84 protein-coding genes, 1 tRNA gene and 4 pseudogenes (2 of these 89 cut by a window edge) are annotated in these 115,343 nt (G+C 66.6%); 47 read left to right on the plus strand and 42 right to left on the minus strand.

The features are described from left to right. The 3 genes from CSW59_RS14955 to CSW59_RS14965 form a co-directional block, all read right to left on the minus strand. Positions 1 to 729: the beginning of an amidohydrolase gene (locus tag CSW59_RS14955; RefSeq protein ID WP_099444791.1), read on the minus strand. Its footprint begins 756 nt before the window's first position; only the first 729 of its 1,485 coding nucleotides appear in the window; it begins with the start codon at positions 727 to 729; the stop codon falls past the left edge of the window. 133 nt (positions 730 to 862) lie between these two features. After that, complete coding sequence (locus CSW59_RS14960; protein WP_099444792.1) at positions 863 to 1,885, minus strand: FecR domain-containing protein; 1,023 nt, start codon at positions 1,883 to 1,885, stop codon at positions 863 to 865. Then, complete coding sequence (locus CSW59_RS14965) at positions 1,839 to 2,414, minus strand: RNA polymerase sigma factor (RefSeq protein ID WP_099444793.1); 576 nt, start codon at positions 2,412 to 2,414, stop codon at positions 1,839 to 1,841. The genes CSW59_RS14960 and CSW59_RS14965 overlap by 47 nt, the downstream gene beginning before the upstream one ends. Before the next feature lie 311 nt (positions 2,415 to 2,725). Between CSW59_RS14965 and CSW59_RS14970 the strand changes: the two genes are divergently transcribed. The 5 genes from CSW59_RS14970 to CSW59_RS14990 all read left to right on the plus strand — a co-directional run bounded on the left by CSW59_RS14970 (position 2,726) and on the right by CSW59_RS14990 (position 15,470). Further along, positions 2,726 to 5,209, plus strand: a complete 2,484-nt coding sequence (locus CSW59_RS14970) for a TonB-dependent receptor (protein WP_236632229.1) — start codon at positions 2,726 to 2,728, stop codon at positions 5,207 to 5,209. Positions 5,210 to 5,313: 104 nt separating this feature from the next. Then, positions 5,314 to 7,632: a TonB-dependent receptor gene (locus tag CSW59_RS14975; protein WP_099444794.1), complete on the plus strand. Its 2,319-nt coding sequence runs from the start codon at positions 5,314 to 5,316 to the stop codon at positions 7,630 to 7,632. A gap of 415 nt (positions 7,633 to 8,047) precedes the next feature. Beyond that, the gene (locus tag CSW59_RS14980) at positions 8,048 to 11,104 is read left to right on the plus strand and encodes a TonB-dependent receptor domain-containing protein (RefSeq protein ID WP_099444795.1); all 3,057 of its coding nucleotides are present in this window, start codon (positions 8,048 to 8,050) and stop codon (positions 11,102 to 11,104) included. A gap of 20 nt (positions 11,105 to 11,124) precedes the next feature. After that, positions 11,125 to 13,641, plus strand: coding sequence for a zinc-dependent metalloprotease (locus CSW59_RS14985; RefSeq protein ID WP_099444796.1), 2,517 nt, complete (start codon positions 11,125 to 11,127; stop codon positions 13,639 to 13,641). A 26-nt stretch (positions 13,642 to 13,667) separates the two neighbouring features. Next, complete coding sequence (locus CSW59_RS14990; RefSeq protein WP_099444797.1) at positions 13,668 to 15,470, plus strand: amidohydrolase family protein; 1,803 nt, start codon at positions 13,668 to 13,670, stop codon at positions 15,468 to 15,470. A gap of 124 nt (positions 15,471 to 15,594) precedes the next feature. On the opposite strand, the gene CSW59_RS14995 is transcribed toward CSW59_RS14990, so the two are convergent. Beyond that, positions 15,595 to 18,384, minus strand: a complete 2,790-nt coding sequence (locus CSW59_RS14995; protein WP_099444798.1) for a TonB-dependent receptor — start codon at positions 18,382 to 18,384, stop codon at positions 15,595 to 15,597. A 379-nt stretch (positions 18,385 to 18,763) separates the two neighbouring features. Here CSW59_RS14995 and CSW59_RS15000 point away from each other — a divergent pair, with 379 nt between their 5' ends. Together CSW59_RS15000 and CSW59_RS15005 are read left to right on the plus strand one after the other, a co-directional pair. Continuing rightward, entirely contained in the window at positions 18,764 to 20,080 is a 1,317-nt protein-coding gene (locus CSW59_RS15000; protein ID WP_099444799.1) for an MFS transporter, read from the plus strand. 5 nt (positions 20,081 to 20,085) lie between these two features. Continuing rightward, the gene (locus CSW59_RS15005) at positions 20,086 to 21,930 is read left to right on the plus strand and encodes a hypothetical protein (protein WP_099444800.1); all 1,845 of its coding nucleotides are present in this window, start codon (positions 20,086 to 20,088) and stop codon (positions 21,928 to 21,930) included. Here CSW59_RS15005 and CSW59_RS15010 read toward each other — a convergent pair. The 20 genes and pseudogenes from CSW59_RS15010 to pobA form a co-directional block, all read right to left on the minus strand. Continuing rightward, on the minus strand, positions 21,927 to 23,486 hold the full coding sequence (locus CSW59_RS15010; RefSeq protein ID WP_099444801.1) for a carboxylesterase/lipase family protein: 1,560 nt from the start codon (positions 23,484 to 23,486) through the stop codon (positions 21,927 to 21,929). The two genes, CSW59_RS15005 and CSW59_RS15010, sit on opposite strands and share 4 nt — an antisense overlap. A gap of 64 nt (positions 23,487 to 23,550) precedes the next feature. After that, positions 23,551 to 24,459, minus strand: a complete 909-nt coding sequence (locus tag CSW59_RS15015; RefSeq protein WP_099445263.1) for a LysR substrate-binding domain-containing protein — start codon at positions 24,457 to 24,459, stop codon at positions 23,551 to 23,553. Between the two features lie 98 nt (positions 24,460 to 24,557). Continuing rightward, entirely contained in the window at positions 24,558 to 25,481 is a 924-nt protein-coding gene (gene kdgD, locus CSW59_RS15020; RefSeq protein ID WP_201722815.1) for a 5-dehydro-4-deoxyglucarate dehydratase, read from the minus strand. Positions 25,482 to 25,678: 197 nt separating this feature from the next. Further along, the gene (locus CSW59_RS15025; protein WP_099444802.1) at positions 25,679 to 26,575 is read right to left on the minus strand and encodes a LysR family transcriptional regulator; all 897 of its coding nucleotides are present in this window, start codon (positions 26,573 to 26,575) and stop codon (positions 25,679 to 25,681) included. Positions 26,576 to 26,651: 76 nt separating this feature from the next. Next, positions 26,652 to 27,638 (minus strand): fumarylacetoacetate hydrolase family protein, encoded by a 987-nt coding sequence (locus CSW59_RS15030; protein WP_099444803.1) that lies wholly within the window; start codon positions 27,636 to 27,638, stop codon positions 26,652 to 26,654. Beyond that, the gene (locus CSW59_RS15035) at positions 27,635 to 28,189 is read right to left on the minus strand and encodes a cupin domain-containing protein (RefSeq protein WP_099444804.1); all 555 of its coding nucleotides are present in this window, start codon (positions 28,187 to 28,189) and stop codon (positions 27,635 to 27,637) included. Before CSW59_RS15035 ends, CSW59_RS15030 begins: the two co-directional genes overlap by 4 nt. After that, positions 28,186 to 29,298 carry a S9 family peptidase gene (locus CSW59_RS15040; RefSeq protein ID WP_236632230.1) on the minus strand — a complete coding sequence of 371 codons (1,113 nt, stop codon included), beginning with the start codon at positions 29,296 to 29,298 and terminating at the stop codon, positions 28,186 to 28,188. The genes CSW59_RS15035 and CSW59_RS15040 overlap by 4 nt, the downstream gene beginning before the upstream one ends. Positions 29,299 to 29,349: 51 nt before the next feature. Further along, positions 29,350 to 29,691: a hypothetical protein gene (locus tag CSW59_RS21435; RefSeq protein WP_236632231.1), complete on the minus strand. Its 342-nt coding sequence runs from the start codon at positions 29,689 to 29,691 to the stop codon at positions 29,350 to 29,352. Next, complete coding sequence (locus tag CSW59_RS21440; protein ID WP_236632232.1) at positions 29,670 to 30,233, minus strand: VOC family protein; 564 nt, start codon at positions 30,231 to 30,233, stop codon at positions 29,670 to 29,672. The genes CSW59_RS21435 and CSW59_RS21440 overlap by 22 nt, the downstream gene beginning before the upstream one ends. Positions 30,234 to 30,260: 27 nt before the next feature. Continuing rightward, positions 30,261 to 31,376 carry an FAD-dependent oxidoreductase gene (locus tag CSW59_RS15050; protein WP_099444806.1) on the minus strand — a complete coding sequence of 372 codons (1,116 nt, stop codon included), beginning with the start codon at positions 31,374 to 31,376 and terminating at the stop codon, positions 30,261 to 30,263. 114 nt (positions 31,377 to 31,490) lie between these two features. Continuing rightward, positions 31,491 to 31,949, minus strand: coding sequence for a hypothetical protein (locus tag CSW59_RS15055; RefSeq protein WP_099444807.1), 459 nt, complete (start codon positions 31,947 to 31,949; stop codon positions 31,491 to 31,493). 2 nt (positions 31,950 to 31,951) lie between these two features. Further along, positions 31,952 to 34,207, minus strand: a complete 2,256-nt coding sequence (locus CSW59_RS15060; protein ID WP_099444808.1) for a TonB-dependent receptor — start codon at positions 34,205 to 34,207, stop codon at positions 31,952 to 31,954. Positions 34,208 to 34,377: 170 nt separating this feature from the next. Further along, a complete protein-coding gene (gene pcaD / locus CSW59_RS15065; RefSeq protein WP_099444809.1) occupies positions 34,378 to 35,559 on the minus strand; it encodes a 3-oxoadipate enol-lactonase in 1,182 nt (393 codons plus the stop codon). Then, positions 35,546 to 36,709 (minus strand): 3-carboxy-cis,cis-muconate cycloisomerase, encoded by a 1,164-nt coding sequence (gene pcaB / locus CSW59_RS15070; RefSeq protein WP_099444810.1) that lies wholly within the window; start codon positions 36,707 to 36,709, stop codon positions 35,546 to 35,548. The genes pcaD and pcaB overlap by 14 nt, the downstream gene beginning before the upstream one ends. A 17-nt stretch (positions 36,710 to 36,726) precedes the next feature. Next, a complete protein-coding gene (gene pcaG, locus CSW59_RS15075; protein WP_099444811.1) occupies positions 36,727 to 37,374 on the minus strand; it encodes a protocatechuate 3,4-dioxygenase subunit alpha in 648 nt (215 codons plus the stop codon). After that, on the minus strand, positions 37,371 to 38,084 hold the full coding sequence (gene pcaH / locus CSW59_RS15080; protein ID WP_369825782.1) for a protocatechuate 3,4-dioxygenase subunit beta: 714 nt from the start codon (positions 38,082 to 38,084) through the stop codon (positions 37,371 to 37,373). The genes pcaG and pcaH overlap by 4 nt, the downstream gene beginning before the upstream one ends. 9 nt (positions 38,085 to 38,093) lie before the next feature. Continuing rightward, on the minus strand, positions 38,094 to 39,293 hold the full coding sequence (pcaF, locus tag CSW59_RS15085; protein WP_099444812.1) for a 3-oxoadipyl-CoA thiolase: 1,200 nt from the start codon (positions 39,291 to 39,293) through the stop codon (positions 38,094 to 38,096). Continuing rightward, positions 39,290 to 39,948, minus strand: a pseudogene (locus CSW59_RS15090) (CoA transferase subunit B). The gene pcaF and the pseudogene CSW59_RS15090 overlap by 4 nt, the downstream one beginning before the upstream one ends. Then, positions 39,948 to 40,658: a CoA transferase subunit A gene (locus CSW59_RS15095; protein WP_099444813.1), complete on the minus strand. Its 711-nt coding sequence runs from the start codon at positions 40,656 to 40,658 to the stop codon at positions 39,948 to 39,950. Before CSW59_RS15095 ends, CSW59_RS15090 begins: the two are co-directional and overlap by 1 nt. Positions 40,659 to 40,676: 18 nt before the next feature. Continuing rightward, complete coding sequence (pobA, locus tag CSW59_RS15100) at positions 40,677 to 41,852, minus strand: 4-hydroxybenzoate 3-monooxygenase (protein WP_099444814.1); 1,176 nt, start codon at positions 41,850 to 41,852, stop codon at positions 40,677 to 40,679. A 224-nt stretch (positions 41,853 to 42,076) separates the two neighbouring features. On the opposite strand from pobA, the gene CSW59_RS15105 reads away from it, so the two are divergent. The 9 genes from CSW59_RS15105 to CSW59_RS15145 all read left to right on the plus strand — a co-directional run bounded on the left by CSW59_RS15105 (position 42,077) and on the right by CSW59_RS15145 (position 54,151). Further along, on the plus strand, positions 42,077 to 42,874 hold the full coding sequence (locus CSW59_RS15105) for a helix-turn-helix domain-containing protein (RefSeq protein ID WP_369825783.1): 798 nt from the start codon (positions 42,077 to 42,079) through the stop codon (positions 42,872 to 42,874). A 121-nt stretch (positions 42,875 to 42,995) separates the two neighbouring features. Next, positions 42,996 to 44,408, plus strand: coding sequence for an aldehyde dehydrogenase (locus CSW59_RS15110; RefSeq protein WP_099444816.1), 1,413 nt, complete (start codon positions 42,996 to 42,998; stop codon positions 44,406 to 44,408). Between the two features lie 53 nt (positions 44,409 to 44,461). Then, positions 44,462 to 45,289, plus strand: a complete 828-nt coding sequence (locus CSW59_RS15115; protein WP_099444817.1) for a p-hydroxycinnamoyl CoA hydratase/lyase — start codon at positions 44,462 to 44,464, stop codon at positions 45,287 to 45,289. A 39-nt stretch (positions 45,290 to 45,328) separates the two neighbouring features. Beyond that, on the plus strand, positions 45,329 to 46,834 hold the full coding sequence (locus CSW59_RS15120) for an AMP-binding protein (RefSeq protein ID WP_099444818.1): 1,506 nt from the start codon (positions 45,329 to 45,331) through the stop codon (positions 46,832 to 46,834). 1 nt (position 46,835) lies between these two features. Then, complete coding sequence (locus tag CSW59_RS15125; protein WP_099444819.1) at positions 46,836 to 47,774, plus strand: helix-turn-helix domain-containing protein; 939 nt, start codon at positions 46,836 to 46,838, stop codon at positions 47,772 to 47,774. A gap of 134 nt (positions 47,775 to 47,908) precedes the next feature. Beyond that, a complete protein-coding gene (locus tag CSW59_RS15130) occupies positions 47,909 to 50,482 on the plus strand; it encodes a TonB-dependent receptor (protein WP_099444820.1) in 2,574 nt (857 codons plus the stop codon). Between the two features lie 111 nt (positions 50,483 to 50,593). Then, complete coding sequence (locus CSW59_RS15135; protein ID WP_099445266.1) at positions 50,594 to 52,057, plus strand: benzaldehyde dehydrogenase; 1,464 nt, start codon at positions 50,594 to 50,596, stop codon at positions 52,055 to 52,057. 77 nt (positions 52,058 to 52,134) lie between these two features. Beyond that, entirely contained in the window at positions 52,135 to 53,235 is a 1,101-nt protein-coding gene (locus tag CSW59_RS15140) for an NAD(P)-dependent alcohol dehydrogenase (protein ID WP_099444821.1), read from the plus strand. Between the two features lie 61 nt (positions 53,236 to 53,296). Then, entirely contained in the window at positions 53,297 to 54,151 is an 855-nt protein-coding gene (locus CSW59_RS15145; protein ID WP_099444822.1) for an alpha/beta fold hydrolase, read from the plus strand. Between the two features lie 26 nt (positions 54,152 to 54,177). Here the strand turns inward: CSW59_RS15145 and CSW59_RS15150 are convergent, their stop codons facing one another. Together CSW59_RS15150 and CSW59_RS15155 are read right to left on the minus strand one after the other, a co-directional pair. Then, the gene (locus CSW59_RS15150; protein WP_099444823.1) at positions 54,178 to 55,128 is read right to left on the minus strand and encodes a PDR/VanB family oxidoreductase; all 951 of its coding nucleotides are present in this window, start codon (positions 55,126 to 55,128) and stop codon (positions 54,178 to 54,180) included. Continuing rightward, entirely contained in the window at positions 55,125 to 56,192 is a 1,068-nt protein-coding gene (locus CSW59_RS15155; protein ID WP_099444824.1) for an aromatic ring-hydroxylating dioxygenase subunit alpha, read from the minus strand. Before CSW59_RS15155 ends, CSW59_RS15150 begins: the two co-directional genes overlap by 4 nt. Before the next feature lie 175 nt (positions 56,193 to 56,367). Between CSW59_RS15155 and CSW59_RS15160 the strand changes: the two genes are divergently transcribed. After that, a complete protein-coding gene (locus CSW59_RS15160) occupies positions 56,368 to 57,102 on the plus strand; it encodes a GntR family transcriptional regulator (RefSeq protein WP_099444825.1) in 735 nt (244 codons plus the stop codon). A 211-nt stretch (positions 57,103 to 57,313) separates the two neighbouring features. Then, positions 57,314 to 57,760, plus strand: a complete 447-nt coding sequence (locus tag CSW59_RS15165; protein WP_236632233.1) for a MarR family winged helix-turn-helix transcriptional regulator — start codon at positions 57,314 to 57,316, stop codon at positions 57,758 to 57,760. Between the two features lie 173 nt (positions 57,761 to 57,933). Here CSW59_RS15165 and CSW59_RS15170 read toward each other — a convergent pair whose 3' ends face one another. The 5 genes from CSW59_RS15170 to CSW59_RS15185 form a co-directional block, all read right to left on the minus strand. Beyond that, positions 57,934 to 59,445 (minus strand): PepSY domain-containing protein, encoded by a 1,512-nt coding sequence (locus CSW59_RS15170; protein WP_099444827.1) that lies wholly within the window; start codon positions 59,443 to 59,445, stop codon positions 57,934 to 57,936. Next, entirely contained in the window at positions 59,445 to 60,008 is a 564-nt protein-coding gene (locus CSW59_RS15175) for a hypothetical protein (protein ID WP_099444828.1), read from the minus strand. Before CSW59_RS15175 ends, CSW59_RS15170 begins: the two co-directional genes overlap by 1 nt. A gap of 91 nt (positions 60,009 to 60,099) precedes the next feature. Next, on the minus strand, positions 60,100 to 61,053 hold the full coding sequence (locus CSW59_RS21445) for a TonB-dependent receptor (RefSeq protein WP_236632234.1): 954 nt from the start codon (positions 61,051 to 61,053) through the stop codon (positions 60,100 to 60,102). Between the two features lie 104 nt (positions 61,054 to 61,157). Beyond that, positions 61,158 to 62,333, minus strand: coding sequence for a TonB-dependent receptor (locus tag CSW59_RS21450; RefSeq protein WP_236632235.1), 1,176 nt, complete (start codon positions 62,331 to 62,333; stop codon positions 61,158 to 61,160). A 321-nt stretch (positions 62,334 to 62,654) separates the two neighbouring features. Continuing rightward, positions 62,655 to 62,728: transfer RNA gene (locus CSW59_RS15185), tRNA-Cys, on the minus strand. 169 nt (positions 62,729 to 62,897) lie between these two features. On the opposite strand from CSW59_RS15185, the gene CSW59_RS15190 reads away from it, so the two are divergent. From CSW59_RS15190 to CSW59_RS15220, 7 genes are all read left to right on the plus strand, one after another. Continuing rightward, entirely contained in the window at positions 62,898 to 63,944 is a 1,047-nt protein-coding gene (locus CSW59_RS15190) for a LacI family DNA-binding transcriptional regulator (protein ID WP_099444829.1), read from the plus strand. Positions 63,945 to 64,298: 354 nt separating this feature from the next. Beyond that, positions 64,299 to 66,488, plus strand: coding sequence for a TonB-dependent receptor (locus tag CSW59_RS15195; RefSeq protein WP_099444830.1), 2,190 nt, complete (start codon positions 64,299 to 64,301; stop codon positions 66,486 to 66,488). A gap of 75 nt (positions 66,489 to 66,563) precedes the next feature. Beyond that, positions 66,564 to 68,534: a glycoside hydrolase family 3 protein gene (locus CSW59_RS15200; protein WP_236632236.1), complete on the plus strand. Its 1,971-nt coding sequence runs from the start codon at positions 66,564 to 66,566 to the stop codon at positions 68,532 to 68,534. A gap of 12 nt (positions 68,535 to 68,546) precedes the next feature. Then, complete coding sequence (locus tag CSW59_RS15205; protein ID WP_099444832.1) at positions 68,547 to 70,745, plus strand: beta-glucosidase; 2,199 nt, start codon at positions 68,547 to 68,549, stop codon at positions 70,743 to 70,745. Positions 70,746 to 70,758: 13 nt separating this feature from the next. After that, positions 70,759 to 72,321 carry a carboxylesterase/lipase family protein gene (locus CSW59_RS15210; protein WP_099444833.1) on the plus strand — a complete coding sequence of 521 codons (1,563 nt, stop codon included), beginning with the start codon at positions 70,759 to 70,761 and terminating at the stop codon, positions 72,319 to 72,321. Further along, positions 72,318 to 72,524 (plus strand): hypothetical protein, encoded by a 207-nt coding sequence (locus CSW59_RS15215; RefSeq protein WP_099444834.1) that lies wholly within the window; start codon positions 72,318 to 72,320, stop codon positions 72,522 to 72,524. The genes CSW59_RS15210 and CSW59_RS15215 overlap by 4 nt, the downstream gene beginning before the upstream one ends. A gap of 342 nt (positions 72,525 to 72,866) precedes the next feature. Beyond that, positions 72,867 to 74,363 (plus strand): phosphomannomutase/phosphoglucomutase, encoded by a 1,497-nt coding sequence (locus tag CSW59_RS15220; protein ID WP_099444835.1) that lies wholly within the window; start codon positions 72,867 to 72,869, stop codon positions 74,361 to 74,363. A 57-nt stretch (positions 74,364 to 74,420) separates the two neighbouring features. Here CSW59_RS15220 and CSW59_RS15225 read toward each other — a convergent pair whose 3' ends face one another. Further along, the gene (locus CSW59_RS15225) at positions 74,421 to 75,734 is read right to left on the minus strand and encodes a mannose-1-phosphate guanylyltransferase (protein WP_099444836.1); all 1,314 of its coding nucleotides are present in this window, start codon (positions 75,732 to 75,734) and stop codon (positions 74,421 to 74,423) included. Between the two features lie 504 nt (positions 75,735 to 76,238). Between CSW59_RS15225 and CSW59_RS15230 the strand changes: the two genes are divergently transcribed. From CSW59_RS15230 to CSW59_RS15240, 4 genes and pseudogenes are all read left to right on the plus strand, one after another. Next, entirely contained in the window at positions 76,239 to 77,546 is a 1,308-nt protein-coding gene (locus tag CSW59_RS15230) for a UDP-glucose/GDP-mannose dehydrogenase family protein (RefSeq protein WP_099444837.1), read from the plus strand. Between the two features lie 2 nt (positions 77,547 to 77,548). Then, on the plus strand, positions 77,549 to 78,523 hold the full coding sequence (locus CSW59_RS15235) for an NAD-dependent epimerase/dehydratase family protein (protein WP_099444838.1): 975 nt from the start codon (positions 77,549 to 77,551) through the stop codon (positions 78,521 to 78,523). 132 nt (positions 78,524 to 78,655) lie between these two features. Continuing rightward, positions 78,656 to 78,807 (plus strand): annotated as a pseudogene (locus CSW59_RS21455) (hypothetical protein); the annotation flags it as partial. A 145-nt stretch (positions 78,808 to 78,952) separates the two neighbouring features. Continuing rightward, positions 78,953 to 79,855 carry a S9 family peptidase gene (locus CSW59_RS15240; protein WP_236632252.1) on the plus strand — a complete coding sequence of 301 codons (903 nt, stop codon included), beginning with the start codon at positions 78,953 to 78,955 and terminating at the stop codon, positions 79,853 to 79,855. Between the two features lie 244 nt (positions 79,856 to 80,099). On the opposite strand, the gene CSW59_RS15245 is transcribed toward CSW59_RS15240, so the two are convergent. The 5 genes from CSW59_RS15245 to CSW59_RS15265 form a co-directional block, all read right to left on the minus strand. Next, a complete protein-coding gene (locus tag CSW59_RS15245) occupies positions 80,100 to 81,239 on the minus strand; it encodes a PepSY domain-containing protein (RefSeq protein WP_099444840.1) in 1,140 nt (379 codons plus the stop codon). Further along, complete coding sequence (locus CSW59_RS15250) at positions 81,239 to 83,581, minus strand: TonB-dependent receptor (RefSeq protein ID WP_099444841.1); 2,343 nt, start codon at positions 83,579 to 83,581, stop codon at positions 81,239 to 81,241. The genes CSW59_RS15245 and CSW59_RS15250 overlap by 1 nt, the downstream gene beginning before the upstream one ends. A gap of 84 nt (positions 83,582 to 83,665) precedes the next feature. Continuing rightward, positions 83,666 to 84,625 (minus strand): FecR domain-containing protein, encoded by a 960-nt coding sequence (locus tag CSW59_RS15255; protein ID WP_099444842.1) that lies wholly within the window; start codon positions 84,623 to 84,625, stop codon positions 83,666 to 83,668. Beyond that, entirely contained in the window at positions 84,622 to 85,137 is a 516-nt protein-coding gene (locus tag CSW59_RS15260; protein WP_099444843.1) for a sigma-70 family RNA polymerase sigma factor, read from the minus strand. The genes CSW59_RS15255 and CSW59_RS15260 overlap by 4 nt, the downstream gene beginning before the upstream one ends. A 198-nt stretch (positions 85,138 to 85,335) precedes the next feature. Next, positions 85,336 to 86,112 carry an AraC family transcriptional regulator gene (locus tag CSW59_RS15265; protein WP_161495059.1) on the minus strand — a complete coding sequence of 259 codons (777 nt, stop codon included), beginning with the start codon at positions 86,110 to 86,112 and terminating at the stop codon, positions 85,336 to 85,338. Between the two features lie 237 nt (positions 86,113 to 86,349). On the opposite strand from CSW59_RS15265, the gene CSW59_RS15270 reads away from it, so the two are divergent. From CSW59_RS15270 to CSW59_RS15280, 3 genes are read left to right on the plus strand one after another with little or no spacing between them, the layout of a single operon-like run. After that, the gene (locus tag CSW59_RS15270) at positions 86,350 to 88,419 is read left to right on the plus strand and encodes a TonB-dependent receptor (protein WP_201722816.1); all 2,070 of its coding nucleotides are present in this window, start codon (positions 86,350 to 86,352) and stop codon (positions 88,417 to 88,419) included. Between the two features lie 8 nt (positions 88,420 to 88,427). Beyond that, on the plus strand, positions 88,428 to 89,639 hold the full coding sequence (locus CSW59_RS15275; RefSeq protein WP_099444846.1) for a PepSY domain-containing protein: 1,212 nt from the start codon (positions 88,428 to 88,430) through the stop codon (positions 89,637 to 89,639). After that, positions 89,636 to 89,830 (plus strand): hypothetical protein, encoded by a 195-nt coding sequence (locus CSW59_RS15280; protein ID WP_099444847.1) that lies wholly within the window; start codon positions 89,636 to 89,638, stop codon positions 89,828 to 89,830. The genes CSW59_RS15275 and CSW59_RS15280 overlap by 4 nt, the downstream gene beginning before the upstream one ends. Positions 89,831 to 90,011: 181 nt before the next feature. Here the strand turns inward: CSW59_RS15280 and CSW59_RS15285 are convergent, their stop codons facing one another. After that, positions 90,012 to 90,764, minus strand: coding sequence for a helix-turn-helix domain-containing protein (locus CSW59_RS15285; RefSeq protein WP_236632253.1), 753 nt, complete (start codon positions 90,762 to 90,764; stop codon positions 90,012 to 90,014). A gap of 204 nt (positions 90,765 to 90,968) precedes the next feature. Here CSW59_RS15285 and CSW59_RS15290 point away from each other — a divergent pair, with 204 nt between their 5' ends. From CSW59_RS15290 to CSW59_RS15335, 10 genes and pseudogenes are all read left to right on the plus strand, one after another. Then, on the plus strand, positions 90,969 to 93,158 hold the full coding sequence (locus tag CSW59_RS15290) for a TonB-dependent receptor (protein WP_099444849.1): 2,190 nt from the start codon (positions 90,969 to 90,971) through the stop codon (positions 93,156 to 93,158). A 382-nt stretch (positions 93,159 to 93,540) separates the two neighbouring features. After that, the gene (locus tag CSW59_RS15295; RefSeq protein ID WP_099444850.1) at positions 93,541 to 94,047 is read left to right on the plus strand and encodes an RNA polymerase sigma factor; all 507 of its coding nucleotides are present in this window, start codon (positions 93,541 to 93,543) and stop codon (positions 94,045 to 94,047) included. Beyond that, positions 94,044 to 94,967 carry a FecR domain-containing protein gene (locus CSW59_RS15300; RefSeq protein ID WP_099444851.1) on the plus strand — a complete coding sequence of 308 codons (924 nt, stop codon included), beginning with the start codon at positions 94,044 to 94,046 and terminating at the stop codon, positions 94,965 to 94,967. Before CSW59_RS15295 ends, CSW59_RS15300 begins: the two co-directional genes overlap by 4 nt. 104 nt (positions 94,968 to 95,071) lie before the next feature. After that, complete coding sequence (locus CSW59_RS15305) at positions 95,072 to 97,963, plus strand: TonB-dependent receptor (RefSeq protein WP_099444852.1); 2,892 nt, start codon at positions 95,072 to 95,074, stop codon at positions 97,961 to 97,963. 105 nt (positions 97,964 to 98,068) lie between these two features. Then, positions 98,069 to 99,589 carry a phosphoesterase gene (locus tag CSW59_RS15310; RefSeq protein WP_099444853.1) on the plus strand — a complete coding sequence of 507 codons (1,521 nt, stop codon included), beginning with the start codon at positions 98,069 to 98,071 and terminating at the stop codon, positions 99,587 to 99,589. A 395-nt stretch (positions 99,590 to 99,984) separates the two neighbouring features. Beyond that, positions 99,985 to 100,431, plus strand: coding sequence for an RNA polymerase sigma factor (locus CSW59_RS15315; protein ID WP_255408984.1), 447 nt, complete (start codon positions 99,985 to 99,987; stop codon positions 100,429 to 100,431). Next, positions 100,428 to 101,372: a FecR domain-containing protein gene (locus CSW59_RS15320; protein ID WP_161495061.1), complete on the plus strand. Its 945-nt coding sequence runs from the start codon at positions 100,428 to 100,430 to the stop codon at positions 101,370 to 101,372. Before CSW59_RS15315 ends, CSW59_RS15320 begins: the two co-directional genes overlap by 4 nt. A 110-nt stretch (positions 101,373 to 101,482) precedes the next feature. Beyond that, positions 101,483 to 104,593 carry a TonB-dependent receptor gene (locus CSW59_RS15325; protein WP_236632238.1) on the plus strand — a complete coding sequence of 1,037 codons (3,111 nt, stop codon included), beginning with the start codon at positions 101,483 to 101,485 and terminating at the stop codon, positions 104,591 to 104,593. A gap of 57 nt (positions 104,594 to 104,650) precedes the next feature. Beyond that, a complete protein-coding gene (locus tag CSW59_RS15330) occupies positions 104,651 to 106,669 on the plus strand; it encodes a S9 family peptidase (RefSeq protein ID WP_099444856.1) in 2,019 nt (672 codons plus the stop codon). 104 nt (positions 106,670 to 106,773) lie between these two features. Further along, positions 106,774 to 106,944, plus strand: a pseudogene (locus tag CSW59_RS15335) (integrase); the annotation flags it as partial. Between the two features lie 404 nt (positions 106,945 to 107,348). Here the strand turns inward: CSW59_RS15335 and CSW59_RS15340 are convergent. From CSW59_RS15340 to CSW59_RS15350, 4 genes and pseudogenes are all read right to left on the minus strand, one after another. Beyond that, positions 107,349 to 108,068 (minus strand): carboxymuconolactone decarboxylase family protein, encoded by a 720-nt coding sequence (locus CSW59_RS15340; protein WP_099444857.1) that lies wholly within the window; start codon positions 108,066 to 108,068, stop codon positions 107,349 to 107,351. A 27-nt stretch (positions 108,069 to 108,095) separates the two neighbouring features. Then, the gene (locus tag CSW59_RS21655; protein WP_304441816.1) at positions 108,096 to 108,728 is read right to left on the minus strand and encodes a zinc-binding dehydrogenase; all 633 of its coding nucleotides are present in this window, start codon (positions 108,726 to 108,728) and stop codon (positions 108,096 to 108,098) included. Between the two features lie 131 nt (positions 108,729 to 108,859). Beyond that, a pseudogene (locus CSW59_RS21660) lies at positions 108,860 to 109,147 on the minus strand (alcohol dehydrogenase catalytic domain-containing protein); the annotation flags it as partial. Between the two features lie 6 nt (positions 109,148 to 109,153). Further along, a complete protein-coding gene (locus CSW59_RS15350; protein WP_099444858.1) occupies positions 109,154 to 109,711 on the minus strand; it encodes a flavodoxin family protein in 558 nt (185 codons plus the stop codon). Positions 109,712 to 109,850: 139 nt separating this feature from the next. Here CSW59_RS15350 and CSW59_RS15355 point away from each other — a divergent pair, with 139 nt between their 5' ends. The 5 genes from CSW59_RS15355 to CSW59_RS15375 form a co-directional block, all read left to right on the plus strand. Next, a complete protein-coding gene (locus CSW59_RS15355) occupies positions 109,851 to 110,819 on the plus strand; it encodes a LysR substrate-binding domain-containing protein (RefSeq protein WP_236632239.1) in 969 nt (322 codons plus the stop codon). 102 nt (positions 110,820 to 110,921) lie between these two features. Further along, positions 110,922 to 111,485 (plus strand): (2Fe-2S)-binding protein, encoded by a 564-nt coding sequence (locus tag CSW59_RS15360; protein ID WP_099444860.1) that lies wholly within the window; start codon positions 110,922 to 110,924, stop codon positions 111,483 to 111,485. After that, positions 111,478 to 113,724 (plus strand): xanthine dehydrogenase family protein molybdopterin-binding subunit, encoded by a 2,247-nt coding sequence (locus CSW59_RS15365; protein WP_099444861.1) that lies wholly within the window; start codon positions 111,478 to 111,480, stop codon positions 113,722 to 113,724. Before CSW59_RS15360 ends, CSW59_RS15365 begins: the two co-directional genes overlap by 8 nt. 4 nt (positions 113,725 to 113,728) lie before the next feature. Further along, positions 113,729 to 115,087 (plus strand): cytochrome c, encoded by a 1,359-nt coding sequence (locus CSW59_RS15370; RefSeq protein WP_099444862.1) that lies wholly within the window; start codon positions 113,729 to 113,731, stop codon positions 115,085 to 115,087. 143 nt (positions 115,088 to 115,230) lie between these two features. Next, positions 115,231 to 115,343, plus strand: partial view of a cyclophilin-like fold protein gene (locus CSW59_RS15375; RefSeq protein ID WP_099444863.1) — the 5' end (the start) only. The gene runs 250 nt beyond the window's last position; only the first 113 of its 363 coding nucleotides appear in the window; it begins with the start codon at positions 115,231 to 115,233; its stop codon lies off the right edge, out of view.

A 115,343-nucleotide genomic window follows, 5' to 3' on the forward strand; every position in this document is an offset into this window, starting at 1 on the left:
GACGCCGTCGAGGGCGGACCGGCCTTTTTCGGGCGCGCCGGCGGCATGGGCCGAGACACCCCGGAAGCGGAACTTGCCGCTAATATTGGCCATGGAGACGCCCTGGACGGCGCTGTTGGCGTTGGCGGGGTGCCAGTGCAGTGTGACGTCGACATCTTTGAACAGGCCGTCGCGCACGAAGTAGACCTTGCCCGAGCCGCCTTCCTCGGCGGGCGTGCCGTAGACGCGCAGCTCGCCCTTCACGTTGTTCTTGACCATCCAGGCCTTGAGCGCGACAGCCGCGCCGACGGAGGCCGCGCCGAACAGGTTGTGGCCGCAGCCGTGGCCGGCGACTTGGCCCGGGATCGGGGTTTTCACCGGATCGGCGGTCTGGGCCAGGCCGGGCAGGGCGTCGAACTCGGCGAGAATGGCGACCACGGGCCCCGGGCCGTTCTTATAGTTGGCGATGAACGCCGTCGGCTCGCCCGCGACGCCCGCCTTGATGTCGAAGCCCGCTGCCTTGAGCTGGCTCTGCAGCAGGGCCGTGCTCTTGGTCTCCTGGTAGCCGACCTCGGCGAAGCTCCAGATCTTCAGCGCTGCGTCCTGGATCTGGGCGGCGTCGGCGTCGACGGCCTTCAGGATCTGAGCGCGATCAGCGTCGGTGATCGGCTTGGCGAAGGCCTGGGGCGCCAGCAGTCCCGTCGCCATGGTGGCGGACAGAAGCGCGAGCTTCAGGGCGGAGATCTTCATGGATGGTTTCCCCGAGAAAGCGACGACGGCGCCAGCCTGGCCGGAAGGCGCCTTACTGTACGACGCGAGAGCGGCGCGAAACCTCACCCCGCCGGTACAATAAATTCGCCGGCGATCGGGTTCGCCGTGTGGATCAGGCGCGTGGGCGGACCAGCTCGATGCGGGTTTCGTCCGCATGGCCGATGTCGGCCAGGCCATAGGTCTTGAGCGCGGTCGCGAAGGCGTCGACCTGGCCCGTCTTGAACACGCCGCTGACGGGGGTCGCGGCCAGGGCCGAATCCGTCACGGACAGCTTGCGTTTGGAGAAGCGGTTCATCTCGGCGACCACCGCCGAAAGAGGCTCGCCGTCAAAGACGAGCCGGCCTTGCAGCCAAGCCGACTCCTTGGCGGTGTCGACCGGGGCGACCGCCCAGTCGGCGGGTTCGGCCGCGACGAAGCGCGAGCCGGCCGACATCTCGACCTTCCGCTCGCCCGTGGGGGACGCGCCAGCGATCCGCACGCGCCCTTCGACCAGCGTCACCGAGAGCTTGCCGGGCTCCATCCTCACGTCGAAGGCCGTGCCGATCGCCGTCACCTGCTTGTCGCCAGCCACGACCACGAACGGGCGCGCAGGGTCCTCGGCGACCTGGAAGAAGGCCTGGCCTCGAACCAGCGTCAGGCGGCGCGCCTTGTCCCATCGGTTCACGCGGACGGCGGAATCGGTGCTGAGCGTAACGACCGAATTGTCAGCCAGGCGGAAGGTCGAGCGCTCGCCCACGCCGGTCGTGAATACTGGCTCGTCCGCTTCAGGGGCGGAGGTCTTGCTGGTCGTCAGCCAGCGCTGGCCCAGAACGGCGCCGCCAGCCAGAGCCACGAGACTCGCGGCCGCCAACCCTAGGTTCCGGCGGCTGAGGCGGCGAGGCCTGTGGTCCGTGGCGCCCAGAGCGTCTGCCCGCAAGGCGGCCATCGCCGGATCGCGCTCAAGCAGGGCCATCGACTCCCAGGTCGAACCGATCTCTCGCCACGCCGCCGCGTTCGCGGCGTCGGCGTCAAGCCAAAGCTGGAAGTCCCGGCGGTCCCGCGCCGAGACGTCGTCGCTCTGCAGACGCGCGAACCAGCACGTCGCCGCGCTAGCCGGGTCGTCTGCTGTCTCTTTGCCCGACGTGGTCGACGTCATCCTGATCCCGCAGGCGCTCGTGCAAATGCCGCAGCGCCTTCATCACATGTTTCTCGACAGCGCTGACGGAGACACCCAGGCGCTGGGCGACGAGCTTGTAGCTCATCTCCTCGAAGCGCACGAGGATGAAAACCCGTCGCGTACGTTCCGGCAGCGTGTTCAACGCAGCCAGGACCCGCGCCATCTGTTCCCGTCCCTGTAGGACGCGCTCCGGTGACATTTCATCAACCGGATGATGAATTTCTTGCAGTTCGCAGTGGTCTGAGCGCCGGCGCGTACGATCGCGCCGGCCGCGATCAATCAGCACATTGGCGGCGACCTCGAAGAGATAGCCTTCGACATTGGTGACCACCGCGCCAGGCTGGCGCTTGTGGATACGGAGCAGAACCTCCTGAACGAGGTCCTCGACATCACTGGAGGGAGCCCGGCGAGAGAAGAAGGCTCGGAGCGCGGGGGTGAAGCGCGCGCTGCTTTCGGCCAGGAGCTGATCCTGGTCTGCGGGCCCGAGAGGCTTCCTGCCCCAGATCATTGTGTGCGCCCCGACATCGAGGGGGATGCTGAGATCGCCGTCTCGGCTCTGTCAAGCGGCGCGGACCGATGGTGGAGGATGTCGGAGGCCGCGCGGCCAGTTGCCTAGTGGCTATGCAACAGGCGATCTTGTGGCGTCGGAACGCGGCCCGAAGACGGACGGCCCGGCGAAATGAGGCATGGTCGACGCCCTCGCGGCGTAAGGATGAGGCCGTCGGGGAGGTCGAGAGTCGTTGTGTCTTGGTGTGGAGAGGCGGGAGCGTCGATGAGGCGCGGTTCCGCCTTGCTCTTGTTATGTGCGGTCGCCCTGGGATGATGGCGCCGGTCGCCGCCGCCGGTGCGCGAAAGCCGGCGGCGGCGTATCGCTTCGACATGCCCGCCCAGCCTCTGAGCCAGGCGCTGAACAAATTGGCGGTGCGCAGCGACCGAGAGATTCTCTTCTCACCTGTCCTAACGCGCGCGCGCCTAAGTCCGCCGCTGATCGGGGTTTTCACGCCGGAGGAGGCGCTGCGGCGACTTCTGGCCGGATCGGGCCTTACGGTGCGGACCGACGGGCGGAGCTTTCTGATCGTTCCCGCGCCTCGACCCGCGCCGACCGTCGAGGCGAGCGCTCCAGCGCCTCCATCGCTGGTGGCGGCCCCCCTCGACGCGGTGTTGGTGACCGCGTTGCGGCGAGCCAGCCTGGCGCAACAGACTCCGATCAGCATGGTCGTTGTCTCTGGCGAAGATTTGTCGCGCATGGGCATGCTGGATCTTGAGAAGGCCGCGCCGCTCCTGCCGGGGTTGAAGCTGGTCTCGACCGCGTTCGGCCGCCGCCTGGTGCTGCGCGGCGTCTACGGCGCTGGCGAAGCGACGACGGGTCTCTACTACGACGAGACCTCGATGACCGGGCCGGTCGGAACCACGGCCGATCCGGGCGTGATGATCCCGGAGCTGGCGCTGGTGGACGTCGACAGGATCGAACTGCTGCGCGGTCCCCAGGGCACGCTCTACGGCTCAGGTGCGATGGGCGGGGCGCTGCGGATTCTGTTCAAACGCCCGGATCTCAACGCGAACGGCGGGGCCGTCAGCGCGAGCGTGGTGGCGGCCGCGCACGGCGGGCAGGCGGGCGGCGTCACCGGAACGCTGAACACGGTCGTCATCCCGGACGTCCTGGCGGTGCGGCTGACCGCCTACGACCAGCGCCAGCCTGGCGTGATCGACAACGTCCGGCTAGGGCTCTCCGATGTCGACGCCTCGCGCATCCAGGGCGCGCGAGCGCTTGTCCTGTGGTCGCCGAACGAGAGGTTTTCAGCCCTACTTTCAGCAACGCATCAGAAGAACCATCGCGACGACATTCCGGCCTGGAACGACATCGCCGGACCGTGGCGCACCGTCCATGCGGGGCGGGCGCCGTTTGATGGCGAGATCGACCTGGCCTCCTCCACCCTGCGCTGGCGCGGCGACGGTGCCGAGGTCACCGCCGCAGCGTCCTGGTATCGTTGGCGCCTGACCCGCCGCTCCGACTACAGCGGCGTTCTATTGGGCGAGCGCGAGAGCGCGACCGGCTGCATGCGCTACTTCTCGATCGCCAGCGCTTGTGACGTGGCGCAGGTCCAAGGGTACGGCGCCTATGTCGATAGCGTGTATCCCGCGATCCTGAACCAGCCGGCGACCCTGACCGCCCGAATTCAGGAGGTCCGCGCCGCTTCGACCGGGGAGGGTGCGTTCAGCTGGACGGTGGGCGTCTACAACGAGGTGCGGCTGGATCACATCGACAGTCAGGTGCGCCACGTCGACCCCGCCACCGGCGCGCTAGTCGAGCCGGCGGTGATGATCGGCCGTCGCAGTATCGACAATCGCCTGCGTCAGAGTGCGGTGTTCGGCGAGGCGTCATACGCGGTCGGCTCGGCCACGCGGCTAACGTTTGGCGGTCGCCGGTTCGACTACGACAAGCGCGACAGCGGCCAGGTGCAGGTCCCCAATGTCGTGTCGGGAACCTGGGCAGGTTATGCGATCGACCAGAGGACAGAGGAGCGCGGCTGGAGCCTCAAGGCCCTGGTCAGCCACGAGCTCTCGACGGACCTGTTCGCCTACGCGCAGGTCTCCCAAGGTTTCCGGCCCGGCGGCGTCAATGTGGTGCCAGGATTGCCAGACGCCCTGGCCGCCTATCGCTCCGACCGCCTGACGAACTACGAGCTGGGTTTGAAGACGCAGGCGGCCAGCCAAAGGCTGACGGCCAATATCGCGCTCTATCAGATCGACTGGCGCGACATGCAGTACGCGGCCCAGACCCAGAACCGAGCCTTCTCGTACCTCACGAACATCGGCGCCAGCCGCATCCGGGGGCTGGAGGCGGAGGTCGCCGCGCGGCGGCTGGCGGGCTGGGACCTGGCCGCCAATCTGACCCTGACCGACGCGCGGCTCACAGCCGATCAGGTCACCAACGCCGCCATCGGGCTAGGACGCGCCGGAGATCGGCTGCCGACGGTTCCGCGCCTCGCGGCCTCGGGGTCCGTCGAGCGCAGATGGGCGGTGGGGACGCTTGAAGCGAGTTTGCGCCTGGACGCCTCCTACGCTGGGATCGCGCGGGCGGCCTTCAATCCCGACAATCCCGACTACTTGAAGATGGGCGGCTACGCCGTCTTCGGAGCCAACGCAGGCCTACGAGCCAGCGCGTGGAGCGTTGATCTTTCGATCGACAATATCCTCGATCGGGCGGGGCGGGCGTCTGCGGCGCGGAACACCTCTGGTCCCATCGAGTATTTCGGCGTCGCCCCGCGCACGCTGCGCCTGCAGGTCGAGCGGCGCTTCTAGGGCCAAGCTTTACCTTTTTCGTCACCCGCGATGAGGTCGCCGGGACGCCTTGCGTCTGATCCTACAGGCCGCCTGTCGAGCGGACCGCGAAGAGGGGATCAAGAATGAGACTGCAGTTTAGAGGTCTGCGCGCCCTGGCGCTGGGCGCCAGCGCCCTGACGAGCCTGGCCGGGGGCCAAGCACTTGCTCAGCAGGCGGCCAGCCAACCCGCCGACGCCAGCACTATCGAGGAAGTCGTGGTCACCGCTCTGAAGCGCTCGACCACTGTCCAAACCACGCCGATCAGTGTCAGTGCGGTCACGGAGAAGTCGCTGCAAGCTCTGGGCGCCTCAGGCATCCAGGACTATTTCCGCACTGTTCCTAACCTGCAGGTCGACGGCAACTCGCCCACCAGCCGCCGCCTGACCCTGCGCGGCGTGCGCAGCGCCGGCGAAGCCACGGTCGGCCTCTACTACGACGAAACCCCGCTGACGGGGCCCGCCGGCACGACCGCCGACGCCAGCTCGACCAGCGCCGACGTCAACCTGTTCGACGCCGAGCGCGTCGAGGTGCTGCGCGGCCCGCAGGGCACGCTGTATGGCTCGGGTTCCATGGGCGGCACGCTCCGCGTGATTCTCAACAAGCCCGACAGCAGCCGCTACGCGGGCGCCGTCGAGGCCCAGGGGACCAGCACCAAGGGCGGCAACGCCGGCTATTCGGTGAAGGGCATGGTCAACGTGCCCCTGATCGAGGACAAGCTGGCCGCGCGCCTGGTGCTCTACAAGACAGAGGGCGGCGGCTATGTCGACAACGTCTTGCTGAACAAGAAGAACATCAACGACCAGCATTCCAGCGGCGGTCGTCTGATGCTGGGCTTCACGCCCACCGAGAACCTGACGATAAACGCCTCGGGCTTGTTCCAGAAGACCACCCTGGACGGTCAGAACAGCTGGTACCCCGCGCTCGGCAAAGAAGAGTACAACACCAATGCTCGGGTCATCGCGCCGACCAGCGACAACCTGCGGCTCTACAACGTCACGGGAAAGTGGGACCTGAGCTTCGCCACGGTTACGGCGACCTCGTCCTACTACAAGTGGACGCTGCTGCGGAACTCCGACTACAGCCCGACCCTCTCGGGCAGCCGCGCCAACGCCACCTCGTGCCGCAACTGGGTCGCCGGCGGTCCCGCCGCGACCGGCTCGACGAACCCGGCTTGCACCGCGTCTCAGCTGACCGCCTACACCGCCTACGCCGACAGCCGCACGCCGGGCGCTCTGTACCAGCCGATGGGCCTGACCTCCTGGAACCACGAACTGCGCGCGACCGGGTCGTTGTTCGACGACAAGGTCGACTGGACGGCGGGCGTCTATCTTGAGAAGCGCGACGACTACATCGAGAGCAAAGTCGCCAAGGGCGACGCCGCCACGGGGATCATCAACCCCAACGACCTGACCGCCTGGCGTCACGTTGGCACCGAGACCAAGCAAACCGCCTTCTTCGGCGAAGTTTCCTACAAGCCCATCGAGAAGCTGACGCTGACCGGCGGCCTGCGCCGCTTCAATTACGACAAGACGGTCTCAGGCCAGGTCCTGATCAGCAACTTCATCACCCAGTCCTACGTGGGGCCGGCCGCCCAGGTCGACGCCAGCGCCGACGGCTGGGTCAGCAAGCTGAACGCGTCTTACCAGGTCACGTCCGACGTCATGGTCTACGCCGTGGCGGCCAAGGGCTTCCGGCCGGGCGGCGCCAACAACGTGCCAGGCTTGGCCAGCGCGCTGCTGGCCTACCAACCCGACAGCCTGTGGAACTATGAGGGCGGCATCAAGAGCCAGTGGTTCGACCGTCGCCTGACGCTGAACGCGGCGGCCTATCAGATTGACTGGTCGAACATGCAGATCTCGGCCACCAGCGCCAACGGGGCCTTCAGCTATCTGACCAACGCCGGCAAGGCGAAGATCAAGGGCTTCGAGGTGGAAGCGGTCGCCCGTCCTATCCGTGGCCTGACGCTGCAAGCCACCGCCGCCATCGTCGACGCCAAGCTGACGGAAGACCAGGCCAACTCCACGATCCTGATCACCGGCTCGACCGGCCTGCGCGGTGATGAGTTCCCGAACGTGGCCAAGTACAGCGGCTCGGCCTCGGCCGAGTACACCTGGCCGCTCAACGGCGATCTGAACGGCTTGGTTCGCGCCGACTACGCCTATGTCGGCGAGTCGGCCTCGCAGTTCCGCCCGACCTATGTCTACTACGAGAAGCAGGGCGACTATGGCTACGCCAACCTCCGGGCTGGCGTCGAAGGCGCCGACTGGGGCGCCTACCTGTTCGTCAACAACGTCACCGATGAAGTCGGGCTGATGAGCGTGACCTCGGCTGTGAACAACAAGCAGCAGGTGGTCAGCATCAATCCGCGTACGGCCGGTTTCTCGGTGCGCAAACGCTTCTAGGGATGAGGCGGAGGCGGGCGTCAGTCCGCCTCCAACGCCGTGTCGGCCGCATGGATTTGCTTATAATTTCGAATTTTCCGCGATATAATTTCGCGATATCCATGCATGGTTATCAATCCATTTCAGCATCAATAGGTAAAAATGCGTTCGCTCTGTTTATAAATATAGGATGTCAATCCACAATTACATCAATCTTCCTGTGCTTCTGTCTTGAGCGATCCCGGGCATAGCATTGCTCTTCTGTGATCATTGCTGCGGCGATTGTTAGAAAATTTCCCCTACCAAACCCTATTCATTTGATGGGAATAGCATTCGTCCGCTCCAGTGGGTGGGCGTATGGCGGGAGCCGAGTTCTTCTTCGTCGGTGAAGGAGAATGGGGAGCGGCTCGCGCGTCGAGTTCTTGGAGGGGCTCTCATGAACATAAACAACCGCAAGCTCGTGCTTGCGACCACGGCGCTATGCGCCGCCAGCTTCGCCGCCCATGCTTGGGCGCAACAGGCTGAACCGGCGCCATCGGTGTCCGCCGTGACAGAGGTAGAGGCGGTGGTCGTTGTCGGCTCGCAGATCAAGGGAGCCAAGGTCAACGCCGCCCTGCCGGTCACGCTAATCGGCGAAGACCAGATCCAGGCGTCCGGTGCAGTGTCGGGCGATGACCTGTTCCGCACCATCCCGCAGATGGGCGATGTGAATTTCAATGCGCAGTACACGCCCGGCAGCAGCAACAGCGCGCGCGGCGACGTCGGTTCAGTGAACTTGCGCAACCTTGGCATCGGCAACACGCTGGTGCTGCTGAACGGCCGCCGGGTTGTCACGCACCCGACCAGCCAGGCCAACGACAACCTCGTGCCGGTCCTGACCTACAACAGCAACGCCATTCCAGTGACGGGCCTCAAGCGCATGGAAGTGCTGCGCGACGGCGCGGCGGCCATCTACGGCGCCGATGCGGTGGCCGGGGTCGTCAACACGGTGCTGCGCGACGACATCGACGGCATCACCGCCTCGATCCAGTACGGGACGGCCGAAGGCACGAACCTGCAGGACTATAATTTCAACGTCTTTGGCGGAAAGAACTTCGCCGAAGGCCGCGGCAACATCAGCGCCTTCGTCTCGTATGACGCCCGCTCGCACCTGCGCTCCAAGGACCAGGCCTACACGGCCTCACTGGACCGTCGCCCGCTGTTCGCCGGCACGCGCTTCGACGGCGCCACCAGCCTGGATGGCCGCAGCACCACCACGCCCTGGGTCTACGCCCAGACCCCCCAGAGCTTCGGCACGGTGCGTCAGGGTACGACGGCCCTGACCAGCAGCGCGGGCTACTTCCACATCCAGCCGTCCAGCTTCTCGGGCTGCCAGCTCAACATCAGCGGCGGTCTCTGCATCGACGACGGAGCGCTGGCGACCGCGGGCGTCGATCGCGACCTGCGCTTTGACTCCTATGCGTTGAACACGACCGTCATTCCGTCGGTGAAGCGCTCGAACGTCTTCCTGACTGGTCACTACGACCTGACCGACGACATCACCGTCTTTGGCGAGCTTGGCTTCTATCACGCCAAGACCAACGCCCAGCAGGCGCCGATCGCGACCTTGTCGTCGGGCGTGATCTCGATCCCGGCCAGCAACTACTGGAACCCCTTCGGTCCGGTGACCTTCGCGAACGGCGCCGCCAACCCCAACCGCCTGCCCAACCTCAATATCCCGGCCGCCGGCCTGTCGCTGACCTTGCGCGGCTACACCTTCGCCGACCTCGGCCCGACGGAAGTGGACGTCACCAACGACCAGTACCGCGTGCTGGGCGGCGTTCGCGGCGAGAAGTTCGGTTTCGACTGGGAGTCGGCGTTCATCTATTCGGAGGCCACGGCCGACGACATCAGCGACAACGTCTCCAACACCAAGCTCTACGCTCAGCTCGCCCTGTCGACGCCCGACGCCTACAACGTCTTCAACGGCTCGAACATCAGCAGCCCCAGCGGCGCGGACACGACCGTCAACAGCCAGGCGGCGATCGACGCCATCAAGGTCAAGGTCAAGCGCCGCACCAAGAGCACCCTGGCCTCCTGGGACTTCAAGGTCTCCAAGCCTGATCTCTTTACGCTGCCCGGCGGCGACGTCGGCATGGCCTCGGGCGTGGAGCTGCGGCGCGAGACCCAGCTCGACGACCGTGACAGCCGCATCGACGGCACGACCACCTTCACCGATCCGATTAGCAGGGCGGTGCTGAGCGACCTGATCAACTCCAGCATCAATCCCGACACCAAGGGCCACCGTACGGTCGCCTCGACCTATCTCGAGTTCGCCGCGCCGCTGGTGTCGCCCGAGATGTCTATCCCGCTGGTCCATCGCCTGGACGTCCAGCTAGCTGGCCGCTACGAGCACTACAGCGACTTCGGCAGCACCGCCAAGCCTAAGGTCGCCGCCGCCTGGGACCTGGTCGATGGCGTCAGGGTCCGCGGCTCCTGGGCGCAAGGCTTCCGTGCTCCGAACCTGGAGCAGATCAACGCGACCGTCGTGTCGCGCTCCAACACCCGCACGGACTATGTCTTCTGCGAGGCCGATCTGCGGGCCAAGCGCATCACGGCCTTCTCCTCGTGCTCGCGCTCGCTGCTGACCACGGCGCGGCGGGCCGGCAATCCGGACCTCGATCCTGAGGAATCGACCACCCTGTCCTACGGCCTGGTGCTGGAGCCTCGGTTCATCCCATCCAACTTCGGCAAGTTCACCTTCACGGTCGACTATTGGAAGGTGAAGCAGAAAGGCCTGATCGGCGTGTTCGGCGAGGGCAACGCCCTCATCCTGGACTACCTGCTGCGCCAGTCGGGCTCGAGCAACCCGAACGTCATCCGCGCCGCGCCAACGGCTGATGACGTCGCCGCCTTTGCCGGTACGGGTCTCACCGCCGCCGGTCAGGTGCTGTACGTCAACGACAAGTACACCAACCTTCAGCCGCAGGATGTCGAAGGGTTGGACCTGGGCCTGATGTGGCGGCTCAACACCGACCGCTTCGGCGACTTCGACCTCAGCCTGAACGCCGCCCATCTGATCAAGTACTATCAGTCGCCCTCGCCGGGCATCGCCGAGCTGCTGAAGGCTCGGAACGAAGGCAAGATCAACGCTGGCACCACGATCACCGGCGGCGGCAGCCTGCTGAACCAGAACGGCAAGCCCGAGTGGAAGGGCTCGGCCTCGCTGACCTGGCGCTACAAGCAGCTGACCGTGGGCGGATTCACCCAGTACATCGGCGGCTACGACGATACCGACCTGATCGACTCCGCGGGCGTGCCCTGGGCCGTCGACTCGCAGCTGACCGCCAACCTCTACGGCCAGTACGACTTCACCGAGGCGGCCACCACGCTGCGTCTGGGCGTGCGCAACATCACCGACAAGGACCCGCCGCTCAGCTCGACGGGCTATGACGGAACGGTCTACGCGCCGTACGCGCGCTATTGGTACTTCAGCATCAAGAAGCAGTTCTAGTCAGGGGGGCGGACGACGTGATGACAAGGCTCAGCGCCGGCAAGGCGCGTTGGTGGGTTTCGGGCGCGGTGATCGCGCTGGGCCTCGCCGCCGCGCCTGCGGCCTTCTCGGCTCCGGGGACGCGCGCGTCTGCTGCGTCGTCCGCCTCTTCCCAAGCCCTGCTGCCGGTCAAGACCGACACGGCCAAGGGCGCTGTGCTCCTCACCCTGCCGGCGCCCGCCGCCGACGGGGTGTCGGGACGCTACCTCTATCAACCCAGCCTCAGCGGCGGTCTTGGCTCGACCCCGGTCGGGCTAGACCGCGCCGCATCGGGCGACACCCAGGTGCTGGTCTTCCGGCGCGTGGGCAAGAAGGTTCTGATCGCATTCGAGAACTATGGCTTCCGCGCCGTTGACGGCGGGGCCGAGGAGGTGCGCACCGTCCAGGACAGCTTCCCCGCCTCGGTGGTCTGGTCGGGCGACGTCGTCGCCGATACGCCCGATGGCGGCTTCACGGTCGATATCGCTTCCTTCCTGCTGCGCGACGCGTTCGACATCACCAGCGCCCTCAAGCGCGGCAAGCAGGGCGCGTTCAAGGCCGCCGCCAACCTCAGCTATGTCGACCTGAGCGCGGTCGGCGTCTTCCCCGACAATCTCGAGTTCGAGACGCGCCAGACCTTCACGGCCGACGAGCCGGGTCCCGAGGTCAACGGCATCGTTCCGGACGCTCGCGCGGTGACCTTCGGGGTCCACCACAGCTTCATCCGCCTGCCGGGCCCTGGCTTCGTCTCGCGCGCCCACGATCCGCGCACTGGCACCTCGGCCCAGGTGCTGTTCGCGGACTACGCCGCGCCGCTCGACCAGCCGACGGTCCAGCGGCTGGTCCGCCGCTTCCGCCTGGAAAAGACTGACCCAGGCGCGGCGCGCTCGCGGGTCAAGAAGCCGATCGTGTTCTATGTCGACCGGGGGGCGCCTGAGCCGATGCGCGGCGCCCTGATCGAGGGCGGTCGTTGGTGGGCCAAGGCCTTCGAAGATGCTGGCTTCATCGACGCCTTCCGCGTGGAGGCACTGCCCGAGGGCGTCGATCCGATGGACGCGCGCTACAATGTGGTCAACTGGATCCATCGCCAGACGCGCGGCTGGTCGACCGGCACGACGGTTGTTGATCCGCGCACCGGCGAGATCGTGCGCGGCGTGGTTCAGCTGGGCTCGCTTCGGGTGCGCCAGGATCGGATGATCTTCGAGGGCTTGGTCGGGGCCGACAAGACGGGCAAGGGCGGTCCGAACGACCCGATCAACGTCTCGCTCGCCCGGATTCGGCAGCTGTCAGTCCACGAGATCGGCCACGCGCTGGGCCTGTCCCACAACTTCGCCGCCAGCACCTATGGCCGCGCCTCGGTGATGGACTACCCGGCGCCAGCGGTGAAGATCGAAGGCGATCGCCTGGACCTCTCGGACGCCTACGCCAAAGGTGTCGGAGCCTGGGATCGTTTCGCGATCAACTGGCTCTATTCCGAGGGCGCGCCAGGCTCAAACGAAGCCGCACGCCTGGACCGGCTGGCGCGTGACGCCCAGGCCAAGGGCATGCGCTTCGTCACCGACGCCGACTCGCGCGGGGGGGCGACGGGGCAGCCCTATGGCGCCCTCTGGGACAATGGTCCCGATGCGGTCGCCGAGCTGGACCACGTGCTGGCTGTGCGCCGGCTGGCGCTCAGCCGCTTTGGTCTCGCCAACTTGCCCAAGGGCGCGCCGGCGGCGGACCTGAAGCGCGTGCTGGTCCCCATCTATCTGTTCCACCGCTACCAGGTCGAGGCGGCGGTCAAGCTGGTGGGCGGGGTGGACTACGCCTACGCCGTGCGGGGCGACGGCCACGAGGTGGCGACGGTTACGCCGGCGGTGAGCCAGCGGCGGGCGCTGGAGGCGCTGCTCAAGACCACCGATCCGGCGACGCTGGATCTGCCCGACGGCCTTCTGGCGCTGCTGTCCTCAGGCCAGTCCGGCGCCCGCGACAAGGCCTACGAGATCGAGATCTTTCCGACCGCTGGATCGTCGGTGTTCGACCTGCCCACAACAGCCGAAATGGCGGCGGACCAGACAGTGTCGCTGCTGCTCAACCCGGCGCGCCTGAACCGAGTGGTCGAGCAGAACCGGCGAGACCCAGCCCAGCTGGACGTCGCCGAGCTGACCAATCGCCTGCTTGCCAGCGTCGCGCCCGGCGGCGCGCAGGCCGACGGCCGCCTTGGCGACCTGCGGCGGCGGATCCGGGCCCGGATCGTCGGCAATCTGGTCGACGTGCTCAGCGACAAGGCGCTGTCGCCCACGGCGGCCGCTCAGATTGACGGCGCCCTGCGCGCCTTCGCCAAGACTCTGGCGGACTATCAAGGGCGCGGCGCGGAGGCCGATCAGGCCTCCATGCTGTCTCGCGCGCTGCTCAGCGACGATCCCGCCGCGCGCCAAGCCCTGGCCGCGCCCCGGTCGGGCGCTGTCGAGACCCTGCCGCCCGGCATGCCGATCGGTGGCGAGGACTGCTGGTTCTGCGCCCCGGGCTCGAACTTGTGATGCGTACCCCAGAAGGAAAGCCGCCCATGACCGCTCCCCTCTCGCCGCTAGTGGCCCTATCCCGACGGGCGCTGATCGTGAGCCTCGCGGCCGGCGCGCTGCTGCCGTTCGGCGCCCAGGCCGCGCCGTCTACCCTGGCGATCGTCAACGCTCAGATCTTCGACGGCGTCGGCGCCGCGCCCTATAAGGGCGCGCTGGTGATCCAGGACGGGCGCATCGCCGAGATCGGTCCGAATGTCCGCCCGCCAAAGGGCGCCCAGGTGATCGACGCCAAGGGCGAAGCTCTGCTGCCGGGCTTCTTCGACGTCCACACCCACTGGACCCCGGCCGGCGCGCCCGCCATCACCCCGAAGATCGCCGACGCCTATGTCGCGACGGGCGTCACGACGGTGAACGATTTCCACCAGCAGCCGGAGTCGTTCGCGCCACGCCGCCAGTGGCTCTCGACCCTGACCGCGCCGCACGTCAACTTCGTCGCCCGGATCAGCACGCCGGGCGGCCACGGCGCCGACTGGGCCGACGAAGCGACCACCCGCTGGGTCGACACGCCCGAAAGCGCCCGCGCGGCGGTGGAGGGTCTGGCGCCGTACAAGCCCGACGCGGTCAAGGCCTTCACCGACGGCTGGCGCTATGGCTCGGCCCCGGACAACACCAGCATGGACGGCTGGACGCTGAAGGCCCTGACCGAGGCGGCGCACAAGCAGAACCTCAAGGTCCTGTCGCACACCGTGACGTCCGACCGCGGCGGCGTGGCGGCGGACTCCGGCGTGGACATCATCGCCCACAGTCTGCAGGACAGGCCGGTCGACGCCGAGACTGTCGCCAAGCTGAAGGCCAACGGCACCTTCTACGCGCCGACCCTGGCGGTCTACGAGCCGGTCAAGCCGGGCCAGAAGCCCCCGGCCGACCCCGACAGCCCCCGCGCCAAGCAGGCCGCGCGCAAGTTCGGCTACGCCCTGGCCAATGTGAAAACGCTGAAGGACGCCGGGGTCCCGATCGCGCTCGGCACCGATGCTGGCATGCCAGGCACGGTCCATGGCGCCTCGACCCTGCGCGAGATGGAGCTGCTGGTGCAGGCGGGGCTGACGCCGTCCGAAGCCCTGATCGCCGGTACCGCCACCAGCGCGCGCGCCATGAACCTGCTGGCCGATCGCGGCACACTGGAGAAGGGCAAGCGCGCCGACCTCGTGCTGATTGCTGGGACGCCCTGGACCCGCATCGAGGACGTCCGCAAGGTCGACCGGGTGTTCATCGACGGAAAACTGGTCTTCGGTCAGGGCGCGGTCCGCTCGCCGGCCAATGACAAGCCGACCCTGCCAGCCTTGAAGGCCACGGCGCTGATCGACGACTTCCAGGGCGCTTACGGACGCACCAGCCTCGACACCCTGCGCCTCAACGACTTCGACGGCGGCCGCGACCGCAGCCTGGAAGTCTCGCAGGTGCTAGACAAGGGCGATGGCGACCTTGTGCTCAGCGTCGCCGCCAAGATGGCGATCAAGGCCGAGCCGGACGCTGGCGTTCTGCTACCGCTGAGCCGGGGCTCGGTACAGCCGGTCGACGCCACCGCCTTCAAGGGCGTGAGCTTCGATATCCGCGGTGATGGCGGCCCCTATGTGGTGACTATCAACACCGTCTCGGGCCCCTGGACCGCCAAGGTCACGGGCCAGCCGACCTGGGCTAAGGTCACCGTGCCGTTTTCGGCCTTCGCCCGCGCGGGCAGGGGCGAGGGCGCGTGGACGGGCGCGGATCTGCTTGAGGTCGGCGTCGGCGGCTCGCGCCCGGCCGGCCGCAAGCTGTGGTTCGAGCTGGACGATGTGACCTTCTACTAGGCCGGTGGCGCGGGGCGGTCCGTCCGTCCGGGCGCGCGCTCGCCTTCTCGCTAGGCAGGAAAGAAAACGCCGCCCCAGGACCCTGGGGCGGCGCCGGTCTAGGCAAGGGAAGGAGGAGGAGCGCCTAGAAGTTATAACGGAGGCCGACGATGAACTGGCGGCCGCTGTGGGTGTAAACGTTCAACCGGTTGCTATCGCCGACGTACTGGTCGTTGAACTCGTCGGTCAGGTTCACCCCTTCGATCGAGAGCTTCAGGTTGTCGCGGATGTTCCAGCTGGCCTGCATGTCGACGTTCAAGGTCTCGTTGGTGCCCTGAATGGTGTTGCCGTCGCTGCCGGGAACCTGGGTCAGATAGCCGTCGCGATAGGCCAGCGAGCCGCGCACGCTCCACTTCGGTGTTTCGTAGTAGAGCGTCAGGTTGGCGGCGTTCTTCGACAGACCGACCAAGGTGGCGTTCACCGTCGGCGCGCCCGCGGTGGTCGACGTGAGATATTCGATCTTGGAGTCGACATAGGTGTAGTTGGCGATCATGCCGAACTGGCTCAGCCAGCCCGGCAGGAAGGTGAAGGGTTGCTGGATGTTCAGCTCGAAGCCCTTCAGGTCGCCGCCGTCCGAGTTGACCGGCTGGGTGACTTGAAACACCTGATCGGGCGTCGCGCCGGTGCCGGTCAGCAAGGAGTCTGGCAGTCCCAGCGTGCTGTAGACGGCTTCGCGGCGTAGCGTCGCGACGAAGGTGTCGATCCGCTTGAAGAAGAAGCCTGCCGCCAGCATCGTGCCTGAAGCCGGGTACCATTCCAGCGACACGTCCAGGTTCTTGGACTGGGTCGGCTTCAGGAAGGGGTTGCCCGAGCTGTAGTTGCGGTTGGCGCCCTGCACCGAGACGTCGCCGCCGGGCGACAGCGAGCCGATGCCCGGACGGGCGATGGTCTTGGCGGCGCTCAAGCGCGCCACGAAGGTGTCGGTGACGTCGGCGGCGAGGTTGAACGACGGCAGGGTCAGGTCGTAGTCGCGCTTGACCTCGACCCGCTGGATCGAGCCCGACACGGCGGCGTAGCCCGCCGACTCCTGCTGGGTGTGGACCCGGCGTACGCCCGCGTCGCCCCGGAAGGGCAGACCGAAGGCCTCGAAGCGGAAGTCGGCCTGGACGTAGGCGCCGGTGTCCTGCTCCTCGACCGCGCCGTACTGGCCGCGCGCCGAGCTGTTGTTGGTGTTGGTCAGGGCGTAGATGCCGGTGTTGCTGTAGATGTTCAGCAGGGCGGCGTACTTGTCGATGTCCGGAACCAGCCAGGCGGTGAAGTTGCCCGCTGGCAGGTTCATCCCCTTGCCAAAGCCGCTGAACACCTTGGAGACCGAGGCCAGCTCGGCCGCCGTCAGGGTCTGGCTGACCGTCTCGCTGGTCCGGTACTGGCCATAGCTGTCGTACTCGAACTTGCGCCAGTCGACGCCGGCCTTGATCTTGATGTTCTCGTTGGCGTCCCACTCGCCATAGATCTTGGCGGTCGAGAACTGGTTCTCGACGAACTGCGGGCGGATTCGGACTTCCGACGTGCCGTTGATGGCCGACCAGTTGGCCGGATCGGTCGGGTCGAAGCCCAGAAGGATCTGCGGCGCGCGGCCCTTTCGGAAATCGTACTGGTAGTTGGCGCTGTTGGCCCGGTCGAAGGTGACGATCGTCGAGACCGGCTGAGTGAACGTCGAGTCCGCGTAGCCCGCCAGCGCGCCGATCACCAGGCGGTCGCCGATGTTGCGCTTGGCCGACAGGGTGAACTGCTTGAACTCGGTGTTCAGCTCGTCATAGGCCGACTGGGTGCGCAGATCGACATTGTCCATCCGCGCGTAGACGAGGTTCCCGTTCTCCACGACGCCGTCGCGGATGATCGTCTGCGGCTTGCCAACGCCCGAGCGCGACAGGCCGATGGCCTGAAGCTGGGCCTCTTTCCGGATGCCGTGCAGATAGGCGTACAGCGTGTCGAGCGTGATCTCAGTGTCGGCGTCGGGCTTGAACTGCAGCGAACCCGTCAGGCCCAGGCGCTTGTTGTTGATATCGTAGCTGACATACGCCGGAATGCGCGGGGCGAAGATGCCGGTCGTCGGGTCGGTGTTGTTGATCTGGGCGATCGTGTAGCCCGGAACCGTCGAGGCGGCGTTGAAGCCCCCGTTGGAGCCGCCATAGGTCCAGCGCGTGATGTTGGCGCCTTCTTCCTTCAGGCGGCGCTCTTCGTAGGCGGCCGAGAGCAGCACGCCCAGCTTGCCGTCAAAGAAGGTGCGGCTGGCCAGGGCCGAAACGCGCGGCGTGGTCTTCTCGGAAAGATCATTGTAGCTGCCTCCGACCGACAACACGAGCTGGGGCTTACGCGTGTCGAAGGCGCGCGAGGTAGTCAGGTCGACGGTCGCGCCCAGCGAGCCTTCCTCGACATCGGCCGAGGCGGTCTTGCGCACCGCGATGCTGTTGAAGAGATCCGAGGCGAAGACGTTGAAGTCGAAACCGCGGCCGCGGTTGGTGCCGCCGCTGTTGGCCGTGCCGCCGGTCGTGGAAATGGCCTCCATGCCGTTGATACGGACGCGGGTGTATTCCGAGCCCAGGCCTCGGACGGTGATCTGGCGGCCTTCGCCGTTGATCCGCGAAATCGAGACACCCGGAATGCGCTGCAAGGATTCTGCGAGGTTCAGGTCGGGGAACTGGGCGACGTCCTCGGCCTTGATGGCGTCCACGACGCCGGTCTCGTTGCGCTTAAGATTCATTGCGCTTTGCAGGCTGGCGCGGAAGCCGGTCACGACGATGGCCTCGACCTCATCCGTGGCTTGAGCCGGGGCGGCGTCCTGCGCGACGGCCGTGCTGGCCAGCGTCAGGGCCAGGGTCGAGGCGCTCAGCGCCAGGACGGCGCGCACGACGGGTTTGTGGTTGGTCGACATGTTCCCTCCCAGCGCCCGCGAGTTCGGGCGTGCTTTGTGTCGAAGGCGGTTCGACCGCCTTCTTCTTTGGCGTCAGGATAGGAATGGCTTTTCTTCGAGGGCCAATCTCAATCGGGTATGGACCAATGCGCGTTCAGCACGGATCGAGCCAAGGCTGGAGCCCATCAGGCCAATGTAGATCTATTTTCCCGACTCTTTTCGGACTGCGCGCTAGTTGCGCCGCCAAAAAAAGGCGAGGTTCGATGCCAAAGCCGCCTCGATCCATGTCGCCTGTGGATCGGTCCATAGGCGAATTGACTTAGACCTTCCCGCCGGACGCCTCTAGCGTCGCCATCCTAACGCCGACGGTAGATCGGTTTGGGCAAGGGAAGGGACGCGTATGGCGGACTCCATCAAGCGCACGCGGGTGCGCTGGCTGATCATCACGGTTCTCTTCATCATCACGACGATCAATTACGCTGATCGCGCGACGTTCTCGATCGCCGGACAGTCGGCGTCGAAAGAGCTGGGCCTCGATCCGGTGGCGATGGGCTACATCATGTCGGCCTTCGCCTGGGCCTATGTTCTGGGACAGGTTCCTGGCGGCGCGCTGCTGGACCGTTTTGGCTCCAAGACGATCTATCTGATCTCGCTGGTGGTCTGGTCTCTGTTCACCGCTCTCCAAGGACTGGCCGGATTCTTCACGGGCCTAGCGGCGGCCGTCATGTTCTTCGCCATGCGTTTCGCGGTGGGTCTGGGCGAGTCACCGTCCTTCCCGGCCAACGCCCGCATCGTCGCGGCCTGGTTCCCCGGGGCGGAGCGGGGGACCGCTTCGGCGATCTTCAACTCGGCCCAGTACTTTTCGCTGGTCGCCTTCGCGCCGCTGATGGGGTGGCTGGCCCACACTTTCGGTTGGCGGTCGGTGTTCTGGGTGATGGGCGCCGTGGGGCTGATTGCGGCCCTGTTCTTCGCCAAGCTTATCCACAGCCCAACCACCCACCCCTGGATCAACAAGGCCGAGTTCGATCACATCGAAGCCGGCGGTGGCCTGGTGCGGATGGAGGAGGCCTCCGCGTCGAACGGCGCGGCCTTCACCTGGACGAACGTCAAGCAGGTGCTGTCCAGCCGGATGCTGCTGGGCGTGTATCTGGGCCAGTACTGCATCAATGTGCTGACCTATTTCTTCGTCACCTGGTTCCCGATCTATCTGGTCAAGGCGCGGGGCATGTCGATCATGGAGGCGGGCTTCACCGCCGCCGCGCCGGCCCTGGCCGGCTTCGTGGGCGGCGTGGCCGGCGGGGTGATCTCCGACCACCTGCTCAAGCGGACCGGATCTCTCGACATCGCCCGCAAGACGCCGCTGTTGCTGGGCATGATCCTGGCGACCAGCATCATCGCCTGCGTGTGGATAGAGCAGGAGTGGCTGGTCGTGGTGGTCATGGCCCTGGCCTTCTTCGGCAAAGGCGTGGCCTCGCTGGGCTGGGCTGTCGTATCCGACACCTCGCCCAAGGAGATGGCGGGCGTGACGGGCGGGGTTTTCAACACCTTCGGCAACACGGCGGGCATCGTAACCCCGATCGTCATTGGCTACATCGTCAAGGCGACCGGCTCGTTCGACGGGGCGCTGATCTTCGTCGGCGTCCACTGCGTGATCACCATCCTGGCCTACTTCCTGATCGTCGGGAAAATCCAGCGCCTGGAACTGAAGGCCGCGTGAGCGATATGACGACCCGACGTTCCATCCTGGTCGGCGCCTCTGCCCTGGCGTTCGCCGCCCTGGCGCGCGAGGCCAAGGCGGCGCCCATCCCCATGGTCGCGACACCCATGGCGCCGCCGGAATGGGCGTTGCTTCAGAGAGAGCTGCTCAAGGCCAACGAGGAGGCCTGCGCCGCCTTCTTCGATCGGTATTTCGACGACCGGGGCTATCTGCGGGCGGTGGCGCGCTGGGGCGCCAATGACGGGCCCGATGACGCCATCGAGAACGTCAATGACTGGCCGACCCTGCATGCGTTGGGGGCGGGTGACCAAGTCCTGGCCATGGCCAAGAAGGCCTTCGAAGGCAATGTCGCGCAGTATACGGAAGCCCGGACCAAGGAAGTGCCCTTCGCTCGGGAAGGCATGTACTTCCGCGAATTCCCGGTCATGACCGACTGGCAGCACCTGTCGGAGGGGCTGTCCGTGTTCAATCTGCTGGGCCTTTCGGACCCTTATGACCCCCGTTATCGCGATCGGGTGAAGCGCTTTTCGGGCTTCTACACCGGCGTGGACCCATCAGTTCCGAACTACGATCCCAAACTGAAGATCATCCGCAGCATGATCACCGGTAGCAAGGGGCCGATGCTGCGACAGGCCACGCCGCTCGACTGGGCGGGCGATCGCTTCGATCCAACCCACTTCTTCATGGAGCACGGCGAGAGCACCTACGAGGAAACGCTGCGCCATTACGACGACTATGGCGACGTGGTTGGCGACTCACCGCTGAACCTGCAGGCTACCAGCCTGGTCATGAACGCCTTCATGCTGGACCAGGAGCCGAAGTACCGCGACTGGATCGTGTCCTATGTCGACGCCTGGATCGACCGGGCGCGCGCCAATAGCGATATCCTTCCCAGCAAGATCGGGCTCGACGGCAGGGTCGGCGGACCCAAGGGGCAATGGTGGAGCGGAACCTACGGTTGGGGCTTCAGCCCCGTGGCGCCGCACACGGGCAAGCGTGAGGACCGCAACCGCGTGCCGCGCGCCGTGGTCGGCTTCCTCAACGCCTATTTGCTGACCGGCGACGACAAGTACCTGGACGTCTGGCGTCGCCAGAACGACGTGATCAACGCCCAGAAGAAAATCGTCGACGGCAAGGTCATGACTCCACGGATGTACGGCCCGAAGGGCTGGTACAGCTATGCGCCCGGCGAGTACCGCCTGAACGGCCTCGAGATCTGGTACATGTCGCAGAAGGCTAGCGACCGTGCCCGCGCCGCCGATCATCCCTGGGTCTCGTATCTAGAAGGCAAGGACCCCGGCTATCCGGTCAAGGCGCTCCGCGCGGACCTCGAAAGGGTGCGGGCCAGAGCTCAAGCCCAGCGCGACGACAAGACGACCGCCGACACCCGCCTGGCCGACGCGACGCTGAACATCAACCCCGCCAGCGTGACGGCCCTGATCCAGCTGATGGAGGGCGGCATCCACATCGCTCGGCCGCCCTGGTCGCCGAGCTCTCCGTCCCAGGGCGGAGCGCTCCGCTACGCGCGCTTGCGCTGGTTCGACCCAGAACGCCGCCGCGCGGGCATGCCGCCGGATGTCGCCGCGCTGGTCGAGACGCTGTCGGACGACGAGACGATTGTGACGCTGGTCAATACCAACCAGGTCGCCTCCAGGACCGTGACCGCGCAGGGCGGGGCTTATGGCGAGCACCAGATCCTCAGCGCCGCGATTGGCGACGACCTGCCCTCGGCCGTGAACGGCTCGGCCTATACGCTGCGGCTCGCGCCGGGCGCCGGCGCGCGACTGACCCTCCGAATGAAGCGCCACGCCAACCCGCCGACCTTGAGCTTCCCCTGGGATAGGCCTTAAGTCCCTTCTTTCAGAAAGGGCGCGACCGAAAACAGCTCGCGCTCTTCCCGACGCGGATCGTCGACCATCGTCGAGGTCTCATTGATCACCAGAGTCGGCCGTTGGGGCAGGGTGTACTTCTCCCAGCTCGGGATCGCCGCGCAGTTCGGGTCGCCCGTGCGCGCGAAGCTGACGAAGGCCGCGCTCATCTGGTCGCGCACCCTCTGGGCCGCCGGCCCCGTACCTGTCATCGAGCCCTTGGCGGCCAGCGTGCCGAACACCAGGGCGATGTCGTAGCTGTGATAGGCGCCCATCCTCGGGTCGGTCTGGGCGCCGAAGTCCAATTGATACATCCAGGCCGGCGCGCCGATCTGGGCTCGCCGCTCCGCCTGGATCAGATGCCCCGGCCAGGACCGCCCGGCCGTCGTCGCGGCGAAGAATACGTCCGAGGGGCTGTAGTCCGGATAGAGCTCGCGATAGCGGGCGATGATGTGCTCTGGCGCGAGGTCGAGGACCAGTTCGTTCTCCATCCGGCTGGGCAACTCTTCCCAGGTGAGAGCGAAATTCCTCGGATCGCCCCCCAGGAACGCCTTGGTCTCGTCGTGGGTGTTGCCGATGATCATCGGGATGTGGCCGCTTCCGCGCGGCGCGTCCGGATAGAAGGGGTGGCGCTTCAGCACACGGTGATCCAGCACCGACCAGAAGATGATCCCGCCCTTGCGCTCCAGCGGATCGCGCATCTTTAGCGCCTCGACCAGCTGGCCGGCGGGAAGCGTTTTCAGCGCTTCGGTCTGATCGGGCTTGAGGCCCAGCTTTTCCATGAAGGCGCGGGCGCGGAGCGTGGCGTGGATCGGTCCCATGGCGGTGACGTGCTGGCCGCTCATGGTCGCGACCTTGTGGTAGAGGCCCGCCGCTTGAGGCATGGCCATCAGAGTCACCAGCTTGGCGCCGCCACCCGACTGCCCGAATGTCATGACATTGCCGGGATCCCCGCCGAAGGCCGCGATGTTGTCACGCACCCATTGCAGGGCCAGGATCAGGTCGAGGTTCCCGACATTGCCGCTGTCGGCCAGGTTCTGCCCGCCCAGCCGCGCCAGATAGGCGTAGCCGAAGCAGTTCAGGCGGTGGTTCACCGTCACCACCACGACGTCATGGGTCCTGGCGAGCCACGTCCCGTCGTAAAGCGGGCTGGATCCCGAGCCGTTGGCGTGGGCCCCGCCATGAACATAGACCATCACCGGCCGCGCCCGGCCGTCCGCCAGGCCTGGTGTCCAGACGTTCAGGAACAGGCAGTCCTCGCTGGTCGGCTCATCGGCCTTCAGTTGCGGCGACGCCGGGCCGTAGGCGAGGGCGTCGACAACGCCCTTCCAGGGCTGGGCGGGCTGCGCCGGTTGAAAGCGCCGTGCGCTGGTGTCGGCTCCATAGCGCACGCCCTTGAAGACCTTGATCCCGTCGACATCCGCGCCGCGCACTCTGCCCGCCGTCGTGGTCGTGACGGGCGCCGCGCGACCGCTGGCGTTGACGCGAGGGGCGGCGGCCAAGGCCGCAGTTCCCGCCAGAACGGCGCGACGATCCATGCGCACGAAGTCTCTCCCGGTTTTCTCGTTGGGCGTCTTGCCCCGCGCGGAGAGACGGCGCGCCTCAGCGCGGGGCCTGTTCCGTCGGCGAGGACTCGGCCAGGCAAAGGTCTATGAAGGTCTGCAGGATCGGGCTCTCGTTGTCCTTGCGCCAGGCCATGTAGAGCTCGACCGGCCGATCAGGCGTGGTCTCTATCGGACGAAACTGCACGTCGTCGAAGTGCAGGCTCATGGCCGCCTCCGGCACGATCGCAGCGCCCAGGCCGGCATGGACAAGCGCCAACATCGAATGGATCTGCGTGACATGCTGGACGTAGTTCGGGGTTACGCCATGGGCGTCGAATAGGGTTGTCAGCATGTTGTAGAAGTAACCCGCGCCCTCGGGCGAATACATGATCAGGGGCTGGGCGTCGAAGTCCGCCAGAGTCAGCGAGGCCTTGGCCAGGCGGGTGTCTCCGGTCGGCAGGGCGGCGACCAGCGACTCCGACAGGACGCGGGCCGTGGCGAATTCCACCCGCTCCATGGGAGGGCGGACCAAGCCGATGTCTATGCGACCGGTCAGCAGAGCTTCGACCTGCTCGCGGGTGACCATCTCGCGCAGGGTGAGATCGGCGTTCGGCAGGCGCGCCTTGGACAGGATCACCAGTTGCGGCAGGAAGTTATAGCCTGAGGCGGCCGTGAAGCCGATGGCGATCTGCCCGGCCTCGCCGCTGGCGATCCGGCGCGTGGCCAGCGCCGCGCTTTCGGCGAGACGCAGTATGCGGCGCGCCTCCAGCAGGAAAGCGCGGCCGGCCGGTGTCAGGCGAACCGAACGGCTCGTCCGATCCAGCAGGGTCACGCCCAGAATCCGCTCCAGCAGCTGGACCTGCCGGCTCAGCGGCGGCTGGGTCATGTTCAGCCGCTGGGCGGCTCGGCCGAAGTGCAGTTCCTCGGCCGTGGCTACGAAGCAACGCAGCTGGCTCAGCTCGAACATCGGAAAACGCCCGTCCACGACCCCTTGAAGGCGTGAAGCTAGACGCTCGTTTGGTCCGATCGCCAGCGTCTTCTTGCCAGGGAGGGTCGCGAAGGTGTTCATGCCGTCCGCTGGACGCGGGCGATCAGGCCCCGCAGCTCTTCGAACTCCGTGAGGGTCAGGTCCGTCAGCGGCGGACGGACCGGGCCGGCGTCCCGGCCGATCGCCTTCATGCCCGCCTTGACGATCGAGACCGCATAACCCTTTCCACGGTTACGCAGAGCGATGTACGGCAGCACGAAGTCGCGCAGTCCGGCCATCACGGTGTCGCGATCTCGCGCCCGCACGGCCTTGTAGAATGTCAGGGCCCACTCGGGCAGGAAGTTGAAGATCGCCGAGGAATAGGTCGTCACGCCCATCTCCAGATAGGGCAGGGCGAAGGTCTCCGCTGTCGGCAGGCCGCCGATATAGGTCAGGCGGTCGCCCATCCGGGCATAGACCCGCATCATCAGCTCCAGATCGCCAACGCCGTCCTTGAAGCCGACGAGATTGGGGTTGCGATCACAGAGCTTCTCGAGCGTGTCCTCGTTGAGGATCGCATTGTCGCGGTTGTAGACGATGACGCCGAGCTTGGTGGACCGGCACACCGCCTCGATATGGCCCGCGAGGCCTTCCTGGGTGGCGTTGGTCAGGTATGGTGGCAGCAGCAGCACGCCGTCGGCGCCGGCGGCCTCTGCGTCGCGCGCCAGGTCCGTGGCGATGGCCGTACCATAGCCCACGCCGGCGATGACGGGGATCTTGCCGTTGGTCTCGGCGACTGCGGCGCGCACGACTTGGCCGACTTCCTCCGGGCGCAGCGAAAAGAATTCGCCAGTGCCGCCGGCGGCGAACAGACCCGCCAGATCGCGCTGAAGCATCCAGCCGCAGTGCTCGCGATACGGGGCTTCCTGGAACTGGTGGTTCGCATCGAAATGGGTGACGGGAAACGACAGCAGGCCGCCGCCGAGTTGGCGGGCCATTTCCATCGGCGACATGCGGCTCATCAAAGTCCTCTCCGAGCGGCGGCCGTCGTCTCGGGCTATCCCGGGAGGCCGCTTTTGATCGCCACGCTAGAGAGGCCCCGACCCGGGGTCTAAGCCAAAGGCGCTATCGACCGATGCGAGAATTGGCTTGATCCAGGCGCGCCCTGCGCCGCGGCCAATCACCGTCGAAGCCGGACGCCATAACGCGCCCTCCTTCGTCAAAGCGACCGGCGGAGCGCGGCGATCAGCCAAGCGACGCCGGCATCGGCCTCGCGGGAGGGATGCAGCTGGACCATCTGGCGCATCGGCGGGAACTCGAAGGGGAGTGGCGCGATCGCCAGGGGCAGGGACTGCACGCAGAGCTTGGCGAGCCGCTCGTGCATGAGCGCCAGTCGATGGGTGCCGACCAGGAGCCAGGGGACCATGGCGAACGCATGGGCGACCACCTCAACATTCCGCGCACGGCGCAGCTTGTTGAGGTGACGTTCCGCGAAGGCGACACGGCGCTCCCTGCCGATCGCCACCGCGACGTGGCCGGCGGCGAAATAAGCGTCTTCGTCCAAGCCCGTCTGGAACACGGGGTTTTCCGCCCAACCGACCACCACGTGGCGCTCCTCAAAGAGAAGCTCCGAGGGATAGTCGGGGGACAAGAATTCCTCGGGGTTGATGATGAGGTCCAGTTCGCCGGCGTCCAGCGCTTGCAAGACCGCCTCGGACGGCGGGAAGGTGTTGATCTTGACCCCCGGCGCCTCCTCATGGATTTCGCGCAGCAGCGGCGCGATCGCGACCATACAGAGATAGTCAGACACGCCGATCCGGAACATCCGTTCGGATTTGGCGGGATCGAATTCGGCCGTGGCGGAAACGAGGGCCTCGATCTCGGTCATGGCGCGATCGACCATCGGCCCTAGGCTCTGAGCGAAGGCGGTCGGGGCCATCCGGCGCCCATAGCTGACAAGCAGCGGGTCGTTGAAGTAGTCGCGCAGCCGCCCCAGACCCGCGCTCACCGCCGGCTGGCTCAGGTTCAGCCTACGCCCGGTTTCGGAGACGCTGCGGGTGGCCAGCAACGAGCTGAGCAGCACCAGAAGGTTCAAGTCGAGATTCTTGAATCGCATGAACCGCTCCCCGCCTACGGCTTAGTGCTTGCCTATCAGCTTCGAGACGGGGAGCGGCGTCAAATCGTCTGTGTCTTTATCTGACGCCGGCGACCCGAACGACGTGCTGGTCTATCGCGCCGAAAGGGGTGGAGCCGTCGGGCGCCTGCGCCTCCATGCGAACGCGATCGCCAAACGCCATGAAGCCGGTTTGCGGCGCGCCAAATCGCACGATCTCCGATCCGCGCCGTTCGGCGATGCAGCTTGATCCCACCTCAAGATAGTTGGCGTTAGACACGGTTCCCGAGCCAATGACCGTCCCCGCGCAGAGGTCGCGGGTCGAGGCGGCGTGGGCGATCAGGTCCTGGAAACCGAACTCCATCTCCCCGGCGTGCGCGGCGCCGAACAGCTGGCCGTTCCAGTCCACCTTGAGCGTCAGGCCTATCCTCCCGTTCGACCAGGCCGGCCCCAGCTCGTCCGGCGTGACGACGACGGGCGCCATCGAGCAGGCGGGCTTGGCGCGGATCCAGCCGAAACCGGTTTTCATTTCGACAGGCGCGATCACCCGCAGCGACCAGTCGTTGACCTGGGCCAGCAGCTTGACGTGGCTCAACGCCTCTTCCGGTGAAACGCCCATCGGCACGTCGTCGGTGATGACCGCGAACTCGCCCTCGAAATCTATGCCGTCCGCCTCGCTGAGGAACGGAACCTCCTCGCCCGGACCCAAGAACCGATGGGACAGCCCCTGATACATCAAGGGGCGGTCGGACTCCGGATGGGGCAGGTTGAACGCCTTGGACATCAGCGCGCCGTGGCTGGGGAAGGCCGAGGCGTCGAGCCACTGATAGGATCGCGGCAGGGGCGCGCCCGCCTCGCTGGGGACGAAGGCGAAGGCCCCCACCGCGTGTCCCGTGTTCAGGTCCTCGTAGAGGGTCTGCAAGGGGGGCAACGCGGCCTCCCAATGCTCCAGCGCGGCTTGCAGCGTGGGAAGCGACGCGTCGGCGGGCGCGGCCCAGCGCAAGTCGCGCGAGACGACAACGAGCTGGCCGTCCCGCGTTCCGTTGTCGAGCGTCGCCAGCTTCATGCCGCGTCGAGCCCGTCTTCGTAGACGCCGTCGATCAGGATGAAGGCGATCCGGCAGGGCTTGTCGCTTCGGTTGGCCCAGCCGTGGTTGGTGCCGCGCTGTACGACGATGTCGCCCGCGCGCACTGTGGTCTCGCCCACGTCCATGATCAGCACCAGCTCGCCCTCGAGGACGATCCCGTAGTCGATGGTTTCGGTGCGGTGGAAGCTGGCGTGGCGATCGCTGGCCGCGCCCTTGAAGTTGTCGCTGGCGGCGATGTTGTCAAAGACCGTGTCCAGCTTGTCGTCAGGCTTGTCCGGCGGGATGTCCAGGACGCGGATACGCGCGCCGCCTTTCGGCGGAGACAGCACCAGGCGCTCTTCGGGCGGCTGTCCGCTGGCGCGGTCGATGCGGGCGGGGGTCTCCTGGGTGTTCCAAATCTCGTGGAACACCAGACCCTCCTGGCCAAGCTTGTCGTAGATGCGATCGGTCGAGCCGTCAGACTGGATGATGGCCAGACCTTCGGCGTTATGGCCGGTGACGACGCGGCGGACGGGGCGGACGGCGCTCATGCGGTTTTCTCTCCGAAGGTTTCCGCGATCCAGTCGGCGATGAAGTCGCGACCGAAGCTCATGTTGTCGACGCCCACGTGCTCGACGCCGCCCTCGCGGTCGGTGAAGATCTTCAGCTCGCGCTTGGGACTGTTGATCAGCTGGTCGTAGGTCTGGTGGGCGTATTCCAGGCCGATCTGGCGGTCGCGTTCGCCGTGGGTCACCAGGAACGGGACCCGGATGCGATCCAGGACGCCGTCCAGAGTCATGCCCTTGGACTTCTCCAGGAAGTCGTCCATGTCCTTGGCTCCAAACACCCAGTGGACGTGCGCCCAATAGTGGGGGACAGGGTTCTCGCCCTCGCGCGCCAGGCGCTTTTGCTGGACCTCGGCCCAGTTGTGGTTGGCGCCCCAGACCGCGCCCAGGGCGAAGCGCGGCTCGAACGCCACGGTGCGCGGCGTGTAGTAGCCGCCCAGCGAAATGCCGGCGAGGCCGATGCGCTTGGGATCGACGTCGGGCCGCGTCTCCAGCCAGTCGACGACCTTGGACGCCCAGCGCTCGCTCTCGTGGGTGGCGTGCAGGCCCGAGAGCCTCAGCGACTCGCCCGAGCCGGGCTGGTCGATGCAGAGGGTCGAAACGCCCCGCCGCAGCAGGGCCTGGGGCAGGCCGCTCCAGTAGAGCAGCTCCTTGCAGCTATCGAGGCCGTTCACATAGACCAGGATCGGCGTGGGGCCATCGCCCTCCGCCCGCGTCAGCAGGCCGGGGATCATGCCGCCTTCGTAGGGAATTTCGACCCGCTCGGCGTTCTCGCGCCCCAGGCGCATGGCCCGGTCGAACGCCTCGCGCGCCTTGGCGTAGGTGGCCTGGCGACCTGGGTGGCCGTGCCCCTGCATCCGCTCGGCGGTGATGTAGTAGAGGCTGGCGCGCTGCAGCTTCTTGCCCGCGCTGAAAGCGCGGCCCTTGGCCTCGTCCTCGGCGGCGAGGTCGACGAGCTTGTCGGCCATCGCCACCCAATGCTTGAGGAACTCGCCGGTGCCGGCGTCTTCGCCGCGAGCGGCCGCGTCGCGCAGCGGGCGGCACATCTCGTCGATTTCGCCGATCTGGGCGCCGCTCTCGATGGCGATGTCCACCGACAGGTTCCAGACATAGTTCTTGGGAAGTACTCGAACATGGAAAGGTCCTCAGAGCGCCGGGGCGCGCCAGAGCAGGGCGTCGGGAATGGGGGCGGGCATTTCCTTGGGACCGCCAACGCCGTAGCCCCACTGATCCATGATCTCGAGAGACGGCTTGTGGACCGTCGCGACCCAGGTCTCGTCGTCGACCTCCACCAGTTCGGACGTGTACTCGACCACGAACTCGCCGGGCGAGATGAAGTAGGAGAAGGTGTTGTCGCCGGCGGTGTGGCGGCCAGGCCCCCAGACCACGTCGCGCTCGGCGCGTCGCAGTTTGGCCACGCCGCGCATCATCGCATCGACGCTGGGCACGTCGTAGGCCACGTGGTTCAGGGCCGGCGGGCCGGGCACGAACGCCAGGCGATGGTGCCAGCTGTTGCAGCGTAGGAAGCACATGAAGTCGCCGAGCCAGTCGGAGACGCGGAAGCCAAGAGCCGTACCGTCACCTTGGGCGTGTGGAACACGACGTGGCTGATCTTGATCGGCAGGTCCTCGTTGCGCGTCAGGGGGCGGCTGGGTCCGCGCTCGACCTCGGCCGAGATTTCCAGGGCGTGACCGTCCAGGTCGAAGACGCGGAAGCCGTAGCCCCCGCCGAGGCCTGTCAAAGGCGATGGTGCGGAGATGATCTTCGCGTCCATCGCGGTCAAATGAGCGTGCAGCGCATCGACGTCCGCGCGTGTCTCGGCCGCCCAGCCGACTAGCTCCACGGACCGCTCGGCGGCTTGCCGCAGGCGGACGGCGAACTTCTCGGGCGAGCCCGGCGCGGCCAGATAGACAAGGCCATCCTCGCTGGCCACCTCGATGAGGCCCCAGGTATCGACATAGAAGCGGCGCTCGGCCTCCAGGTCTGGAACGGCATAGGCGATGAAGCGCACGTCGCTGACGCGGGCCATGGGCGGACTCCTGACTAGGTCGCGGCCTCAGATGGGCTGCGCGGTGATTTCGAACATCTTGCGGGACTCGCCGGCGGTGTCGGCGGGCGGGCCCTTGCCGAGCTGGGCGTCGCCGATGGCGCGGGATCGCTCCACGATGTAGCGGCAGCGCTCAAAACGGCGGGCTTGATAAGCCTCGAAGGCCTGCTCCGGCGTGTCCGCCTTGGCGAGCTCGTCGGCCAGAACCAGGGAATCCTCGATGGCCATGCCGGCCCCCTGTCCAAGGTGTGGGGTGGTGGCATGGACGGCGTCGCCGAGCAGCACGATCCGCCCCCGGTGCCAGGGGCCGTCGACGAACAGGCATTCCAAGGGCTTGTAGACGACCTCGTCGTCGTCCGTGATCTTTGCCGTCAGCTCGCTAATCCTGGGCGGCGCGTTGCGCAAGCGTGCGCGCATCTCGGCCGCCAATCCTTCCCTCTCGAAGCGGCGGCCAGGCGTCTCGGGGGTCGTGACGAACATGTACATCCGGTCGGCCGACAGCGGCACCAGGCCGATCCCCATTGGCCCCTCGTAGGCGCAGAGGCACGTGACGTCGTCCGGCCGGACGAAGTTGTATCGCCACACCGACTGTCCGGTCGGTTCGGGAATGGGCGCGTCCGGGATGATCGCGCGACGCGTGGCGGAGTAGAGCCCGTCAGCCCCGATCACCAGGTCGTAGCGGCCGGCCGAGCCGTCCGAAAAGGCGACATCCACGCCGGCTCCGTCATCTTTGAGGCTTTCGCTCGTGACGCCCAGGCGAATGTTCGCTCCCGAGGCCTTTGCGCGGTCGCCCAGCACCTTGTGCAAGGCGGGGCGGCCGATGCCGATATTGGCGGGATAGCCTTCCGCCAGTTTGGGCGCGGGTATCTTGGCGACCTGACGGCCGTCCGGAAGGTAGACCTCGACATGGTCGAAACCGAAGCCAGCTTCCAGGTAGTCGTCGAGGATGCCCAGCTGGGCGACGGCCCGGACCACGTTGGACTGCTGGATGATGCCGACGCCATAGACGGACCAGGTCGGATCACGCTCGAGGAGATCGACCTCGAAACCCTTCCCCCGCAGCGCTATGGCCGCAGTCAGCCCGCCGATGCCGCCGCCAACAATGAGGATCTTGCCCTCTTTCAATGTCGCCTCCCTAACCGCGGAACTCGCCGCGAGGCCGTTGTTGCCGCGACACTAGGGATGGCGCGGGTATCCGTGAAATGAATTGTCTTGATCGAGAGTCATCCATGAAATGGATCAATCGTTCAGGATTGGGCGCACCAGTCTTCGCAGGGCCCAAGCCGTGACGGCCGCGCCCAGAACGCCGCCATAGACGGCCTTGAGCCCCAGCAGCGTCGCGAACGGCAAGGGGGGCGAAATCAGGCTGAGCCCGGCCGCCGCGCCGCCAACAGCGACGGTGACGACGATGGCGGCGACCAGCGCGCGCCTCCAGAGAGGCCCGGCCCCCACCGGAGCGAACAGCGGAAGCCCGCCGGCTCGCAACCTCTTGCGGACAATCAGGGACGGCACGGTGATCCCCATCAGGCTCACCATGAACGTCTGGGGGAGGAAGTCGGCGGCGAAGCCTCCCCCTCCCGTCGCTGGAATAACAGTGTCTCCAGAGAACACCGCCATTGCGAAGGCGACGCTGAGGGCGGCGTTGATCGTCCCGCTCGTGGCCGCCTCGACCGTCAGGAAGCGTGTGTAGTCGCGCATGGTCAGAAACTCGTCGAGACGCGGAGGCCATAGGTGCGTGGCGGGCGGATCTGGTTGTAGATGACCCCCGCCTTCGCTGGGCTTTGCAGCGAGTTGGCGAAGACGACCTTGTCCTCGATGTTGTTGACATAGCCCGTCAGGGACCATCGTCCGCCGGGCGCCTCGTACGTCACGCGGGCGTTCGACATCGCGTAGGCGCCTTGTCGGCCTTGGTCGAGATAGTCGATGGACAGGTAGCGCGCGCTTTCCAGTCGCGCGTCGGCGCCAGCCACGATCTTGCCGCCGCTCGCCAGCGGGAAGGTGTGCTCCCACCCCAGGTTGACGATCCATTTGGGCGCGTTGACCAGGGGGCGGCCCGAGCAATCGACGTTGTATATTCTCGCCGCGCTGCTCGCTCCGGTCTGGGCCGTGAGCGTAGTCGCGCAGCCGATCGCGGGCGCCGGTCCCGTGGTCGAGTAGGCCTGGTAGCGGAGCTCGTCGTACCGGCCATGCAGATACTGCACGTTGGCCGACAGCAGATCGTGCGCCGTGGCCTGGAACATGGCCTCCAGTTCAGCGCCGTAGATCGTCGCCTTGCCCGCGTTCTCGGTCATGAAGAGCGGGGCGTAGATGGGACCCGCGGGCGTCGTGGCCGCCTGAACCGCGCCCAGGTGGGAGATCTGCTGGTCCTTGTAGTCCCAGTAGAAGGCCTCGACGTTCAACTGCAGGCGGTTCTCGAAGAAGCGGTTCTTCGAGCCGAGGGTGTAGGCGGTGAGTTCTTCAGGGCGTGACCAGTTCTGACCGCGCGCGGCGAACAGGACGCCGGACTTGTAGCCGGTCGAAATGGAGCCGTAGAGCAGCGAGTGCTCGCCAAGATCATAGTCCAGGCCGGCCTTCCAGGTCACCTTGTCGAAGTCGACGTCGCTGACGGCCGTGGTCGGCACCACCTGGATGATGGGGGTGAAGCTCGCGGTGAAACCCACGAAGGGGCGGCTTTCGGCGTAGCTGTTCTGGCGCTTGTTGTCCTTGGTCCAGCGCAGGCCGCCAGTCACTCGCAGGCGATCGGTCAGGGACCATGAAGTCTGGCCGAATACCGCCAGGCTCTGGGTCTTGAGCTTGGAGCGGATGTACGAGCCGTTGCTGCCCTGGTCGAACAGCTGGTCGGCATTGACGAACTCGGAGAAGCCGTAGGCGCCCACGACCCAGTTCAGACGGTCGGTCTTTCCCGCCAGACGGGCTTCAAGCGAGGCTTGTTCGCTCTTTTCGGTGATGTCGATCAGGAAGCTGGAGGCGTAGCTGCGGAAGTCGGCGTCGACCTTTCGCCAGGCGGGGATCACCGTCAGCTGAGCAAAACCCAGATCGCCGTTGATCGTCGACTGGAGGCCCAGGAACTTGTTGTTCTGATAGCCGTCGTCCTTGGCGATGATCTGCGGAACCGGCGCGGTGGGATTGCGGGCGACATAGGCGGCGATCACCTTGGGGTCGCTGGGTCCCAGGCGAGCGTCGCCGTTGACCAGCGGCATGATCGTACCGCCCGAGCCCATGCCGCCGACATCGGCGTAGTCGATTGCAAAGGTGGCGTCGAAGCCGCCTGGAGGCGCATAGCGCAGCTGCGCGCGGATCGCCTTGGTGTCCTCGTCGTCGTAGCCGTCACTGAAATAGCCATCGTGCTTGGCCAGCTGCCCGGCCACCCGCAGAGCGGCGTCCTGGCCCAGGCCAATATTGACCGCGCCGAACGCCTTGACCGTGTCGTAGTTGCCGTACTCGGCGGTGAACTGGCCGCTGTTTGAGCCCAGCTTCGGCTTGGCGGTGATCACATTGACCGCGCCGCCGGTGGCGTTGCGCCCATACAGCGTTCCTTGCGGTCCCTTGAGCACCTCGATGCGCTCGACGTCGTAGAAGAGACCGGCTGGCGCGGTGGGACGCGACAGATAAACCCCGTCCAGATTGAAGGCCACGCCCTGCTCGGCGAAGGCGTTGGCGCCGAACGTGCCGACCCCGCGCAGATAGATTTGGGTCAGCGACGCCGCCGGGGCGATCTGGATCACCGGGATGAGGCGGGTGATGTCCGTGGCTTGGGAGACGCTGGCCTTGGTAAGCGTGTCGCCCGCGACGGCGCTGACCGCTACGGCGGCCTTCTGCAGGTTCTCCTCGCGGCGCTGGGCGGTGATGACGACTTCTTCGAGTGCGACGGACTGGCCGGTGCGGTCCTCCGCGAAGGCTGTCGATGCTGTGAGCCCGCACGCCCATGCGGCGCCGGCCAAAAGCCAAGCTTTCATGAAATCCTCCCTCGCGACGCTCTTGCCGGCGTCGCTTCGGGAGGATGGTCGTCCCAAGCATCGTATTTGAAAAATCTATTGTTTGGATGGGGAACCATCCATTCTTGCGATGCTTTAGGCGGAAACCAATCAAGTTTAACCCGTGTCGCGCCGCAACGGATTGATCGGCGTCAAGGCTGTTGCAGTTCCGCGATGATCTCCGTCGCCTCGGTGAACGCGGTGTTGGCCGCAGGCACGCCGGCATAGATCGCCGTCTGCATCAGAACCTCTTTCAGCTCGTCCTGGGTGAAGCCGCCCTGCTCAAGGCCGGCCCGGACATGGAGCCGAAACTCCTCCCAACGCGCCAAGGCCGCGCAGATCGCCAGGACCAGCAGGCGACGGGTCTTGTGGTCCAGTCCAGGACGCCCCCAGATCTCTTCCCAGGCGTAGCGGGTGATCATGGCCTGATAGTCGGCCGTGAAAGGGGTGCGCTTGGCCAGGGAGCGGTCCACCCAGGCGTCGCCCAGCACGGCGCGCCGGGTCTTGAGGCCGGCCTCGAACAGGGTCTCCTTGGCCGCCTTCGCGGTCGGGTCGGCGCGTAGGAAGCCTCGGACCACGCCTGCGAAGGCGGCCGGCGTCTCGATCGGGGGGAGGTGGGCGCTGTCGAGCAAGGCGGTAGCCGCGCCCGGAACAGCCTCGGCGATCCGCGCGCCGTGCGCCTCGAAGGGGGTGGAGATGTCCTTGGTCCCGCCGATCACCAGGGTGGGCGTCGAGATCGCCGACAGGCGGTCCAGAAGCGTCATGTCCCGGATGGCGGCGCCGCACGCGGCGTAGCCCTCGGCGCTGGTCGTCCGCAGTCCGGCCCGCACCGTTTGGACCACCTCAGGATGAAGCCGGCGGAAATCTTCCGAGAAGAAGCGTCCTAGGACGGTCTCGATGATCGCGTCCATGCCTTGGGCGCGCACCAGTTCGATGCGCTGCGCCCAGGCTGCGGAGTCCATCGCCGCCGAGGTGCAAGCCAGAACGAGGCCGTCCACGCGATCGGGCGCCGCCAGGGCCATCGTCATCGCGATCATGCCGCCCAGGGACACGCCGCAGACCGCCGCCTGACCGATCCCGACCGCGTCCATCACCGCGAAGACGTCCTGGGCCAGCAGGGGGAGGCTGTAGTCCCCTGTCGGCGCATCGGAGGCCCCATGACCGCGCGTGTCGATCCGGAGCAGGCGGAAGTCTTCCAGCAGCAGAGGCGCGGCGCGGTCAAAGAGGCCAAGGTCACAGCCGATCGAGTTTAGCAGAACCAGGGTCGGCCGATCTTCCGCGCCTTCGAGCCGGAAGTAGAGGCGCGCGCCGTCGCCGGCTTTAGCGAAGGCCATGGGGCGAGCTCCTATAGTGATCCAGAATACGGCGCGCGATCGTTTCGGACTCGCCGGTGTCAAGGCCGAGGTTCGCGGTCGCCAGATTGTCCGCCATACGGTCTGCGCGGACCTCCAGCCCCTCGATGGCCGGCGCCATGGCCGCCAGCGCGCCGTGGGTCAGTGCGAACAGCTCGGCCAGGACCGGCCCCTCCGCCTGCCAACCGCCCAGGTCGCGTTCGTGGGCCTGTGGCAGGGCGGAAACTAGGGTCGCCGCCAGATGCGGAGCGCGCAGCGCCGCCGACAAGGCTGTCTGGCAGGCCGTGGGATTTCGCTTGTGGGCCATGGCCGATGATCCGCCGCGTCCGGTCACGCGCGGCTCGAAGGCCTCGGCCACTTCGGCCTGTGCCAGCAGTGAAAGGTCGCGGGCGATCTTGCCGATCGCGCCAACCAGGATCGCCAAGGCGCTGGCCAGCCCCGCCAGGGCTTCGCGGCGAGCGTGCCAGGGCGCCAGGGCCGGCGCGAGGCCCAGAATCTCCGCTAACCGGTCCGACACCGCCAGTCCTTGGCCATCCAGGTCCGCGAGCGATCCGGTCGCGCCGCCCAGCTGGATGCGCAAGGCGCGTTCGGCCTCCGCTTCGCTTCGCGCGAGGGCGTCGTCGATCCCCGCCAGCCACTGAGCCGTCTTCAGGCCGAACGTGATGGGAAGGGCCGGCTGGAGCAGCGTGCGCCCCAGCATTGGCGTGGCCAGATGTGCTTCGGTCAAGGTCGCCAAGGCTTGGCGGAGACGATGCCCCTCATGTCGGATCAGAGCCATGCCGGCCTTGGCCTGGAGAACCAGGACAGTGTCCGCCAGGTCCTGGCTGGTCGCGCCCTTGTGCAGTTCCGCCGCGATCGCGGCGTCGGGGATGCGCGCCCGCAGCAGCGCCACCAGCGGAATGGCCAGAGTGCCCGCGTGGGCCGCAGCCGCAGCCAGGGGCTCGATCTCGGGCGGCTCGGCGCAGGCCGCTTCGATAGCCTTGGCGCTGACGGGGTCCAGAAGGCCAAGATCGGCCCGCGCTCGCGCCAGGCCCGCCTCGAAGCGCAGGGCCGCGCGCAGCAAGGCCGCGTCGCCGAACGCCTCGAGCATCGCGTCGGTCGAGGCGGCGTGGGCGCGGATCAGTGAGGGCACGTCTTGCTCCGGATCTATCAGACGTCGAAGAAGACGGTTTCCCGCTCGCCTTGCAAGACGATGTCGAAGCGCCAAGCTCCATCCTGTTTCCGCGCCATCAGGGTGCCGCGACGCTCAGGCGGGACGAGCGCCAGGATCGGATCAGACGCATTGGCCGGATCACCCTCGAAATAGACGCGCGTGACGAGGCGCTTGAGGAGGCCTCGGCCGAAGACCCCGACCGCGATATGCGGAGCGTGGCCTTCGCCGATGGAGCCGGGGAGGACGGTCCGGAAGCGATAGGTCCCGTCCTCGCCGGTCGAGGCGCGGCCAAAGCCTACGAAGCCGGTGTTACCCTCGGCGTAGTGGCCGGCCGCGTCGGCCTGCCATATCTCGATCATGGCGTCGGGGATGATCTGGCCTTCGGCGTCGACCACCACGCCTTCGAGTACGATGGTCTCGCCCGCGATCTCGCCCTTGGGGCTAGGGGAGGCCAGCAGATAGTGCTCGGGCGGCATTAGCTCGGGCCGAGCGCCGATGTCGCTGGTCCCGACCAGGTCAGCGCCGCCCTTCCAGGGCAGGCCGTAGTGGAAGAAGGGGCCAACTGTCTGCCAGGGGGTCTGGCCGAAGATCGCCGGGTCCTGGCTGTCTTGGCGCGGGGCGGGGCGGGCTTGCTCGGGGGTCATTGGCCGTTCTCGAAAGGCGTGGCGTCTTTGCCCCGCAGGACGATGTCGAACACGTAGCCCAGGGCCCAGTTGGGCTCGGTGGTCTCGATGTCGAAGCGCGAGACCATCCGCTGGCGGTAGGGCATGGGCACAGCGTTGGCGATCGGATCGATCTCGATCAACGGATCGTCCGGGAAGTACATCTGGGTCACCAGCCGCGTGGCGAAGGCCGGGCCCAGCAGCGACAGGTGGATGTGCGAGGGGCGCCAGGCGTTGTGGTGGTTGCGCCAGGGATAGGCGCCGGGGCGCACCGAGATAAACCGGTAGCGGCCCTCCGCATCGGTGATCACGCGGCCCGCGCCCGTGAAGTTGGGATCGAGCGGCGCGTCCCACTGGTCCTTCTTGTGGATGTAGCGGCCAGCGGCGTTAGCCTGCCAGACCTCGACCACGGTGTGAGGCACAGGACGACCGTCGTCGTCCAAAACCCGGCCCGAGACCACAATCCGCTGGCCCAACGGCTCGCCATTGTGCTGGCTCGTGAGGTCTGCCATCGACTCGCCCATCAGCCGCGACCAGGCGTTCGCCGGGCCGGTGGTCTCGGTCAGGGTGTGCGGGATCTTGACCAGCGGTTCGCGGGGCGAGCGCGAGACGGTCGAGCCGTAGTCCGGATAGAGCGAAGGCGGTTGGCCTGCGTCCTCGCGGCGGTAGGAACCAGGCAGGATCAGGCTCATGAGGGTCTCCTAGACGCGCTCGAAGGCGAGGGCGGCGCCCTGGCCGACGCCGATGCAGAGGGTGGCGAGGCCGCGCTGGCCGCCGGTAGCTTCCAGCTGGCGCAGGGCGGTGAGGACCAGACGCGCGCCGGACGCGCCCAGGGGGTGGCCGAGCGCGATGGCGCCGCCGTTGGCGTTCACATGCTCGCCGTCGTCTGGCAGGCCCAGCTGGCGCAGAACCGCCAGGCCTTGGGCCGCGAAGGCCTCGTTCAGCTCGACGGTGTCGAAGTCGCCGATCGAGAGGCCTGTCTTGGCCAGCAGCTTGCGGACCGCTGGAACGGGGCCGATGCCCATGACGCGCGGCGGGACGCCGGCCGTGGCGTAGCCGGTGACGCGGGCGCGCGGCGTCAGGCCATGGCGTTTCACGGCCTCTTCCGAGGCGACGATCAGGGCCACGGCCCCGTCATTGACGCCCGAAGCGTTGCCGGCCGTCACCGTGCCGCCGTCGCGGACCACGGGCTTCAGCTTGGCCAGTGCTTCCAGCGTGGTCTCGCGCGGATGCTCGTCGCGATTGACGATCGTCGGGCCGGCCTTGCCGGAGATCTCGACCGGGGTGATCTCGCCGGCCAGGAAGCCGGAGGCCTGAGCCGCTGCGGCGCGCTGCTGGCTGCGCAGGGCGAAGGCGTCCTGGTCCTCGCGGCTGACCTGGTGGTCGGTGGCGACATTCTCGGCGGTCTCGGGCATGGAGTCGACGCCATGGGCCTTGCGCATGGCGGGGTTCACAAAGCGCCAGCCGATGGTGGTGTCGAAGATCTCGGCGTTGCGCGAGAAGGCGCTGTCGGCCTTGCCCATCACGAACGGCGCGCGGCTCATGCTCTCGACGCCGCCGGCGATAACGAGGTCGGTCTGGCCCGAGGCGATCGCGCGAGCGGCGTAGCCGACCGCTTCCAGGCCTGAGGCGCACAAGCGATTGACCGTGACGCCGGGAACCTCGACCGGATAGCCAGCCAGCAGCAGGGCCATGCGGGCGACGTTGCGGTTGTCCTCGCCGGCCTGGTTGGCGCAGCCCAGAACCACCTCGTCGAGGGCCGATAGGTCGAGGCTAGGATTGCGCGCGGCCAGCGCCTTCAGCGGAATGGCCGCCAGGTCGTCGGCCCGCACCTTCGATAGCGCGCCGCCATAGCGGCCGATGGGCGTGCGGATCCCGTCACAGAGATAGGCGGTGGTCATGCGAAAGCTCCCGCGTCGAAATCGGCCTCGGTCTTGGCCTTGATCTCGTCGAGGGTGACCCCGGGAGCGAGCTCGATCAACGTCAGGCCCTTCTCCCCTTGGCGCCTTTCCGATCCAACTCGAAGACGCACAGATCGGTGATGACCATGTCGACGCAGGCCGCGCCGGTTAGGGGCAGGGCGCAGCGCTTGAGGACCTTGCTCTGACCGGCCTTGTTGGCGTGGTCCATGACGACGATGACGCGCTTGACGCCGGCGACCAGGTCCATGGCGCCGCCCATGCCCTTCACCATCTTGCCGGGGATCGTCCAGTTGGCGATGTCGCCGTTCTGGGCCACCTCCATCGCGCCCAGCACCGTCAGGTCGATGTGGCCGCCGCGGATCATGGCGAAGCTCTGGGCGCTGTCGAAGAAGCTGGAGGTCGGCAGCTTGGTGATTGTCTGCTTGCCGGCGTTGATCAGGTCCGGGTCGGCCTCGCCCTCGTAGGGGAAGGGGCCCATGCCCAGCATGCCGTTCTCGCTCTGTAGCGTGACGTGGACGCCTTCTGGAATGTGGTTGGCGACCAGGGTCGGGATGCCGATGCCGAGGTTGACGTAAAAGCCGTCCTTCAGCTCGCGGGCGGCGCGAGCCGCCATCTCGTCACGGGTCCAGGCCATTACGCTTGCTCCTTCGGACGCGTGGTCAGCTTCTCGATGCGCTTTTCGTTGATCGTGCTCAGAATGATGCGGTCGACATAGATGCCGGGCGTATGGATCGCGTTGGCGTCCAGTTCGCCGGCCTCGACGATCTCCTCGACCTCGACGATCGTGACCTTGCCTGCGGTGGCCATGACGGGATTGAAGTTGCGGGCCGTCATCCGGAACATCAGGTTGCCTTCTGGATCCGCCTTCCAGGCCTTGATGATGGCGAGGTCGGCGCGCAACCAGGTTTCGCGCACGTACGGCTCACCCTCGAAGGTTTCGACCGGCTTGCCCTCAGCCACGACCGTGCCCACGCCGGTCTTTGTGTAGAAAGCCGGGATGCCCGCGCCGCCGGCCCGAATGCGCTCGGCCAGGGTGCCCTGCGGGTTCAGCTCAAGCTCCAGCTCGCCCGAGAGGTAGAGCTGCTCAAACAACTTGTTCTCGCCGACATAGGACGAGATCATCTTCCGGATCTGGCCGTTGTTGAGCAGCATCCACAGGCCAAAGCCGTCGGCGCCGCAGTTGTTGCTGATCACGGTCAGGTCCTTGACCCCCGTGTCTTTGAGCGCAGGGATTAGGGTCTCGGGATTGCCCGACAGGCCAAAGCCTCCGGACATCAGGGTCATGCCGTCGAAGGCAACGCCCTCCAGCGCCGCCGCGGCGCTTTCGTAGATCTTGCTTTTCATGGTGAGCTCCGGGGCCTTCTAGACGAGGGGAAGGCCGACATAGTTTTCGGCGAGCGTGATCTGGGCGGCGCGCGAGTCCTTGATGTAGGCGAGTTCGGCGACCTGCATCTTGCGGTCAAAGCCGTCGCGGTCGGGGAAGCGGTGGGTCAGGCTGGTGAACCACCAGGAAAAGCGCTCGGCCTTCCAGACCCGGGCCAAGGCGCGGGTGGAATAGCCGTCGATGCCCGCGTCCGAGCCCTGTTGGTAGTGCTCGATCAAGGCCTCGGACAGCATGACCACGTCGGAAACCGCCAGGTTCATGCCCTTGGCGCCGGTGGGCGGCACGATGTGGGCGGCGTCGCCGGCCAGGAAAAGGCGGCCGTGACGCATCGGCTCGGTGACGAAGCTGCGCAGCGGGGCGATCGACTTTTCGAACGAAGGGCCTCGGGTGACGCGGCTGGCGGCCTCATCGCCCAGGCGCAGGCACAGCTCATCCCAGAACCGCTCGTCGCTCCAATCCCCGATCCTGTCGTCGAGGGAGCACTGCACGTAGTAGCGGCTGCGGGTCAGCGAGCGCATCGAGGCCAGGGCGAAGCCACGCTCGTGGTTGGAATAGATCAGTTCGTGGTCGCAGGGCGGCACCTCGGCGAGGATGCCCAGCCAGCCGAACGGGTAGACCCGCTCAAAGGTCTTCAACACGCTCTGCGGGATCGCCGCGCGGCTAACCCCGTGATAGCCGTCGCAGCCGGCGATGAAGTCGCAGTCCAGACGCTGCTCGACGCCGTTCTTACGCCAGGTCACGAAAGGCTTAGCGCTGTCGATGTCGTGCAAGGCCACGTCGTCAGCGTCGAAGACGATCTGGATGTCGCGTGACTCCGCAGCGTCGAACAGGTCCTTCATCACTTCCTGCTGGCCATAGACCATCACAGTGGACCCGCCTGTCAGCGTCTCCATGTCGATGCGAAAGACGTCGCCGTCGCTAGCCAGATTGGTTCCGCCGTGAACGAGGCCCTCGCGGCGCATGCGTTCGGCCAGGCCCAGCCGTTCCAGTAGATCAACCGTGACCTGTTCCAGCACGCCGGCCCGCACGCGGCCCTCGACATAGGCGCGGTTCTTGCGCTCGATGACGACGGCGTCGACACCAGCCTGTTTCAGAAGGTGGCCTAGGAACAGGCCCGCGGGGCCCGCGCCGATAATGGCGACCTGTGTGCGCATTTTTCGAGTCTCCGCCCTCGCGCCGCTGAGGGCCGCTTGTCGTCAAACTGTGTGTTCTCGCCGATCTTGGGGATGGACAGAGCGCCACAAAAGTTGGACTTTTCTAAATCGCCTCTTCACGAGCTTGTGGTGTCGCCTTGGGGCAATCTTCTAATATTCCTAGCTTTTTTCTTTTCGGCGAGCCGCTCCGGACCGTCGAAGGGAAGTTCCTGCATTTGGAAGACTTGGACGATCGTTCGCGCCCGAACGACTGGAACATTCGCCCGCACGCCCATGCGGACCTCAATCACGTCTTTCTGATCTCTGAAGGCGCGGGCGTCATAAGGGCCGAGGGGGAGACGATCGCCTTTGCCGCGCCGTGTCTGTTGCTGATCCCCGCTGGCGTGGTCCATGGCTTCGTCTACGAGCCGGACAGCGCTGGTTCGGTGCTGACCATCGCCGATAGCTATTTGCGCGAGCTGGTCGCTCGCGAACCAGGGTTTGCGGGCTTGTTCCGCGCCGCCCGCCAACTGCCGCTGCCGCGTGACTCCAGGGTGTCCGAGGTGCTGGCGCGGCTCGGGCGAGAGCTGGTCTGGACCGCGCCGGGGCGCGGCGCCGCCGTGGAGGGGCAGCTATTGACCTTGCTGGTCGAAGCCCTGCGTCTGCTGGTTCAGGCTCATTCCACCGGTCCGGCGGTGCAAGGCGCCCAGGCCCGCCTCGTGGCGCGTTATCGCGAGCTGGTCGAGGCCCACTTCCGGGAGGGGCGCTCTCTGGAGTTCTATGCCGGGCGGTTGGGCTGCACTGTCTCGCGCCTACGCACAGCGTGCTTGAAAACGGCTGGCGTTGCGCCGCTGCGGTTGGTGCACGATCGCTTGTTGCTAGAGGCCAAGCGAGCCTTGATCTACTCAAACATGACCGTGGCCGAGGTCGCCTATCAGCTGGGTTTCGAGGACCCGGCCTATTTCTCGCGGTTTTTCAGCAAGGCCGAAGGCTGCTCACCGCGCCAGTATCGCACCGAACGGGCCTTCGACGAAACCGCATAGGAGAACGATGAGTTGGGTCGTTGAGGAGGGGCTTGCGCATATTGTTCGCTAAGCATACAAATCGCCTGGCGTACAAATGATCGCTCCAACAGCGGCGCGCCAGCGCAAGGGAAGGAACACCATGAGCTCGACCCAGGCCGTCTTTGATCGCCGCGATCCTGTTACGGGCGAGGTGGCGACCACCGCGATCGCTATGAGCCCGGACCAAGCCCGCGCCGCTGCGGAAGCAGCCCAGGCGGCCTTGCCGGCATGGAGCGGGCTGGGGCCGAACGCCCGTCGAGCCCTTATGTCGAAGGCCGCCGAGGCGCTGGAGGCGCGAGCTGACGCTTTCGTCGCGGCGATGATGGGCGAGATCGGCGCGACCGAGGGGTGGGCCCGGTTCAACCTGATGCTAGCCGCCTCGATGGTTCGCGAGGCCGCCGCCCTGACCACTCAGGTGAGTGGCGAGGTCATCCCTTCTGACAAGCCTGGTTGCCTGGCCATGGCCGTGCGCGAGCCGGTCGGCGTGATCCTGGGCATTGCGCCTTGGAACGCGCCGATCATCTTGGGCGTCCGGGCGGTCGCCACGCCTTTGGCCTGCGGCAACACCGTGGTGTTGAAGGCCTCCGAGAGCTGCCCGCGCACCCATGAACTGATCGCCGAAGCCTTTGCCGCTGCGGGCCTGCCGGCGGGCGCGCTGTCGATCGTCACCAACGCGCCGGCCGACGCGGCCGAGGTGGTGGGAGCGCTGATCGACCATCCGGCCGTGCGGCGGATCAACTTCACCGGCTCGACCGCCGTGGGCAAGATCATCGCCAAGCGCGCGGCCGAGCACCTCAAGCCGGTGTTGCTGGAACTGGGGGGCAAGGCGCCGCTGATCGTGCTGGACGACGCCGATCTCGATGAGGCCGTGAAGGCCGCCGCCTTCGGCGCCTTCATGAACCAGGGTCAGATCTGCATGTCGACCGAGCGGATCATCGTCGTCGACGCCGTGGCCGACGCCTTTGTCGAAAAGTTCAGCGCCAAGGCCGCCAGCCTCGCGGTCGGCGATCCGCGCGAGGGCAAGACGCCGCTGGGCGCCGTTGTCGACCTGAAGACCGTCGCGCATGTCCAGGCCTTGGTGGCTGAGGCCGTGGAGGCTGGCGCCGTTCGAGTCTCTGGCGGGGACGCCGAGGGCGTTCTGATGCCGGCCACCGTCGTCGATAAGGTCACGCCCGCCATGCGTCTCTTCCGCGAGGAGAGCTTTGGGCCGGTCGTTGGCGTCATCCGGGCCCGCGACGAGGACCACGCCGTCGCCCTGGCAAACGACACCGAGTACGGCCTGTCGGCGTCTGTTTTCACCCGCGACATCGCCCGGGGCCTGAAGGTCGCGCGACGTATCCAGTCAGGCATCTGCCACATCAACGGCCCCACCGTGCACGACGAGGCTCAGATGCCGTTCGGCGGCGTCAAGGCCTCGGGCTACGGCCGTTTCGGCGGCAAGGCCGGGATCGACGCCTTCACCGAGTTGCGCTGGATCACCGTCGAGACCCAGCCCGGCCATTTCCCGATCTGACGCCCGATCGCCTTGCGCTGATCGCGTCCCGCCCAGACCCACAAGGATTACCCATGACCACGACTAACGACACCGCGACCTTCACGGTCGAGAACCGCATCGCCTGGGTGAAGTTCAACCGCCCCGAAAAGCGCAACTGCATGAGCCCGACCCTGAACCGTCGGATGATGGAGATCCTGGACGAGCTGGAGTTCCGTGATGATGTCGGCGTCCTGGTTCTGACCGGCGAAGGGACGGCCTGGTCGGCGGGCATGGACCTGAAGGAGTATTTCAGGGAGACGGAAGCCCTGGGCCTGGGCGCGACCCGAAAGGCCCAGCGGGAATCCTACGGCTGGTGGCGACGTCTGCGTTGGTATCAGAAGCCGACCATCGCCATGGTGAACGGCTGGTGCTTTGGCGGCGGCTATGGCCCGCTCTATTCGTGCGACCTGGCCATCGCCGCCGACGAGGCCCAGTTCGCTCTGTCCGAGATCAACTGGGGAATCCTGCCCGGCGGCGGCGCCACCAAGGTGGTGGTCGATCTGATCCCCATGCGCGACGCGATGTACCATGCGATGACGGGCGAACTGATCGACGGCCAAAAGGCGGCCGCCTGGCGCCTGGTCAACGAGAGCGTTCCGTTGGAGCGCCTCGAGGCCCGCGTGAGGGAGCTGGCCGAGGTGCTGCTGAAGAAGAACTCCGTGGCCTTGAAGGCGACCAAGGACGCGGTCCGCAGGGTCAAGGAGATGACCTACGACAGCGCCGAGGACTATCTGGTCCGGGCCCAGGAAGCGGCGAACTTCCACGACAACACCGGGCGCAAGGAAGGCATCAAGCAGTTCATCGACGACAAGACCTACAAGCCCGGATTGGGCGCCTACGATCTGGCCAAGCAGAACTGAGACGAGGGTGGGAGGAAACGACGAGGGGAGGAGGACCAGATGACGCCGACGGACCATGTCGCCATTCAGGCGCGCCTCCAGCCCGATCGGCTGGCGGCCGTGGATCTGGCCACAGATCGTCGTTGGACCTACGCCCAGCTCGACGCCGCGATCGCACGCGCCGCTGCGGTGCTGCGGCGGCGAGGGGTGGGGGAGGGCGACCGTTTGGCGACCCTGGCGCGCAATCGGGTGCTCCTGGCCATCTTGCATCTGGCTTGCGCTCGGCTTGGGGCCATATTCGTTCCGCTGAACTGGCGGCTCAGCAGCGCCGAGATCGCCACCTTGATCGAGGACGCCGAGCCCGTTCTGATCGTCGGCGACGCCCAACTCGCCGCCCACGGCCTCAACGGGATCGACCTAGACGTTCTGCAGGCCGAGATCGACGACGCCGAGCCGGAGGCGACCGGCCCCGCTGATCGCGAACGCCCCTCGCTGATCCTCTACACCTCGGGCACGTCGGGTCGACCCAAAGGCGCTCTCCTCTCCGAGCGCAACCTCGATCAGACGGCGGTCAACTTTGGACGCCTGGGCAAGGTCACGCACCAGAGCGTCTTTCTGGTCGATGCGCCGATGTTCCACATCATCGGCCTGATCACCTCCATCCGGCCGCCCCTCATGCACGGCGGGACCGTGCTGGTGTCCGACGGCTTCGAGCCCGTTCGAACGCTGAGCCGGCTGGGCGATCCGGCGTTGGGCGTCACCCACTATTTTTGCGTGCCCCAGATGGCCGCGATGCTGCGCCGCGCGCCCAACTTCGCCCCCTCGGCTCTGCGTCGATTGACGGCGGTCTTCACCGGCGGCGCGCCGCACCCCGCCGCCGATATCCGCGCGTGGCTGGCCGACGGCCTGCCGATCGTCGATGGCTACGGCATGAGCGAGGCCGGCACTGTGTTCGGCATGCCCCCCGACCTGGCGTTGATCGACGCGCGCGCCGGCTCGGCCGGACTGGCCATGCCGTCCGTGGCCACCCGGATCGTCGATGACCAAGACGCCGACTGTCCTCCCGACGTCGCCGGCGAACTGCTGTTGAAAGGCGACAATGTCTTCCAGGGCTATTGGCGCCGACCTGAGGAGACCGCACGGGCCTTCACGCCCGATGGCTGGTTTCGCACCGGCGACATCGCCCGCGCGGACGCCGAGGGGTATCATTGGCTGGTCGATCGCAAGAAGGACATGTTCATCTCGGGGGGAGAGAACGTCTATCCGGCCGAAATTGAGGCGGCCTTGGCGGACCATGCGGCGATCGTCGAATGCGCCGTGGTCGGCATGCCCGACCCTCGCTGGGGCGAAATCGGTCACCTCGTCGTCACCTGCCGCGAAGGCGTGGCGCTGAATCTGGCCGCGATCCTGGACCATCTGGAAGAACGGCTCGCGCGTTATAAGCTGCCCAAGGCGCTGACCTTGGTGGCGGCCCTGCCGCGTACGGCCTCGGGCAAGATCCAGAAGGCGATCCTGCGCGAGCAGTTGCTCGCGGCGGGAACGACCGGCCAGCCTGACGGAGGGTGAAATGGTGTCCAGTCTCGACGAGCGTGGCGGACCGGGTCGAAGCGTGGTCGGGCTCGACGCCTGGAACACGATGGTCGCATCAAATTTCGACAACCTCGTCGTGGACGCTGACCGCGAAGGCTTCGAAGGCCGGATGGACGTGCGCGATCTCGGCGGAATGGACTTGTCCATGGTCGCCTCTAGCGCGGCGGTGGTGCGTCGGGGGCGCTCGGCGATGGCCCGGCGGCCCTATTTCAAGCTGCACGTTCAGGACGTTGGCCGCAGTCTGAACCTCCAGGAGGGCCGCGAAGCGGTGTTGGACGAGGGCGACCTCATGCTCTGCGACCCGGCTCGGCCCTATACGATCCGCTTCAACGACGCCAACCGCATGCTGGTGCTGCGCATTCCTTCCGAACGTCTGGCCGAGCGGATGGGCGATCCCGAAGCCCTGTGTGGTCGCCGCCTGGCCGGAGATAGCTTGGCCGGCGCCTTGCTGACGTCCTTTATTCGCACGCTCTGGGCGAACGCTGGACAAGGCGCGGCCCCCGTGGGCGAAGCCGTGCAGGAGGCCGCGCTCTCCTTGCTTTCAGCCGCCGCAGGGGAAAGCGGCGACACGGCGCGCTGCGATATGGATGGCGGCCATCAGGGCGCGAAGGTGCGGATCAAGCGCTTCATCGACGAGAACCTCTGCGATCCCGACCTCAGCGTTGGTCGGGTTGCCTGCGCGCTGGGCGTCTCACCCCGCTACGTGCAGATGGTGTTCGCCGGCATGGCCACGACGCCTTTGGCCTATATCCGGCGCAAGCGGCTGGAGCGCGCGGCCAGAGCCCTCCGAGACGCGAGGGGGGGCTGCAATATCACCGACCTGTCGTTCAGCCTGGGCTTTAACGACCTTTCGCATTTCAGCCGTGCTTTCAAAGCCTTCTACGGCGTCGGCCCACGCGAGTTCCGCGCGAGTTGAGTTTTAGGGTCCCGGCGTTCTCGAAAACGACGTTGGGCTTCGCATCCGTGAAAGTCGCCTTCGCGCCTAGCCAAGTCTGATCGCGCCGCCCGTGCTCCTGTGTCGACAACGACATAAAAAGGGAGGTTCGGGCCATGGTGCGCAAGCTCTGGCTATATCGGGTGTTTGGGGCGGCGTCTGTGCTGGCGCTAGCGGCGGCCGGCTCCGCGCATGGTCAGGCCGTCGAGGAAGTTGTCGTCACCGCTCAGAAGCGGGCCGAGAACGTCCAGGACGTGCCGATCGCCATTTCGGCCTTCACGGCCAATGCGCTGCAGGAGCGGGCGGTGGGCAATGTTGCTCAGCTGTCCAACCTGGCGCCCAACGTCACTCTGGACGGCGGCACGCCGTTCTCGGGTTCGCCGTCGGTGCTGTCGGCCTATATCCGCGGCATCGGCTCGGACGATTTCGCGTTCAACATCGACCCCGGCGTCGGCATCTACGTCGATGGCGTCTATCTGGCCCGCACCGTTGGCGCCAACCAGGATCTGCTGGACGTCGAGCGCATCGAGATCCTCAAAGGCCCCCAAGGCACGCTGTTTGGCCGCAACACGATCGGCGGGGCGATCTCGATCGTGACCCGCGAACCGGGCGACGAGTTTAAGTTCAAGGGCGACGTCACGGTCGGCAGCTTCAACCTGATGCAGGCGCGCGGCAGCGCCGACCTGCCTCTGGCCGAGGGGTTGTCCTCGTCGATCACATTCGGGATCAAGAGCCGCGAAGGCTATGTCGAGCGCATTCCCTATCCGGATGCTCGGGCTCGCAACACCACCTCCTACACCGCCTTCCCATCATCGGGTTTCGACACGGCCGCGCGTGAGGGCGGTGAGAACAGCTGGAACCTGCGCGGCAAGCTCAAGTGGAAGGGCGAGGCGACCAAGGTCGTGCTGTCGGCCGACTACACTCGCGAGGACGGCGGCGGGCTAGCCAACACCCTGATCGGCACGACCACGTCGGTTCCCGGTAACTTCGCGGGGACGAACAACCTGCCGGGCACGGCCTTCGATCCGACAGGGACCACCGGCTTCCTGTTCGGTGGGCTCTACAATTTCTGCATCGGCGCTACCCCGACCCAGATCGCCGCCCGCAACGCCCAGGCCCTGTGCGGCGTGCGCGGCACCCAGTACAGCCCCGGCCTTCACGTCGCCTCGCTGGCCAGCGTCAACGTCGACGCAGATCCCAACAATGATCGGCTTCCCTATGACAACCGCTTCGTCAGCAAGGACATCGACAAGAGCTACGCCACCGGCAACAGCTTCTCGAACATGGTCAACTGGGGCGCGGGCGCGACGGTCGAGCAAAGCCTGACCGACGATGTGACGCTGAAGTCCATCACCGCCTACCGCAAGCTGCTTTGGAAGAGCGGTACCGACGCCGACGGTTCGCCGCTCAACGTCGGCCAGCTCAGCTTCAATATGAAGCAGTGGCAGATAAGCCAGGAGCTGCAGCTCCTGGGCTCGGCCTTCGACAAGAAGCTGAACTACGTGCTGGGCGGCTACTACTTCAAGGAAAAGGGCTCGCTGCACGACTACGTCACCTTCGACGAGGGCTTGCTGCAGGTCGACGGGCCCAATCTGCTGGAGACCAAGAACTACGCCGCCTTCGGCCAGGTCGATTGGCGACCGATCGACCTGATCGGGATCACCATCGGCGGTCGTTATACCAAGGAGAAGAAGCTGTTCGATGGCGGGCAGCAGGACCTGAACGGTTTTAACTACAAGCTCTTCGGTTGCTCGGACGCCAACGGCAACATCAGGCCGAACGGCGCCTTCCCGCTGGCACCGATCTCGTGCCAGACGGGCCTGAACTACCCGGATCCCAACAATCCGGTGCGGGTCTACGCCCCGGGCGTCAATGAGCAGACGTTCAGCAATTTCTCGCCCAAGATCGGGGTGCAACTGCACCCGGCTGACGACCTGATGACCTATGTTAGCTGGTCAAAGGGCTACAAGACCGGGGGCTGGACGACCCGTCTGACCAATCCTCAGCTGGCCGCTCAGCCGTTCGGCGAGGAGACCGCCACCACCTGGGAGGCCGGCTTCAAGTCCAAGCTGCTGGATCGCCGCCTGCAATTGAACGGCTCGGTGTTCCAGACCCAGTACGACGGAATCCAGCTGAACTTCCAGCAAGGCACCTCGCCGACTATCCGAAACGCCGGGGACGCCAAGATCAAGGGTGTCGAGGTCGAGGCGGTCGCCGTGCCCGTGGAAGGCCTCACGATCAACGCCTCGGTGGGCTATCTGCACGCCCGCTACACCGAGGTGCTGGCCGGCGTGCTGGCGGTCAGCGGCCCTAACGTCTTCCAGGCGGGCACCTTTGTCGGGGCCCCGCTGCCCAAGACGCCAAACTGGAAGATCAATTTCAGCCCGCGCTACGAGTTCAAGCTGGCCAACGGCGGGGAGGTCACGGTCATCGCTGACTGGACCTACACCTCCAGCATCTGGAACAACGCCCAGCGCACCTATGTTCTCAAGCGTCCCGCGGTTCAGGTGGTCAACGCCAGCCTCGCCTACGCCGATCCGGACGACGCCTGGAGCGTCACCGTCGGCGGCACGAACCTGACTGACAAGCGCTACCTGACCACCGGCAACGAGAACATCGCCGCCGGCGCGATCTTTGGCACCTACAGCCGGCCGCGCGAGGCCTATGTCCGCCTCGGCGTGACGTTCTAACCAAAGGCGGGGCGAGGCGTCCGCCGCCCGCCCCATTTCGCCCTTCGGGGCCTGTTGATTGAGGAGCGTGAGATCGCGATGAACGACATGAGCCAACGTCCCACCGTGGCGATCGAAGCGCCGCTGCTGTCGGCCGATCAGTGGGCCGAACGGCTATTCTCCGACGGCTGGCGCGTAGCCCAGGGCGGCGTGATCGAGGTGCTGGAGCCGGCGACCGAGACGGTTCTGACCTGCGTGGGTCGGGCCGACCGCTCGGACGTCGCCCGCGCCGCCGCCTCGGCCAGGGCGGCTCAACCGGCCTGGGCCGCCCTGACCGCCGACGCGCGGCAGAAGGTGCTGCTGCGCGCCGCCGACCTGTTGGAACAGCACACCGCCGACCTCGCGCCCTGGATCATGCGCGAGAGCGGCTCGGTGGGCGGAAAGGCCGCCGTCGAGCTTGAGCATGCCGCCGGTTTCGTGCGGCAGGCCGGCGTGATGGCGACCGAGGCCGCCGGGCTGGTCTTGCCCGCTGCCCCGGGCAAGACCAGCATCGCCCGTCGCGTGCCCTTGGGCGTGGTGGCGGTGATTTCACCGTTCAACTTTCCTCTGGTCCTGTCGATCCGCGCGGTCGCGCCCGCCCTGGCGGCCGGCAATGCGGTGGTGCTCAAGCCTGATCCGCGCACCCCGATCAGCGGCGGCTTCCTGATTGCTCGCGTCTTCGAAGCCGCTGGCCTGCCGGAGGGGCTTCTGCATGTCCTGCCCGGCGACGCCGAAGCCGGCGACGCCCTGTGCCGAGATCCCAACATCGCCATGATCGCCTTCACGGGCTCGACCGGCGCTGGCCGTAAGGTTGGCGAGGTGGCGGGCGCTCACCTGAAGAAGGTGTCGCTGGAACTAGGTGGCAAGAACCCGCTGATCATCCTCGATGACGCCGATCCGGATGTCGCGGCCTCGAACGCGGCATGGGGCGCCTGGCTGCACCAGGGCCAAATCTGCATGACCGCGGGGCGGCTGCTGGTTCAGCGTGGGATCCACGACGCGGTGGTCGAGCGATTGGTGGCCAAGGCGGCGCATTTGCCAGCGGGAGACCCCATGAGCGGCAACGTCGCGTTGGGGCCGCTCATCAGCCGCGGGCAGTTTGAACGCGTTCAAGCTATTGTGTCCGACACCGTAGCGGCCGGCGCGCATCTGGCTGCGGGAGGGACGTATCAAGGACTTTGCTACGCCCCGACCGTACTGACCGGGGTCACGCCCGGCATGCGGGCTTTCGATGAAGAGATCTTCGGTCCGGTCGCGGCGATCACCGTCTTCGATGATCTGGATGAGGCGGCGCATCTGGCCAACCTTGGCGAGTACGGTCTGGCCGCCGGGATCATTACCGGTTCCGTGGGGCGCGGCATGGAATTGGGTAAGGCGCTGGAGGTTGGTCATTTGCACATCAACGACGCGACACTCGACGCCGGACCGCATGCGCCTTTCGGCGGGATGAAGGCCTCCGGTAACGGCACCCGCATCAGCGGGCCGGCCAATCTGGACGAGTTCACGACGTGGCGGTGGGAGACCGTCAAGGTCGCCGCCACGGCCTATCCTTTCTAGAGCCTTTTGTTTTGACGCATCTTCCGACGACGGGCCTTTATCCACGGCGTCGGAAGATGCTCTAGGAGCGCTTGCGCATGCAGATCACCGCCGCCGTCACCCGCGCGCCGACCGGGCCGTTCAGTTTGGAGACCCTGGAGATCGACTCGCCGCGAGCGGGGGAAATCCTGGTTCGGGTGGTGGCGACGGGGGTCTGTCACACCGACATGGTGATGCGCGATCAGCACCTTCCAACCCCGCAGCCCGTGGTCCTGGGCCACGAGGGTGCGGGCGTCGTCGAGCGTATCGGGGCGGGCGTGACCAAGGTGGCCGTCGGCGACCATGTGGTCATGACCTTCAACTCCTGCGGCCATTGTCCATCCTGTTCGGATCATGCGCCGACCTATTGCTACGAGTTCTTCCCGCGCAACTTCATGGGCGCGCGGGAGGACGGCTCGTCCGGGCTGTCGAAGGGCGAAGAGGTCATTCACGCCAACATCTTCGGCCAGTCCTCGTTCGCGACCCACGCGCTTTGTCACGAACGCAACGCGGTCAAGGTCGACAAGACCGCGCCGCTTGAGCGGCTGGGGCCGTTGGGCTGCGGGGTAATGACGGGAGCCGGCGCGGTGATGAACGCGCTGAAGGTTCCGGCTGGACGCTCGCTCGTCGTGTTCGGCGCCGGCGCTGTCGGGCTTTCGGCGGTGCTGGCGGCCAAGGCGATCGGCGCTGGCCCGATCATTGCGGTCGACATCAACCCCGAGCGTCTGGCCCTGGCTCTGGAGCTGGGCGCCGATCATGCCCTGAACGGCGCCGAAGGTGGTGTCGTCGAGAAGATCCAAGCGATCACCGGCACGGGCGCGCATTTCTCGATCGACACGACGGCCAATCTGAAGGTCATGCGTCAGGCCGTCGACTGCCTGGGCGCGCGCGGTGTCTGCGGCTTGGTCGGCGCGTCCAAGATGGGCGACGAGTTGCCGCTGGACGCGGTGTCGGTGATGAGCGGCGGCAAGGTCGTGCGCGGCGTGGTCGAGGGCGACGCCGATCCCGACGTGTTCATCCCAGAGTTGATCGCCCTGCACCAGGCCGGCCGCTTCCCGTTCGATCGCCTGATCCAGTTCTATCCGCTGTCGGACATCAATCAGGCGGTGGCGGATGGCGAGGCTGGTCGGGTGATCAAGCCGGTGGTGCGGATGGCCTGATGGGCCCGGCGGCTCAGGAGCTAAGCCCGTTACGTTCCCAGCGTGTCCCCGAGGGGCCCCTATGATTGAGAACTGGATCACCATCGGCGGCGTCCGGATCCGCTATGTCGATAGCGGAGGTGAGGGCATCCCTATGTTTCTTCTCTCCGGGATCGGCGGATCTCTGGAGTTCTGGTCCAACCAGTTCGGAGCACTGGGCGAGAGCTTGAGGCTCATCGCGTGGGACTATCCGGGTCATGGTCTGTCGGACGGGGACGGCCTACCCCATGATCCCGATCGCTATGCGACGTTCGCGCTCGACGTCATGAACACGCTGGGATTGGAGCGCGTGGTGGCGGTCGGCAATTCCTTGGGAGGCGCGATCGCTCTACGCATGGCCGGACTGGCGCCAGATCGCATTGCGGGCTTGGTGCTGGCCTCGCCGGCGATGATGGGCCCCGAGGTCTTTCTTCCGTTCCGCTTGATGGCGCTGCCTCTGCTGGGCGAGCTCATGAACAAGCCTGGGAAATTGTCGGTCGAACAGCAGATCGCGGCGCTGTTCCACGACCCCGCGTCGGCGACCGTAGCGCTGCGTCGGGTCATTTGGCGCAACGTTCATAAGGATGGTGCGTCGCGAACACTGCTGGCCACCATGCGCCTGACATTGTGGATCGGAGGCGTTCGCAAGCGCTATTGGGCGCGGAGCCGCGCGCTTTTAGCGGCGACGACCTGTCCGATCCTGTTCATCCATGGAAGGCAGGATGTCGTTCTTCCCGTTCAACAGTCGATCGATTGCGCGGGGCTGAACCCGCGCGCCGAGGTAAAGCTGATCGAAGACTGCGGGCATACCCCCCAGATCGAGATCCCCGAGAGGTTCAATGAGGAACTCCTGGCCTTCGCGCGAAAGGTCGATGGGGGCCTCGAGGTTTCTCAATAACCGATATCGCGCGGGACTTTCGGCGTTCAGAGATCCAGCACCAGGCGCGGTGAGCGGGCGCGCGAGCAGCAGGGCGTGAACTGGTCATTGGCGGCGCGTTCCTCGTCGGTCTGGAAGGCGTCGCGGTGGTCGGGCTCGCCGTCGATCACGCCAGTCAGGCACGTGCCGCAGACCCCTTGCTCGCAAGAGACGGGGACGAAGACACCCGCGGCCTCAAGCGCCTGCGCGGCGGTCTGGTCGGCTGCGACTGTCACGATCTGGCCAGTGCTGGCGATCAGCAGTTCGAACGGCCGATCCTGGCCTTCCGGCGCGGGCGCGGCGGCGAAATGTTCCTTGCGGATCTGGTCCGGTGACCAGCCGCGCGCCAGAGCGCCGTCGATCACGTGCGCCATGAAACCACCCGGGCCGCAGACATAGAGGCGGCGTCCAGGCGCTGGCAGGGCCAACGCCGCGTCGAGGTCCAGGCGAGTTTGCGCCTCAGCGTCGAACGACAACCGCACCGCGCTCGCGAAGGGCGCGGCCGCGAGCTCGTCCAGGAACGCGGCGCGAGACCGGTCGCGCGCGCAATAGTGCAGGGCGAAAGGGTGGCCCAGGGTCGTTAGGCGCTTGGCCATGGCCAGGATAGGGGTCACCCCGACCCCGCCCGCGAACAGAACATGCTCCTCCGCCGTCTCGTCCAGCGCGAACAGGTTGCGCGGTGGGCTGATTTCCAGCGTCGCGCCTTCGGTCAGCGCCTCGTGGACATGGGCCGAGCCGCCGCGCGAAGCGGGCTCGCGCAGCACGGCGATCCGATAGAAGCCGCGTTCTGCGGGGTCGCTGCACAGGGAGTACTGCCGCGTCAGGCCGTTCGCTAGGAACAGGTCTATGTGCGCGCCCGCCTCGAAGGGCGGCAGATCGCGCCCCTCGGCGCAAACCAGATCCAGCCGCACGATACCTTCCGCAGCCTGGGCGCGGGACGCCACCCGAACCTTGATCATCCCGCTTGCGCCACTGAGGCGGTCTCGGCGGCGATCGCCTTGTCGATGGCCATGCGCGAGCGCACGCCGCCGGCGTCGATGTTCAGCTTCAACAGCTTGCGGTCGGGATAGGCCAGCAGGTTCTTCTGCTGGCGCTCGAGCATCTCCAGATCCTCGGAGAAGATCTTGCCCTGGCCCTCGCGAATGGTGTCGGTCAGGGCGGAGTCCGACACGGCGAAGCTGCGCGCCATGCCCCAGAAGTACCAGTGCGAGGTCTCGGTCTCGGGGGTGATGAAGTCGACCACCACGCTGGAGACCTTCTTGTCTGTTGGGGCGTGATAGCCGCCGTGGCCGGCCAGGGCCACGCCCACCTCGATCATCACGTGGCTGGGCAGGGAGAAGCGACAGATCTGCCAGCGATCGACCAGGGCGTCCTCGGGCAGGCCCGCGCCGCGCAGGGCCATTCGCCAGAAGGGCGGGGCATGGATGCCCTCCATGAAGCGACTGGTCACAACCTCGTCGCCCTCAAGGCGGGTGGTTACCGGCGCCTCGTCGATCTCTTTCTGGCCGATGCTGCTGGCGTGGACATAAGTCTCGTGCGTCAGGTCCATCAGGTTGTCGACCATGAGCCGATAGTCGCAGGCGATGTGATAGAGGCCGCCGCCATAGGCCCAGTCGGGGCTGTCGGCCCAGAACAGCGGGTGCAGCTTAGCCGGGTCGGCCTGGGCGGGATCGCCGGGCCAGACCCAGATGAAGCCATGACGCTCTAGCACCGGAAAGGCGCGGATCGCGGGGAAGGCGGCGACGCGTTGGCCCGGCATCGCCGTGGCGCGGCCTTCGCAGCCCATGGTCAGGCCGTGATAGCCGCACACCAGTTCGCCGTCGCGCACGAAGCCCAGCGACAGAGGCGCGCCGCGATGGGGGCAGAAGTCCTCAAGGGCGACGACGCGTCCCTCCTTACCGCGGTGGAAGACCATGGGCTCGCCGCAGATACGACGCCCCAGAGGCTTCTCGGTGATTTCCTGGGGCGTGCAGGCCACGTACCAGGCGTCGCGCGGCCACGCGGCGGCTATCTCGGAGCGCATGTCGTTTCCTCGTGTTTCCGGCCTTATTATTGGATCCAATATCAGATCGGAAATGCAGATCCGTCAATCATTGGATCCAATAATGCGCCGATTTTCCTTGTTGCTCGGCAAGTGGATCCAATGACGCTGGCTCGTGGGTTGTGAATGTCGGGGCGGGGCGGCTAGGGTTGCGACTATGGACAGCAAGCGTATCAAGCCCGGCCAACGCGTGATCGTGGCGCTGCGCAAGATGATCGCCTCGGGCGAGATCAAGGGCGGAGAGCGCATCGCCGAGATATCGACCGCCGCCGCGCTGGGCGTTTCGCGCATGCCGGTGCGCACGGCTTTGCGGGCGCTGGAGCAGGAGGGGCTGGTCGAGCGCCTGGGCGCGCGCGGCTACGCGGCGCGTAGCATGTCCAGCGCCCGGATTCGGGACGCCATTGAGGTGCGTGGCGTTCTAGAGGGCTTCGCGGCGCGACGCTTGGCCGAACGCGGCATGCCGCCTGAGCTTCGCGCCCGGCTGAGCGCGCTTTTGGAGCAGGGCGAGGCGCTGTTCGCCGCCGGCCGACTGGTCGCCGAGGACATGGATCGCTACGCCGCCTACAATCTGGCTTTCCACGACGCTCTGGTGGCGGGCGCGGGAAACAGCGCGATCGAGACGGCTTTGGCGCGCAACAATTTCGAACCGTTCGCGGGCGCGGGGGCCTTGGCGCTGGATCTAACGGATCTTGACGCCGAGTATGACCACTTGCTGGCCGCCCACCGTCAGCACCAGTCGGTGTTCGACGCCATGGAGCGGGGCGATGTCGTGACGGCGGAGCGGATCATGCGGGATCACGCCCTGGCCGCAATCCGGAACGCCAAGGTCTTTGAGGCGGCCGCCGAGGCGAACATCCCGGTTGGGCTGGCCCGGACTATCCGGGCGGACTGATCTTGCGCCGGGGCGACGGCTTGTCGTCCTTTTCGGCGGACGCGAAACAGCAGCGTGGTTGAATATGATCTAACCGTTTGAACTAGAGGCCATTTTATCCCTTTCGGCTTGCTGCGATCAAATCGCAAAGGGCTCTAGCCGTCGTGAGAGAACCGCTCTAGATGCGATCGGCATATAGTTTTCCTAGCATACAAATCGGAGCTTGATGGCCATGGAGGACATCGCCGCTTTCGGCGTTCTGGGCGAACGTTTGGGACTGACGCTGCATTATGCCGATGTGCGGGCCATGGCGGGACTGAGCATGCGCCTGGCGCCGTTTGGCGTTACGCCAGCGCGCGCCACGGCGGTCGTCTACATCGCGCTTAACCCTGGCTGTGATCAGATGTCCTTAGGCCGCGCGCTCGGCATCAATCGAGCGAGCACAGTAAAAGCAGTCAATGAGCTAGAGACGCTGGGCGCTATCGAGCGGCGTCCCGGCCGCGACCGTCGCGCCAACGCCCTACACCTGACCGCCGCTGGAGAAACGCTGCGCGCGCGGATCGAACAAGAGACATTGGAGCATGATCGCGCCGCGTTCGCCTCCCTGTCAGCGGACGAGAAGGCGCAGCTTAGTCGCTTGTTGAGCAAGATCCGATCTGACTCCGCAGCGGAGGGCTGATATCCGTACATGCCCAAGACTTGAGTTTCAGCGGAAGGCTATCGTTTAGCACTGAGACTAGCAGGAAGCAGGCCGTCCATGCGTCGGGCTCGCCGATGGCCTGTTTCTCCTGCGCCTTGACCCTGAAACATCTCTTAGAGCGCCGCCTACGTTATTGATGTCAGTGTCGTAGTTTAAGAGGGCGAGCGTTTTGGCAGCGTCGTTAGCGTCAGCAGCAGAGCCGTCGCAAGCAATGCAGCGTCGATGCCCCAGCCGATCGGATCGGCCATCGCGCTAGCTTGCAACACCCCGTGCGCCACGCAAACCAGGGCGAGGAGGCCGGCGGTGATCTGGCGGAGCGCTTTTGAGACGCCAGCCGGCGTCCCAAAGGCGGCCGAGGCGCAAGCGGCCAGGGTGGCTAAGCCCCAGACCACGACGGGGGCCGGGGTGGACGATAGCAGGCTGACCAAGGCCGAGAAGGCATAGGCGAGCGGCTGGCTCCACGCGAAAGCGACCCAGAGTCGTTCCCAGCGAGGCGCTGGCCTTCCCTTGTCCCGGCGACGAGCCAGCCAAATGGCGACTCCGCTGGCGGTGACGGCGGTGAGACCAAGGCCCAGCAGGAAGTAGGCGATCTTTACCGGCCAACCGCCGAACCAGCCGAAATGCAAAGGGGTCATGGCCGAGAGCACGCGGAAGCCCAATGAGCCGCTTTCGTAGCCGACCTCGCCCAGAATTCGCCCTTCGCCGTCGACCACGACGGTCTCGCCGCGCGACAGACGTCCCTCTGTGGCGACATTGATGATGGCGTGCTGGCCGCGCTCGCCCGGATGCTCGACATAGAGGTAGGTTGGGCGGGCGTCGGGATAGCGGGCGGCGATGGCGTCGAGGGCCGCGCCGACGTTGATGATCTTGGCGGCCGGGCGCGGGTCGTCGGCGACGGTTGGCCCGCGGAACAGCGCATAGGCCTTGGCCGTGTCGCCCTTGAACGTCGCCAGGGCCAGGACGCCGACGATGATGGTCGTCAGGCCCAGGAAGGCGCCGGTTAGCGAAACGGCGAGATGGAACGGCAGGCCCCAGACCGAAACTCGATTGTGCAGGTCCGCCTCCTGCAGACGCTTGGAGCCGCCCCAGCGAAAGGCGAAGGCGTCCTTGAAGACCCGGGGATGCGACAGCACGCCCGAGATCAGCGACGACAGCAGCGCCACGCCCGTCAGGCCGACCACGAACCCGCCCCAGGCGCGCGGCAGGTGAAGCACCGTGTGGAGCTCGGCCTGGAATTCGGTCCACGGGGTCCGCGCCTCGCCGACCAGCCGCCCGGCCTGATCGGCGACATAGGTATGCTCGCCGCCGTCCGCATCATCGCCATGGACGGTCAGGCGAGGGTGGTCGGGCGTTGGCAGGCGCACAAGCAGGTCGTGCGGCTTGGTGATCTTGGTGAGGGTAGCCTGGACGGCGGCGTCCACCGCTTGGGGCGAAACCGCGTGCAAGACGGGCCCCTGGGGTTGCTCCCAGCGGCCGAACTCCTGGGTGAACACCGCGACCGATCCCGAGAAGCAGACGAGATAGATCAAGGCCGCGAAAGCCAGGCCCAGTGCTGAATGGCCTGCCAGCATGGCGCGTACGAAATCGGCCGGGATCTTCGGCCAGATCGGCTTGCCTGCGGCCTTGGTCTTTGCGGGCGTGGTCTTGTCTGGCGAAGCGTCCACTATAGCGCCCCCTTTAGGAAAGCCGCGCCCAGGGTCAGGGTCGCGACGCCGGCTAGGACCGCGAAGGCCCGCAGGATTTTGTCGTCCGAAAGGGTCCAGGCCATGCCGCCGGCCCACAGGAAGGGGACGATCAGTCCGCCGATGACCATCCGACTCTGGATCTGGCCCGGCGCGCAGATCGCCACCGCCAGGCCGCAGCCCAAGGCCGCCACGCCAGCCAACGGACCGGCCAGAAACCCGCGCAGCCAGCCGCGCCAGGCGACACGTCGGCGATCAGAGGGTTCGGGCGCCAGCTCCCGCACGGCCTTCTTGCGGGCGTTGCGGCGCTCGACCCCGGCCGCGACGAAAACGAGGACCGCGGTCGAGCCCACCGCCAGGATGGCGGAGGGGCCGCGCACAGGCCCCATCAGCGGAACGGAGGCGGCGATCGCCAGGATCAGCAGGCTCCAGCCGCCCAGGATCAGCCAGGGACGTTGCGGGCCAGGGCCATCCCAGGCGCGCTTCAGCAGAACCGCGCCGGCCAGCGGCAGGGGCGCTAGGGCCAGAGCCCAGAACGCGCTCACCAGCGGGTCTCCAGGGTCAGGCCCAGGATGCGGGGCTCGCTCAGCATCGCCACGCCCACGTCGGCGCGGGTGTATTGGGCGTAGGTCGCGTTCAATAGGTTCTTGCCGTAGATGTAGGCGCCCCAATGGGCGCGCTCGTAGCCAAAGCGGCCGTTGAACACGACGCGTTCCTTAACGACGTCGTCCTGGGCCTGCTGCAGGCCGCCGACGAGTAGCTGCGGGACCGGTAGTTTCCGTCCAGGTGGGCGATCAGGCCGTTGGCCCAGCGATAGTCAGCGCCCATCGCCACCGTCCAGTGCGGGGCGTAGGGGAACTCCGATCCCGCCAGATTGCGGGTGTCGACGCCCGATGTAATCGTGAAATCGTCGAACTTGGTCTTGGTGCGGCCCAGCGAGGCGTACCAGGACAGGGCCTGGTTGACGCGCTGGGCGACCTCCAGTTCGAAGCCGTAGAGGTGCGACTTGCCCGCGTTGCGGACCTCGTAGTCGTAGCTGTTGAGGCCAAGGTTCACCGTCACCTGCTGGTCCTTCCAGTCGACATAGAAGGCGTTGGCGTTGACCGTCAGGGTCCCGTCCAGCCAGGCGGTGCGCAGCGAGGCCTCGTAGTTCCAGGTGTATTCGGGGTCGTAGGCCGCGACGGTCGAGCGGGCGATGTTCACCGTCGAGCCGCCGGAGCGGTAGCCGCGCTGCGCGACGAGGCTGGTGTTGATGTCGCGCGTCCAGTCGTACTTGACGCCGACCTTGGGCAAGAAGGCGTTGAACTTGCGGGTGTCCTCCGGCGCCGTGGAGCTCGCCTGGGCCACCATGTTGCCGACGAAGGCGTTCACCAGGGTCACGTACGGGGCGTAGGCGCCGAAGGACGAGGCGGTAGGATAGGTCCCCGTGAACCGCGCGACCTGGCTGCTGCTGCTGGTGTTCTTTTCGTGATCGTAGCGGAAGCCGCCCAGCAGGCTCAGCTTTTCGGTCAGGGCGAAGCTGGCGTCAGCGAAGATGGCGCTGGTGTCGATCACCGAGGGCTGATCGCCCGAATAGTCCACCGGGATCACCGGCAAGGCCGCGATATAGAGATTGGCGAAGGCGTTGGCCTGAGCTGCGGCGGCGGCCTGCTGGGCGGCGGTCGGGCTGGGGATGCTCGCCAGCAGAGTCGAGGTCAGGGTGCTGACCAGGGTCGTGCGCGGGAGGCGACATTGACCTGGCTTGTCGTCAGGTCCTGGGCGTCGCGCTTGGCGTGAAAGAGGCCGATCAGACCCTTCAGGCGTTCGCCGTCGTAATTGAGGCGCAGCTCCTGCGAGGCGGTGTCGGTGTCCTGGCGGCGCGCGCCGTACGAGGTCCTGACCGAGGTGAAGTCGAGGTCATAGACGGCTCGGGTATTGACCGTGTTCAGTGAGGCGATCGCGTTCAGGGTGAGGGCGTCGTTGAGCTTGTAGACGATGTCTGCGGTCAGGACGTCGGTCTTGGTGTTGGTGCGGTTCGGATCGCCCGACAGGTCCACGCGGTGCTTGTAGTATTCGGGCGTGTCGATCCGCGAATAGGTGAACTGATAGCCCGCGTCCCGGTCGCTGTGGGCGTATGTCAGCATTGCCTTCAGGCCCGGCAGGGCGGTCGGGGTGAACAGCAGCTTGCCCCGGACGGTCAGGCTGTCCAGGGCGTCGGTGTCGCGTTTCAGCGTCGGATTGTAGACGAAGCCGTCGCTGTCCTTCTTCTCGACCGAGGCGCGGAAGGCCAGCTGGTCGGCGACGATCGGGCCGCCGCCGGCGATCGCGTAGGTGCGCTCGTCGCCGCTGGCCAGATTCACGCGCGCCCGGAACTGGGGCGTGTAGGTGGGGTTTGCCGATGCGATCACGACCGCGCCGGCCAGCGAGTTGCGGCCCTGCAGCGTCGACTGCGGACCGCGCAGCACCTCGACCTGGCCAATGTCCCACATGTCGAGCGGACCGCCATAAACCGCCTCGATCGGCAGGGCGGCGCCGTCGACATAGACCGTCGCCAGGCCGCCGGTCCCGCCGCCCGAGACGTTCATGTTGCTGACGCCCCGGATCGTGAAGCCGGTCTTGCCATAGGTCTCGCTCATATTCGCCGTGCGGGCGACCACGTCATAGAAGGTCTGGATGTTCTCGCGCTCGATGCGGGCGGCGGTGGTCACGGCGACGCTGGTGACGGTCTGTTGGAGGGAGCGCGATGTCTTCTCCCCGGTGACTAAGACGGCGTCCACGGCGGTGGACTGATCGTCGCTCGGCGTCGTGGGGGAGCCGACCTCTCCGGCCCAGGCGGCATGGGCCAGGCTCAGGATCGCAAAAGAGCAAGCGGTCAGCAGATAACGACGCATGAAAACCCCCAGGCGAGACATGGCGGAGGGCGCTACTCTAGATAATATTGCGAGTCAAACGCATTAGCATGTTCACGTGAAACCGCTTCAGGGCTCGGCCGCAGCCAAAGCCGAATGTCTGATGGTCGGACGGGTGCTCGCGCCGGCGAACGCCATGATCCCAGGCGCCCCTACTGCCTGGCTTGGCGTCAGCCTTTCGTGGAGCAGCTCACCGCCAAGCGGATCAGCGCGCGACTTGCGCGGGGGCGAACCAGCACCGAATTTTGCAAATCGACCTGCAAACTGGTCGATAGCCAACGGAGCTAAGGGCTTGAAAAGTGGTGGAGGCCCGGGCCGGAATCGAACCGGCGTGCACGGATTTGCAGTCCGCTGCGTCACCACTCCGCCACCGGGCCATCCGGGTGTCGACGCGAAACGTCGGCGGGGGAGGGCGTTCGATACAGGAGCGCCCGCTGCGCTGCAACTTCGAAAATGCCGAGCGGATCGCGTCCATTCCCGGGCGTCGCTGATCGCGAATGCTTCAAAACCTCGCGCGGATCTTTCATTTTCGCTACGGGTGGTGACATGCAGCAGGATGAGCGGGGCGGGAAGGTCACCATCGTCGATATCGCCCGCGAGGCCGGCGTGTCGATCAAGACGGTTTCTCGCGTCATCAATCGCGAGGAAGGCGTCGGCGAAGAGACGCGGGCGCGTGTTCAGGCGCTGGTCGATCGCCTGTGCTATCGTCCGAATGTTTCCGCTCGCTCGCTATCCAGCCGCCGCAGCTATCTGATCGGCGCCATCTTCATGCGCGTGGGCGCCTATCACTATGTCGGCGAGGTGCAGGTGGGAGCGATGCGCGCGTGCCGCCGCGCCGGCTATCATCTGGGCGTCGAGCAGGTGCGGCCGCCCGAGGCCGTGGGCGGCGTCCAGGGCTTCGCCGAAGGGCTGCGCGACGCCCGGTTCGACGGCGTGGTGCTGACCCCGCCCACGTGCGACGACCCCGAGGTCCTGGCGGCGGTCGAGGCTGCGGGGCTGCCCTATGTCCGTATCGCGCCGCACCGTGAGTTCGAACGATCGCCCTACGTCTTCATGGACGATCGCAGGGCGGCGCGTGAGCAGACCCTTCGCCTCTGGAACATGGGTCACCGGCGGATCGCCTTCATCGATGGGCCCGCCGACCATGGCTCGGCGGAGCGCCGTCGCCAGGGGTATCTCGAGGCCATGCGGGATCGCGGCGTCGAGCCCCGGCCCGAATGGATCGCCAAGGGCGAGTTTCTCAGCCTGTCGGGCTTCAACGCGACCGAAGCCCTGCTGCGGTTGAAAGAGCGGCCTACGGCGATCTTCGCGGCCAATGACGAGATGGCCGTGGGCGCCTTGGCCGCCGCGGCCAAGAACGGGCTGTCCGTCCCGCGTGACCTTTCCGTGGTCGGCTTCGATGACACGCCCGCCGCCGAGGCGGCTTGGCCGCGCTTGACCACCGTCCACCAGCCCACGGCGGAAATGGCGGAAGCCGCCGTCGAAATGCTGATCGACGGATTCGGCGATGAGCGTTTCCGCGCGAGGGTCACGGCGCGCAAGCTAGGCTATCGGCTGGTCCAGAGGGATTCGGCCGCGCCGCCGTCCGCCTAGGACGCTTTTGGCTGCGGATCGCGCCCTTGGAGACCGATTTTTGACTCTTCTGCGAAAGCAGAGAACGAAGCTTCGCCAGAGCTGCGGTTAGGCAGGCGAGTTCCGTCTCCTGTACGCAATTTCCCGACAGCGGTGTCAAGAAAATGGGTCATAGACAACGTTGTCGTAGTTGTGCTGTCTGACTAAGACAACGTTGTCTTAATCCATCTTCGGAAGATGACCGCGTCGGGAAAAAGGCCTCGGAACAAGGGGCCCAAGGAAACGCAAACAGGCGCCGATGGCGCCGCTGGGGATCGTGGCGTCACGACGTTCGCGTCGGCGCGCTCCGAGTCCAGGCAGGACAAAGGGAAAGAGATGCGTAGTCTCCTGTTCGCATCGGCCGCCTTGGCGGTCGTGAGCTTCCACGCGCCCGCGGCGATGGCCCAGGACGCCGGCGCCGTGAAGCTCGACGAAGTGGTCGTGACCGCTCAGCGCCGCAGTGAAAACCTGCAGAAGGCCCCGCTTACCGTGTCGGCGGTGACGGGCGACAAGCTGGAATCGCAGGGCATCAAGACGGTCGTCGACCTGTCGACCCAGGTCCCGGCGCTGCAGATCAGCTCCAGCGGCGCAGGCGCGGCGGTGGTCTTCCTGCGCGGCATCGGCAGCACCAACACCACCGAGGTCGGCGATCCGGCGGTCGCCTACCACATGGACGGCATCTATATCGCCCGCTCCACCTCGGTCGGCGCGCTATTCTACGATGTCGATCGGGTCGAGGTGCTGCGAGGCCCGCAGGGCACGCTCTACGGTCGCAACGCCACGGCGGGCGCGATCAACGTCATCACCAAACAGCCCAAGTTCGACTACGAGGGTTCGGGCTCGGTGGACGTCGGCAACTACGGCGCAATCACCACATCAGGCATGGTCAATGTGCCGGTCAGCGACACCGTCGCCGTTCGCGCCGCCTTCCAGACCGCGCGCCATGACGGCTACGTGAAGGCGCTAAACAAGGGCCCCGGCACCGGCGGTAACGACCGCTACGATCAGGACGACAAGTCCGCGCGCATCCAGCTGCTGTGGAAACCCAGCGACACCTTCTCGCTGAAGGCCGGCGCGGACTACCTGCACCAGGGCGGGGCCGGCGGCGGCGATGCGACCTATGGCACGGCCCTCGCGACCAACGATCCGTGGACCTGCAACTGCGCCACCAACCTCTATCGCAACAACAAGTTCTTCGGCGCCCACGCCCAGGCGGACCTTGATCTGAGCTTCGCCACCCTGACCTACCTGACCGGCTACAACTTCTCGCGTCTCGACCGCAGCGGCGAGAACGCCAGCACCGGCGCGCCCAACTACTTCAAGGGCAAGGACTATACCTGGTCGCATGAACTGCGCCTGGGCGGCGACACCGGCAAGCTGAAGTGGGTGGTCGGTCTCTATCGCTTCACCGAGGATAACAACGTCGACTTCCGCGTCTTCCTGGCGACGAACTCGTACCTGTCCTTCATCCAGCCGGAAGTCACCGCCAAGTCGATCGCCGCGTTCGGCCAGGGCACCTACGAGGTGACGGACCGGTTCCGGGTGACCGGCGGCCTACGCTATACTGAGGACCGCAAGGGACGCGACGGCGGCACCTTCCTGACCAACTCGGCGGGCGCCATCACCAGCACGGTCATCAAGAACCTGGCCGACGCCAAATGGGACGCCACCAACTGGAAGCTGGGCGCCGACTTCGACCTGACCAGCACCAGCATGCTCTACGCCAATGTGGCCACGGGCTATAAAGCTGGCGGCTATTACGACGGCGTCGAGAACAACGTCTACGCGCCCGAGAAGATCACCTCATACGAAGCAGGCGTGAAGAACCGCTTCTTCGACAACCGCCTGCAGTTCAACGCCACCGGCTTCCTCTACGACTACCGCGACTTCCAGGTGTCGGCCGTGGGGATCATCGCCGGCCAGCAGGCCACGGTGACGCTTAACGCTGATAAGGCTCGGGTCTACGGCGTTGAGTTCGAAAGCAATCTGGTCGTCACCGAAAACGATCGCATCGACGCCACGCTGGGCTGGCTGCACGCGCGCTACACTGACTTCGTGCTGCCGCTGGGCGACTCTTTTTCCAACAACAGCGCCAACGCCAGTCTCGCTGGCTGCTTCAAGGCCAATTACAGCGCAGCAGCTCCGCGCTCGACGGACTTCTCGGGCTGCCGCATGGCGCGAACGCCGACCTGGAGCATCAACCTGGGCTATCAGCACACCTGGGACATGGCCTCGGGCGCCACGCTCGTGGGGCGCGTCCAGTCGCACTACGAGAGCGGAAAGAACCTCGAGTATCACGGCTTCGCCCAGAATAAGCAGGGCAGCTTCACCAAGACCGACCTCAGCCTGACCTACACCAGCGCCGACGATCGGTGGAACCTGCAGGGCTATGTCCGCAATCTCGAGGACGACGACGTGCGCACCGCCTCGTCGCCCAACTCGACGACGGGCGTGGCCACCAACGGCAACGGCGAGTTCTACGCCCCGCCGCGCACCTACGGCCTGCGCCTGGGGGTCAATTTCTAGCTTCCCAATGACCCTAAGCCCTCGGCGTCTCCTGCGCGCCGAGGGCGCTTTTCTGTTTCGCGCATGGAGTTCAATGTGCCCGCCCTTCGACGTCTCCTGATCTCGACCGCCATCCTGGCCGCGACCGGCTCGGGGGCCCTGGCCGCCGCCCAGCCTGACCTCGGCGTTCGCGACGGCAAGATCATCACGGCCGAGGGCCTGCGTTTCCGCGACCTCGATCGCGACGGTCAGCTCTCGCCGTTCGAGGACTGGCGTCGGTCGCCCAACCAACGCGCCGCCGATCTCGTCGCCCGTATGACGCTCGAGGAGAAGGCCGGCGAGATGATGCACGGCACCTTGCCGGCCTTGGGCGGCATGGTCCCAGGGCGCGGCAAGGGCTACGACCTCGACAAGCTCAAACCCCTGATCCTTGAGCGCCACGTCACGACCTTCATCACCCGTCTTTCGGGCGATCCGGCCTGGCTGGCTGAGCAGAACAACGCCGTCCAGGCCATCGCCGAGCAGGGCCGCCTGGGCGTGCCGGTCACGATCAGCACCGATCCGCGCCACCACTTCCAGTTCGTGGACGGCGCTAGCGTCGCCGCCGGCGGCTTCTCGCAATGGCCCGAGGCGACGGGACTCGCGGCGATCGGCGATGAGAAGCTCGCGCGCCGCTTTGGCGATATCGCCCGCCAGGAGTATCGCGCCGTCGGCATCCATCAGGCGCTGTCGCCGATGGCCGACCTCGCCACCGAGCCGCGCTGGTCACGGATCAGCGGCACGTTCGGCGAGGATCCCGATCTCGCCGGCCGCATGGTCAAGGCCTACATCCAAGGGTTCCAAGGCGGCGACACTAACCTGGCGCCGAACGGCGTCTCGGCGGTGGTCAAGCACTGGGTCGGCTATGGCGCCTCGGTTAAAGGGTTCGACGGCCACAATAGCTATGGCCGCTACGCCGTCTTCCCCGCCGGCCAGTTCGAGCTTCACGTCAAGCCGTTCGACCAGGCCTTCGCCGCTGGTGTCGTCGGCGTGATGCCGACCTACGCGATCCTCAAGGATCTCTCCCTGAACGGCCAGCCGCTGGAGCAGGTGGGCGCCGGCTTCTCCAAGCAGCTGCTGACCGAGCAGCTGCGCGGCAAGCATGGCTTCAAGGGGATCGTCGTCTCCGACTGGGCGATCACCAACGACTGCGGAGAGACCTGCCGCAACGGCTTCCCGGCGGGCCAAAAGCCGAGCTTCGCGGGCTTCTCGACTGCCTGGGGCGTCGAGGACCTGCCCAAGGTCGACCGTTACGCCAAGGGCGTGAACGCGGGCCTCGACCAGTTCGGTGGCGTGGAGGACACGGCCGAGCTGGTGGCGGCGGTGAAGGCCGGTAAGATCCCTGAGGCCCGTATCGACGATGCGGCGCGGCGCATCCTGGCGATCAAGTTCGAGCAGGGTCTGTTTGAAAATCCCTATGTCGACCCCTCGGCTGCGGCGGCGGTGGTCGGCTCCAAGCCTTTTGTCGCCCAAGGGCGCGCGGCGCAAAGCGCGGCGCTGACGCTGCTGGAAAACAAGAATGGCCTTCTGCCGCTGAAGGCTGGCGGCAAAAAGGTCTGGCTCAAGGGCGTGTCGGCCGACGCGGCCCGCGCCCAAGGTCTGGTCCCGGTCGACAATCTGGCCCAGGCCGAGCTCGCGATCATCCGCACCGCGACGCCGTTTGAGACCCTTCACCCGAACTTCATGTTCGGCAGCTTCCAGCACGAGGGCGATCTGTCGTTCAAGGATGGCGCGGCGGACTACGAGGCGATCAAGACCGCCTCGACCAAGGTCCCGACCATCGTTTCGGTTTACCTGGATCGGCCAGCGATCTTGACCAACGTGCGCGACAAGGCCGCCGCGCTGATCGGCGACTTCGGGTCCAGCGACGAGGCGTTCCTGGATGCGCTGATGGGCGCGGCCCCACCGCGCGGCAAGCTGCCGTTCGAGCTGCCCTCGTCCATGGCCGCCGTTGAGGCCCAGGCCGAAGACGCGCCGCACGACTCCAAGGCCCCTCTGTACCAGATCCATTTCGGCCTGACCTACTAAGGACGACCGCCCATGAACCGCTCCCTGATCGCCGCCGCCAGCGTCGCGGTGCTTGCCATCGCTTCCGCCGCCCAGGCCCAGGCGCCCGCGCGGCCCTGGATGAACGCCAAGCTGTCGCCGGACGAGCGCGCGGCGTTGCTGGAAAAGGAGATGACCCTCGACGAGCGCATCGGCCTGCTGCACGGGCCGATGTCGATGCCGATCTTCGGTATCAAGAAGCCCGAGGGCGCGATCGGCTCGGCGGGCTACATTCCCGGCATCCTGCGTCTGGGCGTGCCCGCGATGAACGAGAGCGACGCCAGCCTTGGCGTAACCAACCCGCTGGGCGTGCGTCCGGGCGACGGGGCCACGGCGCTGCCGTCGGGCCTGTCGCTGGCGGCGACCTTCAACGCCACGCTGGCCTATGAAGGCGGCGCGGTCGTTGGTCGCGAGGCGCGGGCCAAGGGCTTCAACGTCCAGCTAGCCGGTGGGGTCAATCTGGCGCGCGATCCGCGCAATGGCCGCAATTTCGAGTACCTCGGCGAGGATCCGTGGCTGGCGGGCAATCTGGCCGGCGCGGCCATCAAGGGCGTCCAGGACCAGGGGATCGTCTCGACGGTCAAGCACTTCTCCCTGAACGGTCAGGAGACCAAGCGCCATTTCGCCAATTCCGTCATCGACGAGGCCGCCCACCGCGAAAGCGATCTCTTGGCCTTCCAGATCGCTATCGAGAAGGGCCAGCCCGGCTCGGTGATGTGCGCCTACAACCTAGTCAACGGCGACTATAGCTGTGGAAACGACCACCTGCTGAACACCGTGCTCAAGCGCGACTGGGGCTACAAGGGCTGGGTGATGTCCGACTGGGGCGCGGTCCATGCCACCGACTATATCGTCAAGGGCCTGGATCAGCAGTCGGGCGAGCAGCTCGACGCCAAGGTCTGGTTCGGCGAGCCGCTGAAGGCCGCTGTCGAAAAGGGCGAGGTTCCGGCCGCCCGCATCTCTGACGCCACGCGCCGCATCCTGCGCTCGATGTTCGCCGCCGGTCTGTTCGACAAGCCGGTCGAGCCGGGCGGCGCGGTGGACTACGAGGCCGGCGCCGCGATCGCCCAGGCCGCCGCCGCCGAAGGGATCGTTTTGCTCAAGAACCGCGATGGTCTGCTGCCGCTGGCCAAGAGCGCCAAGACGATTGCCGTGATCGGCGGTCACGTCGACGCCGGCGTTTTGTCGGGTGGTGGTTCGTCCCAGGTCGTACCTCCGGGCGGCGCCAAGCGCGTCGTGCCTTTGGGGGGCGAGGGCATGATGGGCCCGTTCCGCAGCCAGTACTTCAATGGCTCTTCGCCGCTGGCGGCGCTGCGCAAGGCGCTGCCCGAGGCCAAGGTGACCTTCGACGATGGCCGTTATGTCGCTTCGGCCGTGGCTGCGGCCAAGGCCGCCGACGTTGTAGTGATTTTCGGCAATCAGTGGATGGGCGAGGGCGAGGATGCGCCCGACCTGTCGCTGCCCGACGGCCAGGACGCTCTGATCGCCGCCGTGACCGCCGCCAATCCGAACGCGATCGTCGTCCTGCAGACCGGCGGTCCGGTGTCGATGCCCTGGCTCGACCAGGCCGGCGCGGTCGTCGAGGCCTGGTACGCGGGCGCGAAGGGCGGAGAGGCGATCACCGACGTGCTGCTGGGGGCGGTCAATCCGTCGGGGCGTCTGCCCGTGACCTTCCCGGCCTCGATCGACCAGTATCCGCGCGCCGAAATGCCGGGCCTGACCGTTCCGGAGAAGACCAAGTTCGACGTGGTCTATTCCGAAGGCGCGGACGTGGGCTACCGCCGCTTCGCCGCCACTGGCCAGAAGCCGCTGTTCCCGTTCGGCTATGGCCTGTCCTACACCAAGTTCGCCTATTCGAACCTGAAGGTGACTGGCGGCGAGACCCTGACCGTAAGCTTCGACGTCGCCAATGTCGGCCAGCGGGCCGGCAAGGACGCGCCTCAGGTCTATCTGACCGGCGCGGCGGGTAAGTCGCTTCAGCGGCTGATCGGCTTCGACAAGGTCGCCCTGGCGCCGGGCGAGACGCGTCGCGTCACGCTCACCGCCGATCCGCGCGTGCTGGCCCGCTTCGATGCCAAGGCCAATCGCTGGAGCTTGACGGGCGGCGACTATCAGGTCGCCGTGGGGGCCTCCTCGGCCGACCTCGCCTTGAGGGGCGCGGCCAGGGTCAAGGCGCGGACGCTAAAGCCGTAAGGGGAGGATTCCGATGACCATCCGCACCATCGCCGCCGCGATCCTGGCCATGCTCTGCGCGGGGCAGGCCCTGGCGGCCGATCCCACCGCGACCACCACCTCCGGTCCCGTTGTCGGGGAAGCGTCTTCGGGCGTCGCCGCCTTCAAGGGCGTTCCGTTCGCGGCGCCGCCGATCGGCCCGTTGCGCTGGCGCGCGCCCCAGCCGCTCAAGGCCTGGACCACGCCTCGCGACGCCAGGGCCTATGGCCCGGACTGCATGCAAAAGCCGTTCCCGGGCGACGCCGCGCCGCTGGGCGTGACGCCGGCCGAGGATTGTCTGTACGCCAATGTCTGGACGCCCGAGGCGGCGCTCAGGGACAAGGTCAAGCGGCCGGTGATGGTCTGGATCTATGGCGGCGGCTTCGTCAACGGCGGCAGCTCCCCAGCCGTCTATAGCGGCGACCGCTTCGCCCGCGACGGGGTGGTGCTAGTTAGCTTCAACTACCGTGTCGGCCGTTTCGGCTTCTTCGCCCATCCGGCCCTGACGGCGGCGGGGGCCGATGGCGGGATGCTGGGCAACTACGGCCTGATGGACCAGATCACCGCCCTGACGTGGGTGCGCGACAACATCGCCGCGTTCGGTGGCGACCCGAATAACGTCACCGTCTTCGGCGAGTCGGCAGGCGGGATGTCCGTCCACGCCCTGCTGACCGCGCCCCAGGCCAAGGGGCTGTTCCACAAGGCCATTATCCAGTCTGGCGGCGGTCGCCCGCGCCTCTTGCCGACCCTGCCGCTGACCGCCCCGGCGGGGCAGCGCTCGGCTGAGGCTTCGGGCTTGGCCTTCGCGGCCAAGGCGGGTGTTTCGGGGAGCGACGCGACGGCGCTGGAGGCTCTTCGCGCCTTGCCGGCCGAGACCGTGGTCGACGGCCTCAACATGGCGACGTCCAACACCCCGACCTGGGGCGGTGGGCCGATGCTGGACGGCAAGATCATGACCCGCGAGCCGCTGCAGGCCTACAAGGCTGGCGCCTGGACGAAGATGCCGGTGATGGTCGGGGCGACCAGCGCAGACGGCTTCTTCTTCGGCGGGAGCCGCGACCAGGTCTTCGCGCCGTTCGGCCCGCGCCGAGCCGAGGCCGAGGCGCTATACGATCCCAAGGGCGACGGCGACATCAAGGTCTATGGCTGGGCGGCTGCGGGCGACCGCATGTTCATCGAGCCCGCCCGCGCCGTGGCGCGGGTGATGTCGGGCCAGGGCGCGCCGGTCTATCAGTTCCGCTTCTCCTATGTCGCTGAGAGCATGAAGGGACAGTGGTGGGGCGCGCCGCATGCCACCGAGATTCCGTTCGTGTTCGACACCGTCGACGCTCGCTACGGCGCGGCGCTGACAGCGGCCGACGCGGCGGCGGCCCAGGCGGCTCACGCCTATTGGATCGGCTTCGCCAAGAGCGGCGCGCCTGTCGCTCCGGGCCTTCCCGCCTGGCCTCGCTACGAGGCGGCTTCCGATCAGCTTCTCGACTTCTCGGCGCAGGGCCCAAAGAGCCAGGCCGATCCGCTGAAGGCGCGTCTTGATCTCGTGGAGGCGACCACGCCATGACGATGATCGTTGTCGATGCCGAGCAGGTGCGCCGTCTGCGCGACCTGCTCCCGGCGCTCACCAAGGCGCATCTTCAGGAGACCCTGGGTATCAGCGAGACCACGTGGGTCCGCCTGCGCGATCGGCGGCCGATCCGTCAGTCCACCTACGAGCGGCTGTTGAAGCGTTCGATGGCCCGGTCCGCCTCTCCCGCGAAAACTTGACCCGCGCCTGTGGGCTTGAAGCCCAGCCGTGTCAGCCCCAGCACTCAGGATCCTCGCGCCGCAGCTGCATGAAGTCCTAGGCGACCGCATCATGCTTCAACGCGTGGGGGGGGCGTTTCAAGGCGCAGCGCCGCTATGGCCCGGAGCCGGCGCCCATGTAGCGGGCCCCAGCCTTGCTCGCATTGACCGATGCGCGTGCAAGCCCAACGTGATCATCACCCGTCGCCCGCCGGCGTGATCTAGGTCACATCCAGATTTTCCGAACCTTGTCATGCGATCGCGCTAGTCGCTCGCGATCTGGGCGGCTAAAGCCACGACATCACGACTATAGCGAGCTCCTGTATGTTCTCCACGCCGCGCGCCGATCTTGTTCCGAACACCGCCGCTTATGAAAACGAGCCACTGGTCAAGGCGACGGGGTTTCGCGAGTATGACGCGCGCTGGCTGTTTGGGCCGGAGATCAACCTTTTGGGCGTGCAGGCCCTTGGGCTGGGCCTCGGCACCTACATCCACGAGCTGGGCCAATCGAAGATCGTGGTCGGCCACGACTTCCGTTCGTACTCGTCGTCGATCAAGAACGCCCTGATCCTGGGTCTGATCAGCGCCGGCTGTGAAGTGCACGACATCGGCCTGGCGCTGTCGCCGACCGCCTATTTCGCCCAGTTCGACCTCGACATCCCCTGCGTGGCCATGGTCACCGCCAGCCACAACGAGAACGGCTGGACCGGCGTGAAGATGGGCGCCCAGAAGCCCCTGACCTTCGGCCCGGATGAAATGAGCCGCCTGAAGGACATCGTCCTGAACGCCAAGTTCGTCGAGCGCGACGGCGGCAAGCTGATCCGCGTGCAGGGGCAGGCCCAGCGCTATATCGACGACGTCGCCAAGCGCGCCAGCATCAGCCGCCCGCTGAAAGTCATCGCCGCGTGCGGCAACGGCACGGCCGGCGCCTTCGTGGTCGAGGCCTTGCAAAAGATGGGCGTGGCGCAGGTCGTGCCGATGGACACCGATCTCGACTTCAATTTCCCCAAGTACAACCCCAATCCCGAAGACGCCGAGATGCTGCACGCGATGGCTCACGCGGTGCGTGAGCATAAGGCGGACCTGGCGTTCGGCTTCGACGGCGACGGCGACCGCTGCGGCGTCGTGGACGACGAGGGCGAGGAAATCTTCGCCGACAAGATCGGCCTGATGCTGGCCCGGGATCTCGCCCCGCTGCATCCTGGCGCGACCTTCGTGGTCGACGTCAAGTCCACCGGCCTCTACGCGACCGACGAGATCCTGAAGGCGCACGGCTGCCAGGTGATCTACTGGAAGACCGGCCACAGCTACATCAAGCGCAAGAGCGCCGAGCTGGGCGCCCTGGCCGGCTTCGAGAAGAGCGGCCACTTCTTCATGAACGGCGAGCTGGGCTACGGCTACGACTGCGGCCTGACCGCCGCCGCCGCGGTCCTGGCCATGCTGGACCGCAACCCCGGCAAGAAGCTCAGCGACCTGAAGAAGGCCCTGCCGGTGGCCTTCACCTCGCTGACCATGAGCCCGCACTGCGGCGACGAGGTGAAGTACGGCGTCGTGGCCGACGTGGTGAAGGAATACGAGGACCTGTTCGCCGCCGGCGGCTCGATCCTGGGCCGCAAGATCACCGAGGTGATCACGGTTAACGGCGTGCGCGTCCACCTGGAGGACGGCTCCTGGGTCCTGGTCCGTGCCTCGTCCAACAAGCCCGAGGTCGTGGTGGTGGTCGAGAGCACCCAGTCCGAGGACGACATGCGCGCCCTCTTCCGCCAGGAGGTCAAGCCGCGCCTGGGCGACCGCGTCGGCAAGTATAACCAGGAAATCTGACGGTAGGCTGGCTCGCTGGGCGCCGGTCGTAGCTAGCGTCCAGCGAACTCCCGTCGTTCATCGACGTGTCCTGGTGACCAAGAGGGTCGTCATGGTCTTGGCTTGAGCAGTGGCGCTGGCCTCCAGCGGGATGATCGCACCCGGGGCGTAGAGATCACCGTCGATCTCGATCGCGCCTTCCAGCACCTGCACGGTCGAGGGCGCGAGGTTGATGGCCGCCCCGGCCGAGGCGCGCCGCAGTTCGACATCGAAGCCGTCCGTCGAAACCAAGGCTTCGGTTCCGTTGGCGGCCGCGCTTCTCCTCAAGGCGATCGAGCGCCCTTTGGCCTTCAGGCCGTCAACCAGCGCCTTGACGGCCTGGCTGTCCTTGCGATGACACACGAGAACCGCGTCGGGCTCGGCGACCACGAAGATGTCGCTGACGCCGATGACGCCGACATAGGGGCCTGTCGAGCGCACCAGCACATTGGAGGTTCCGCGCAGGTCGACGTCGCCGGCCTGGGCGTTGCCCTCACTGTCGCGAGCCGAGGCTTCCCAGATCGCGTCCCAGGCGCCGAGGTCAGACCAGGCGAAGGCCGCCGGCACGACGGCGGCCTTGGACGTGCGTTCCATGACCGCGTAGTCCAGGGAGATTTTCTTGGCTTGGGCGAAGGCGTTTGGCTCCAGCCGGCCGATCCCCCGCTCCAGGTCCATCCCGCTCACGCAGGCCTTGGCGGCGGCGGCCACCGAGGGTTCGAACGCCTCGAACTCGTCCAGCAGCGTAGCGGCCTTGAACGCGAAGTTGCCGCTGTTCCAGAGATAGCCTTCCAGCAGGTAGCGTTCGGCGGTGGCCTGGTCAGGTTTTTCGACGAAGGCGGCGACCTCGCGCACGGAGCCGTCCAGCAGGGGCAGGCCTGGCCGGATGTAACCGAAGCCGGTGGAGGGCACGGTCGGTTGCACGCCGAAGGTGACGATCAGGCCGCTGGCGGCCGCCTTGGCGGCGGTGACCGCCGCCTCGCCAAAGATCTCCGGCTGGGAGATGTGGTGGTCGGCGGCGAGCATCAGCACGACGCCTTCCTCATCCTTCGATTGAACATAGGCCGCCGCCGCCGCCACGGCGGGCGCGCTATCCCGCGCCTCCGGCTCAACGAGAATCGTGGTCTTGGCGCCGATCTCGGCGGTCTGTTGGGTGACGAACTCGACCATTGCCTCGCCGGTGACAATGACGACCTCGGCGACGCCGGGGATGTCCTTCACCCGCAACACGGTTTCCTGGAAGGAAGAGCGGTCGCCCACCAGCTTCAGGAACTGTTTGGGCTGGTCGCTGCGCGAAGCCGGCCACAGACGCGTGCCCGAGCCGCCGCACAGGATGACGGGATAGATCGAAGCCAAGATATGTCCCCACACTTTAGTTTTGCCCTCTGATAGAGGGTCGTTGCGAAGGTCTCTTAAAGACAAAGCAGGCGGGAACGAAGAATTTTATCCGCTTTTGCGAGCGGCGTGCAGTGATCAGCTAAAACCTGGGCTGCCGCGAGCATCGGGACGATCAGCGGCGGGCGTCGTAGCGACAGCCGACCCGAATATGTCGCACGGCTCACGCCGATCACGGGGCAATGACTGGGCGGCGCCGGTTCCTGAAAGTTCGGCGTGGATCTTAGGCCTTACGCCTACGCAGAGGCCTGTCCAGCGGAAGCAAATGAACGAAGACCGGCTGGCTTTCGATCTGGTAGACGTCCCTATCTCTGATAGCTTGGTCGGAGCTCCAAGGCCAATGTCCGTCGCCGCGTCGTGTCAAAGCGCGATGGCGTCAAAGGGCGTCTTGCGTCGCGCCAACCTTGAACCTTTTTGGAACTTCCCGACCCGCATGGTTTGGGCGGGCTCTCTTGTGAGGGATAGATGCGCGTAGCGATGATTGGCACGGGTTATGTGGGCCTGGTGTCTGGGGCGTGTTTCGCCGACTTCGGTCACGTGGTGACGTGCATCGACAAGGACCCCCGAAAGATCGAGCGGCTTGAGCGGGGCGAGATCCCGATCTTCGAGCCGGGCCTGGATGACCTGGTGGCCCGCAACGTGCGCGAGGGCCGGCTGTTCTTCACGCTCGAAGGGGCGCAGGCGATCAAGGACGCCGACGCGGTGTTCATCGCCGTGGGCACGCCCACGCGCCGCGGCGATGGCCATGCGGACCTGTCCTACGTCTACGCCGCGGCCGAAGAGATCGCCGGCCTGATCGACGGCTTCACCGTCGTGGTGACCAAGTCGACCGTGCCGGTGGGCACCGGCGACGAGGTCGAGGCGATCATCAAGAAGGTCCGCCCAGACGCCCAGTTCGCGGTCGTGTCGAACCCCGAGTTCCTGCGCGAAGGCGCGGCGATCGAGGACTTCAAGCGTCCCGACCGCGTGGTGGTGGGCACCGACGATGAGCGGGCCCAGGCGGTGATGCGCGACCTCTACCGCCCGCTGAGCCTGAACGAGACGCCGATCGTCTTCACGGGCCGTCGCACCAGCGAGCTGATCAAGTACGCGGCCAACGCCTTCCTGGCGATGAAGATCACCTTCATCAACGAGATGGCCGACCTGTGCGAGAAGGTCGGCGCCGACGTCCAGTCGGTGGCCAAGGGCATTGGCCTGGACAAGCGGATCGGATCGAAGTTCCTGAACGCGGGCCCCGGCTATGGCGGCAGCTGCTTCCCCAAGGACACGATCGCTCTCGTTAAGACCGCCCAGCAATACGGCGCGCCAACCCGGCTGATCGAGACCACGGTCGAGGTCAACACCGCCCGCAAGAAGGCCATGGCCACGAAGGTCGCCGACGCCATCGGCTCGACGGATCTCGCCGGCAAGACGATCGGCGTGCTGGGGGTGACCTTCAAGCCCAACACCGACGACATGCGCGATGCGCCCAGCCTCGACATCCTGCCGGCCCTGCAGGCCATGGGCGCCAAGGTCCAGGCCTTCGATCCGGAAGGCGCCAAGGAAGCCGCGCACATGCTGGACGGCGTCGACTTCAAGGCCGGCGCCTACGAGGCCGCCGAGGGCGCCGACGCCCTGGTCATCCTGACCGAATGGGACCAGTTCCGGGCCTTGGACCTGGACCGTCTGAAGCTGCTGCTGAAGGCTCCGGTCGTGGTCGACCTGCGCAACGTCTACAAGCCCGCCGAGATGGTCCGCCACGGTTTCACCTACGCCAGCATCGGGCGCGGCTGAGCATGAGCAAGCTTCCCATCGTCGTCACCGGCGCGGCGGGCTTCGTGGGCTACCACGTGGCCGAGCGCCTGCTTGATCGCGGCGAGGCCGTGATCGGGGTCGACGTCTTCAACGCTTATTACGATCCGGCTCTGAAAGAGGCCCGCGCCCGTCGGCTTGATTCCCGGCAGGGCTTCAAGATGCTCCGCATGGACATCGCCGACCACGAGGCCTTCGCCGAACTGGTGAAGAGCTCGGGCGCCAAGCAGGTGATCCACCTGGCGGCCCAGGCCGGCGTTCGCTACTCGATCGAGAACCCGTTCGCCTACGAGCGCAGCAATCTCGCCGGCCACCTGTCGGTGCTGGAGGCCTGCCGCCACGCCGGCGTCGAGCACCTGGTCTACGCCAGCTCCTCGAGCGTCTATGGCGACCGGCCGCTGAACGGCGAGGGGTTCAAGGAGAGTGATCCGGCCGATAGCCCGGTGTCGCTCTACGCCGCCACCAAGCGCTCGTGCGAGCTGCTGAGCCAAAGCTACGCCAAGCTCTACGGCTTCCCGCAATCGGGCCTGCGGTTCTTCACCGTCTATGGTCCGTGGGGCCGCCCGGACATGGCCTATTTCGGCTTCACCGAGAAGATGCTGAAGGGCCAGGAGATCGAGGTGTACGGCGAGGGCAAGATGGCCCGTGACTTCACCTATATCGACGACATCGTCGACGGGATCCTGGGCGTCCTCGACAACCCGCCGGCCCAGGGCGGGCACGAGGTCTACAACATCGGCGACAACGACCCTGTCGGCCTGATGGACATGATCACCACGCTGGAAACCGCGCTCGGGATCGAGGCCAAGAAGGTTTTCCGTCCCATGCAGCCGGGCGACGTGACGGCCACCTTCGCCAACATCGACAAGCTCCACGCCCTCTGCGGCTACAAGCCCAAGGTCAAGCTCGCCGAGGGTTTGGCGAAGTTCGTGGAGTGGCGGACCAGAGTCTATGCTTAGAGGCGCTTGGGCTCATGCGTTCTCTGGCGAGGGTGTAGAACGCCAGCGAACTGGACGGCAACCGCCACGTTGCTGGTCGGCGGGCGCCACGAGACTGTACGGGGCGTAGGTCCGTTGTTGGGGCGGGCGCCAATTCCCGGTCCCGACCCTGAGCGGACGGTTGGAAAACCCTACCCCCAGTGGGGGAGGAGGCCGAAGGCCGGAGGGGGAAGTCCTGCCGAGCCGGCTTCTTCCCCCTCCGTCAGCTTCGCCGACACCTCCCCCGCTGGGGGGAGGATTTGGTCCGCCTACCACCCACATGAGTGGTTCGCGCCGGCCGCCCACGCTCACTCGCCGACGGCGCCCTGGAGCGCGCCAGCGTCGGTCGAGACCATCGCCGAGGACATCGAATTCCGCAGTGGCGATACTGCGCTGAGCGGGACACTCTATCTGCCGAAGGGGGCCCGCGCCGCGGCGGCGGTCGTTGTCACCCATGGTGCGTCCTCGCCGCTTCGCAGCTCCCCGCTCTACTGGCATCTGCTTGAGATGCTGCCGCCCCTGGGAACCGCCGTCTTCGTCTATGATCGTCGCGGCTCTGGTCGCTCGGGCGGGGATCTGAAGACCAGCGACTACGCCATGCTGGCCGATGATGCGATCGCGGCGCTGCGGCGGGTCAAGACGGACCCCCGCATCGACGCTCGTCGGGTGGGCCTGTGGGGCCTGAGCCAAGGTGGCTGGGTATCGCTCCTGGCGGCTGCGCGCGCGCCGGTTGAGCCCGCGTTCGTGGTCTCTGTCTCCGCTCCCGTGGTGACAGCTGACGTCCAGATGAACTTCTTCTCCGCCAATGCCTTGCGCGTGAATGGATACCCTCAATCAGAGATCGACGAGATGCTCGCGGCGCGGAAGGCTGTGGACGACTACATGCGCGGGACCGGCGACCGCGCGGACGCTCAGCGCAGGGTCGACGCGATTAAGACGCGCCCATGGTTCAACCTCATCTACATGAGGAAGACGGTCGGCCCGCGGGAGACATCACGCTGGCGCAAGGAGATCGAGAATGATCCGCTGAAGAGCCTCGAGGGCGGGAAGGTCCCGACGCTGATGCTCTTCGGCGCCGCCGATCCCGGCGTGCCTGTCGCGGCCTCTATCGCAAGCCTCCGAGAGAGGCAGGCGCAATTGTCGAACGTGGAGGCGGCGGTCGTCGCCCGGGCCGATCACAGCATGCAACTGTCGGTGTCCCCGAAGGACCAGATGGATCCCGCCCGAGCCGACGACGGCGCACCCGAGTCCCCGGAGTATTTCGGGCGTCTCGCTGCGTGGCTGACCAAGCAGGGCATAACGCGCGGCAGATAGTGGAACGGCTGAGCCGTTCGCCACAGCGCCTTCCGACTGCCCTGCGCCATTCTGCGACGTTCGGCGCCATACGCGCGGCCGGCAAGCGAGCCTGGAGCTGACGTCCCGGTTCTAAGCGTGAAGTCCAAGGCGCCGCGCTCCAGCGTAGTGCGGTTAGGGCGTCACCTCATCCTGACCTGTGACCTGCTCTCGAGACTCCGGCCGCCGCTGGGTGAAAGTGCAGGAGCAGGTCAGCTATGCTGGACTACAAGGGGCTCGCGGAAACGGCGCGGCGGCGGCGCTTGGCCCACAGGAAGACGCCTGTCAGACAAAGTCCCGCTGTCGCCAGCCCCGCGACCGCGACGATAATCCTGCCAGGCAGGTCGAGGATCTTCCCCGAATGCAGCGGGTACTGCCAGGCGAAGAAGGCGTCGCCGGGGCCTTCGCCGTTGTCGTGGCGCTGGCCCACGACCCGGCCGTTGGCCATGTCGACATAGGTCCAAAGCCGTCCCATGCCATCGAGGTCGCGCGCGTCGAAGCTGCGGACACCATAGACGCCTTGCCGGGGCAGCAGCACCAAGCTGTCGGCGCTCGACTGGGTCGCCGCCGCGACCTTGGCCAGAGCCTGGTCGGCGCTGATAGGGTTGGCGGGCGCGGGCCTTTGAGGCATCGACACGTGCAGGCGTTCGGACACTGGCGCCGCCCATCGCGCCACCCAGCGGGTCTCCTCGTGCCAAGTCAGGGTCAGGCCCGTCAGCGCCAAGGTGAAGGTTGCGGGATAGAGCCACAGACCACTGGCCCGATGCAGGTCGAACAGCCAGCGGAGGCTGAAGCCCCGACCCTTGATCAGGAACGCCTCGCGCCACCGCGCCCGGTTGGGAAACGACAGAAGCAGCGCCGCCAGATGGTCCAGTATCCAAAGCAGCGCCAGAAGCCCCAATAGCCAGGCCGCCATTTCACCCAAGAGCAGCTCGACATGCAGGCCGTAGATCGTGTCCATCAGGTGGCGGCGGTCCAAGGCCAGGACGCCCATCTGGCGCCAGCCCAACACCGTGCGTCCCTCGGCGTCGATGAAGGCTTGGGCCGGGACATCCTCGCCGTCTCGCGCCATGGAACCGATCATGGTGATCGTGTGGCCAGCCTGCTCTGGCAAGTCGACCATGCGCGGCGAAAAGCCCGGCAGGGCGGCGGCGACCGTGATCAGCGCCGCATCCACCGGGATAGACGGCGCCGGGCCGGCCACGGCCACGCCCCGCCAGTCCGGGTTTAGGGCGCGGTCCAGTTCGTCATAGAAGGCGATCACCGAGCCAGTCAGGGCCAGGAGCAGCAGCCACAGCGCTGCTCCCAACCCGAACCAGCGGTGCCAGGTCCTTAGGGCCGGGCGCCACCGCAGGAGATTGGCCATCAGTAGCGGAAGGCTGCTGTCAGGCGGATGTCGCGGCCTGGCTCATAGACCCCGGCGATGCCTTCCCAGCCCGGAATATGGTTGTAGTCAGCGACGCTGGAGTGGGCGCGATAGCGAGTGTCGAACAGGTTGTAGACCCCGGCCAGCAACGTCACCCGATCATTGCCGAATGGCTTCCAGCTTCCGACGACGTCCACGACGGTGTAGCCGGGCTTGTCGACATACTGGGTCTTGCCGATCCAGCCTATGGCCACGCCGCGCTGCAGGACCTCAATGTTGTTGAGGTCAGCATAGCGCGTGAGGCTGGCCTCAAAGCGTAGCTTGGATGAAGGCTCGTAACCGGCCGTTAGGTTCCAGTTGTCGCCCACGGAGTTGCCAAGGCCGATGTGCTCATAGCCCTCGATCGTGTCGCCATTCAGCGTGGATTCGTAGTGATTGTAGTAAGCGTCCACCGAGAACGGGCCGGAGCTGTAGCCGGCGCGCAGCTCGACGCCCTGAGCTTTGAAGCGGCCGACGTTCTCGTAATAGACGGCGTCTTGTGGTGGAGCGCCCGATCCTAGCTGGTCGAAGATCACGTCGTCGATCGTCATCGAGTAGTAGACCGCCGACGCGCGGAACGGGCCCCGGTCCCAGGTTAGACCCAACTCGTAGTTCCCGACGGTCTCGGGCTTCAGCGTCGGCGATAGCGAGATCCGCCCAGGGCGCTTTTCCAGGGTGAAGGCGTCTCCGATCTCCTTGCCGCGGAAGGCTTCCGCATAGCTGGCGCTGAACGTCAGGTCCTGGCCAAGTTCGTATTCCAGACCGGCGTTGAAGCTGACGCCGTCGCTCTTGGTCCCGTTGGCGTAGGTGATCTGCGTCATGTCATAGGCGTCGTAGCGCACGCCATAGCTCAACAGCAGCGGGCCGCCGACCCGCCAATGGTCCTGGGCGTAGACGCCAAAGACGTCGCCCTTTTCTTCGAAGCGCCCCACCGTCGGGCTCCAGGCCCACCGACCCCAGACCGTCGGCGCCGCCAGATACTGGCTGTGGATTCGATCAGAGCGGTATTCTGTCCCGACAGCCACATCGTGGTCGCCACGCTGCATCCTGCCACGCACGTCGAAGCCGGCGCTGCGGATCGCCGCGCCATAAAGGCCCCAGCGATCATAGCGGTCCTGGGTGAAGCGCGAGCGGGTCCAGTAGCCGGTGGCCTCCAGATCCACGCCCTCGGCCAGGGTCACGCCATAGTTGGCGACGGCGGTCTGGCGCTTGCCTTCAGCGGGAAACAGGCGGTCGCCCGCCAGCACCGGCCAGTTCGGGCGCTGGCCGAAAGCGGCCTTCTCCTCGCGGTGCTCATAGCTGAGCGAAAAGCGATGGCCGCCGCCCAGGTCGCCGCCCAGCTTGGCATAGGCGAGGTTCTGTTCGGCCGAAGTGCCGCGCAACCTTTGACCGCCCCCGTCCTTCATGTCGTCTCTGTCGACACGCACCAGAGAGCCGACAAAGCCGACGTCGCCGAACAGCCGACCATAGACCGTGCCGGACAGCTTGTGGCCGTCGTTGCTGAAATAGCCGGCCTTGGCCAGGGCGCCGAAGCGTTGACCAGGACGCAGCAGGTCATCGGCGTCCTTGGTGCGGAAGCGGATCGCCCCGCCGATAGCCCCAAAGCCCGCCGTGGCCTCGCCCGCGCCGGCCTGGACCTCGACGGCGTCCAGCAGTTCCGGCTCGATCGAGACGCGGCCGATGTGGTGGAAAAGGGTCCCGCGTTGCGGCGCACCGTCGACGGTGACGTTCAGCAGAGAGTCTTCCAGGCCGCGCACATAGACCTTCTGGGCGATGCTAACCGCGCCGCCGACCGTCACCGACGGCGTCTGGCGAAAGAGATCGGCCAGGGAGTTGGCTTGGCGCAGTTCAATCGTGGCCGCGCCAATTTCCACGTCGGTTAGCGCGCCGACGATGATGACGGAATCGGTGAGCGTGGGGGCGTCATCGACGGATGGCGCGGTGCGGATCGGCGCGGATGGCGCGGCGGGCGAAGCGCGGACCAAGCGATAGCCGCCGCGACCATCGGCCAGGGCCCGCAGGCCGCTATCGGCCAATAGCCGGTCAAGGGCCTGCAAGGTCTCGTACTGGCCCGACAGGCCGCCAGTGCTGCGTCCGCGCACCAGGGCTGGATCGACGGTGACCACCACCCCGGCCTGACGCCCTAGGCGGGCGATCGCCGCGCCCAGCGGGCCGGCTGGCACGTCGAAGCGCGCCGTCGCGTCGGCCTTTGCGTGGGCGGTGGTGGTCGTGGCCGCGCCGGCCAGCGACAACAGCGCGGCCATGGCGGCGCCCGACAGCGCCTTGATCCGGATCTGGCTCATGAAATCCCCTAAAAATGAACTCGTCGGGAAAGGGGACGGATGAACCTTTGAAAAGGGGACAGGGCCGGGCGAAGAAAATTGCGATCAGTTCGACAGTCGGATCTCGCCCGTCGTCGAGCGGGTCAGGCGCAGGCCCGTCGACAGGGCGATAGCCTCGACGGCGCGATCGGTGTCGGTCAGCGGATAGCTACCGGTCAGACGGACCTTGGCGCCGGCGCGCGGGTCGTAGCGGACGGGGCGGGCGCGGTAGCGGTTTAGCTCTTCAAGCACCTCGGCCATTGGCCGGTCGTCGACCTCCAGCCAGCCCTTGGTCCAGGCGATGGCGGCTGCGGGGCTGACCGGCGTCAGGCGGACCGCTGCGTCGGTCGTCACGCGAGCGCGCTGCCCGGCCGTCAGATCCAGGCAGGCCCCGCGCGTGCGGGGGCAGACACGGACCTTGGACTCGATCACCGTCACTAGGGTTTGGGTCGCATCGCTGCGCACGAGGAAGGCGGTGCCTAGGGCGGTCGCCTGGCCTTGGCGCGAACGCACCACGAAGGGGCGCGAGCGGTCGGGCGCGACAGTGGCCAGAACCTGTCCCTCAAATAGCGTAACCGTGCGACGGCGGGCGTTCAGATCGACATCCAGCTTGCTGGCGGTATCCAGAACGAGGGTTGAGCCATCGGCCAGGGCCAATGATTGCTGCTGGCCAGCAAGCGTTCCGTGGTCCGGCGTCAGGGCGCGAAGGGTCAGGTTCTGCGACGCCATCCAGCCGAGTAACACCGCAGCGCCTAGGCTCACCGTCATGACGGCAAGACGATTACGGTTCAGGTCGCGCTGCTTGATTGCGCGCTTGAGGGCGTCGCGTTCGATTGACCCCAGTTGCTCAAAGCGCGCCGAGACGCCGCGCATCCGCTCAAAAGCCAGGCGATGGCTCGGATGTTCGGCGCACCAAGTCTCGCAGGCTTGGCGCTGGCGCAAAGTGGCCTTCTCGGAATCCAGTTGCGCGGCCCAGCGTGCGGCTTGGGCGATCGTGCGCGCGTCAGGCCGCGCCAGTGCGGTCATGCCAGCGCATCCGGATAGGCCAGAACGTAGATGTGGGCCAGCGCCTGAGCCATGTGGCGCTTGACCGTCCGTTCCGAGATGCGCAGGGCCCGCGCGACCTCGTCATGGGTCAGGCCGTCCAGTCGCCGCATCAGGAACGTGCGCCGCGTCGTTTCCGGCAGACCCGCCAGCAAACCCAGGACCGCATTCAGCAGCTCGATGGCCTGAGCGATGCGTTCTGGCGTCACGGTGTCGACCAAGTCTTCATGGGCCAAGGCGTCGAGATAGGCGCGCTCGACCTCGCGGCGGCGGATGTCGTCGATCAGCAGGCGGCGGGCGATGGTCGCCAGGTAGCGGCGAGGTTCGGCCGGCGTAGCTGTCGGTCGAGCCTCCAGCAAACGGCGAAAGGTGTCATGGGCCAGGTCGCTGGCGCGGTCGCCGCAACGGGTGCGACCCCGCAGCCAGCTGCGCAGCCAGCGGCCATGGTCAGCGTAAAGCCCTTCGATATCCAAGGTCGCCGCCGGTTCGGCCATATGCGCTCCAGAGCAAGTCGCAAGCACTGAGCGGCCCGGCTCACGAGGCAACTATCGTAAATGAGAATCGTTATCAATGCCGTTATGGCTCGACGACGTCAGCGCTTGGGAGAGCGCGTCCCGGGCAGAAGCAGGTTCACCCATCGGTGGCTTTGCGGACTGAAAACCTGAGGCGCCCTGCGCGCGAAGATGGGCGGTTCAGTCGATTTCTTCCCAGTGCGAGGGTAGCGCCCCATGTACGCGAGCGAACGCAGCGGCGAACTTACTAGGATTGGCGTAGCCGACGGCCATGGCGGTGTTGGTCACTGAATGGCCACAGCGAAGGTAGTCCAAGGCCAGCTCCATCCGGCGACGAGTCAGGTAGGCGAATGGGGCTAGACCCGTCGCGGCGCGGAAAGCGCGCGTGAAGGTCGAGGGGTCCATCCCAAGGACACGCGCCATTTCGCCGACGCTGAAGTCTGTCGCCAGCCGCGATTCAAGGAGGTCGACGACGCGCGACAGCTGCGCCTTGGAGAGCGGAGCGATCTTGCGCGCCGGCTTGATGGGGGCGGCCAAGGTCTGGGCTAGCCGCGTCAGGATCAGGTTCAGACCATGGTCGAAGAAGGCGCTGGAGAGACCATGCGCTTCGGCGTCGCGCCACATCGCCGTCATCACGGCCGAGAGCAGGGGATCGCGATGGAGCTGAGAGGCCGCCGCGACCAGGGCCTCGGCCTTGACATCCATGGCCCCGCGCGCGTTCAGAGCGTCCAGATCGACCGCTACGCCCAGCATCCGCGCGCTGGGCCAGCAGCCTCGCGCCGCGTCATCGGGTAGGGCCAGGCCGATCGTTCCGGGGCGAAGCATGCCCTCGACCTGGGCGCGGGCGCCCACCCGGCGCAGATGGCCCGTGCGACCGAGGCACATGTTGAGCATCAGGTAGGAGTGGGGTTGGAACTCCCCCTCGAAGGCCTTGAAGTCAGCGATGGCGAGCCGCACGGCTCCGCCGGGCTCGGATCTGACCAGACTGGGGGAGGCGCCAATCCGGCGCATCCCCGTCCGATAGGCTTCAACCTGTGTCTCGGCGGCCGCCGCCATCACTCCACCCCAACTTCCCAGAACGGATCATCCGCCCAGGTTGGAGTGGCGGCTGGTCGGCAAGCGGCATAAGCACCGCGCAGTTGATATTCAATCGCAACAATGATTGCCGGTCCAGTGACTGATTTTGGGGGTGCCGTGAGAAATCGTCTTCTGACCCGCGCTTGCGCGGGCGCCTTGCTGGTCCTGTCTGTTCCAGCGGCTGCTTACGCCCAGGACAGTGAGGTTACGCCCCTCGACGCGGTCGTGGTCACCGGCGAGATCATCGCCCGTCCGTTGGCGCGCTCAGGCGCCAGCGTCGAGGTGCTGGACGCGGCGCTGCTGGCCGACAGGCCCGCGCTCGTGACCGTTCGCGATGTTCTCGCCCAGACCGCGAACCTCGCCATCGTCACCGGGACGGGCAAGGCGCCGACCGTGCGCGGCGTCGACGGCACCGGCCCGGCCGAGAACGCCAACGCGTTCTTCGCCGGCAGCCGTCCGCGCCTGAACTGGCGGATCGACGGCCGTCCGGCCAGCTACAACGAGGTGGTTTTCGGTGATCTCGGGGTCTGGGATGTGGCGCGGATCGAGGTGCTGCGTGGACCGCAGAGCACCTTGGTCGGCCGCAACGCCATCGCCGGCACGGTGCTCATCGAGACCAACGATCCGAAACCCGAGTTCGGCGGCGCGATCCAGGTCGTGGTCGGCGACTATGGCCAGCGCCAAGGCTCTGCCATGCTGAACCTGCCGATCGTGGAGGGAAAGTTGGCCCTGCGGCTGGCCGCCGACGGCTTCCGCCGACAGGCTGCGACCTCCTATGACAGCTATTCCGGCGTCGATGATCCTGGCCGGATCGAAGGCCTCACCTTGCGCGGCAAACTCCTGTTCACGCCGACGACGTCCGACAGTCGGGCGTTGCTGACGGTCACCCACACTCAATCCAAGGCGCCAAACGGAGAGATCATCGTGCGGCCTTTCGAGGCTCGGCGATCGAACTTCCCGCTCCAGCCGGTGCATGAGCCGAAGAGCACTAGCGTCGGACTGGATGTCAGCCACCCGATCAGCGAGACGCTGAAACTGGAGCTCAACGCCTCGGGGACCGAGTTCGACTTCCGCCGTCGGGCTGCGCCCAATTCCAGCAACGCCACGATCGACACTCGCGAGTACGTGCTGGAGCCCCGACTGCGCTACGCCGCCGCGTCGGGCGTCTCGGTGGTGGCCGGCGCCTACGTCTACCGCGCCCGCCAGGATGAATTCATCGAGTTCTTCGGCGGCCAGCGGTTCGACGACCGCACCGACACTGCTGCGGCCTATGTCGAGACCGTCACACCGCTCTCCAATAACATCGACCTGTCGGCTGGCCTTCGTTACGAGCGCGAGAAGCGCCAGCGCACGGGCGGCGATCCGACCGGGGCCTTGGTGCGCATCCAAGCCAAGCAGACCTATGAGGCGTGGCTACCCAAGCTGGGCATGGTCTGGAGCCCGTCCGCCTCGCGCAGCGTCGGCCTGCAGATCTCACGCGGCTACAACGCCGGCGGCGGCGGGATCACCTTCGCCTTCCCGATCGTCAACTATAGCTACGACGCCGAGTATGTGTGGACTGGCGAGGTGTTCGGGCGTCAATCCTGGTCCGGCGGTCGGGCTCAGACGACTCAGAACCTTTTCTATTCGCGCTATACCGACATGCAGCTGCCGTTCGACCTGACCCCTACGGTGTCCAGCGACGAGTCCTTCGTCGTGCGCAACGCCGATGTGGTCGAGACCTGGGGCGGGGAGTTTGGGGTGCGCGCGGCGCTGGCCAAGGGTTTGCGCGCCCACGCCACGTTTGGCGCGCTGCGGACCAAGGTCGCCAAGTATCCCGGCTCGGGCATTGAGGGGAACAGCCTTCTTACCGCGCCCAAGGCAACAGGTTCGGCCGGCGTTAGCTTGGAGGAGGGGGCCTGGAGCGCGGCGGTCAACATGCGCTACGTTTCGCCCTACTTCACCGACGTCAACAACCGCGCGCGCGGCCGCACCGATCCCTACACCGTGACGGACCTGCGGATCGGTTACGACATGGGGCGCGCGCGACTGACCGCCACGGTGCGCAATCTGTTCGACGTCGAGCGGCCGGTGGCGCGCTATCCGGGTTTTGCTCCGGCTGGCTCCGGCCGCCCCGACAGCGACTACGACTCCGCCGTCCTGCTGGCCCCGCGGATGGTCAGCGCCGGCGTTGTGGCGACGTTCTAGGCGCTCTGATGGACGCTCGATCCCAAGCCCCCAGTCCCAGGAACGCCGCGCGGCGGATCTCGGCGCCGGGCCTTAGTCGGAACGCGCTACGGGCCTGGGTCTTGATCCACAAGTGGACCAGCCTAGTTTGCACGGTCTTCCTGCTGATGCTGTGCCTGACGGGGTTGCCCCTGATCTTCCACGAGGAACTGGAAGACCTGATGGGCCACAGCGCACCGCTGGAGACGGTCGCGCTCGGGATTGTCCCGCCGACGCTGGACGCCGTGGTCGGCGGCGTCCTGGCGCAGCGCCCAGGCGAGGTGGTCCAGTCGCTGCTGTTCGAGCCGGACCGCCCGGTTGTGATCGTCGCGACCGCGACGCGCGTCGATGCTTCGCCACGCGAGGCGCACATGCAGCCTGTGGATCTGCGGACAGGCAAGCTGGCCCCGCCGCCGCCCCAGCGTGAAGGCTTCATCTGGTTCGTACACGAGCTGCACGTGCGGATGTTCCTCGGGTTGCCCGGCACCCTCTTTCTGGGCGCGATGGGCCTTCTGTTCCTCGCGGCGACCATCTCCGGCGTGGTGATCTACGCGCCGTTTATGCGCAAGCTGGCCTTTGGCGCCGTCCGCTTGGGGCAGAGCCGCCGGCTCCTGTGGCTGGACCTGCATAACCTGCTGGGGATCGCCACCGCCGGTTGGCTGTTGGTGGTCGGCGTGACCGGGGTCTTCAACAGCCTGGACGAGCCTCTGGCGCATCAGTGGCGAAACGGGCAGTTGGCGCAAATGCGCGCGCCCTACGCCAATGCGCCGCCGCTGGCGCGCCTGGGTTCGCTGGACGCGGCGGTGGCGACGGCCAGAAGGGCCTCCCCGGACATGGAGCCGTCGGTGATCGCCTATCCGGGATCGTTCTTCGCCACGCCCCACCACTATAACGTCTTCATGCGCGGCGCCTCGCCGGTGACCGAGCGCCTGCTCAAGCCCACCCTGGTCGACGCAGAGACCGCCGCCCTGACCGACACGCGCGACATGCCGCTGCACATCCGCGCGCTCTTCCTGGCCCGGCCGTTGCACTTTGGCGACTATGCCGGACTACCGCTGAAGGTGGTCTGGGCGCTTCTCGACATCGTAGCGATCGTCGTGCTGGTCAGTGGTCTCTATCTGTGGTGGGCGCGGGCGCGCGTTCCTTCGGCCAAGCGCGCCGATGACCTCATCAGCCGATATGGCGCGGAGCGCGCGCGATGACGACTAAATCGCCGCACGACGGTCTCTGGTCGACGTTCCGGACTCCGCTCACCCTGGCCCTCATCAGCCTGGCCGGACTGATCGGCGCCTTGTTGGCGGAGGGGGGGCTCGACCTCATTCTGACCTTCGCCGTCGCCGTTCCGCTGCTGACCGTCGCCGCGTGTGTCTTCATCGCGGTTTCGCGGCGGTAGCGCGATACTTTGATTGCCGCGCTCTCAATTTCCGGAGGGTGAGTGGTGGCGGCGCGCATGCTACGCACCGTCTTCTCTGAGATGGTGTTCTAACGTCCGCTCAGTCAACGAGCTCTCCGTATCGAACGGGAATTGGCCACCGCGGCGCTTGATCGCGGGAGATCGTTGGCGGCTAGGGCGCCTACGATCTCGCTCGCCAGACGGTTGGAGAAGCGCCGAGCAATCGGCGGAACGCCAACGAGAACTGCGCGGGATTGGCATAGCCGCAGGCGCATGCCGTCCGGGCCACGCTTTCGCCAGCGCGTAACAGGGCTTGCGCGCGCGCCATCCGGCGGCGCGTGAGATAGGTGTAGGGCGTGCAGCCCATGTCCGTCTTGAACGCACGGGCAAAGCCACTGACCTCCCGCCCCGCCCGGGCCGCCATGTCGCCAACGGTGATGTCGCCGTCGAGGTGGTTCTCGATCCAGTCGAGCACGAGATTGAGGCGCGCTCGGGGAAGACGCGACTGAGCGATGGTCGCTATGGAACTTCCCTGGAGCTCGCCGAGACGTCGGACCACCAGCGCCGCGCCGTGCTGGAAGAAGGCCGTGGACGCGCCATGCACGTCGGCCTCGCACCACAGCGCTCTCATGACGGAAGACAACAGTTCGTCCTCGACCAGTCCAAGCCCCTCGGTGGCGTCAAGCGATCGTCCGCCGCCGACCATTGCTGGATCTATCGCCAGCCCGAGGGTTGTGACGGCCTCGCACTGGCTCTCAAGCGGCGCGCCGGGCGGCGTCACGACGATCTGGCCCGCTCGCCAGGGGCCGTCGATCCGCGTGTCCCCGCACCGATAGGTCAGGCGCTCGGCGTCTCCGAGTGACAAAGCCAAGCGCAGATGCGCGTCTCCTTCATAGCGACCCTCGTGCGCGGGATAGCGGGCCCGGACGAGCATCACGCCATCTCCTTGGATGATCCGCCCGTTCACGGGCGACGCGCGCCTTCCCTGATCGGTCTCCGAACCCGCTGACATGACTCGTGAAGTTTCCTGTTTCGGAGTGAAGGCATCCGGCTTTGGAGTGGACGCGATGTTATATTATATCATTAGAGGTCATGAAAATGGTTCGCAACAGGCGCCCCGACGCGCCTTGGAGTTTTCATGACGCGCGTTCTTCTCCTGGCCTCGACGGCGGCTGCCTCCTTGCTTGGCTTTCAGGCCCTTGCGCAGGAGGTTCCATCGAAGGCGACGAAGGACGCCAGCACGGTCGAAGACCTTGTCGTCACCGCGACCCGGCGGGCCACCCGCCTCCAGGACGCCGACCTGTCGGCGACCGTCCTTGATCGCGAAACCTTGGACCAGGCTCGCATCCGCGACATCCGCCAGCTGGACGCGGCGGTGGCCAATGTTCAGTTCAATGAAAGCGGCCAACTGGGCAGCACCTTCATCAGTATCCGAGGCATCGAGTCCAACCCGTTCATCGTCAACCGCGCGGCCGTCTATATCGACGGCGTGCCGTTCCGGGAGCTGTCCAACGCAGTCCTCAACCAGGTCGAGAGCATCGAGGTGCTTCGCGGACCTCAAGCCACGCTCTATGGGGCCAATAGCGAGTCCGGCCTGATCGTGATCAACACCCGCGCCCCCACCGCCGGCTTCACCGGCGAGGCGCGCGTCACGGCCAGCGCCTACAAGGGCGGGCACGAGCTTGAGACTGACGGATTTATCGCAGGGCCTTTGGCCGGGGACACCCTGACCGGCTCGTTGGCCTTCAAGCTGTCCGACGGGGATAGCTTCCTTAGAAATCTGGCGGCGGACCGGCGGGCCGGGAGCATTCGGGAGGCGTTTGTTCAGGGGCGTCTGCGCTGGCGGCCCAACGATCGCCTGACCGTCAATGGCGTTGCCTACGTCCTGGACACTCGCGCGCCGGGGGTCTTCGACCAAGAATATCTGCCCATGGACACCGGGCTCTACAACCGATCCTACGCCGGCGCCTATAACGGTGGCCGCGCCATAGGGGATTTTACCTATGTCAACGATGCGCCCAAGCGCACCGACGAACGCGAGGGCGTGGCCGGCGCCAGCCTCAACTACCGTTTCGATACCGGATCGCTGGACGCGGCCTTGTCCTACCGCCGCTTGAAGGTCGATGCGCGCGGCCTGGATTTAGACTTCACGGCCTTGCCGACCGCTGCGGGGCAAGACCACAAGGACACCGACTTCATCAATGGCGAGGTGCGCTTCAGCTCGCCCGAAGACCGGCCGGTGACCTACATGGTCGGCGCCTCGATCTACCGTCAGGACACCCACCGCTTTTTAGCGACCTTCGTCGGCTCGGGCGGTCTGGATGACTACAATCCGGCTCCGACCCAGCGGGCGCAGGCCAAGGACTGGGGCCTGTTCGCCTCTGTCGGCTGGACGCCTTCGGCCATGCCCGCGCTGACCGTCAACGGCGGTATCCGCCTCGACCACGCTCACCGCTCAGCGCGCCAGTTGGCGGGCACGCTCGATCTGGGGCTCGGCGGCGTGCTCACCTACACCGAGGCCGACCTCGACGCCGATTTCAAGGAGACGCTTCCTCGTCTAGGCGCCAGCTACCGCGTGTCACCCGATCTCAGCGTCTACGCCAATGTCGCTAAGGGCTACATTCCGGGCGGCTTCAACCTCGCCGCCGCGCAGTCGAACCTGGGGAGAGACATTCTACGCTACCCATCCGAAACGATGTGGAGCCGTGAGGCTGGCTTCAAATGGCGCTCCGCCGATCGCCGCCTGAGGCTGTCGGGCGCGGTCTTCTACATCCGCTCCGACAACTGGCAGGAGATCCAGGTGGCGACCAACGCATCGGGCCAGATCATCTCCTCGGACTATATCGGGGCCGACGCCTCGATCGACAGCAAGGGCTTCGAACTTGAGGCCGTCGCCCTGCCGCTGCCGGGCCTGGAACTGACGGCGGGCTGGGGATACGCCGACGCCCGCTATCGGGACCTGCAAATCGACGCGACCACCAATCTCAAGGGACGACGCGTGAAGCTGACGCCCGCTTACGACGGCTATCTGGCCGCCCGCTACGCCCGGCCCAGCGGCTGGTACGTTCGGGCGGAAGCCGCCCTTACCGGCGAAGAGACCCTGGAGGCGACCGGTTCGGCTAAACAGAAGGCTACCCAGGTCTATGGCCTGCAAGCCGGGTTCGAGACCGAGCGCTATAACGCGCGGCTGTTCATCGAGAACCTTACGGATGTCCGTCGCCACAGCGGCATGGCGTTCCGCAATCTTGGCTTCGGCAATGATGGAAATTGGTACGCGCCCTTGGCGCGCGGCCGGCAAGCGGGCCTGGAGCTGACGTCCCGGTTCTAAGCGCGAAGTCCGAGGCGCCGCGCTCCAGCGTATTGCGGTTAGGGCGTCACCTCATCCTGACCTGTGATCTGCTCCTATGATCCGGGCGGTCTGGTGACGGCCGCCGCCGCGCTGTTGGCGTGGCGCACGCGACGATGGCCAGCCCGTCCAGCAAGCGCTGCACACGATGCTGGCGGCGCATGATTGCGGGATGCTCGCGCCCGTGTTCGACCGCTTCATGACGCTGTGCTTGGGCCGTACATGACTTGTCGCTGACCTTGGGAAGGTCCGTTCTGCAGGCAGTGGGCCGCGAAAGCGCGACTGTCACAAAGTCGTGCTAAGGCAAGATCATGTCGCGTCGGTTCTTGTTTCCCGCCATCTCGCTTGGGCCAAGAGCGTGTCTATGAGCGACTTGGCCAGCCTGCGTGCGCAGCGGCGCGATCTTTATCAATTCATCGTCAGGCGGACGCGCGATCCAGCCACCGCCGAGGACTTGGTTCAGGAGACGTTCGAGCGTCTCCTGGCCTATGAGAGAGCGCGCAAGATCGTCGATCGGGCCGCCCTGGGCTACCGCATCGCGCTGAACCTCGTGCGCGATCACTTCCGTCGCGCCGACCGGCGGTCTTCCCAAGCTCTTGACGAGGACATTCCCTGCCAAGCCCCCGCGCCGGAGCAGATTTTGATGCATCGCCAGAAGGTCGAGGCCTTCGGCAAGGCGCTGGACGCCATGCCGCCCCTGCGTCGGGACGTATTCATCCGCCGACGGCTGCACGGTCACTCGCCGCGCCAGATCGCCCAGGACCTCAGCCTCAGCGAGGCGGCGATCGAAAAGCACGTGGCGCGGGCGCTTGAGCAACTGCATCGCGAGATTGCCCGGGCCGAACGCCGCGCCGGCGGAGGCCGGCCATGAGCCGCGTTCGCCAGCAGGCCGCCCTGTGGGCCGCCCGCCGACTGGACGCCGAGGCGCGCGACGACGCGGGTTTCGAAGCCTGGAAGGCGGCCGATGCCAAGCACGCCCAGGCGTTCGACAAGATCTGGCGCGCCAGCCAGGATCCCGCCCTGGCCGAGGCGATGCGCCTGAGCCAGCAAAAGCGCGCTGTGACGCGGCGCGCGGGCCCGCTGGCGGTGCTGGCTGGCGGCCTCTTGGCGTGCGGCCTCGCGGTTCTGGTCGTCTGGCCGCAAGCGCAGCTCATGACCGTCACCCCCTTGGTGTTGCAAACCCCGCCAGGCCAGCACCAAGTGGCGACCCTGGCTGACGGCACGCAAGTCACCCTGGACGGCGCGACCCGTCTGGAGGTGCGTCTGGGCGTGTGGCGGCGGCAGGTCGAGCTGATGAGCGGCCAAGCCTTCTTCGACGTCGCCCACGACGCTGGCCGGCCATTCACGGTCAAGGCCCCCGAGGGGGCGGCCCGCGTGCTGGGCACCGCTTTCGACTTGGAGCGAGCGGATGGACGGCTTGAGCTCTCGGTGCGGCGCGGTCGCGTCCGGCTGGCGCCCACGGGCCTGATCCATCGCACCGCCGAGCTGACGATGGGCCAGAGGGCCTTCGCCAAGGAAGGCCGGTTGTCGGCGGTCCGTGCGTTTGACCTTCAAGCCGACGACTGGCGCTCAGGCTGGCTGGAGACCGATGGCGTGACCCTGGCGCGACTGGTCGAGCGGCTGAATCGCGCCTCGCCGACCCCGATCGCAATCGCGGACCCGGGTCTGGGCCGCCAGCGGGTGGCCGGGCGCTTCCGCCTGGACGAGCCCCAGGCCCTTGTGCGCAATCTGGCCCTGATGCACGGCTTCACGGTTCGTCAGACGTCGGATGGCCTTGTGCTGTCGCGCTGAGCTCGTCGCGGAAACTTCACAAAAATCCCTGTCCAGATTTAGCGATCGCCAGCGTCTTCCCCACGAAACGGCGGTTAGCGCCGCGCGAAATCGGGGATGATGATATGACTGCGAAGACTTGGATGTGGCTGGGCTCGACGTCGGTCGCAGCCTTGCTCGCGACGAGCTCGGCCGTAGCGGCGCCGCCCGAAAAGCCGACCTTGGCCATCCCGGCCGGCGACCTGGTCTCGGCCTTGCCCAGCTTCTCGCGCGCCACGGGTCTGCAGGTCCTTGCCGATCCGGCCCTGCTGCGCGGCAAGCACACCGAAGGCGTGCGCGGCCAGTTCGACGCCGAGCGCGGCCTTGCCGAGCTGCTGCGGGGCACGGGCCTGACCTTTGTGCGCAACGGCGGGGCCGCCATTCTGCGCCCGGCCGCTCAGCGGGTCTCGACCGCGCCGGCGCCCGTCGCCGCGACGGTCGAGCTCGCCCCAGCAGAGCCGGCCCAGGCCGAGGAGCCGGCCACAGTCGAGGAACTGGTCGTCACCGGCGGCTTCGCCAACTCGCTGGCCCGCGCGCTGAACGACAAGCGCAAGGCGGCCAATGTCGTGGACGCCATCTCGGCCGAGGATATCGGCAAATTCCCGTCCAACAATATCGCCGAGGCCCTGCAGCGCGTACCGGGGGTGGCCATCACCCGTGACCGGGGCGAGGGGCTATTCGTTCGCGTCCGGGGACTGGGGCCCAACTTCCAGATCGTCACGTTGAACGGTCGTAGCGCCGCGGTGAACGAGAACATGCGCGACAGCGGCCAAAGCGGTCGCCAGTTCCGCTTCGACACCTTGCCGTCCGAACTGGTGGCTGGCGTCGAGGTAGGCAAGACGCCTCTGGCTTCGCTGGATGAGGGCGCCATCGGCGGCGTCGTCGACATCAAGACGTTCCGCCCGCTGGACCTTGGCCGCACCACGCTCGCGCTCTCTGCGACCGCCAGCCATCCGGAGCTGGCCGGCAAGACCGATCCCCGCTTGTCGGGTCTGGCCAGTTGGACCAATGCGGCCGGCACGCTCGGGGTGCTGGCGGCGGCAGTCTATGATCAGCGCACCCTGCGCCAGGATCGTATCACTGGCGTCGGCTGGAGCTATCCGAACGCCAGCACGGCGCTGGGCAGAAGCCTGATCGCGCAGGGCGTGAACCTGTATGCGACCAATATCCGCCCGACGCTGGAACGCGAGGACCGCGAGCGCAAGGGCTTGGTCCTGTCGGCCCAGTACCGTCCCAGCGACGCCACCGAGGTCACACTAGACGCAAGCTACACCAAGCTGGACGACCACTATGACGAGCTGACCTATTCAGTCGACCCGGACCTCTCGACCCTGGTCGCCGGCTCGGCCGTGATCAAGGATGGCGTCATGACGGGCGGCACGGCGAACACCAACAGCCAGATCGGCCGTGAAGTCAGCGACCTGGCCCACGACAACATGATGATCGCTGGCAAGATCCGTCAGAAGCTCGAGGACTGGACGATCACCGCCGACCTCGCCTACGCCCGCGCCTATTCGGAAACCTCAAAGCCGATCACCCGCACCCGTCTGCAGGGTTCGATGGGGCGGGCGACGTTCAACCTGCCCAAGGCTGGCGACGCGCTGCCGGACGTCAGTCTGCTGACCGCCGATCTGAACAACCCGTCACTGCTGCCGTTCCGCCGAATCGAATGGCGGGTCAACAATGCTACGGACGACGAGACCGCTCTGCAGTTCGACGCCGAACGGCCGGTGAGCTTGGGTCCGGTCAACCGCCTTCAGTTCGGCGTCAAGTTCCGCGAGCGCTCGCGATCCTATAATCGCGCCGACATCAACTACACGACCAACCTGACGGGAAAGTTCTTCGGAGCGGACTATTTCGACCCGTTCCCGGTCAGCGATTTCCTGGGCGGGGTCGATGGAAGTCTGCCCTCGACCTGGGCCATGCCGGATCCGGCCGCCTTCTGGGCCTTGCGCGACCCAAATCAGAGGGGCACGGCCCGCGCGGACCAGCGCAATTCCTATCGTGTGTCCGAGAAGATCGGGGCCGGCTACGCCCTTGGCGACATCGACACAAACCTGTTCGGCGCGCCGCTGCGCGGTCAGGTCGGCGTGCGAATGGCGCAGACCAAGCAGGTTTCGTCCGGCCACGCCGACAACGGCTCTGCGGCGCTGCCCGTTCGCTTCGAAAAGACCTATACGGACGTCCTGCCGACAGCCAATTTCGCCCTTGAGCTGACCGACACCCTGCAGGCTCGCGTCGCCGCCGCCAAGGTGATCACCCGGCCGTCCCTAGCCGATCTTGCGCCGCGTCTGACCCTCAACTCCGGGACCCTGCTGACGGCCGTGGGCGGTAATCCGCTGCTGAAGCCGTTCGAGGCCTTGCAGTACGACGCGACCCTGGAATGGTACTTCGCGCCTGGCAGCGCGCTGATCGGCGGGGCGTTCTACAAGGACATCACCACCTTCGTGTACAGCCAGACGACCGACATCGTGGTCGACGGCCTGACGTACAAGCTGACCTCGCCGACCAATGGCGGCAAGGCGACCATCAAGGGCGTCGAGCTAGCCTACCAGCACCTGTTCAAGCGCCTGCCAGCCCCGTTCGACGGGCTTGGTTTCCTGGCCAACTACACCTACACCGACACAGAAGCGACCTACTCGCCGACCTTGAAGGACGAGATGGTCAATGTCGCCAAGAACAGCTTCAACGTGACGGCCTTCTATGAAAAAGACCGCTTCGCCGCACGCGCCAGCTACAGCTGGGTCGACGACGTCCTGCAGGACGTCGGCGGGGCGGGCCTGTCGGCGCTGAACGATAAGGCGTTCGGCTCGCTGGACGCCAGTGTCAGCTACAAGATCACGTCGCAAATCACGGCGGCGATCGAGGGGCAGAACCTGACGAAAGCCTCGCAGTGGCAGTTCATCAAGGGCGGTTGGTTTGGTGGCTACACCAACTATGGCCGCACGGTGAGCTTCGGCCTGCGCGCCAAGTTCTAATCGGCCTCGCCGTTGCGCCTCGGACTGGCCCGCGCCTCGCCGCGCGGGCCAGTGTCGTTTAAAGCTCGCGCCGCAACTGTCACAACCGCTGCCTAGGACATCTTCATGCCCCTGCTCTCCGCAAAGACGCGCCAAGGCGTTTCGCGCGCCATCGTGGCGATGGCCCTGCTGGCGGATGTCGTGTCGGCGACGACGGCCTTCGCTCATCCCGGACACGCGGTTGAGCCGCTCGCGCCCACGCGCCGCGACCACCGGCCCGCCAAGGCCTCCGAGCGTCGCTGGCTGGCGGGCGACCACCACGTCCACAGCTGGTTCAGCGTCTCGGTGAAGCCCGCAGCCGACCCGTCGCAGCCGCCGATCCTGGTCAAGGCGGGAGACGCCGTTAATCCGATCACCACCAACGCCCGCATGGCCGCCAAGTATGGCCTGTCCTGGATGGTCGCCACCGACCACGGCGGCCCGAACCATTCCAAGCTCAATCGCGACGAGGCCTATCCCGAGCTGCTGCGCGCGCGCCGCGAGACGCCCGGCGTGTTGCAGTTCTGGGGCATGGAGCTGGACACGCCGGCGGCGGAGCACTCCAGCCTGATCCTGCCGCGCACGGCCGATGAGCGCGACGCCCTGTTTGGGATCGAGAGCCGGTACAATCGGCGCGAACCCTGGCCGGCTGACCCCGCCCGCGATGAGGAGGGCTTCATGCTGGACGCCCTGCGCCACATGAAAGCGCTGCCTCGGCCACCCGTCGTGATCGCCAACCATCCGTCCAGGTCCGCGACCGGGGTGGGGCGCTATGGCCTGGTCTCGCCGTCCGAGCTTCGCAACTGGAACGACACCGCCCCCGACGTCGCCGTGGGCATGGAGGGCGCGCCGGGGCACCAGGCCTCCAGCTTGAACGCCGACGGGTCGCTTAAGCCCAAGGGCGACCGGGGCGGCTATTCGCGCGCCCCGACCATGGGCGGTTTCGACCAGATGACCGCCAAGCTGGGCGGCTTCTGGGACGCCATGCTGGGGGAGGGGCGCCGCTGGTGGGTCACATCGACCTCGGATTCCCACCGCCACTACACCGATGGCGGCGAGGACTTCTGGCCTGGCGAATACTCCAAGACCTATGTGAAGGCCGCCCACACCTATGACGACGTGCTGGACGGTCTGCGCAATGGCCGCATCTTCGTGACGCTGGGCGATCTGGTCTCAGAGGTCGATGTCACCGCGACCGTCGCCGGCGCCAAGGCCGACATCGGCGGCCGCCTTGTGGTTCCCAAGGGCTCGGACGTGACGGTCGTCATCCGCGTGCGCGATCCGGCGGGTAAGAACTTCGGCGGCTTTTCACCCAGCGTTAGCCGGATCGACCTGATCCAGGGCGACATCACTGGACCGGCCGTCGACCGCACGGTCGACGCCAACCCCTCGACCCGCGTGGTGCGCGCCTTCACCCCGACCTCCTGGGCCCGCGACGGCGAGGTGCTGTCGATGGTCTACGTGCTCAAGGACGTGCGCGGGCCGACCTACATCCGAGTCCGGGGCACGAATGGCGCGGAAGGCGAACCCTTGCCGGACCTGCTGGGGGAGGATCCGTGGTCGGACCTTTGGTTCTACGCCAACCCGATCTTCATCGCCGTGAAATAGGCGGCGCCTGATCGCGTTGGCCCCTCGCGAACGCCTAGGCGTCCGCGCGTCTGTGGCTGGGGCGACCGGTCAGGGGCGTTTCTCCTCCCGACAGCGGGAAGGCCGAGGTTGGCGCGCCTTGCACGGCCACACGCCGCAGGCGTCCCTTGGTGGTCAGGCTTTGGCGTAGGCCAAGAAGCGGGCCTCGGGTTGCAGGCTGGAACGAGGGAGGATCACGCCCGTCTCGGGCGAGCTGCAGGCCGCCAGGCGCCCTGGTTAAATCGCAGTCAGTTGACGCCGATCGTCCCGCCTTGCACTGCTAGACGTTGACGCGAAGAGGCGCCGCCGCAGAAGAAGCGCGCCTTCAGGTCGGGCGGGGAATAGTAGCTGTGCAGGAAGAGGGGTGGCGCGGGCTCGTGCGCCGAATCGCCCGCATTACGCGTGATCCAGCGGGTGCGGAGGACGTCGTGCAGTCCGCCATGGTGCGGATGCTGGAGTACCGACGCGACAAAGCCGTCGCCAATCCCGAAGCCTTCGTCGCGCGGGCGGCTGTCAATTTGGCGATCGACGAGCGACGCCAACGCGCCCGACGCCTTGAACACGGCCTGGATTTTATCACCGACACACCGGCCGACGCCCACCCTTTGCAGGACGAGGTCTTGCGCACCCGCGACCGGCTGGCGCGCCTCAAGCTTGGCATGGCGCGCCTCAGCCCCCGCACGCGCGAAGTCTTTTTGCTTCACCGACTGGAAGGGCTGAAGTATCGGGAGATCGCCGAGCAGCTGGGCATCACGGTCAGCGCCGTGGAGAAGCACGTGGCCAAGGCGAGCCTCTTTCTGACCAAATGGACGGAACAGTGGTGACGCCCCCCCACGATCAAGACGCCGTACGGCGCGAAGCCGCCAACTGGCTCGCGCGGCTGCGCAGCGAGACGCGCACCGCCGTCGACGAGGCGCAGTTCAAGACCTGGGTCAGCGCCTCCGAAGAGCGCAGGGCGACGTTTGACGCCCTGACCGCGACCTGGGAATTGGCCGGCGCGTTGCGCCATGATCCTGAGATCGCCGCTCAGGCGCGTCGGCGACGGCGCCGCCTGGCGCGCCGCGCTGTTCTGGCAGGCGCGGGCGTCTCGGCGGTTGGCCTTGGCTGGCTGGCCTTCGCGCCGACCGTCTACGCCACGGGCGTGGGGGAGACCCGGACCCTGAACCTGGACGACGGCTCTTCGGTGCTGCTGGACGCCGATAGCCGTCTGAGCGTGCGCATCGACCAGCGCCAACGGCGCGCGGGCCTTGACAAGGGCCGAGCCTTCTTCCGGGCGACCCACGATCCGGCCCGTCCGTTCGTGGTCTCGGCCGAAGGCCAGGAGATCATCGGCGACGGCGGCGACGCCTTTGGAGTTTCGGTCTTGTCGTCGAGCGTTTCGGTTTTGTCGGTCGAAGGCCACGTGCTGGTCATGACACCGGGCCAGCCGTCCAGCCGCATTATCGCCTCGGCGGGCCAGAAGGTGGTCATGGCCGAGCATGGGAGCATCCATCGCGAGGCGGCCGATGTGCAGTCGGCCATGGCGTGGCGGTTTGGCCAAGCGGTGTTTGACGATCAGACGCTCGACGAGGCCCTAGCGGAAATGAACCGCTACAGCCGCCGTCGCATCGCCCTGTCGGATGCCTCGCTGGGCCGACTGCGCATCAGCGGCGTGTACAAGGCCGGTGACAATGAGGCCTTCTCGCGCTCGGTCGCGACCCTGCTGGACCTCGAGGTTCAAGCCAATGGCGGCGGACTGCTGATCCGACCGCGCGATGGGGCATGAATTGATCGTCACCCGACGGATCAAAAAGTTACTGAGGAAAATTCGGTCCCCGTCGTCAGGTTTCTGAAAGCCCGAGAAGCTTGGGCATGAGGGGACTTTAGATTTCGATGATGACGGGGAAAACTGGCCAGCTGCGCCGGATCTTGGCCGGCTCGGCCGCGGCGAGCGTGTTGCTGGTCGCCGGTGGGGCTTTTGCGCAAGCCGTGAGTGTGGACGTTCCGGCCCAGGCGCTGGACAAGGCGTTGCGAGAGTTGGGCAAGGAAACCGGGGCCAATATCCTGTTCTCGCCGCAGACCGTGGCGGGGCGGCGTGCGAGCGCCGTCGTTGGCCGCTACACGCCCCTAGAAGCCGCGCGCCGTCTGACCGGGGCGGCCGGCCTGGAGGTCATCGAGGACGGCAGCGGGGCGCTGATCGTGCGCGCGCCGGGCGCGACCCAGGCCGCGTCGGTTCAGCCCGCGTCGTTCGCGGCCGTAGATCCAGCACCTTCTGTCGAGGTTGAAGAGGTGGTGGTGACGGGCTCGCGCCTGCGCCGCACCACCTTCGACAGCCCGTCGCCCGTGGTCGACGTCGAACGCGAGGATCTGCTGGAAAGCGGCTATATCGACATCGCCGAGGCCCTGACAGACCTGCCCGGCGTCGACATCGGGATCAACCTGTCGACCAGCCAGTCGGCCGTGCAGGACAATGGCCTGTCGACGGTCAGCCTGCGTAGTCTTGGTCAGAACCGCACCCTGACGCTGATCGACGGCCATCGCACGGTGTCGAACGCCGGCAATATGAACGCGGTCAGCCTCAGCTCCATTCCCCAGTTCTTTGTCGACCGTGTCGAGGTCACGACCGGCGGCGCCTCGGCCGTCTACGGTTCGGACGCCATCTCTGGCGTCGTCAACATTATCACCACGACCAGCCTCAACGGCGTGCAGGCGCGCGCCGTGGCCGGGATCACTGACGCCGGCGGCGGCAGCAGCACCGAGTATTCGGTCGGCGCGGGTCGCCGCTTCTTGGACGACAAGCTCTATGTGATCGCCGCGGCGACCTTCGAAAGCCAGAACGCCCTGCGCGCCCGCGATCGTGACTGGGCCCTGCAGTCGGTGGTCTACGCGCCCGGGACCAACACGGTCTCGACGCCGGATCTGTCGACCTACACGCCGGGCGGGCGCTTTCGCAGCAGCAGTTTTTACTATGACGAGACCGGCCTGAAGCGCGACTTCGTCACCGCCCTCAACGGCTATGAGACCCGCCTCAACGGCACGCTGATCACGCCCGCCGAACGCACGTCCGGCGCCCTGAGAATCGCCTATGACGTCTCGCCGAACCTGAAATTCTGGGCCCAGTTCCAGGCCTCGCGCGTCGAGACCCACTCGACTCGCGAGCCCTATGGCCTCAGCAACTCGATAACCTACGGGACAAACGACGAGTTCTCGATCGGCAATATCGCGCGGACCAATCCGTTCGTGCCCGCCGAAATCTACAACTTCGCCACCTCGTCGATCAGCTTCCGCCGGCGCATGACCGAGGTAGGCGAGATGCGGATCTATAACCGCCGCACCACGCTACGCGGCTGGGCTGGCGCCGAGGGTAAGATGTTCGGCGATTGGGACTGGGCGGCGACCTACGGCTATGGCGAATACGATGGCTACCAGGTGCGCGAGAACGGTCTGAACCTGGCCAACGTCAAGAACGCGCTGAACGCCGAGCGCACCAGCGCCGGGGTGGTCCAGTGCCGTGACGCGGCCGCGCGCGCCGCCGGCTGCGTGCCGCTCAACCTCTTCGGGATCGGGTCGATCACGCCGGACATGGCCAACTATGTGCGCGCCGACATCTGGTATCGCCCGCAGAACCGCCAGGATACTTTCGAAGCCTACATGACCGGCCCGCTCTTCACGCTGCCCGCCGGCGACGTGGAGACCGCCATCGGCTTTGAGCTGCGGCGTGACAAGACCCGCACGACCACCGACGCGCTCACCCAGAGCGGCCTCACCAACTACGCCTACATCCCCGAGTACGCTGGCGTGATCGAGGCCAAGGAGGCCTTCGTCGAAGCCTCGGTCCCGCTGCTCAGGGATGTGACGTTCGCCCGCCGCCTCGAGATCGACGCTGCTTTGCGCATCGCCGACTACAACCTGTCCAAGGTCGGCACGACGCTGAGCTATCGCACAGGGGTGCAGTGGGAGCCGGTGCGCGGCCTGCGCCTGCGCTCGGCCTGGAGCCGCGCCCAGCGCGCGCCCGACACCACCGAGCTCTACTCGCCGCCGCGCGACGACTTCGACGACATCGTCGACATCTGCTCGGGCGTCTCGGCCAGCACGGCCGGAACTGTGGCCCAGAACTGCCGCGCCAATCCCGGCATCGCCGCGGCCATCGCCCAGACCGGCCAGTTCGTTTCGGACGTCACCAGCGTCAACGCGCCCAATGGCGGCAATGCCGACCTGAAGGAGGAAACCGCCGATACCCTGACCATCGGCCTAGTGTTGCAGCCGTCGGCGCTGCCGGGCTTCAACCTTTCCGTCGACTATTACGACATCAAAGTCACCGACGCGATTTCATCGTTGTCCAACGCCCAGCTGATGCGGGAGTGCTACTCGGCGCCCGCCGGTGGCGACAACCGCTTCTGCTCGGTGATCACTCGCGACGCCGAAGGCCAGATCAGCAAGATCATGAATCTGCAGGAGAACCTGGACGACCTGCGCGCCACCGGCGTCGACGTGGCCCTGCGCTATCGCTTCGACCTGGATCAATGGAACGTGCCGGGCGATTTCACCTTCCGGGTCAACTACAGCCGTCGCCTCAAGCTGCAAACACGCTACCAGGGCATCGATGGGGTGAGCCTGGCCGACGATGTCGGCGAGGTCGGTACGTCCAAGCATGAGGCCCGGGCGAGCATGGCTTGGCGCAGCCGCCACTGGAACGTGCAGTGGAGCGCCAACTATCTCGGCAAGGCGGTGGACGACAACGACGCGGCTGCGGACTTCGCCGCCAGCGGCGTGGCCAATCCGCTCTACCTGAACGTCGACGCCTTCTGGCGTCACGATCTGTCGGTGAAGTTCTATCCCAACACAAAGAACAAGGATTTCCGCCTGTTTGGCACGGTGCGGAACATCTTCGACAACCAAGGTCCGTTCCTGCCCAGCGGCACGGAGTCGGGCAATGACTACAACTATAGCGCCGTCTACGGCGTGACGGGCCGCGCCTACACCCTGGGCCTCCAGGTCGCGTTCTAGTCCGCTTCGCCGGCGCCCCATGCGGCGCCGGCGGCACGCCCTGTTCCGGAGCCCTCCATGATCCGTTTCCACCTGGCGGCCCTGGCCGTCAGCGGCCTACTGGCGAGCCCTGGCGCGCAGGCCCAATCCGCACCGAAAACCATGACCGCCGCCGATCTCGTGGGCCTGGAGAAGCTCTCCGATCCCAAGGTCTCGCCGGACGGGCGTTTCGTGCTCTACGCGGTCGGACGCGTCGACTGGAAGGCCAATGCGGTGCGCGAGGACCTCTGGCGCATCGGGCTCGACGGCGCGGATCCGCGCCGAATGGTCGAGGGGCCGGCCTTGGGCGTGGCCTGGGCGCCCGAGGCCAAGCGTTTTGCCTTCATAGCCAAGCGCGAGGACGATAGCGGCCGGCAGATTTATCTGTCGGCAATCGACGGCGGCGAGCCGCGCCGCCTTGGCAGATTGAAAACCACCCCCTCGAACCTGCGCTGGAGCGCCGACGGAGCCTGGCTCTACTTCCTGGCTGATGCGCCGGAAGGTAAGGCGCTGGCCAAGCGCAAACGCGAAAAGGACGACATGCTGCCGTTCGAGACCCGGCAGGCGCGCGCGCGCCTGTGGCGCATCGCGCTCGCCGACGGCGAGGTCGAGCCGGTCATCGAAGGCGATTTCGAGGTTGAGGCCTATGACCTGTCGGCCGACGGCGCCAGCGTACTCTACCGCCGCGCACCCTCCAGCCTGCTGGACGACAATCCCAAGTCCGAGCTGTGGCTGCGGACCGGCGACGCGCCCGCCCGCCGCCTGACCGACAATGACTTCCAGGAAAACGGCCCCAGACTGTCGCCCGATGGTCGCTGGGCGCTGTTCCTGGCGACAGCCGAGAACGGTCGCTACGGCACGGTCAATCCCAACCTCTTCGTGCTGCCGACCGCTGGCGGCGCGCCGCGCGAGTTGGCCCATGGCCTGCCTTACGAGATCGAAGACGCCGTCTGGTCCGCCGACGGCCGCGAGATCTACATCACCGCCACCACGGGCGTGCGCCGCGAGATCTTTGGTGTGGATGTCGCAACAGAGGTTGTGCGGCCCCTGGTCCGCGGCGACCACGCCGCCAGCGACGTCACCCTGACGCGGGACGGCAAGACTCTGGTGTTCTTCAAGGCCTCGGCGACCTCGCCCGGCGAGGTGTTCCGGCTGGACCCCAGGCGCGCGAGGGCTGCGCAGGTCACCCACGCCCATGACGACATCGCTCAGCGCTATCGCCTGCCGCGCCAGGCGGCCATCCAATGGACCGCGCCCGACGGTCAAGCGCTGGAAGGCCTGGTGACCTATCCGCTCGACTACCAGCCCGGCCGTCGCTATCCCCTGATCGTCCAGAGCCACGGCGGCCCGCGCTCGTCGGACGTCTTCAACATCTTTTCCTACGGTCGCTTCAACCCGTTGCTGGCGGCCAAGGGGGTGATGACGCTCAGCGTCAACTATCGCGGCGGCACCGGCTATGGCGACGCCTTCCTCCAGGGCATGAACGGCGGCTACTTCCGCTACGCCGACAAGGACGTGCTCTCGGGCGTTGATCATCTCGTCGCCAAGGGGATGGCCGACCCCGATCGCCTCGGCGTGATGGGCTGGAGCGCCGGCGGTCACATGACCAACCGCCTGATCACGATCACCGATCGCTTCAAGGCCGCGGCCTCGGGCGCTGGCGCAGTGGACTGGCCGTCGATGTACCTGACCTCGGACACCCGCTGGCAGCGCAGCGAGTGGTTCCTGACGCCGCCTTATGGCTCGGCCGCGCGCCGCGATCTATATACCGAGTACTCGCCGCTCAGCCAGCTGGACAAGGTCAAGACGCCGACCCTTATCCTGGCGGGCGCCGAGGACGTGCGCGTGCCTTGGACGCAGTCAGTGATGCTCCATCGCGCGTTGAAGGCGCTCGGCGTGGAGAGCGAGCTCTACCTGGCGCCGCGCGAGCCGCACAATTTCCGGGAGCTGCGTCACCGACTTTTCCAGGTGAATGTCCAGATGGACTGGTTCAGCAAGCGGGTCCTGGGGCAGGGCTATGATTGGGCGTCCGCGCCCGGCGAGGGCGAGAATGACTAGCCGCGCCAAGATAGCGCGGATGCCCTCGCCAACGCCTTAGACCCGCTCGCTTCTCTGTCTCTCGGTCAGCGTTGCCCTGACCCCAGGTAGCGCCAGCCTCAGGATACGGCACGCACAGTCTCCGCCGAACGAAGGTGGCGCAAATCTACAAGAAGACCGGTAACTTGCGGGCATGCCGACTTCTACTCGGACACAGGAAGCTCGACGGCGCGGCCAGATGCCTTGGCATCGAGGTCGATGACGCGCTGGAGGTGTTTGAGCAGATCAACCTCTAGCGTAACGGCCCACCAGCTTTAACGCGGTCCGAATCCACGACGCGCCTCCCCTGAACATCGCGTTCCTGAAGGCGCGCCAACTGCAGAATTTGACTGAGGCTGTGTGAAAACTCCTGCGGGCCACAAAACGCCCTTCGCTAGACATCCAAAATCGTCGATCAGGCGCTCTGTGGCTCATGGTGGCCGGTCGGGAGACGAAAGTTCTCTTTTGCGAGACGTCTGGATTCCGCGTTTTCACACAGCCTCGACTCATCTCCGACCCTGGGAAAGTCCGCTCCTGCGCACCGCGCTGGAACCAAAATCTAGTGCGCCCGCCGCGGCCGGCCCTGACTCGTCGCGGACCTTGGGAAGCCGCCCCCCCCTCTGTCGCGAGCGCGGAACGGTTGCGCCCAGTCGATATGAGCTTAGCCTTCGCCCTGTAGGGACGTCTTCAGCACACCGGCGGCGCGGATCGCCGCGCCCCAGCCGCCATAGAAGGCGATATGCGACAGCGCCTCGCCGAACTGCTCGACGGTCAGGCCTTGTTGGCGAGCGCGGCTGAAGTAGAACGGCAGGAAATCGCTCTGGCCCGAGGCCGCCAAGACCGAGAGGGTCGCCAGGCCGCGGTCGCGCGGCGCTAGGCCCGGGCGGCGCCAAACTTCATGATACAGAAGGTCGTCGGTGAAGTGTTGCAGCGAAGGCGACACGGGCGTCACGGTTTCGGCGATGAAGCTGGCGCGGATCGCCTCGTCGGGAATTGCCTCCTCCAGCGGGATGAGATCCTCCGAGACGCCCGGTAGTTGGTCCGTCGTGACGCCGCGCTTGGCGAAAATCGCGCTCAGAGTCGCCATCGCGCCGAAGGCGTTGGGCCAGCCGGCATAGAAGGCCAGGTGGGTCATCAGTTCCGAGAGCTCTGATGGCTCTAAGCCGCTGTCGAGCGCCTTCTCCAGATAGTGCGGATAGGCGAGCTGGGCGTTGCGGGCGACCAGCGTGGACACCGTGACGATCGCCCGGTCACGGCGGGAAAGCCCGAGGCGGCTCCAGAGCTCGTCGACGATCTTGTCCTGGGTGTAGGTCACCAGAACCGGGGAGACGCTGCCCACAATGTTGAACAGGGCGAGCGTGGGATCTTGAGGCGTGGTCATGAGGGCGTGTCCGGAAAGAGCGTGTGGTCAGGCTTGCGAGAGCGAGGCTAGGTCGATGACGAACCGGCGATGGGTGTCGCCAGCCTCCAGGCGGGCGAAGGCCTGATTGATGTCCTGGATCGCGATCAGCTCGATATCTGGGGCGATGGCGTGCTCGGCGCAGAAGTTCAGCATCGCTTGGGTGTTGGCGACGCCGCCGATGAAGGAGCCCGCGACGGTCTTACGGCCCCGCACGAGGGCGCCCGCCGGGACGGGAGGCGTCAGCGGCCCCATGTAGCCGACGATGACCAGATCGCCGCCGACCGCGAGGGTGGACAGGTAGGGCGACAGGTCATGGGCGTACGGGATCGTATCGATGACGAGATGGTAGCGGCCCGCGACCGCGGACATCTGTCCGTCATCCGACGTGATCACCACCGCGTCCACGCCCAGATCGAGCGCGTCCTGGACCTTGCTGGCCGAGCGCGTGAACACCGTGACTTCGGCGCCCATCGCCTTGCCGAGTTTCGCGGCCATCTGGCCAAGCCCGCCCAGGCCGACGACGGCGAGGCGCACGCCTTCGCCCACGCCCCAGCGGCGCAACGGCTCCCATACGGTGATCCCCGCGCAGAGCAGGGGAGCTGCGCGGGCCGGATCGAGCGCGGCGGGGATCGACAGCACAAAGCGCTCCGACGCCACGAGAGCTTTGGAGTACCCCCGAACGTCGGCCGGCCGTCATGACGGTCGACGGCGTTGTAGGTGAAGGTCGCGCCTTCGACGCAGTGCTGCTCCGACCCGGCCTGGCAGGAGCCGCAATGGCCGCACGAGTCGACCATGCAGCCGACCCCGACCCGGTCGCCGACCTTGAAGCGCGTGACGTCGGCGCCGATCGCGGTCACGCGCCCGACCACCTCATGCCCGGGCACGACGGGATAGTTCGTAAAGCCCCCGTGGTTGCGGGCGATATGGAGGTCGGTGTGGCAGACGCCGCAGAACTCGACCTCGATCAGAACGTCGTCCGCGCGCAGTGGACGCCGTTCGATGTCGAAGGGCGCCAGATCGCTGGTAGGGGAGCTGGCGGCGTAGCCGACGGTGCGCACGGCGCTTCAGGCCTTGCCCGCGCGGAACTGCGCGGCGATCTCGGCGACGCGTTGGCCAAGATGAGCGGCGGTGGCGAGATCGCTGGCGATCGGCGTGACCTCGGCCGGCGCTTCGTCGGACTGAGCCATGGCGCCGAGCCAGCCGCCGACGCGGTTCAGCTCTTCGTTGGTCTTGCCGGGGAAGAGATCCAGACCGACCCAGATCATCCCGTGCTGGGCCGCGAACAGCGCCATCGAGATGAGGGAATTCAACTTGTCGCCGTGCATGGCGCCCGAATTGGTGAAGCCCGCCGCGATCTTGTTGCGCCAGGTCTGGGGAACCCACGCCGTGCGCGTGGACGCTTCCATGAAGCCCTTCAGCTTGGCGCTGATCAGGCCGTTGTAGGTCGGCGAGCCAAAGATGATGCCGTCGGCGGCGGCCAGGGTGTCCCAATCGATATCGCCGTCGGCCACAGCGATCAGCTTGGCCGAGGCGCCAGCGACGCGGTTGACGCCTTCGGCGACGGCTTGCGCCTGCTTGGCGGTGTGGCCGTAGCCACTGTCATAGACGATCGCGATCTGCATGGTCTGGGTGTCCGTTTCATTCAGCGCGCGCTCAAATCTCGGCGCGGCCACTGGTGTACGGCAGCTGTATAATGTAGATCTTTCGTATCCAGTGGCGATCAATGATCGCGACTTTGTATCCCGTTGGGAGCCAATAGGCGTGACGAGAGACAGTTTCGATGGGCTGGGCGTCTTCGTGGAGGTCGTCGAAGCTGGCGGCTTTTCCCGCGCCGCAGAGCGCTTGGCGCTGACCCGTTCGGCGGTCGCCAAGACCATCGCCCGGCTCGAGGAGCGACTGGGCGTGCGCCTCTTCCACCGGACGACCCGGACCCAGACCCTGACCGAGGACGGTCATGCGTACTTCGAGCATTGCCAGCGGGCGCTGCAGGAGGTCCGCGCGGGGCAGGCGCTGCTCGACTCCGGCCGTCGCGAGGTTCGTGGAACGCTGAAGATCTCGATGCCGGTTCTGTTTGGACGCCATTGCGTGGCGCCGCTGCTGCTGGAGCTGGCGGCGCGACATCCGGATCTGGCGTTGGACCTGCGTTTCAGCGACGCTGTTGTCGACGTGATCGGCGAGCGGTTCGATCTGGCGGTGCGCAATGGGCGGCCGGGCGACAGCGGAGCGCTACAGACCCGCAAGGTCGCCGAGCAGCGCAAGGTTGTCTGCGCCGCGCCGCGCTATCTGGCCGCCCGGGGCGTGCCGGAGACGATCGCCGATCTCGCCGAACATGAGGCCCTGGCCTACTGGCGCAACGAGCAACTGTTCGACTGGACGTTCGTCGACGCGGACGGGGCGCGGACGATCGCCAAGCTCAACTGGCGCTTCCAGTTTGACGATCACGAGGCCATCGTCGACGCGGCTGTCAAAGGGCTAGGCGTCGCCTGGGTTCCAGACTGGCTGGTGCGCGAGCACATCGAGGCCGGCCGGCTTCAGCCGATCCTCAACGCGCATCCGGCGCCGCCGCTGGAAACCTATCTCGTCTGGCCGGCGGCCCGGACCCTGCCGCTTCGCACACGCGTGGCCATCGACTGGCTGGCCGCGCGGCTGCAATCGGCCCTGCCGTCCGAACCGCCAGCGACGCCACGCGTTGAGCCAAGCTCAGCATTGCATGAAACAAGCGGCCCCTGATCGTCGAGCGGCGCGGCGTGTAAACTTCGCCGGGCGTACCCTATATGCAGCGCGCGCACGGTACGGTCGCGAGCGCCCCATGAAACGAGATGGAGAAGCCCGATGGAGCTTCGGATCAACGGCGTGACGCGCGAGGTCGACGCGGAGCCGGATACGCCCCTGCTGTGGGTCCTCCGCGATAACCTGGGCATGACCGGAACCAAATACGGATGCGGCGTCGCGCAATGCGGCGCTTGCTCCGTCCTGCTCGATGGCGTCGTGACGCGATCGTGCGTGACGCCGATCGATGGCCTGGCGGGCCATGAGATCACGACGATCGAGGCGATCGAAGCCGATCCGGTGGGCGCGCGCGTCGTCGCCGCCTGGGTCGAGCACCAGGCCCCCCAATGCGGCTACTGTCAGTCGGGCCAGGTGATGGCCGCGACATCGCTGCTGAAGCAGAACGCCCATCCCACCGACGACGAGATCGGCGCGGCCATGGTCAATCTATGCCGCTGTGGCACCTACAACGCGATCAAGGCGGCGATGCGGGATCTGGTGGGCGTGGCGAAGACGGCCGATGCGGATAGAGGCGCGGTCTTGGCGACGAGCGCCGTGATGCTTGGCGCGGCGGGCGCCGTGCTCGCCGCGACGCGCGGCGAGGGTTCGGAGGCGGCCGATGTCTGAGGCTCCCATCCAGGATCTGGCCGAACTCCAGCTCGACGAACGGCCCGTCAATCTGTCCAGGCGCGGCTTCCTGCTGCGTTCGGTGGGCGCCGGCGCCGGCGCCCTTGTGCTCGGCGTCGGGCTGAACGCCGGGTCGGCGCGCGCGCAGGCCGCCAAGACCTTCGCGCCCGGGACCAGGGTGCCAGCCTTCTTGGAGATCCGAGCCGACAACACGGTGCGGCTGCAGAGCCCGTTCGTGGAAGGCGGCCAGGGCGTGTTCACCGCCATGGCCCAGATCGTCGGCGAGGAACTGGACATCGATCCATCCGCCTTTGTCGTCGAGAACGCGCCGACCGGACCGGACTACCTGGTCGTGAATGGCGTCATGCGCATCACCGGCGGCAGCATGTCGGTGCGCACCAGCTACGAGACCATGCGACGACTAGGGGCCCTGGCCCGCCATATGCTTCTGCAGGCCGCCGCGCCGCGCCTGGGCGCGCCCGTGGAAGCTCTATCGACCGAGCCGGGTCGCGTGGTGCACAAGGCCTCGGGGCGGTCATTGAGCTATGGCGAGCTGGCGCCGCATGCGCTGGACCTTCCCGTTCCCGACCCCACGACGGTGTCCCTGAAATCGCCCTCCCAGTTCCGATGGATCGGCAAGGGCGTCGCTCGCCTTGACGTCCGCGATAAGTCCACCGGCAAGGCGGTCTACGCGATCGACGAGCGGGTCGAGGGAATGCTCCACGCCGCGGTCCAACACGCTCCGCGCCTGGGGCTGACGGTCGGCGCCGTCGGTAACGAAGATCAGGTTAAGGCCATGCGGGGCGTCCATTCGATCCACCGCCTGCCAGGCGCCGTGGCGGTCGTCGCCGAACGGTGGTGGGACGCGCGCCGCGCCGCCGAGGCGCTGGAGGTCGACTGGCGCGAGCCGGGCTCCGACAGCACCTTGCGCTACATGCCCGCCGACTTCTCGACGGAAGCCTTCGCGAAGAGTCTTGCGGCTTCCCAGATCAAGGTCGACGAGGCCGAGGTGAAAGGGGATGTCGGCGCGGCGTTCCAGGCGGCCAAGACGACGATCGAAGCCACCTACCACAGCCAGTTCGTCAACCATGGCCAACTGGAGCCGCCGTCGGCCCTGGCCTGGTTCCACGATGGCCTGCTGGAGCTGTGGTTTCCCAATCAGGCGCCGGACATGTTCCTGGCCGATGTGGCCAAGCGCACGGGCCTCCCGCCCGAGAAGATCAAGATCCATTCGCCCATCCTGGGCGGCTTCTTCGGCCGACACTTCCTCTACGAGAGCGCAAACCCCTATCCGCAGGCCATTGAACTGGCCAAGGCCACAGGACGGCCGATCAAGTTGATCTGGTCGCGGGAAGAGGAGTTCCATCGGGACGTCCTTCGTCCGATGGCGGCTGTTCAGTTCCGGGCTGGCCTCGACGCGGAAGGTCTTCCGACGGTCGTGGAGGCGATCAGCGCCACGGAGGGGCCCACGGAGGGCATCGCCGGCAAGCGCCAGGGTCTGGACCCGACGGCGTTGGAGGGACTGACCAACAAGAGCTACGCGATCGCCAATCGCCGGATCGGCCAGCGCTATGTCAAGGGACCCGCCATGCTGGGCTATTGGCGATCCGTCGGCAATTCGATGAACGACTTCTTCTATGAGTGCTTCCTGGACGAGATCGCCGACGCCGGAAAGCAGGACCCATTCGAGCTACGGCTCGCCCTGCTGAAGGACAATCCGCGGCTGATCACGCTGCTGAAGGCGGCGGCCGAGCTGTCGGGCGGCTGGAAGCGCGGGCCCTACAAGGCCCCGGACGGTTCGCGGCGCGCGCGGGGCCTGGGTATGGCCTCGCCGTTCGGCACCGAGACCGCGGCCATCGCCGAGGTCTCGGTCGAGGACGGGCGCGTCCGGGTTCACGAGGTCTGGCAGGCCATCGACCCGGGCAGCATCGTCAATCCGGCGATCATCGAAGCCCAGGTCAACTCCGCAGTCGCCCTGGGGCTGTCCCAGGTGCTGATGGAGGAGGCCGTGTACGAGAACGGCCTTCGCACCTCGCGAAACTACGATCTCTACCCGATCCTCCCGCCGGAGCAGATGCCGCGTGTCCATGTGAAGATCATCGAGAGCGGCGCCAAGATGGGCGGCATCGGCGAGCCGGGCCTGCCGGCGGTGCCCCCGGCGGTGGCCAACGCGGTTTCCCATCTCACCCGGCAACGCGTGCGGAGTATGCCGCTCTCGCGCCTGACCTTTAAGGCTTAGGGCGATGGAGGGGCGGAAATACAAGCGGCTCTCCATCGCCCTGGGCGTGGCGGCGAGCGCGATCATCGTCGGCGCCGTAGGCTGCTGGGCCGTGGCGACGAGAACGCCGGCTTCGCCCTTCGATGGCGCGGGGGAACCCGTGGTCACGCCGGCCCTGGTTCAGCATGGCGCCTATGTGGCCCGCGCCGCCGACTGCGTGGCCTGCCACAGCCTGCCCAACGGTCCGGCTTTCGCGGGCGGCCTCAAGATGCCCACCCCGCTCGGCGCGATCTACGCGACCAACATCACGCCCGATCCTAAGACCGGCATCGGCGCCTACACCCTGGCGGAGTTCGATCGCGCCCTGCGTCATGGCGTGGCCCGCGATGGTCACAGGCTCTATCCGGCCATGCCCTATCCGTCTTACGCGCGGATGACCGATGGCGACGTCCGCGCCCTCTACGTCTATTTCAAGCAGGGCGTGAAGCCGGTCGCCCAGGCCAATCATCAGAGCGACATTCCTTGGCCGCTGAACATGCGCTGGCCGCTGGCGATCTGGAACGTCCTGTTCGGCGGTCCTGGCGAGCCTCGTCCGGACTTGGCGGGTGATCCCCTTTGGAGCCGAGGCGCCTATCTCGTGCAGGGGCCCGGCCACTGCGGCGCGTGCCATACGCCGCGCGGCCTGGCCATGAACGAAAAGGGTCTGGACGAGCGTAGCCGCAGCTACTTGGCGGGCGCCGAGATCGACGGCTGGTACGCCCCAAGTCTGCGTGGTGATCACAACCTCGGACTGGCCCGATGGAGCGAGGACGATATTGCGGGCTTCCTGAAAAACGGTCGCAACGGCCATGGCGTGGTCTTCGGGTCGATGACCGACGTGGTCAACAATTCCACCCAGTTCCTGACCGAGCAGGACGCCCAAGCGATCGCGCGGTATCTGAAATCGCTGCCGGGAGACGCCGGGCGAGACGGCGCGCCCTGGCGCTACGAGGTCGTGGCGTTCGACGGACCCGCGGGAGACACCCCAGGCGCGCGGACCTACCAGGCCAAGTGCGCCTTCTGCCATGGGCTCGACGGCAAGGGTCAAGCGCCCTGGATGTCGCCTCTGGCTGGGACGGCCTCCTCGATGAGCCGGAACCCGGCGTCGACGATCAACATCACGCTCAACGGTTCCGGCCGGGTCGTCGCCGGCGGCGTCCCGGACGCCTATCACATGCCCGCCTTCCGCGCGCAGTTGTCCGATCGCGAGATGGCTGAAGTGATCAGCTTCGTGCGCACATCGTGGGGTAACCAGGGGGGCGAGGTGTCGGCCAAGGCTGTCGCGACCGCGCGCGCCGAGACGCGCCCCGCCAGCAGCGTCCCCGCGCTGCTGCCCACCCAGTGAGACGCCTGCGGCCCGCCCCAAGGGTCAAGCGCCGCCTCCTTCTGGCGGTCGCGATCCTTCTGGCGGCTGGTGGCGCGGCCGCATGCAGCGATGTGAAGGCTTCAAAGGCGATGCCCCAGTCCTCAAACACCCAAGCGACGGCCATGGGCCAGGCGATCGTGATCCGTTTTGAAGGCCGTGCCATCGCCGCAGCGCTCGACGACACCCCAGACGCCCGCGCCTTCGCGGCGCTTTTGCCTTTGACCCTCACGCTCGA

Origin of the sequence: Caulobacter sp. BP25, assembly GCF_002737755.1 — a bacterium.
In the GTDB taxonomy this organism is placed as follows: Bacteria; Pseudomonadota; Alphaproteobacteria; order Caulobacterales; family Caulobacteraceae; genus Caulobacter.

Excerpts from the sequence above, each read along its gene's own strand:
- CSW59_RS15115 (WP_099444817.1), top strand. The coding sequence starts at position 44,462 with ATGACCACGACTAACGACACCGCGACCTTCACGGTCGAGAACCGCATC.
- CSW59_RS15025 (WP_099444802.1), bottom strand. The coding sequence starts at position 26,575 with ATGCGATTCAAGAATCTCGACTTGAACCTTCTGGTGCTGCTCAGCTCG.
- CSW59_RS14990 (WP_099444797.1), top strand. The coding sequence starts at position 13,668 with ATGACCGCTCCCCTCTCGCCGCTAGTGGCCCTATCCCGACGGGCGCTG.
- CSW59_RS15260 (WP_099444843.1), bottom strand. The coding sequence starts at position 85,137 with ATGGCCGAACCGGCGGCGACCTTGGATATCGAAGGGCTTTACGCTGAC.
- CSW59_RS15190 (WP_099444829.1), top strand. The coding sequence starts at position 62,898 with ATGCAGCAGGATGAGCGGGGCGGGAAGGTCACCATCGTCGATATCGCC.
- CSW59_RS15000 (WP_099444799.1), top strand. The coding sequence starts at position 18,764 with ATGGCGGACTCCATCAAGCGCACGCGGGTGCGCTGGCTGATCATCACG.
- CSW59_RS15295 (WP_099444850.1), top strand. The coding sequence starts at position 93,541 with ATGAGCGACTTGGCCAGCCTGCGTGCGCAGCGGCGCGATCTTTATCAA.
- CSW59_RS15145 (WP_099444822.1), top strand. The coding sequence starts at position 53,297 with ATGATTGAGAACTGGATCACCATCGGCGGCGTCCGGATCCGCTATGTC.
- CSW59_RS15055 (WP_099444807.1), bottom strand. The coding sequence starts at position 31,949 with ATGCGCGACTACACACGCTTCCTGACGGTCGAGGCGGCCACGAGCGGG.
- CSW59_RS15165 (WP_236632233.1), top strand. The coding sequence starts at position 57,314 with ATGGAGGACATCGCCGCTTTCGGCGTTCTGGGCGAACGTTTGGGACTG.
- CSW59_RS15130 (WP_099444820.1), top strand. The coding sequence starts at position 47,909 with ATGGTGCGCAAGCTCTGGCTATATCGGGTGTTTGGGGCGGCGTCTGTG.
- pcaH (WP_369825782.1), bottom strand. The coding sequence starts at position 38,084 with ATGAGCCTGATCCTGCCTGGTTCCTACCGCCGCGAGGACGCAGGCCAA.
- CSW59_RS15285 (WP_236632253.1), bottom strand. The coding sequence starts at position 90,764 with ATGCTCGTCCGGGCCCGCTATCCCGCGCACGAGGGTCGCTATGAAGGA.
- CSW59_RS14970 (WP_236632229.1), top strand. The coding sequence starts at position 2,726 with ATGATGGCGCCGGTCGCCGCCGCCGGTGCGCGAAAGCCGGCGGCGGCG.
- CSW59_RS15365 (WP_099444861.1), top strand. The coding sequence starts at position 111,478 with ATGTCTGAGGCTCCCATCCAGGATCTGGCCGAACTCCAGCTCGACGAA.
- CSW59_RS15370 (WP_099444862.1), top strand. The coding sequence starts at position 113,729 with ATGGAGGGGCGGAAATACAAGCGGCTCTCCATCGCCCTGGGCGTGGCG.
- CSW59_RS15330 (WP_099444856.1), top strand. The coding sequence starts at position 104,651 with ATGATCCGTTTCCACCTGGCGGCCCTGGCCGTCAGCGGCCTACTGGCG.
- CSW59_RS14960 (WP_099444792.1), bottom strand. The coding sequence starts at position 1,885 with ATGACGTCGACCACGTCGGGCAAAGAGACAGCAGACGACCCGGCTAGC.
- CSW59_RS15220 (WP_099444835.1), top strand. The coding sequence starts at position 72,867 with ATGTTCTCCACGCCGCGCGCCGATCTTGTTCCGAACACCGCCGCTTAT.
- CSW59_RS15125 (WP_099444819.1), top strand. The coding sequence starts at position 46,836 with ATGGTGTCCAGTCTCGACGAGCGTGGCGGACCGGGTCGAAGCGTGGTC.
- CSW59_RS15325 (WP_236632238.1), top strand. The coding sequence starts at position 101,483 with ATGACGGGGAAAACTGGCCAGCTGCGCCGGATCTTGGCCGGCTCGGCC.
- CSW59_RS15255 (WP_099444842.1), bottom strand. The coding sequence starts at position 84,625 with ATGACCGCACTGGCGCGGCCTGACGCGCGCACGATCGCCCAAGCCGCA.
- CSW59_RS15160 (WP_099444825.1), top strand. The coding sequence starts at position 56,368 with ATGGACAGCAAGCGTATCAAGCCCGGCCAACGCGTGATCGTGGCGCTG.
- CSW59_RS14985 (WP_099444796.1), top strand. The coding sequence starts at position 11,125 with ATGACAAGGCTCAGCGCCGGCAAGGCGCGTTGGTGGGTTTCGGGCGCG.
- CSW59_RS15195 (WP_099444830.1), top strand. The coding sequence starts at position 64,299 with ATGCGTAGTCTCCTGTTCGCATCGGCCGCCTTGGCGGTCGTGAGCTTC.
- pcaF (WP_099444812.1), bottom strand. The coding sequence starts at position 39,293 with ATGACCACCGCCTATCTCTGTGACGGGATCCGCACGCCCATCGGCCGC.
- CSW59_RS15230 (WP_099444837.1), top strand. The coding sequence starts at position 76,239 with ATGCGCGTAGCGATGATTGGCACGGGTTATGTGGGCCTGGTGTCTGGG.
- pcaD (WP_099444809.1), bottom strand. The coding sequence starts at position 35,559 with ATGGCCTTCGCTAAAGCCGGCGACGGCGCGCGCCTCTACTTCCGGCTC.
- CSW59_RS15305 (WP_099444852.1), top strand. The coding sequence starts at position 95,072 with ATGACTGCGAAGACTTGGATGTGGCTGGGCTCGACGTCGGTCGCAGCC.
- CSW59_RS15110 (WP_099444816.1), top strand. The coding sequence starts at position 42,996 with ATGAGCTCGACCCAGGCCGTCTTTGATCGCCGCGATCCTGTTACGGGC.
- CSW59_RS15275 (WP_099444846.1), top strand. The coding sequence starts at position 88,428 with ATGGACGCTCGATCCCAAGCCCCCAGTCCCAGGAACGCCGCGCGGCGG.
- CSW59_RS15150 (WP_099444823.1), bottom strand. The coding sequence starts at position 55,128 with ATGATCAAGGTTCGGGTGGCGTCCCGCGCCCAGGCTGCGGAAGGTATC.
- CSW59_RS15250 (WP_099444841.1), bottom strand. The coding sequence starts at position 83,581 with ATGAGCCAGATCCGGATCAAGGCGCTGTCGGGCGCCGCCATGGCCGCG.
- CSW59_RS15290 (WP_099444849.1), top strand. The coding sequence starts at position 90,969 with ATGACGCGCGTTCTTCTCCTGGCCTCGACGGCGGCTGCCTCCTTGCTT.
- CSW59_RS15205 (WP_099444832.1), top strand. The coding sequence starts at position 68,547 with ATGAACCGCTCCCTGATCGCCGCCGCCAGCGTCGCGGTGCTTGCCATC.
- CSW59_RS15310 (WP_099444853.1), top strand. The coding sequence starts at position 98,069 with ATGCCCCTGCTCTCCGCAAAGACGCGCCAAGGCGTTTCGCGCGCCATC.
- pcaG (WP_099444811.1), bottom strand. The coding sequence starts at position 37,374 with ATGACCCCCGAGCAAGCCCGCCCCGCCCCGCGCCAAGACAGCCAGGAC.
- CSW59_RS15280 (WP_099444847.1), top strand. The coding sequence starts at position 89,636 with ATGACGACTAAATCGCCGCACGACGGTCTCTGGTCGACGTTCCGGACT.
- CSW59_RS15120 (WP_099444818.1), top strand. The coding sequence starts at position 45,329 with ATGACGCCGACGGACCATGTCGCCATTCAGGCGCGCCTCCAGCCCGAT.
- CSW59_RS15140 (WP_099444821.1), top strand. The coding sequence starts at position 52,135 with ATGCAGATCACCGCCGCCGTCACCCGCGCGCCGACCGGGCCGTTCAGT.
- CSW59_RS15360 (WP_099444860.1), top strand. The coding sequence starts at position 110,922 with ATGGAGCTTCGGATCAACGGCGTGACGCGCGAGGTCGACGCGGAGCCG.
- CSW59_RS15300 (WP_099444851.1), top strand. The coding sequence starts at position 94,044 with ATGAGCCGCGTTCGCCAGCAGGCCGCCCTGTGGGCCGCCCGCCGACTG.
- CSW59_RS14995 (WP_099444798.1), bottom strand. The coding sequence starts at position 18,384 with ATGTCGACCAACCACAAACCCGTCGTGCGCGCCGTCCTGGCGCTGAGC.
- kdgD (WP_201722815.1), bottom strand. The coding sequence starts at position 25,481 with ATGAGCCGCATGTCGCCGATGGAAATGGCCCGCCAACTCGGCGGCGGC.
- CSW59_RS15060 (WP_099444808.1), bottom strand. The coding sequence starts at position 34,207 with ATGAAAGCTTGGCTTTTGGCCGGCGCCGCATGGGCGTGCGGGCTCACA.
- CSW59_RS14975 (WP_099444794.1), top strand. The coding sequence starts at position 5,314 with ATGAGACTGCAGTTTAGAGGTCTGCGCGCCCTGGCGCTGGGCGCCAGC.
- CSW59_RS14980 (WP_099444795.1), top strand. The coding sequence starts at position 8,048 with ATGAACATAAACAACCGCAAGCTCGTGCTTGCGACCACGGCGCTATGC.
- CSW59_RS15350 (WP_099444858.1), bottom strand. The coding sequence starts at position 109,711 with ATGCAGATCGCGATCGTCTATGACAGTGGCTACGGCCACACCGCCAAG.
- CSW59_RS15340 (WP_099444857.1), bottom strand. The coding sequence starts at position 108,068 with ATGACCACGCCTCAAGATCCCACGCTCGCCCTGTTCAACATTGTGGGC.
- CSW59_RS15245 (WP_099444840.1), bottom strand. The coding sequence starts at position 81,239 with ATGGCCAATCTCCTGCGGTGGCGCCCGGCCCTAAGGACCTGGCACCGC.
- CSW59_RS15155 (WP_099444824.1), bottom strand. The coding sequence starts at position 56,192 with ATGCGCTCCGAGATAGCCGCCGCGTGGCCGCGCGACGCCTGGTACGTG.
- CSW59_RS15015 (WP_099445263.1), bottom strand. The coding sequence starts at position 24,459 with ATGTTCGAGCTGAGCCAGCTGCGTTGCTTCGTAGCCACGGCCGAGGAA.
- CSW59_RS15005 (WP_099444800.1), top strand. The coding sequence starts at position 20,086 with ATGACGACCCGACGTTCCATCCTGGTCGGCGCCTCTGCCCTGGCGTTC.
- CSW59_RS15035 (WP_099444804.1), bottom strand. The coding sequence starts at position 28,189 with ATGAGCGCCGTCCGCCCCGTCCGCCGCGTCGTCACCGGCCATAACGCC.
- CSW59_RS15030 (WP_099444803.1), bottom strand. The coding sequence starts at position 27,638 with ATGAAGCTGGCGACGCTCGACAACGGAACGCGGGACGGCCAGCTCGTT.
- CSW59_RS21440 (WP_236632232.1), bottom strand. The coding sequence starts at position 30,233 with ATGGCCCGCGTCAGCGACGTGCGCTTCATCGCCTATGCCGTTCCAGAC.
- CSW59_RS15010 (WP_099444801.1), bottom strand. The coding sequence starts at position 23,486 with ATGGATCGTCGCGCCGTTCTGGCGGGAACTGCGGCCTTGGCCGCCGCC.
- CSW59_RS15215 (WP_099444834.1), top strand. The coding sequence starts at position 72,318 with ATGACGATGATCGTTGTCGATGCCGAGCAGGTGCGCCGTCTGCGCGAC.
- CSW59_RS15210 (WP_099444833.1), top strand. The coding sequence starts at position 70,759 with ATGACCATCCGCACCATCGCCGCCGCGATCCTGGCCATGCTCTGCGCG.
- CSW59_RS15095 (WP_099444813.1), bottom strand. The coding sequence starts at position 40,658 with ATGAAAAGCAAGATCTACGAAAGCGCCGCGGCGGCGCTGGAGGGCGTT.
- CSW59_RS14965 (WP_099444793.1), bottom strand. The coding sequence starts at position 2,414 with ATGATCTGGGGCAGGAAGCCTCTCGGGCCCGCAGACCAGGATCAGCTC.
- CSW59_RS21450 (WP_236632235.1), bottom strand. The coding sequence starts at position 62,333 with ATGCGTCGTTATCTGCTGACCGCTTGCTCTTTTGCGATCCTGAGCCTG.
- CSW59_RS15235 (WP_099444838.1), top strand. The coding sequence starts at position 77,549 with ATGAGCAAGCTTCCCATCGTCGTCACCGGCGCGGCGGGCTTCGTGGGC.
- pobA (WP_099444814.1), bottom strand. The coding sequence starts at position 41,852 with ATGCGCACACAGGTCGCCATTATCGGCGCGGGCCCCGCGGGCCTGTTC.